Below are 114965 nucleotides of genomic sequence, written 5' to 3'. Positions count from 1 at the left end.
TCGCCGGCGCGCTGCTCGGGTGCTTCAGCTACAAGCCGCAGATCGCCCTGCTTGCGCCGCTGGTGCTGATCCTGACGCGGCGCTGGCGCGCGCTGGCTGCTGCGGCCGCAACGACGCTCGTGCTTGTGCTGGCGGCCACCGCCTTCTTCGGGATCGACCCGTGGATCAAGTTTGTTGCCGTTCTGCCGGAGGCAAGCGCCTGGAGCCTCGGCGGCGGACCCGGTTTCGAGAAGTTCGCCAGCCCCTATGCCGCGGTCAGGCTGGCCGGCGGATCCAGCAGCACGGCCTGGCTCGTCCAGGTGACCGCGGCCGCGATCGCGATCGCCGTCCTGATCCTGGTGCTGCGAAAACGTCCCGGCGGCGCCGCCGAGATCGCGCTGATGGTGGCGATGACCGGCCTGTGCGTACCATCGCTCGGCAACTATGAGGTCGTGATCCTGGCGATCCCGGGCGCGTGGCTGATCGCGCAGGCGCTTGCGCAGGGTTGGCTGCCCTATGAACGCATCGCCGTCGCGGCGCTTTATTTGACGCCATTCGCCATGGTGCCTGCGGGCGCCAACGGCCTGCAACTGGCACCGATCGCCGCTGCGGCAGTTGCCATCCTTGTCGTGCGCCGCATCAGGCATCTGCCACTCCCGGATGCTCCGGCCGAAATCGCCAATCACTGATTTGCCCGACGTGGCAAGTCCCTTTGCGAAGACTCGAGGCGGACGGCGAAATCGTGCAGGCCTGACGCCCTAAGCGAAGGTATGACCCACAAACGACGACCCATATTGGGTGTCGTCCCTGCGAAAGCACTAGTGCATCTACACGTTTGTCGGGCCATTTGCGAGGATTTGGAAGCGGGCCATTCCGGTGTGGAAGGTGATTGGTCCAGGTGGACGGTGGGAGGCGTAGCCGGTCCATCCGCCGAGTTTTGCGATGATCCATGCCGCCCAAGCAAGAGTGTTGGGGCGATGGTGGTTTTTCTGAAGCTCGGTGCGACCTTTCATGGTTTTGTTGATGGCCCTGAGCGTCTCGATCTCTTCTGCGGTGAAGACAAATTCAGCCGGCAATTCTTCGCTACTGTTGCGGGCCTGAACGAGTTGAATGACGATACATGCCGCTCTGGTGGCGACCGCCACGAGCTTGATCAGGCCTTCGGCGCTCTCGATCTGACTATCCTCGATGCGCAAACCCTGGCTCTTCAGCGAGCGAAAGAGTTGCTCAATGATCCAGCGCTGGCGGTACCAGGAGACGATCTGCCAGGCGTCTTTAGCGGTGGCGACCGGATGAGTGGTCAGGAGCAGCCAGCGAATGGGCTCCGCACCTCTCGGCGGATGCAACTCGACCACTTCTACGAAGCTGAGTTTGATGCCCTCCGCCAAGTCGGTGACGCCGGGCCTCTGCGGCCGCTTGAGCACGACGGTTCCGAAGCGCATCGAGAGATGGGCCTGCCGGCCGCGCCGATCCATTCGCTGCGGCAGATCGATCACCGCGTTGTCGCAGAAGCGGCTCCGCTCGACCGCCTGATAAAGTGTGTCGCCATCGACCAGCGCATGGTCGTGCATGGCACGCGACAGAAGATGGACATTCTCAGCTGGCGTCAGCGCCCAGTGAGCAAAGAAATCCCCCTCGCGGTCGTTGACGACGGTGATCATGCGGGCATCTGCCAGGACGTCGCGGCCTTGCTCGGCGGCCGTCACCCAGCGCGCCGACTCCTTGTCGGCCAAGGCGCGCCGCTCATGCGGGATTTTTACCTTGCCTTTGCGCGTCCAAACGTTGCCGCCAGTAAGGCCAAGACAGACCCCGCTGTCGGCATCCACCGCCATCATCGCATGCAACAGCACGCCGCGAGCATTGCCCTTGCCGACTTTGCCCAGCCCGCGCCGCCGTCCCGCCTGGGTCTGGAACTTGACCTCGCTCGTATCCTGGATCGCCAGCACATGACGCCCGCTGACCGCAGTCCGCGTCTGCGTGCTCCAGCCCTCAATCAATTTATCGATCGTGACTTGGGGGTTGTTCACAAACCGCCAGAACGCCATATTGGCAGCCCAATCGCCCCGGGCCATCTGGCGCAAGCAGACGCTGCGCGTGCAAAGCATAGCCCGGAGAAGCGTCGCCCCCTTTTGTCGAGACGAACGTCCCCGAACTCACCCAAAGACAAATCCGGCTGCATCGCTGGCGCTCCTTCGAATCAAAGCGCCAGTGAGAGAATCATACAACATGCTGCAGAGACGCCACTTCTTGCTGCACCGAGTCAATCTGTCGCGCCCCAAAACCGTGTAGACACGCTAGTGCGAAAGCAGGGACCCATAACCACAAATGCTGATTGTTGAACGATGCTGGGACGACGAGTCCCGTTCCCAACACCCGCCGCGGGGTATGGGTCCCTGCTTTCGCAGGGACGACACAAGCTGTTTGGCAGTTGAATCCGAAAACCAATGTGGCCCATAACCGCCAGCAACGTGACGAACCGCACCTTCTGCTTCTATCTAGCCGGCATCAGGATCGCCTCTCGCGCCGCGTGCCAGCTCGCCTCATCGGGTGCGCACAGCAAGCCGCCGGTCAGATTGACCGGCCGGTAGGGTGATCCGTCGAAATGCGCGCTGTAGCCGCCGGCCTCGCGATGCAACAGCCAGCCCGCGGCATGATCCCACGGCATCAGCTTGTTGTAGAACAGCAGGTGGCAATGTCCGGACGCTGCCATGCGATATTCATGCGCGGCGCATCTGAGCCAGGCGCTGCCGCCGAGCCTGGAAAGATTGCCGGCGACAATCGTGCGCAGCGGCTCGGGCAGGAAATTGACGCCGACGATCGCATCCATCTGCTTGACCGGCACGGCGGGAGCCACTTTCAGGTCATGCCGCCGGCCGTCCGGCATCGCGAGCCAGGCGCCCTCGCCGCGCAGCGCGAATGCGGTGTCGTTGCTGACCGGATCATGGATCGCGCCGAGCACGATCTCGCCGCGCATGGTGGCCGCCACCATGGTGCCGAACAGCGGCAAGCTCGAGGTGAAGTTCCGCGTGCCGTCGATCGGATCGATGATGAAGGCAAGCTCCGCGGTTCCGACCTGATCGAGCGCGGCCGGATCACGCGCGGTGCCCTCCTCGCCGATCACAACCGCATTCGGAAACGCCCGCAGCAGCGCCGCCGATATCGCCTGCTCGGCAAGCTCATCGGCTTCGGTGACGACGTCGAATGCCGATGTCTTGGTGCGGACCTCGATCTCCCGCACGCGGCGGAACCGCGGCATGATCTCGCTGCGGCCGACTTCGGCAAGGATGGCTCCGATATCAAGCGCGTCGGCATGGGACAGTTTCACGCGGCATTCTCCTGCGTTGCGCCGGCATCCTATCGTGGAATTGCGACTGCGTGGCGGTCAGCGGCGCTGGTTGTAGACATCGATGCAGACGGCGCCCAGCAGGACGAGGCCCTTGATCACTTGCTGATAATCGATGCCGATACCGAGGATCGACATGCCGTTGTTCATCACGCCCATGATCATGGCACCGACCACCGCGCCACCGACCCGGCCGACGCCGCCATAGGCCGACGCACCGCCGATGAAGCAGGCGGCGATCACATCGAGCTCGAAGCCGAGGCCGGCCTTCGGCGTCGCGATGTTGAGCCGGGCTGCGAACACCAGCCCGGCGAGCGCGGCCAGCACGCCCATGTTGACGAAGGTGAAGAAGGTGAGCCGTTCGGTCTTGACGCCCGACAGTTTCGCCGCCTTGGCGTTGCCGCCCACCGCGTAGATCTGCCGCCCGATCACCGTCCGCCGCGTGACGAAGCCATAGAGCGCGATCAGGACGGTCATGATGACGAGCACGTTGGGCAGGCCGCGATGCGAGGCGATCAGATAGGTGAAGTAGAGCACCGCGCCCGCCAGCGCGATGCTCTTGACGATAAAGAACGCATAGGGCTCGACGGCGATGCCGTGCGCCTGCTCGCGCGCCCGGCTCCTGGCGGTCGCCAGCACCAGGACAAACGCCAGGACGATGCCGATCGCGAGCGACGTCGGATAGAGCGTGCCGGCGCTCGGGAACAGCTCGGGGATGAAGCCCGACGACAGCTTCTGGAAGGTCGGCGGGAACGGCCCGACCGACTGGCCCTGCAGGACCGCAAGCGCGAGGCCCTTGAACACCAGCATGCCCGCCAGCGTCACGATGAAGGACGGAATGCCGAAATAGGCCACCCAGTAGCCCTGGGCCGCGCCGATCGCGGCGCCGACCAAGAGGCAGGCGACGAAGGCGATCGGGTAGCTGACATGGTAGCGCACCATCAGCACCGCCGCGACGGCACCGACGAAGCCCGCGACCGAGCCGACCGAAAGATCGATATGCCCGGTGACGATCACCAGCAGCATGCCGAGCGCCATGATGACGATGTAGCTGTTCTGCAGCACGAGATTGGTGAGGTTGAGCGGCTGCAACAGCGTGCCGTCGGTCACGATCTCGAAGAACAGCATGATCGCGAGCAGCGACAGCAGCATGCCGTAGTTGCGCAGATTGTTCTTGATGAAGCCGGAATGCCTGGGGGCCTCGGGAAGTGATACCGTCTTGTCGGTCATGGTGCCCCTCCTCCGGCGCGTGCCGCCCTTTCGTCGGCGCCGCGTCCGGACATTCTGTCATTGCGCATGATGGCGCGCATGATCTTCTCCTGCGTCGCATCGTGGCCTGCGAACTCGCCGACGAAGGCGCCGTCATTCATCACGCAGATCCGGTCGCAGATGCCGAGCAGCTCGGGCATCTCCGAGGAGATCACCACGACGCCCCTGCCGGCCTCCGCCAGCTCGTTGATAATGGAGTAGATCTCGTATTTCGCCCCGACGTCGATCCCGCGCGTCGGTTCGTCCAGCAGCAGCACCCTCGGATCGGTCATCAGCCATTTCGACAGCACGACCTTCTGCTGGTTGCCGCCCGAGAGGTCGCCGGTCGCCTGGTAGACGTCGGAGCAGCGGATCCGCATCCGGGTGCGGTAGTCGCTCGCGGCCTTCAGCTCGGCGACATCGTCGATCACGCCGCGATCCGACACCTGGCGCAGGCTCGCCACCGTCACGTTCTTGCGGACGTCGGCGGCAAGGATCAGCCCGAGCTGCTTGCGGTCTTCGGTGACATAGGCGATGCCGGCATCGATCGCGGCCGGCACGCTGGACAGATCGGCCTCGCGTCCATCGAGGCGGACCTTGCCGGAGACGTTGGTGCCCCAGGCGCGGCCGAACAGGCTCATGGCGAACTCGGTGCGGCCGGCGCCCATCAGGCCGGCGATGCCGACCACCTCGCCGCGCCGCAGCGTGAAGTCGACGTTCTTGATCACCTGCCGCTCGGTATGCAGCGGGTGATACACTGACCAGTTCTCCACCGTCATCACGGGTTCGCCGATCTCCGCCTTCCGCTCGGGAAAACGATGCGCCAGATCGCGGTCGACCATGCTGCGGATGATGCGGTCCTCCTCGATGCGCTCGGTGCGGCAGTCGATGCTGTCGACGGTGCGGCCGTCGCGCAGCACCGTGATGCGGTCGGCGACCCGCGCAACCTCGTTCAGCTTGTGCGAGATCAGGATCGAGGCGATGCCCTGCTCGCGGAAGGCCAGGAGACGCTCGAGCAAGGCGGCGCTGTCGGCCTCGTTGAGACTGGCGGTCGGCTCGTCGAGGATCAGGAGGCGCACCCGCTTGGACAGGGCCTTGGCGATCTCCACGAGCTGCTGCTTGCCGACGCCGAGGTCGGTGATCAGCGTGTCCGGCGGCTCCCGCAAGCCGACCTGCGCCAACAGTTCGGCGGTCCGCCGATGCACCGCGTTGCGGTCGATGACGCCGAACCGCGACGGCGGATGCGACAGAAAGATGTTCTCGGCAATCGACATCAGCGGGATCAGCGCCAGCTCCTGATGGATGATGATGATCCCGAGCGCCTCGCTGTCGTTGATGTCGCGGAAGCGCCGCTCCTCGCCGTCGAACACGATCGATCCATCGTAGCTGCCGGCCGGATAGACTCCGCTCAAGACCTTCATCAAGGTCGACTTGCCGGCGCCGTTTTCGCCGACCAGCGCATGGATCTGCCCAGCCTCGACGGTGAAGCTGACGTCGCGCAACGCCTGCACGCCGGCAAAGCTCTTGCTGACGCCGCGCATCTCAAGCATTGCCGTCATCGGATCATGTCCTGCAGCGTCAATCGCCCCCGGCCCGGCTCGCCGCCGCTTGCCCGGCGATCCGCCCTGAAGCCTATTCAGTTCCGATTAAATCGGAACGGGGCTCCAGATTCTAGTTTTGACGCGTTTTCCTCACGCGAACCGGTACCCGCTTCGCTCGAAAACGCTCTAGTCGAATTGCGAGCGCTTGTAATAGCCGCTGTCAATCAGGACTTTCTCCCAATTGGTCTTATCCACCACGACCGGCTTGAGGAGATAGGACGGAACCACCTTGACCCCGTTGTTGTAGGTCTTGGTGTCGTTGATGCTGACCTCCTTCTTGCTCAGCACAGCGTCGACCATGTCGGCGGTGACCTTGGCGAGGTCGCGGGTGTCCTTGAAGATGGTCGAATATTGCTCGCCGCGCAGCATCGCCTTGATCGAGGGGACTTCGGCATCCTGCCCGCTGATGTACGGCATCGGCTGGTCCTTGCTGCCGTAGCCGACGCTCTTCAGCGAGGAGATGATGCCGATCGACAGGCCGTCATAGGGCGACAGCACCGCGTCGACGCGCTTCTTGCCGTAGAACGCACTGAGCAGGTTGTCCATCCGGGCCTGCGCGGTCGCACCGTCCCAGCGCAGCGTCGCAACCTTGTTCATGCCCGTCTGGCCGCTGCCGACCACGAGCTTGCCGCTGTCGATATAGGGCTTCAACACCGACATCGCGCCGTCGTAGAAGAAGTACGCGTTGTTGTCGTCGGGCGAGCCGCCGAACAGCTCGATGTTGAAGGGCCCCTTGCCCTCCTTGAGCCCGAGCGCGTTCTCGATCGACTGGGCTTGCAGCACACCGACCTGGAAATTGTCGAAGGTCGCGTAATAGTCGACGCTGGGGGTGTCGCGGATCAGGCGGTCATAGGCGATCACCGTGATGCCCTGTGCCTTGGCCTGCTTCAGGACATCGGACAAGGTGGTGCCGTCGATGGCCGCGATGACCAGCACCTTGGCGCCCTTGGTCACCATGTTCTCGACCTGGGAGAGCTGGTTCGGAATGTCGTCTTCGGCATATTGCAGATCGGTGCCGTAGCCGCGCTCCTTCAGCACCTTGACCATGTTGTTGCCGTCGTCGATCCAGCGTGCCGAGGACTTGGTCGGCATCGCGATGCCGATGGTCGGCTTGCTTTGGGCGAGCGCGTCGCGATCCGACACCGTCGCGGCAAGGCCGGCCAGCGCAAGCGCGAACAAGGTGGTCTTCAATTTGAACATGCTTCACTCCCTTGCTTTTTTGAGTTGGGATTCCAGTTGCCGTGGACAGCATCAATCGACGGCGATCGCTCGTGGGCCGGCCTCAGATTCTACGGCGATGTCGGATCGGCGCCGGGACCGTCACGAACCGAAATTGCGGAATGTCGATCGTACCCGTCAACAGCGCCAATGCTCGCTACGCATGGTCGGTCATGTCGATCCCGCAATGCCGGGTTCAGCCGCGAGCCATGTCGTTGGACGAACGAGGCGCAGGAATGACGTGGAGGATCATGAGGCGCCGGTCTCCCGGAATCGTTGGCGAGCGCCAGCGTCCGACAGGACGTCTGGCGGTGCGCTGCCGTTTTCTGCACCCTTTGGTTGATGTTGCCGCTGCAATGTGGACGCAAGCGCCGACTGGCCATTTATTTAATTATCCGAATAAATTGATCGGAGACGCGGAGGGTCGCAGGGGTACTGTCCGGAATCGCTGGCAAGTCCCATCGCCTCCCAGGTGGTGCAGCACCGCTTCTGGTAACCTTTGGCCGGATTGTGCCTTCACCCTGCTATGGATGCAAGCGCCATTTATTTCATCATCTGAATAAATTGGCCTGAGCTGCCGGCCGGCGGCAGCGATCTTCAGGCGTCGATGTCAGAGAGATCGTCAACAACCAGCAATGCCTCGGTGAAATCGTCGTCGCTGAAATAGGTGCTGCGGGTGATGACCACGGGGATGCCGGCGCGCGCCGCGGCGGCGAGGCCGTTGCCGGAATCCTCGATTGCGACGCAATCTCCCGGCCCGAGCCCGAGCCGGGTCAGGACCTCGGTGTAGACGTCAGGCGCCGGCTTCTTCCGCGGCACGTCGTCGCCGGCAACGATCGCCTCGAACTGATCGGCCCAGTCCAGCCCCAGCGAAATCGAAAGCAGCGCATCGATATTGCCGTGCGAGGTGGTCGTTGCGATCGCCAGGCGCTGGCCGCGGCTGCGCGCGCCGGCGAGCCAGGCCCTGACACCCGGCCGCAATGGGCAGCCGCCCGAGGCAATCAGCGCGGCGTAGCGCGCGGTCTTGATCCTGTGCAGGTCGGCGATCTCGGCGAATGTAAGCATTGGGACCGCGTTGCGCTGGTCGAAGGCGCGGATGCGCTCCTTGCCTCCGGCCACCCGAAGCAGCCGCGCATAAGTGACCTGGTCCCAGAACCAATCGAGGCCGGCTTCGGCAAAGGCTTCATTGAAGGCGCGGCGGTGCACCTCCTCGGTTTCGGCAAGCGTACCGTCGACATCGAAGATCAGGGCGCGGGCGCTCGCGATGATGTCGCGCATCCCGGCGGACCGGATCACGGCGAGCGCCTCGTTCATCGTCCCTCGCCCGGCGCACCGGCGCCTTTGACGAACACCCGGCTAGCGAGCACGTCGCCGGCCTCGATCGACATCACGTCGTCGGCGGTGAGCGTGCGGTCGAGCTTCGCCACGATCCGGTTGGCCTGGCGCAGCCGGATGCGATCGAGCGCATTGCGGATCGAGCGTGCATTGGAGAACAGCGGCTGTTCTTTGCGCACGGCGATGTAACGGATGAAGGCCTCGCGGGCTTCCGGAGAGAACCGATAATTCTGTTGCTGCAACATCAGCTCGGCGATCCAGAGCAACTCGCCGTCCGAATAGTCCGGGAAATCGATGTGATGCGCGATGCGGGAGCGGAAGCCTGGATTGCTCTGGAAAAATTTCTCCATGCGGTCGCCATAGCCGGCCAGGATCACCACCAGATCCTCGCGCTGCTGCTCCATCACCTGGAGCAGGATCTCGATCGCCTCCTGCCCGTAGTCGCGCTCGTTTTCGGGGCGATAGAGGTAGTAGGCCTCGTCGATGAACAGCACGCCGCCCATCGCCTTCTTCAATATCTCTTTCGTCTTCGGCGCGGTGTGGCCGATATATTGGCCGACGAGGTCGTCGCGCGTGACGCTGATGACGTGGCCGCGGCGCACGAAGCCGAGCTTGTGCAGGATGCCGGCCATCCGCAGCGCGACCGTGGTCTTGCCGGTGCCGGGGTTGCCGGTGAACGACATGTGCAGGGTCGGAAACGTCGTCGCCAGCGCCATCTTCTGCCTGATGCGTTCGACCAGCAGCAGCGAGGCGATCTCGCGGATGCGGGTCTTCACCGGCTTCAGGCCGATCAATTCGGAATCGAGCTGGTCGAGCACGTCGCCGATGCCGAGGTCGGCGAATTCATGGCGAAGGTCGATGGTCTCGAGCGGGGTCTCGCGGATTTGTTCGCTGATCTGTTCTTGCGCTTGCGTCATTGTCCTCTCGCCTGGAAAAGCTCCGTCGCCGCGGCGGCGACGACGGAGAAGTGCATCCGGACCAGGACGGTCGAGGGAGCAACCCGCCTGGTTTGCAAGCCGGACGCGGTCAATGATCGGTGTAGCGTTCGCCTTCGGGGCGGCCCGCTGCATAGGAATGGGTCGCGTACCGCAGATTGCGTCCGGCCGCCTCCTGGCGGTCTAGCCGGAAGCCTGGCTCCGCCTGCGGCCGGCTGACGATGAAGGAGATGCGAACCGACTCCCAGCCCGGGCTGGAATCAAAGCCGGAGATCCGGATATAGCGGTCGCCATAGACCCGCCGGCAGTCGGCGAGCTCCTTCATGATGCCCGCCGCGTCGCGCAGGTCGAACATCGGCAGGCCCCACATGTCCCAATAGGTGTTCCGGGGATGCGGATCGTCGGTGAACTCGATGTTCACCGCCCAACCCTTGTCGAGGCAGTATTGCACCTGCGCGGCGATCTGCTCGTCGGTGAGATCGGGCAGGAACGAGAAGCAGCCTTGGGTAACGCGCATGAGTATCTCCTCTCAGACCGCCATGCTCGGCGTGGGAACGAAATCGGGGGCGTCGGTCGACTCGTAGTTGAAGGTGACGTCCTTCCAGACGTCGAGCGCCTCGCGCAGCGGCGTGCAGGTCTGCGCCGCCTTGGCCAGGATCTCCGGCCCCTCATGGACGTAGTCGCGCCCCTCGTTGCGGGCGAGGATCATGGCTTCCAGCGCGACGCGGTTGGCGGTGGCGCCGGCCTGGATGCCGCGGGGATGGCCGATGGTGCCGCCGCCGAACTGCAGCACGACGTCCTCGCCGAGCAGATCGAGCAGCTGGTGCATCTGGCCGGCATGAATGCCGCCGGAGGCCACCGGCATGAGTTTGTTGAGGCTCGCCCAGTTCTGGTCGAAGAACACGCCGTGCTCCAGGTGCAACGGATTGAAGTCCTCGCGGCAGATGTCGTAATAGCCGCGGGTGGTGTTCGGATCGCCCTCGAGCTTGCCGACCACCGTGCCGGCATGGATGTGATCGACGCCGGCGAGCCGCATCCATTTCGCGATCACGCGGAACGAGACGCCGTGGCTGCGCTGCCGCGTGTAGGTCGAGTGGCCGGCGCGATGCAGATGCAGGATCATGTTGTTCCGACGCGCCCACTTCGCCATCGACTGGATCGCGGTGTAGCCGATCACAAGGTCGATCATGACGATGTTGGAGCCGAGCTCGTGGGCAAACTCCGCGCGCTCGTACATGTCCTCCATGGTCGCCGCGGTGACGTTGAGATAGGTCCCCTTGATCTCGCCGGTCGCGGCCTGCGCGCGGTTGACCGCCTCCATGCAGTAAAGGAAGCGCTCGCGCCAGTGCATGAAGGGCTGCGAGTTGATGTTCTCGTCGTCCTTGGTGAAATCGAGCCCGCCTTTCAAGGCTTCATAAACAACGCGGCCATAGTTGCGGCCGGACAGGCCGAGCTTCGGCTTCACGGTGGCGCCGAGCAACGGACGGCCGAACTTGTCGAGCCGCTCGCGCTCCACCACGATGCCGGTCGCGGGGCCCTGGAATGTCTTCACATAGGCGGTCGGCAGCCGCATGTCCTCGAGCCGCAGCGCCTTCAGCGGCTTGAAGCCGAACACATTGCCGATGATCGAGGCGGTCAGGTTCGAGATCGAGCCCGGCTCGAACAGGTCGAGGTCATAGGCGATGTAGGCGAAGTAGCTGCCCGGCGAATTCGGCACCGGATCGACGCGGTAGCACTTCGCCCGGTATTTCTCCGCGGCCGTCAGCCGGTCGGTCCACACCACGGTCCAGGTCGCGGTCGAGGATTCGCCCGCCACCGCCGCGCAGGCTTCGGTCGGATCGACGCCATCCTGCGGCGTGACGCGGAACAAGGCGATGACGTCGGTGTCCTTGGGCTCGTAGTTCGGCTCCCAATAGCCCATCCGCTTGTATTCCATCACGCCGGACTTGTAGCGATCCTTGCCGCGCACCGTGATCGACTGCTGTATATTCATCGAAATCTCCTGTGGTTCGTCGCCATTTGCTCAGGCGGCCTGGGTCATCTTTCCAATTTGCGGATCGAGCGCGCCGGCGCGATAGCGGCGGGCCATCTCCGGCAGTGCAACCACCTTGATCCGGGCGGCATTGCCGGCCGTGCCGAATTGCTCGAAGCGGTCACGGCAGAGTTCGCGAAGCGAATCCATCGCGGGCTTCAGGAATTTGCGCGGATCGAACTCGCTCTTCGATTGGACGGCGACCTTGCGGAAGGCCGCCGCCATCGCCAGGCGGCAATCGGTGTCGATATTGACCTTGCGTACCCCGTGCTTGATGCCGCGGACGATCTCCTCGACCGGGACGCCCCAGGTCTGCGGCATCTCGCCGCCGAACTGGTTGAACATGTCCTGCAGCGGCTGCGGCACCGAGGACGAGCCGTGCATCACCAGATGCGTGTTCGGCAGGCGGCTGTGGATCTCCTCGACCACGCGCATCGCCAGGATCTCGCCGTCGGGCCGCCGCGTGAACTTGTAGGCGCCGTGCGAGGTGCCCATCGCGATCGCGAGCGCATCGACCTTGGTGGCGCGGACGAAATCGACCGCCTGGTCCGGATCGGTGAGCAGCTGATCATGACTCAGCTTGCCCTCGACGCCATGGCCGTCCTCCTGCTCGCCGCCGCCATGCTCGAGCGAGCCGAGCACGCCGAGCTCGCCTTCGACCGACGCGCCGACCCAGTGCGCCATCTCGACGACCCTGCGGGTGATATCGACATTGTAGTCGTAGTCGGCTGCGGTCTTGGCGTCGGCCTTGAGCGAGCCGTCCATCATGACGGAGGTGAAGCCGTAGCGGATCGCGGTGGCGCAGGTCGCCTCTTCATTGCCGTGATCGAGATGCAGGCAGAGCGGAATCTGCGGATGCATCTCCTCGAGCGCGTCGATCATCTTCGCCAGCATGATGTCGTTGGCATAGGAGCGCGCGCCGCGCGAGGCCTGGATGATGACAGGTGCATCGCAGGAAGCCGCCGCCTCCATGATGGCGAGTCCCTGCTCCATATTGTTGATGTTGAAGGCCGGAACGCCATAGCCGCGTTCGGCGGCGTGGTCCAGCAACTGCCTCAGGGTTATCCGCGCCATGGTGGCGTCCTCCTTTCAATTCGCTCGTTGAATGAGCTGTTTTGCTGCAGCAGCGATTGCCGCGGGCGTGATGCCGAATTCGCGGTAGAGCACGTCGGCCGGCGCGGAAGCGCCGAAGCCGGCCATGCCGACGAATGCACCGTCGTCTCCGAGCCAACGCGTCCAGTCGCCCTCGACCGCAGCCTCCACGCCGACGCGCGGGGCGCTGCCCAGCACCTGGGCGCGATAGTCGCTCGGCTGCTGGCGGAACAGGTCGAAGCACGGGGCCGAGACGACCGCGGCCTGTACCCCGTCTTCCGCCAGCAGCTTTGCGGCTTCGAGCGCGATCGCCACCTCCGAACCCGTTGCAATCAGGGTGACGTCACGCGCGAAGGCCGGCTCGACCAGAACGTAGGCGCCGAGCGCGACCTGGTTGTCCTTGCTGCCGTCGCGAACCGTCGGCAGCGCCTGCCGCGACAGGCAGAGGATCGACGGCGAGGTCTCTGCCTTCAGCGCGCAGTCCCACGCTTCCGCGGTCTCGACCGCATCGGCCGGACGGAACACCAGGACGTTTGGGATCGCGCGCAGCGCCGCCAGATGCTCGACCGGCTGATGGGTCGGCCCGTCCTCGCCGAGCCCGATCGAGTCATGGGTCATCACATGGACGACGCGGATCCCCATCAGCGCAGCAAGGCGGATCGCCGGCCGGCTGTAATCGGCAAAGCTGAGGAAGGTGCCGCCATAGGGAATGAACCCGCCGTGCAGGGCGATGCCGTTCATCGCCGCGGCCATGCCGTGTTCGCGAATGCCGTAGTGGATGTAGCTGCCGTCGAGCGTTTCCGGCCGCACCGAAACCTGCGACTTCGCCAGCGTCAGATTGGAGTGCGTGAGGTCGGCCGAGCCGCCCAGCAAATTGGGCAACGCATCCGCGATCACGTCGATGACCTGCTGCGAAGCCTGTCGCGTGGCGAGCTTCGGCCGCTCGGTCGCGAACCGCTCCAGCAGCTTTGCCATCGCCTCGGCATAGGCGCAGGGCAATTTCCGGTTCAGCGCGTCATGGAACGGAGACCGCTCGGCCCTGTCGCCTTTGCAGGCGCTGCGCGAACGCTCGATCCAGGCCCGCCGCGCGTCGCGGCCCCGGCCGCCGAGCTCGCGCCACTCCGCCTGCACCGCATCGGGGATTTCGAATGCCGGATACGGCCAGCGCAGCGCGGCACGGGTCTTCGCCACCTCATCGGCACCGAGCGGCGCGCCATGCACCTTTTCGCTACCCTGCCGGTTCGGCGCACCGAACCCGATCACCGTCCGGCAGGCGATCAACGACGGACGATCGCTCGATCGCGCCTGCCTGATCGCCGCGGTAATCGCCTGCGGATCGTGGCCGTCGATGCGGTTGACGTTCCAGCCGCTGGCCTTGAACCGCGCTGCCTGGTCGTCCGAACAGGACAGCGACGTGACGCCGTCGATCGAGATATGATTGTCGTCGAACAGCACGATCAAGCGGTTCAGCCGCAAATGGCCGGCCAGCGAGATCGCCTCATGGCTGATGCCTTCCATCAGGCAGCCATCGCCGGCGATCACATAGGTGTAGTGGTCGACGAGGTCGTCGCCGAAGCGCGCGTTCATCAGCCGTTCGGCAAGCGCCATGCCGACCGCGGTCGCAACCCCCTGCCCGAGCGGCCCGGTCGTGGTCTCGACACCCGGGGTGTGGCCGTACTCGGGATGGCCCGGGGTCTTCGATCCCCACTGCCGGAATGCCTTGAGCTGATCGAGCGTCATGCTCTCGTAGCCCGTCAGATAGAGCAGCGCGTAGAGCAGCATCGAGCCGTGCCCCGCCGACAGCACGAAGCGGTCGCGGTCGGGCCAAGCCGGATCGGCCGGGTCGAACTTCAGGAACTCAGTGAACAGCACGGTCGCGACATCGGCCATGCCCATCGGCATGCCGGGGTGGCCGGATTTCGCCTGCTCGACCGCGTCAACGGCGAGGAAGCGGATGGCGTTCGCCATCTCGTCGTGGCTGATTTCGGGGCGGCTGGCAACGGACGCAAGTGCGGTCATATCGTTCGCCTCTTTCGTTCGATCAGTTGCAGGATCAGCGGGGTCAGGATGAGCTGCATCGCGAGGTCGAGCTTGGCGCCGTGCACCACGATCGAATTGGCGCGCGACATGAAGCTGTTCGGGATCATCGAGAGCAGATAGGGGAAGTCGATGCCGCGCGGGTTCTTCAAGCGGATCACGACCATCGATTCATCCGGCGTCGGGATCCAGCGCGCGATGAAAGGGTTCGACGTATCGACGGTCGGCACGCGCTGGAAGTTGATGTCGGTCTCGGTGAATTGCGGACAGATGTAGTTCACGTAGTCCGGCATGCGGCGCAGGATGGTGTCGGTCACCGCCTCGGTGGAGTAGCCGCGATGGCTGCGGTCGCGATGCAGCTTCTGAATCCATTCGAGGTTGATGACCGGCACGACGCCGATCTTGAGGTCGGCATGCTGCGCGACATTCACCTTGTCGGTGACCACGGCGCCGTGCAGGCCCTCGTAGAACAGGAGATCGGAATTCTCCGGCAGCGCCTCCCATGCGGTGAAGGTGCCGGGCTTGGCGCCGTAGAGCCGCGCCTCCTCCTCGTCGTGCACGTAGTGCCGCGTGGTTCCGGTGCCGGTCTCGGCATAGTCGCTGAACAGCTTCTCCAGCTCCTCGAACAAATTGGTCTCGGGGCTGAAATGGCTGAAGTGCTTGTTGCCGTGCTCGGCCCTCTCCGCCATCAGGCTGCGCATCTCGGCGCGGTCGTAGCGGTGGAACGCGTCGCCCTCGATATAGGCGGCGACCACGTTCTCGCGGCGGAAGATGTTCTCGAACGTCTTCTTCACCGAGGTGGTGCCGGCCCCGGAGGAGCCGGTGATCGAGATGATGGGATGTCGACGTGACATGCGGTCCTCCTCAGCGGAACAGGCCGCGCCGCGCGAACAGCGGGGCATCGCTGCTTTCGAACAACGGCTCGACGGTCAGGTGGATCGCATCGACGTCGCGCACGGCACGCGCCGATCCCATGATCAGCGGCACGCGCTGATGCGGCGTGCGTGCCGACAGTTCGAGAATGCGCGACCGGCCGTTCGACGCCGCGCCGCCCGCCCATTCCATGATCAGTGCGATGGGATGCGCCTCGTACAGCAGACGCAACCGGCCTTCGCGGTAGCCCTGGCGCGCATCCGCCGGATACAGGAACACGCCGCCGCGCATCAGGATGCGGTAGGCTTCAGCGACCAGCGAGCCGATCCAGCGCATGTTGAAGTCCTGCCCGCGCTCGCCGTTCACTCCGGCGAGGCAATCGTCGATGTAGCTGCGCACCGGGCCGCTCCAGTGCCGCCGGTTCGAGGCATTGATGGCGAATTCCGACGCGTCCTGCGGCACGCGCAGATCGCGCGCGGTCAGGACGAACTCGCCACTTCGCGGGTCCAGCGTGAAGCAGTCGACGCACTGGTCGATCGCCAGCACCAGCACGGTCTGTGGACCGTAGATGAAACAGCCGGCGGCACATTGCGCCGTGCCGGGCTCGAAGAAGGTCGAGATGACGTCGTTTCCTTTCGGCCGGATCGAGAAGATCGTGCCGATCGAGATGTTATTTTCGAGATTGGCGGATCCATCGAGCGGATCGATCGCGACACAGAGCGGCGCGTCGGGATCGAGCGTCTCAGGCAGTTCGACCTCCTCCGACAGCACTGCGGCGACCGGCGCGGTGCGCAGCGCGTTCCGCATCAGATCGTCGGCGACGATGTCGATGGTCTTCTGGCGGTCGCCGTCGGGATTGACGCCGCCGCTCTCGCCGCCGACTCCGGCGAGCGGCCCGGCGGCAATGATGCGCGAGAGCTCGATCGCCGCACGCGCAAGGGCTTCGATCACCACAACGGTCGCGGCGCGCAACGGGTTGTGCTGCGCGGGCCACTCCAGATGGGCATGCAATGCTGGACGAATCTCCACCGGCCTCTCCCTATGATCGCGCCCTCTGTCCCGAGGCTTCGAGAGGCGACCTCAGGGGAGTCGCCTTCGCCCTATCAACGCGCGAATTGCCCAATTAGGGAAATTTTATTATCTTTGGTCCGAGCAAAGTATTTCTTATGGAGCTTGTCATGGCCGGCAACTTCTCGCGGGATCTCACCATCCGCCAGCTGCGCGCACTGTCGACCCTGCACGAGGCAGGCTCGATCACGTCCGCCGCCAACCGGTTGAACCTGACGCAGCCCGCGGTGACATTGCAGCTCCGCAACCTGCAGGCGCTCGCAGGGTTGCCGCTGATCCAGCGCACCGGCGACGGCATGGCGCTGACGGATGCCGGCGCGCATGTGCTGACGCTGGTCGAGCGGATCGAGGCGGCGCTGAAGGATTGCGAGCAGTCGCTCGACATGATCGCCGGCCGCAGCGGCGGCCGCGTCGCGATGGGCGCGGTCTCCACCGCGAAATACTTCGTGCCGTTCGCGATCGCGGCGTTCTCGCGCCGCTTTCCCAAGATCGAGGTCACGCTCAGGATCGGCAACCGCGAGGAGATTCGCGACGCGCTGCGCGGCTATGATCTCGACATCGCGGTAATGGGCCGGCCGCCGGCCGACGTCGAGGTCGAGATGAAGCCGCTCGGCCGGCATCCGCACTTCATCGTCGCCGCGCCCGATCATCGGCTGGCGCGGCGGCGGCACGTCGCCCCATCGGAGCTCGCCAACGAAACCTTCATCACTCGCGAGCAAGGATCGGGCACGCGGATGTTGATGCAGCAGTATTTCGAACGGGGCGGGCTGGAGCCGAAACTCGGCATGGCGATGGACAGCAACGAGACCATCAAGCAGGCGGTGATGGCCGGGCTCGGCATCGCCTTCATCTCCCAGCACACGGTGTTCCATGAGCTGGAGGACGGCCGGCTGGTGGTGCTCAAGGTGAAGGGCCTGCCGATCGTCCGGCAGTGGCACGCGATCAGGCGCGCCGACAAGATCCTGCTGCCGCCCGCGCAGGCCATGCTGGATTTCCTCGGCAAGGAGGGCTGGCGCTATCTGCCGAATTCAAACTAGCGCCCGGGCGACGTCGCAACGCCCGATCGAGCCAGAAAATCGAGGTGGCGCCGTATGTTAGGCATTGAAGTTCCGCGAAACGCATGTCACATCTTGACTGCGGTCACCCGGCGGACCGCACCCTGCGAGGGAGGTTGAACTGCAGAACCAGTCCCCGCCGACGCCCGACTTCAAGGCGTTATTCGAGGCGGCGCCCGGCCTTTATCTGGTGCTGACGCAGCCCGACTTCCGCATCGTGGCAGTGAGCGACGCCTATCTGCGCGCCACCAAGACCGAGCGCGCCGCGATCCTCGGGCGCGGGCTGTTTGAGGTGTTTCCCGACAATCCGGACGATCCGACCGCCGACGGCGTGCGGAACCTGCGCGCCTCGCTCGAGCGCGTGGTTCAGTTCCGCCGCCCCGACACCATGACGGTGCAGAAATACGATATCCGCAAGCCCGAGTCGGAGGGCGGCGGCTTCGAGGAACGCTACTGGAGCCCGCGCAATTCGCCTGTATTGGCGCCGAACGGGCAGTTCACCTACATCATCCATCGGGTCGAAGACGTCACCAGCTTCATCCAGCTGAAGCAGCGCGGTGCCGAGCAGGACCAGCTGACCGACCGGCTGCGCGAGCGCACCGAGCAGATGGAAGCGGAAATCTTCATGCGCGCCCGCGAGGTCGAGGCCGCCCGCGAACAGCTCGAAGCCGAGCAAAAGCTCCGCCAGGTGCAGAAAATGGAGGCCGTCGGGCACCTCTCCGGCGGCATCGCTCACGACTTCAACAATATCCTGACCGTCATCACCGGCCTGATCGACATCCTCGCGGAAGCCGTTGAACATGATCCGGCGCTGTCGTCTGTCGCCAAGATGATCACCGATGCGGCGTTTCGCGGTGCAGAAGTGACCAAGCACCTGCTGGCCTTCTCGCGGCTGCAGCCGCTGCAACCGCGTGAAGCGAATCTCAACACGCTGGTGCAGGACACCGCGCGGCTGCTGCGCCCCTCGCTTGGCGAGCAGATCGAGATCGATACCGCGCTCGAGCCCGATGCCTGGTCGGCCTTCATCGATCCGAACCACATGGCGACCGCGCTGCTCAATCTCGCGGTCAATGCCCGCGATGCGATGCCCGATGGCGGCAAGCTGATGCTGGAGACCAGCAACGTCATCCTCGACGAGGTTTATGCCGTCGCCAACCCCGACGTGCGGGCGGGTGAATATGTGATGGTCGCGGTCAGCGACACCGGCGGGGGCATCCCGGCGGGGATCCGCGACAAGGTGTTCGAGCCGTTCTTCACCACCAAGGACACCGGCAAGGGCACCGGCCTCGGGCTCAGCATGGTGTACGGCTTCATCAAGCAGTCCAACGGACACCTCAAGATCTATTCCGAAGAGGGCCACGGCACCTCGATCAAGCTCTATCTGCCGCGCAGCAGCGGCGACATGATCGACGTCGAGCCGCCTCCTCCGGTCGACACCCGCGGCGGCAATGAATCCATCCTGGTCGTCGAGGACGATCCGCTGGTGCGCAATTACGTCAGCGCCCAGCTCGAGCAGCTTGGCTATCACACCATGGTCACCGCCAACGGCCCGGAAGCACTGGCTGCGGTCGACAACGGGTTCGTCTGCGACGTGCTGTTCACCGACGTCATCATGTCCGGCGGCATGAACGGCCGGCAGGTCGCCGACGCCGTGATCGCCAAACTGCCCTCGGTGCGCGTGCTCTTCACCTCCGGCTACACCGAGGACGCGATCATCCACCACGGCCGTCTCGACCCGGATGTGACGCTGCTGCCGAAGCCCTATCGCAAGTCCGATCTCGCGCGGATGATCCGGCAGGTGCTGGCCCAGCCGCCGGCGGCGGCAATGGGCAAGTGACGCAGGGCCGGCGTCACGCCTCTCCGTTCTGCTTCTTGATCTGGTCGGCCGGCACGGCGCATCCGGACAAGAACAGTGCCGCGCAGGCCTTGGCGCGGGCCTCGATCTGCGCCCGCGACGGCGGCGGCCTGTGGCCGTACATCACGTCGCGTTGCGGCTGGAACACGAGCATGCCGAGCAGCATGCCCGCAGCGGCCTGCGCGTCGTCCACGGCGATCCGTCCCCTCCGCTGCTGCACGCCGAGCCACGCAGCGAGCGCGCCAAGCGTCCGCTGCATCGCCTTCTCGTAGAACATCTCGGCGATGTCGGGAAATTTGTCGCTGTCGGCCAGGATGATGCGCTGAAGCGCGATGACCTCGGCATCGAGGATCAGCTCGCCACAGGTCGAGAGTGCGGCCTCCAGTGCCGCCGCGATATCGCGGCCGTCGCAGGCGCCGAGATTTACGGCCGATATGAATCGGTCCATCCGGTCCGTCACCGTGCCCTCGAACAGCGCCAGCTTGGTCGGGATCAGCCGATAGAGGGTCTTGGTGGAGACGCCGGCGCGGCAGGCCACGTCGGCGATGTTGGCCGCAGCAAAGCCGCGCTCGGAGAACTCGCGCCGCGCGGCGTCATAGACCAGCGCGCGCGTCTCGTCGTCGGAACGCAGCTGCGGCCGCCCCCGGCCGCGCCGCGCCGGCGCGCCTTGCTCAGTCTGATCCTTGCCATTCCGGTTCATCCGCGAGCCATGCTTTTAAATGATGCCTGTCATTCTATTGACACTCCCAATATGGGCTCTATTTTGGAAAACATCAAGTTTCCTAATTAACCCTGCCGGCATCGGCCGAAATTAGCAAGATTTTCCAGCAGGATAGAACGGATCAGGGAGCACTGCCATGAGCCAGCATGAGACATCATTCAAGGCCGAGAGCCAAGTTCCGGCCGAGACCGCCAGGCAATTGATCGCACATCCGGAGGCCGCCAGGCCGCCCGCCGCCAAGGGCAGGCTTCGCCGCCTCCTGCTGGCCGGCGCGGCGCTCGCCGTCCTTTCGGGCGGCGCCTGGTACGGCTGGGACTACTGGACGGTCGGCCGCTTCCAGGTCTCGACCGACGACGCCTATGTCAAGGCCGACAACACGACGATCGCGCCAAAAGTCTCCGGCTATCTCAGCGCGGTGCTGGTGGGCGACAATGAGCATGTGCGCGCCGGCCAGATGCTGGCGCGGATCGACGATCGCGATTTCAGGGTCGCGCTGGATCAGGCCAAGGCCGATGTTGCCGCCGCCGAAGCCGCGATCGCCAGCAAGCATGCGCAGCTCGATGTGCAGCAGTCGGTGATCGAAGCGGCACGTGCGACCCTCGCCGTCGACACCGCGACGCAGACCTTCGCCGAGCAGGAGAACAAGCGCTACACCGACCTCGCCGGCACCGGCTTCGGCAGCGTGCAGAACGCGCAGCAGGCGCAGTCGCGCTACGCCAGCGCACAGGCCGCCGTCGCCCGCGATACCGCGAACCTCGCCTCCGCGCTCCGCCAAGTGGAGCTGCTCAAGGCCGACATTGCACAGGCGGTCGCGTCGCAGGCGCGCGCAACCGCGCTCCAGCATCAGGCCGAGTTGAACCTCGGCTACACCACCATATCAGCCCCGATCGACGGCGTGGTCGGCAACCGCACCCTGCGCACCGGCCAGTTTGTCCAGGCCGGCACGCAGCTGATGTCGCTGGTGCCCGCCACCGGCGCCTATGTGATCGCGAACTACAAGGAGACGCAGCTCACCAATGTCCGCAAGGGTCAGCCGGTCGAGATCGCCGTCGACATGTTCCCCGGACAGGTGGTGCGCGGCCATGTCGACAGTCTCGCGCCCGCCAGCGGCCAGGAATTCGCACTGCTGCCGCCCGACAATGCGACCGGCAACTTCACCAAGGTGGTGCAGCGCATCCCGGTGAAGATCGCGCTCGACGCGACGGCGGTCGAATTGCGGCCCGGCATGTCGGTCATCCCGACCATCGCAACCTTGTCGCAACCTGGCGAGGCGCCGCGCTCCGGCGCCTCTCCCAAGCTCGCTGTCGCCTCCTTCAAATAGGTGATGTCATGTCCGATCTCGCGCTCTCCTCCCCGGCTGCCGCGCCCCGCGCGGCACCCGCAGTGGTCGATCCCAACCGCGCCAGCATGGCCGTCTGGATCTCCATCGTCGCTGCCATGATCGGCGCGTTCATGGCGATCCTCAACATCCAAATCACCAACGCCTCGCTGCTCAACATTGAGGGCGGCATCGGAACCGGCGTCGACAACGGCTCCTGGATCTCGACCTCCTATCTGATCGGCGAGATCGTGGTGATCCCGCTGACCGACTATCTCAGCCGGGTGTTTTCCTTCCGCAAGATCATCATCGGCTTCGCCACCCTGTTTGCGATCTTCTCGGTCGCCTGTGCCTTCACCCACGACCTGCCCTCGATGATCGCGATGCGCGGCTTGCAGGGTTTCTTCGGCGGCGTGCTGATCCCGATGGCCTTCACGCTGGTCTTCACCAAGCTGCCGAAGGCCCAGCAGCCGGTCGGCCTTGCCATGTTCGCGCTCGCCGTGACCTTCGCCCCCGCGATCGGCCCGACCATCGGCGGCTACCTCACCGAGAATTACGGCTGGCAGACCATCTTCTTCGTCAACGTGATCCCGACCGCGGTGATGGTCATCACGCTCTGCTTCACGCTGGAACGCCAGCCGATGCAGCTGCATCTGCTGCGCGAGGGCGACTGGCTCGGCATCGCCACGATGGCGATCGGCCTGTCGTCGCTGCAGGCCGTGCTCGAGGAAGGCAACAAGAACGACTGGTTCGGCTCGCCCTTCATCGTCAAGCTCGCGGTGATCGCCGCCGTCAGCCTCACTCTGTTCGTCTGGATCGAGCTCGTCGTCGAAAAGCCGCTGATCCGGCTGCGCCTCCTGACCCAGCGCAGCTTCGGCTTCGGCACCATCTCGGCGGTGTTCGTCGGCTTCGCGTTGTTCGGCTCGGTCTACCTGCTGCCGGCCTATCTCGGCCAGGTGCAGCGCTACAACGCCGAGCAGATCGGCCAGGTGCTGGCCTGGACCGGCCTGCCGCAGCTGATCCTGATCCCGCTGGTGCCGAAGCTGATGCAACGTTTCGATCCGCGCTTCATCGCCTTCACCGGCATGATCCTGTTCGCGGTCTCCTCCTTCATGAACATCGCGATGTCGCTCGATTACTCCGGTGACCAGTTCTTCGTCCCGAACATCGTCCGTGCAATCGGCCAGGCGATCATGCTGGCCCCGCTGTCGGCGGTCAGCCTCGGCAGCGTCGCCCCGCAGGATGCCGCGGCGGCCTCCGGCATCTCCAACATGATGCGCAATCTCGGCGGCGCGATCGGCACGGCGCTGCTCGCCACCATCGTCACCAAGCGCGAGCAGTTCCACTCCAACATCATCGGCCAGTCGGTCGACCTCGGCCGCGAGGAAGTGCGCACCCGGATCGCCGAGGTGACCAATTACTTCCTCAGCCACGGCATCTCCGATCCGGCGACCGCGCATCATCAGGCGATCGTGGCGCTCGGCAATATCGTGAAGCGCCAGGCCCTGGTGCTTGGTTTCAGCGACACCTTTGCCGTGATCGGCATCGTGCTGGTGTTCGCCGCGATTGCGATCCTCTTGACCGGCAAGCCGAAGAACGCCGCCGGCGGCGGCGCGGCGCATTGATCTGTCGGGCGGCGGCCGCGGGCCGTCGCCCTCCCCTTTTACTTGTCAGCTTGCCTCGCGCAGCTTGAAGCGCTGGATCTTCCCGGTCTGGGTCTTCGGCAGCGCCTCGACGAAGGCGATCGCGCGGGGATATTTGTACGGCGCGATCGTCGCCTTGACGTGATCCTGTAGCAGCTTGACCTCGACCTCGTCGCAGCGCGCGCCCTGCTTCAGCACGATGAACGCCGAGACGATCTGCCCCCGCTCCTCGTCGGGTGCGCCGATCACGGCGCACTCCGCGACATCGGGATGGCCGAGCAGCGCGGCCTCCACCTCGGGACCGGCGATGTTGTAGCCCGCCGAGATGATCATGTCGTCGGCCCGTGCCACGAAGGACAGCCGGCCGTTCTCGTCCCTGACGAAGGCATCGCCGGTGATGTTCCAGCCGTCGCGGACATATTTGGTCTGCCGGGAGTCGGCGAGATAGCGGCAGCCGGTCGGACCGCGAACCGCCAGCTTGCCGACCTGGCCCGCCGGCAGCTCGTTCATGTCTTCGTCGACGATCTTCGCCTCGTAGCCGGTGACAGGCGTGCCCGTGGTGCCGCCGACGGCGCTGCCGGTGCGGTTGGTGATGAAGATGTGCAGCAGTTCAGTGCTGCCGATGCCGTCGAGGATCGGCTTGCCGGTCTTCCTGGTCCAGCTCTCGAACACCGGCGCCGGCAGCGTCTCGCCGGCCGAGACCGCGAGCCGCAGCGACGACAGATCGGCGCCCTTGTCCATCGCGGCCATCATCGCGCGATAGGCGGTCGGCGCGGTGAAGCAGATCGTCGCCTTGTAGGTTTCGATGATCCGGATCATCTCGCTCGGCGCCGCGTTCTCCAGCAGCGTCGCGGTGGCGCCGAAGCGCAGCGGGAAGATCGCGAGACCGCCGAGGCCGAATGTGAACGCAAGCGGCGGCGAGCCGACGAACACGTCGTCGGGTGTGACCTTGAGCACTTCCTTCGCATAGCCGTCGGCAACGATCAGGAGATCGCGGTGGAAGTGCATGGTCGCCTTGGGCTCGCCCGTCGTGCCCGACGTGAAGCCCAGCAGCGCGACGTCGTCGCGGCCGGTCTTCACCGCATCGAACTTGACCGGCTTGTTCAGCGCGATCCGGTCGAGCTCGGCGTCGTGGTTCTGCGTGCCGTCGAAATTGACGACCTGCTTGAGGAATTTGCTGGTCTTGGCGCAGGCCACCAGTTCATCCGCGATGCGGCTGTCGGTTAGCGCCAGCGAAATCTCGGCCTTGTCGACGATCTTGGCCAGTTCGCCGGCGCGCAGCATCGGCATGGTGTTGACGACGACGGCACCGGCCTTGGTCGCAGCGAGCCAGGCCGCGACCAGCGCCGGGTTGTTGCCCGAGCGGATCAGCACGCGATTGCCGGGCTTGACGCCGTAATTCTCCACCAGCGCGTGCGCCAGGCGGTTCGACCAATCGGTCAATTCCTTGTAGGTGCGCTGACGGCCATTGCCGATCAACGCGATGCGATCGCCCATCCCCTGCTCGACGATGCGGTCGGTCAGCTCGACCGCGGCGTTGAGATAATCCGGATATTGAAACTCCGGCCGGTCGAGCAGCAGCTGCGGCCATTGCGCTGATGGCGGCAGGTTGCGCCGCGCGAAATCGTCGACATGCCCGGATGGGCCGAGCCCGGGAAATTCACCTGACATTCGATTGCCCCTCGCTTTCCATCCAGAAAGGCCAAGACCAACGTCGAGAAGAACAAGGACGCCCGGCAGCGTTCCAATCGCCAATCATTTTATACTTAAAATAATTCGGCGCAAGCCTGGAAATCGCGCGGCAATCGCCGGCCGATCCTTCAGAACCTCAGATTTGCGTAAGCTGCTTCAGCCGCGCGACCATCGCCGAGCCCGGGTCGGCGAGCGGCGCGATCGCGGTGAAATGATTGGCGTCCGGCACAACGCCGAACCGCGTTGCGACGCCCGCTTTGCCCCAGACATCGACGATGGTCCGGCTCTGCCGGTGATATTCCGCGCTCTCGGCGCCGCCGACGACGGCATCGAGCGTCGCGCCTGCAGGCGGCGTCCAGGACAGCGGGCTCGCCGCACGTGCTGCGGCGCGGTCGAGGCCAAGCGCCTTGTTGATGGAGGTGCCGACCAATGGCTCAAGCTCGAACAGGCCGGAGATCGCGTAAGCAGCCCTGACCAGGTCCTTCGGCAGCGACCCATCATAGGCCGGCCAATCGGTCGCGAGCATGCATGCGGCAAGATGTCCGCCTGCGGAGTGTCCCGACACGACCAGCGGCCGGCAGAGTCTGGCCAGTTCGCGGCACGCCGCACGCATCTCGCCGATGATGTCGCCGACCGTGACATTGGGACAGAGATCGTAGCTCGGCACCGCGACGCCGATGCCGTGACCATTGAGCCCTCGCGCGCAGTGGCTCGATGATGAGCCGTCGAGCGCCTGCCAGTAGCCGCCATGGATGAAGACCACGAGCGGGCCGTCACGATCGCCTTCGAACAGGTCGATGACGTTGCGGCTGCCCGGACCATAGGTCAGCCGCCGCGGCGGATGCTGCTCGCGATAGGCCGCGGAGTCCCTCGCCCAGCCGGCCATCAGCGCCGGATTTTCCGGCACCCGCGCCCGGTTGTTGTATTCGACCTCGTAATCGACCTCGGTCACGGCTTTAAGCGCTCCTTGCCTTGGCGGAGCGCTGCGCCGAGCCCTTGGCCTTGGCGAGCAGCCGCATAAGTTCGCGGATATCCTTCGGCGAGAGGTCGCCGAAGATATCGGCGATCCACTTCTCGTGCTCGGCGGCCATCTTGCGGAATTCGGCGCGGCCGAGCTTTGTGAGCCGGATGAACTGCACGCGACGGTCCGTCTCCGAGGTGCGGCGATCGAGATGGCCTGATTCAACCAGGCGCTCGACCAGCCCGGTGACGTTGCCGTTGGATACCATCATCCGCTTCGACAGGTCCGACAGCGTCATGCCGTCGGACACCTTGTCGAGCTGGGCCATCAGATCGAAGCGCGGCAGCGTGACGTCGAACTTCTCGCGCAGCCGGCTGCGCACCTCGCCTTCGATCAGCGTGGTGCAGGTCAAGAGGCGCAGCCACAGCCTGAGCTCGGTGCCGTGGTCGTCGGGCAGTTCGACGGCTTTGGTTTCGGAATCGAGGATCATGCGGCGATCGTGCCTCCGCGGAGGGTTCCGGTCGGACCAATTGCTTTGAGCTTCAAGCAATTCGCGGCGCCCCGCAAGGACAATTGCGAATCGTGCCGGACGCGCCTGGGCAATCCTGCAATTTCTTTAAACTTCAAGCAATTGGCGCGGCGCTTGCATGTGCAGCGCCTGCATGATGCGCGACGATCGCCCTGACGCGATGCCACATCGCTTGCGGCGATTGCACGCGTCAGACTAAGCTGAGGCCAATTGGGCTGAAGCCGAAAACATCAAGGCAGTGGTCGGGGGAGAGACATGAAACAATTGACGAAGCTCGCGGGATTGGCGGCGCTGCTGGGTGTCGCCGTCACCCCGGCAACCGCACAGGAGAAGATCAAGATCGGCGTGCTGGTCACAACGTCGGGCCCGGCCGCGGCGCTCGGCCAACAGGTCCGCGACGGCTTTGCGCTCGCGATCAAGGACCTCGGCGGCAAGATGGCCGGCCGCGATGTCGAGATCGTCAACGCCGACGACGAACTGAAGCCCGACGGCGCGGTGGTCAAGGTGCGCGGCCTGCTCGAGCGCGACAAGGTCGATTTCGTGGTCGGCCCGATCTTCTCCAACATCCTGCAGGCGATCCACCGCCCGGTCACCGACAGCAAGACCTTCCTGATCAGCCCGAACGCAGGCCCCTCCAGCTATGCCGGCAAGGAGTGCAACCCGTTCTTCTATGTGACGTCGTACCAGAATGACCAGGTGCATGAGATCCTCGGCAAGGTGGCGCAGGACCGCGGCTACAAGCGCGTCTATCTGCTGGTGCCGAACTATCAGGCCGGCCGCGACTCCGTCGCCGGCTTCAAGCTCGACTACAAGGGCGAAATCGTCGAGGAATCCTACACGCCGCTGAACACGCTGGATTTCCAGCCCGAATTGTCCAAGATTGCCGCGCTGAAGCCGGACGCGCTGTTCACCTTCATGCCGGGCGGCATGGGCGTTAATCTCGTGAAGCAGTACAAGCAGGCCGGCGCCACCGTGCCGGTGCTCTCCGCCTTCACCGTCGACGAATCCACCCTGCCCGCGCAGCAGGACGCAGCGGTCGGCATGTTCGGCGGGGCGAACTGGGCCCCGAACCTCGACAATCCCCAAAGCAAGAAGTTCGTCGCGGCTTATGAAGCCGCCTACAACGGCGTGCCCGGCACCTATGCCATGCAGGCCTATGACGCAGCGTTGTTGATCGACAGCGCGGTGAAAGCCGTGAAGGGCGATCTCTCCAACAAGGACGCCGTCGCGGCTGCGCTGAAGAAGGCCGACTTCACCTCGCTGCGCGGTAACTTCAAGTTCAGCAACAACGGCTATCCGATCCAGGATTTCTACCTCACCAAGGTCGCGAAGCGGCCGGACGGCAAATTCCAGACCGAGATCGTCGAGAAGGTGTTTTCGAATTATGGCGATCGCTACGCCAAGGACTGCGCGGCAAAGTAGATCATAGGAGCAAGCATGAGCATGAAAGACGAGATTGCGGGCATCACCCGCGCCAATGAAGGCATGCAGGGCATTTCCTGGAGCATCCTTGGCCAGACCTACGTGCCGAAGAGCCGCACCGAGCATTCATTCTCCTGGCACGCCACCTTCCCGCCGGGCACCTTCGTTCCTCCGCATATCCACCCCGACCAGGACGAGTACCTCTATATCCTCGAGGGCAAGCTCGACTTCATGCTCGACGGTGCCGACGAATCCGCAACTCCTGGCGATCTGGTTCGGCTGCCGATGGGCAAGCCGCACGGCATCTTCAACAAGTCGCAGCAGCCCGCTAAGACGCTGTTCTGGGTGTCGCCGACGCGGAGGCTCTACGACCTGTTCTGGGCGATCCACAACATGAAGGAACAGAACCCGGACGACGTGGTGCGGCTCGCCGCCGAGCACAACATCCACTTCCTGCCGCCGCCGCCGGCGTAGCTTATTCCGTCATTGCGAGCGAAGCGAAGCAATCCATATTTCCGCGATCGCGGAACGATGGATTGCTTCGTCGCTTTGCTCCTCGCAATGACGGTGTTGAGATGGCCTGCCGGACGTCTCCTCCTGCAAAGGACCTACTGCCGCGCCACCACGCGCGCGGCAAAGCCGGCCTTGGCCGCATAGCCGCGGACGATCGCCTCGCGCGCCTCATAATTGAGGATGGTGTCGACGTCGGTAAAGCCCTGCGGCGCGAGCTGCTCGACGGCGTCGATCACGCCCTCCGGCCCGCCGCGGCGGTTGGAGGCGACGATGTCGGCGGTCATCGGCAGCCGCTGCCGCTCATAGGCCGCCAGCGCCTGGCGCGGGTGCTCCGATCGCGCCAGCAGGTCGGCCAGGCTGCGCGCATCGAGAATGGCTTGAGAGGCGCCGTTCGAGCCGACCGGATACATCGGATGCGCGGCGTCGCCGAGCAGCGTGACCCGGCCACTCGACCAATACGGCAAGGGATCGCGGTCGCAGCACGGATACTCCCAGAATTCCGGCGTCGCGTTTATCAGTCCGGTAAAGTCGACCTGCGGGATCGTGAAACCAGTGACATAGGGCATCATCTCGTCGCGCCGGCCGAGATTGGACCAGCCCTCGCGGCGCGGCGGCGGCGAGGTGCCGTCGCCGATCCGCACCAGCACCGCCCAGTTGGTGAGGCGGCTTGCCGGGCTCGAGCCCGGCGCGATCGGATAGATCACGGCCTTGGCGTTCAGGCCGCCGGCGATGATCATCGAGCGCCCGGTCAGGAACGCTGGCCAGTCGGTCGCGCCGCGCCACAGCATCAGGCCGTTCCAGCACGGCCCGCCCTCGTCCGGAAACAGCGTCTGCCGCACTTTCGAATGGATGCCGTCGGCGCCAATCAGGATGTCGCCGCGCGCGGTATGCACATGGGCGCCGCTGCGATCGAAGAAATAGGCCGAGACGCCGCCCTCATCCTGGGTGAAGGAGCCGAGCCGGCAGCCGGTGTGGATCGCATCCGCGCCGAGCCGGTCGATCACGGCCTGATGGATCACGCTTTGCAGGCGGCCGCGATGGATCGAGAATTGCGGCACGTCGTGGCCGGCATCGAGCCCGCGCTTCTCGTGCCAGACCTGCTGGCCATGTCGCGTCAGATAGAACAGCTCATAGGTGCGGATCGCCACCTCGTCGAGCTTGTCGAGCAAACCAAGCCCCGCCAGCTCGCGGATCGCATGGGGCAATGTGTTGATGCCGACGCCGAGCTCGCGGATCGTCTCGGACTGCTCGTACAGCTCGCAAGCGATGCCGCGCGAGCGCAGCATCAGCGCAGTGGTGAGGCCTCCGATTCCGCCTCCGACGATAATCGCCTTCATCGTCCTCACCTCCACTCACAACAGGACGCTTCTACGCTTTGGGCTAAGGTCGCATGCCCCGTTGTCCGGCCGCAAGCGGGTTTGCGGCCCGGGACGAGGACTGGCCAACGACGATTGGGCTTAGCCTTAACATTGCTTCAGCGTACCCCAATCTATCCCCGTCACCCTGAGGCGCTCGCGCAGCGAGCCTCGAAGGGTAGACGGCCACCAGCCGGGCCGTGCATCCTTCGAGACGCCGCTTCGCGGCTCCTCAGAGCCTGACTGAAAAATGGGTGAGTGATCTCAGTGGGGTGTGATTCCATCGGATTTGCAAAGATTCGAGGGAGAGCACGATGCCCTGGACCAAGATCACTCGGGAGCAATATCGGCGGGACGATCTGCGTTATGCAAGCGATATGACCGATGCGGAGTGGGCGGTGATCAGACGCCTGTTGCCGCGAGCGAACCGGCGCGGCCGGCCGCGTAAGACGGAGCTGCGTCGTGTGATCGAAGCGATCCTCTATATCGTTTCGACCGGCTGCCAGTGGCGGGCGTTGCCGCAGGAGTTCCCGCCCTATTCGACGGTGCAGGGCTATTTTTATAGATGGCGGGATACAGGCCGGTGGCAGAGGATTGTCAGCGTGCTTGTCCGACGGGCGCGAAAAAAGCTTGGACGGACACCGAAGCCGACGGCAGCCGTGATCGACAGTCAAAGTGCGCCAACCACGCAAGCTGACGGACCGCGCGGCTACGATGCAGGCAAGCGCATCTACGGCCGCAAGCGGCATATCGTGACGGATACCAATGGCCTCCTCCTTGGGGTTCATGTTCATCCGGCCAACGTTCAGGACTGCCATGGCGCCGTACCGCTGCTGAAGAACGTGCGGATGAACTTCCCCCGGCTGCGCCACGTCTTTGCCGACCGGATCTACCGCGGAAATCAACTCCTCGACGCGCTCTCAGACTGCGGTCCATGGACTGTCGAGATCGTCGAGCGGCCTCAAGGCGTCAAAGGCTTCCAGCTTCTGCCGAGGCGGTGGGTGGTTGAACGCACATTCGCTTGGTTCGGCAGATGCCGCCGCCTCGCCAAGGACTTCGAGGCGACGGTGGCAACCGAAGCTGCCTGGCTGCTGATTGCACACATCAGGCTCCTGACCCGCAGACTCGCGGCTGCAGCTAAGGTTGGGTGATTTATGAGTCAGACTCTCAGGATGACGGGATTGGCGGAACTGCGTCGCCCTCAATCCGGCACCACCGCAATCGCCTGGATTTCCACCTTGGCGCGGTCCTCGATCAGGCCGGCAACCTGGATCGCGGTCATCGCCGGAAAGCGCCGGCCGATGATGTCGCGATAGACCGTGCCGATCTCCTTCAGCCGCGCGGAATATTCCTTGCGGTCGAGCAAGTACCAGGTCATCGACACGATGTGCTCGGGCCCGGCGCCGCCGGCGGCGGCGACCGCGACGATGTTGCGCAGGGTCTGGCCGATCTGCGCCACGAGATCGTCGGTCTCGAACACGCATTGTCCGTTCCAGCCGATCTGGCCCGCGATGAAGAGCTGTTTGCCGCGCGCGGCCATGCCGTTGGCGTAGCCGATCGGCTTGGCCCATCCTTCCGGTTGCAGGATCTCGATCATCTCAATTGCCCTCGAAGGCCGGTTTCTGCTTGGCGGCGAACGCCTCGAAGGCGCGGCGGAAATCGCCGGTGACCATGCAGATCGCCTGCGCCTGCGCTTCCGACTCGATCATCTCGTCGACGCCCATCGCCCATTCCTGGTTGAACATCGTTTTCGTCACGCCATGCGCGAACCACGGCCCATCCGCGAGCGAGCGCGCCAATTCTTGCGCAGCACCGGCGAGTTCCGCCGGCGGCACCAGACGGTTGTGGAAGCCCCACGCAAAACCTTCCTCGGCGCTCATCGCACGTCCCGTGTAGAGCAGATCGGCCGCATGGCCCTGCCCGATCACGCGCGGCAACAACCCGCACGCGCCCATATCGGCACCGGCAAGACCGACGCGGGTGAACAGGAACGCGGTCTTGGCCTGCGGCGTCGCCAGCCGCAAATCGGATGCCAGCGCCAGCATCGCCCCGGCCCCGGCGCAAATGCCGTCGATCGCTGCGACGATGATCTGCGGGCATTTGCGCATCGCCCTCACGACCTCGCCGGTCATCCGCGTGAAGGCGAGCAGGTCCGGCATCGCCATCCGCGTCAGAGGCTCGATGATCTCGAACACGTCGCCGCCGGAGCAAAAATTGCCCTCGGCGCCGGTCAGCACGATGGCGCGGACATCGGCGGCGTATTTGAGATTGGTGAAGAGATCGCGCAGCTCCTCATAGGACTCGAAAGTCAGCGGGTTCTTCTTGTCCGGCCGGTTCAGCGTGATGGTTGCGACACGGCCGCTCGCATCGACCTGCCAGCGGAAGTGCTTGGCGGGATAATCCTTGAACGGCCGTAGCTTTGCTTTCATCTCGGACATGACGTGTTCCTTCACCCGGTAAAGACTTCGCCGCCGGCGACCGCGACGGCTTGTCCGTTGATTGACGATGCGCCCTCGGCGGCAAGCCAGAGGATGGCGTCGGCGACCTCCTCCGGCGTCACCAGCCGCTGCATCGGATTGACCTTGGCAAGCGCGGCGCGCGCCTCCTGCTCGCTGCGGCCGGTCTTGGCGACGATGTTCGCGGCGGCATCCGCCACCAGCGGCGTATCGGTGTAGCCGGGGCAGACCGCATTCACGGTGACGCCGCGCCGTGCATATTCCAGCGCCAGCGAGCGCGTCAGGCCGATGACGCCGTGCTTGGCCGCGACATAGGCGGAGACGTAGGCATATCCGGTGAGACCCGCGGTCGAGGCGACGTTGATCACGCGCCCGCGGCCGCGCTGCGCCATGCCGGGTAACACGGCATGCGTCACCAGGAACACGCTGGAGAGGTTGCTCGCCAGCATGTCGGTCCACAGCGCTGCGCCGGTCTTGTCGAACGGCGCGCTCGCGGCCTTGCCGGCATTGTTGACGAGAATATCGATCGGGCCAACTTCGGCCTCGATCTGCGCGACACCCTTGCTCACCGCGGATTCATCCGTCACGTCGATCGAAACCACGGCGCCGGCCTGCTTGTCGAGCGATGCCGCCGTCGCTTTCAGCGCGTCGATCCGCCGTCCGGTGATGCTGACGCGCACGCCGGCTTTTGCGAGTGCGATCGCCGTCGCGGCGCCGATGCCGGAACCGGCACCGGTCACCAGCGCATGTGCGTTGGGCCAGAAGCGTGTCATGCCTTCACTCCCGCGGCGGCGCGCTCGAGATTGGCCTCGTATTGCGACTTGCCCGACAGGTACTGCTTCGGCCAGGCGACCTGCTTGACGCCGATCTTCGCGGCCTCATGCAGCGTCCAGGCGGGGTCGGCGAGATGCGGCCGCGCGATGGCGCAGAGATCGGCGCGGCCGGCGGCGATGATCGAGTTGGCGTGATCCGCCTCCGAGATCGCGCCGACCGCGATGGTCGCGATGCCGACCTCGTTGCGGATCTTGTCGGCGAACGGCGTCTGGTAGAGCCGGCCATAGATCGGATGGTCGTCGGCCCAGACCTGCCCCGAGGAGCAGTCGATCAGGTCGGCTCCCGCCTCCTTGAACAGCTTTGCGAAGACCAGCGCATCCTCGGGCGTGTTGCCGCCCTCGGCCCAGTCGTGACACGACAGGCGGACCGACATCGGCTTGTCCTCCGGCCACACCGCGCGGACGGCGCGGAACACCTCCAGCGGATAACGCGCGCGGTTCTCGATCGATCCGCCGTAGTCGTCGGTGCGGCGGTTAGTCAGCGGCGAGAGGAAGCTCGACAGCAGATAGCCGTGCGCGCAGTGCAGCTCCAGGATATCGAAGCCGGCGGCCGCAGCGCGCCTGGCTGCGACGACGAACTGCTCGCGCACCTCGTCCATCTCGGCGCGGCTCATCGGCTCCGGAATCTGGCCGTCGGGCAGGTAAGGCACTGACGAAGCCGACACCAGCGGCCAGTTGTGGTCCGGCAGCGCTTCGTCCATGCCTTCCCAGGCGACGCGCGTTGAGCCCTTGCGGCCGGCATGGCCGAGCTGGATGCCGATCCTGGCTTGCGAATTCTGATGCACGAAGTCGACGATGCGCTTGTAGGCCGCCGCCTGCGCGTCGTTCCAGAGGCCGCAGCAGCCGGGCGTGATCCGCGCTTCCGGCGACACGCAGGTCATCTCCGTAAACAGAAGGCCGGCACCGCCGAGCGCGCGGGAGCCGAAATGTACCAGATGGAAGTCGGTCGGCACGCCCTCCTCCGCCGAATACATCGCCATCGGCGAGACGATGATGCGGTTATGAAGCGACAGGCCGCGGATCTGGAATGGCGTCAGCATCGGCGGCGTGACGCGGTCGTTGGTCGCGGCCACGCCGCTGCGCTCCGCGAACCAGCGCTCATAGCCCTCGAGCCAGGTCTTGTCGCGCAGCCGCAGGTTCTCGTGGCTGATGCGCTGCGAGCGGGTCAGCAGCGAATACATGAACTGCTCCGGCTCCAGCGTGTCGGCATAGCGCGAGCCGACCACTTCGAACCATTCCATCGCGTTGCGCGCGGCGTTCTGGATCCGTGCCACGTCGACCCGGCGCAGCTCCTCGTAAGCCTTGAGCACCGCGGGAATGCTGTCGCGCGTCGCGCCGTGGATCTTGAACTGGTTGGTCAGCTCGATCGCATCCTCCAGCGCGAGCTTGGTTCCCGAACCGATCGCGAAATGCGCGGTGTGGGCGGCATCGCCCATCAGCACGACATGGCTGTTGCCGTTGAACGCGGTCCATTTGCCGCAGATCAGCCTGGGAAACGACAGCCAGGCCGAGCCGCGCAGGTGCCGCGCATTCGAGACCAGATGATGCCCCTCGAGGATTTCCGCGAACACATTCTCGCAGAACGCGATGGAGTCGCCCTGCTCCATCTTGTCGAGACCGTGGGCGAGATAGGCCTCCTCGGTGGTCTCGACGATGAAGGTCGCCGCGCCCTCCTCGAACTTGTAGATGTGCGCCTGGAACCAGCCATGCTCGGTCTTGCGGAAGTCGAAGGTGAAGGCGTCGAACGGACGGTTGGTGCCGAGCCAGATGTAGCGGTTCGGCCGCATCAGCATGTCGGGTTGGAACGTCTCGGCATATTTGACGCGCACCTTCGAATTGACGCCGTCGCATGCCACGACGAGATCGGCGTCGGGGAATTCGAGATCGGAATTCACCTCGCGCTCGAAGATCAGCTCGACGCCGAGTTCCTCGGCGCGCGCCTGCAGGATGTTGAGCAGCCGCTTGCGGCCAATGCCGACGAAGCCGTGGCCGGTGGTGCGCATGCGCCGGCCCTTGATCAGGACCTCGATGTCGTCCCAATGGTTGAAGGCCTGCTCGATCGTGTCAGCGGTGACCGGATCCCATTTGCGCATGTTGTCCATGGTCGCATCCGAGAACACCACGCCGAAGCCGAAGGTGTCGTAGGGCCGGTTGCGCTCGACCACCGAAATGACGTGCGCGGGATCCAGCATCTTCATCAGGATGCCGAAATAAAGCCCGGCCGGCCCGCCTCCAATGCAAACGATACGCATGGCGTTCTCCCGTTGGCTTCGGCGGCGCGGGCACGGACGAGGCGCGTTCCCCTGGAGCCGATACGGGATATTATTTTATACTTAAAATAATTGTCAAGGGAGTTGGCGCCCCACCCAACGCTGTCGTCCCGGCGCAGGCCGGGACCCATACGCCGCAGCAGATATTGTCGGCAGGACTCGTCGTTCCAGCGACGTACAACAATGACGATCTGTGGTTATGGGTCCCGGCCTGCGCCGGGACGAGACTGAACTTGTTGCCGCTGATTTGCCCGTCGAAGGCGTGGCAAGACGGCGGATTGCGCTGCGCTAATCCGCCCTACGCCGACGACAGGCCGCGCCGCGCGCCGTCAATGCACCGCGGCGTACAGGATCTTGTCCTGCGTCGCGTCCGCCGCGTCGAACTCGGCGACGATGCGGCCGGTGCGCGCGACCAGGATGCGGTCGGACACTGCGAGGATCTCCGGCAGGTAGGACGAGATCACCACCACCGCCTTGCCCTCGTCGGCGAGGCGGCGGATTTCGCCGTGGATGTGCGGGATGGTGCCGACGTCGACGCCGCGCGTCGGCTCGTCGAAGATGATGATCGAGGGGTCCTGCACCAGCGTCTTGGCCAGCACCACCTTCTGCTGGTTGCCGCCGGACAGCTCGATGATCCTGGCCTTGCGCTGCAATGCGCTGATCTTGAGCCGATCGACCCAGTAGCTGGCGAGCTTGCTGCGCCGCGCGCGCGACAGCAGGAAGCTCCAGCCCTTTCCGGTGGCGAGGCTGCCGATATAGACGTTGTCGTCGACCACCATGGTCTCGAAGAAGCCGTTGGCCTTGCGGTCCTCGGTGATGTAGGCGATGCCGTCATTGATCGCCTGCCGCGGCACGCGGTAGCGGATCGGCTTGCCGCGCAGCCGGATGGTGCCGCCATTCACCAAATTGCGCTTCAGCGCGCCGTAGATGATCTTGGCGATCTCGGTGCGGCCGGAGCCGATCAGGCCGGCGATGCCGACCACCTCGCCGGCATAGACCGAGAACGACATGTTCTTGACCGCCATGCCCATGGTGACGTTCTCGACCGTCAGCACCTTCTCGCGGCGCTGATGGGTTTTTGCCTTGCCGCCATAGACCGCCTGCGCCACCTCGCGGCCGACCATGTGCTGCACCAGCGCATCGCGCGTCAGCTGCCTGGCCGGCGCCGTGATCACCAGCTTGCCGTCGCGCAGCACGGTGATGCGGTCGGCGATCTGCAGCGACTCCTCCAGCGCATGCGAGATGTAGATGATCGAGACGCCGCGGGCGCGCAGGTCGCGCACCAGATGGAAGAAGTGGACGATCTCCTCCGGCGTCAGCGATGCGGTCGGTTCGTCGAAGATGATGATGCGCGCCTTGTTGTAGATCGCGCGCGCGATCTCCACCATCTGCTTCTTGGCGGTGCCGAGCAGCGCCACCGGCGTCGCCGGATCGACGTGGAAGTTGAGCGACTGCAACAGCTGCTGGGCCTGGATGTTCAGGGTGCGGAACCGGGTCAGCAGCTTTTCGTTGCCGAGCTCGATGTTCTGCGCGGCAGTCATGGTCGGCACCAGGCTGGTCTCCTGATAGACCATGCAGATGCCGGCATTGAGCGCGTCGCGCGGCTGCTCGAAACCGGTCGGCTTGCCGTCGAGCAGATAGTCGCCGGAGGTGAGCTGGATCGCGCCCGCGATCGCCTTGCACAGCGTCGATTTGCCGGCGCCGTTCTCGCCGACCAGCGCATGCACCTCACCGGGATAGAGGTCGAAATTGACGCCCTCGATGGCGTGGACGCCGCCATAGATTTTTGAGCCGTTGGTGATCCGCAGCACCGGCTCGCGGACTGCGGAGGTCTCTGCCGTCTTGGCGCCGGGGGTCGCCTGCATCACACCGTCATTCATCGCAGCTCTCCCGTATGGCGCAGCAGGCGTCCGGCGCCGCGCGCCGCGATCACGACGCCCGATGGCGTGGCGCAGGCGGCGGTGACGCCGTGGAAGCGGCCGCCGGCGCGGCTGTGCAGGCTGTCGGTCGCATCGCCCTCGGCATCGAGATGCACCAGCAGACCATAGGAGCGCGGCGGCGCCCACGGCTTCTGGATGCCGAGCGCCTTGACGCTGCCGATCTGCATCGGCTCCAGGCAATCGCTGCCGCCGGCGAGCGCCGGCGCGACCCAGTAATCCGGCGGCATCGTCGCCATCATCTCCTCGCGGAAATCGTCTTCCTTGAGCACGAACTCGATCAGATGGGTGCGGCGGGCGAAGATGCCGAGCAGCAGGCCGCCGTGGCCGTCCGGATGCAGCCGCGCCGGATAGCCCGGCATGTTGGCGGCGACGGTCTCGCGCGGACCAAGCCCGTTGCCGCCGAGCGCGAACCGGCTGAGGCGATGCGCCCAGCTTTCGGTGAGCCACAGGCTGCTGCCGTCGGCCGAAACACTCACGCCATAGGGATAGGGCAGATCGCGCAGCAGCACCTGCGGATTGTCGAGCCCGGCGCCGCAGCTGACGAGCCGGCCATTGGCGCGCTTCTCCATCAAATCATGCCGCCATTCGCCCGGGCGTCGGCCGGTGCTGCCTTCGACGGCATAGATGCGGCCATCGGGCGCCGCCGTCACCGACAGCAGCCCCGTGAGCGCGCTGCTGCCGGCAGACTCCAGCCAGCGCGGATCGGGCTTCGCCGGATCGATCGCGGCAAGGCCCCTGCCCGCGACGCAGACCAGCAGGCGGCCGTCCGGATGCAACGCGAGCCCGCCGGCATCATCCTCGAACTCGGCGACGACCGTACGTGTCGACAAGTCATTGCCGCCGAGCTTCAGCACCCGGCGTCCGGCCGAGACATAGACCGCGCCGTCGCCGGCGGCGATCACGTCGTCGACGCCGGGCAGCGGCTCGCCGATCGGGGTTGCGGTGTCGAGCCGGTCGTTCGGGCTCAGCGCACCGTCGAGCGGCGGGATCGCGTTCTGGCCGCCGTCGCGGTCGATGACGCTGCGGATGTCGCGCAGCAGATGATCGAAAAATCCCATTACGTCGTCACCCTGCTCTTTGCGCCCCAATAGGCATCGTAGCCGGTCCAGCTGTCGTCGACGCCGTCGAGCTTGATGCGGCCGATCCGGTTGTTCTCGAGTCCGCCGAGATAGAGATAGCCCTGGTGCTCGCGCATCGAGGTCAAGGTGGAATGCGAGATGCCGGTCGGGTCCCACCAGGATTCCAGCGCCTCGCCCTTCTCGTTGAACTTCAGCACGCAGCCATGGTTGAGCGCCGGCGCCAGCCACTCGTCGGTCGGCACCTGCTTCACCATGCGCAGGCGGAAGCCGGGCTTTCGCGCGGCAAGGTCGAAGGTCGGCGTGCGGATGCCGACCAGCGCCAGCCAGTAGGTGCCGTCGGACGCGCGGTTGATATTGTCGGGGTTGCCCGGCAGCTCGTCCATCAGCACCTCCGTCTTGCCCTTGTTCGGCCCGTCGATCCAGTGCCGGAACACCTTGCACAGCGAGGTCGACGCGATCAGGATCGACTTGCCGTCATGCGAGACGCAGATCCCGTTCGGGAAATAGAAGTGGTTGATCACCGTGCGCGTGGTCCTGGTCGCCGGGTCGTAGCAGACCACGCGGCCGTTCGGCCGGCCCTCGAGGATGTCGAGGGTGTTGGTGGTCATCTCGTAGCGCGTGGTGCAGTCGCTGAAATAGATCTTGCCGTCGGGTGCGATGTCGAGGTCGTCGGCCATCCGCAGGCGGGAATCGTCATTCAGCTTGTACCAGGTGCGGTTGGTCTCGTCGGTGACCTTGAAGATGCCGCCATCGGGGGCGACGCCGTAGACGCCCATGCCGGCGACGGCGACGATCAAATTCTCATCGCGATCGAACTGCATGCCGAGCGGCCGGCCGCCGATATGGGCGAACACCTCGCGGGTCTCGAAGTTCGGCCCGGAAAAACGGATCACATTGCCGTCGCGGGTCGAGCCGTAGAGCCGGCCCTGGCGGTCGAGGATGACATCCTCGGGCCCCTCGACCTGATCGACGCCGATCGCCTGCGCATTGATCAGCCGGTCGTTCTGCGCATAGGGCGAGGCCGCGCCGGGCTGCACCGCCGGCGCCGAGGCGAGCGGCACGAACGCCGGATTGACATAGATCTTCTGGATCGCCTTGCCGCGGTTCTTCGACCATTTGACGTCGATGCCGACGGCCGCAAGCAGGATCATGCCGGTCACCGCCGAGGTGACGTAGCCCGGGATGCCCATCCGCACGAGGCCGTTGATCAGGAGGAAGATGATCAGCGCGCCGATCATCGCCCGCCACACCGTGCCCTTGCCGCCGGCGAGCGACACGCCGCCGAGCACGACGGCGGTGAGCGCCTGGAATTCCCACCCCACGCCGGTGGTGGAATCCGTCGAGGCTTGCCGCGCGGCGTAGAAGATGCCGCTCGCCGCGCACAGCGTTCCCGACAGCACATAGGTCATGAACAGCATCACGCGGACGCGGATGCCGGCGTGGCGCGCCGCCTTGCGGCTGGCGCCGATCGCGGTGAGATGCCAGCCATAGCGCGAGCGCGACAGGAAGATGTGGCAGATCAACAGCACCACGAACAGCGTCGCCGCATTGACGGGGATACCGAGCACGCTGCCGCCGCCGATGAAATCCCAGGCGTCGCTCTCGACCGAGTTGGTCGCGAACACCTGGGCGTAGCTGGTGTTGAGCAGGTTGACCGAGGCGCGCAGGATGATCAGCGTCACCAGCGTGGTCAGGAACGGCCGCGTCTTCAGGAAGCCGATCAGGAAGCCGTTGATGCTGCCGAGCAGCGCGCCGACCAGAAGCGTCGCCGGCACGGCGAGGCCGACCGGCCATTCGCGCACCAGGAGGAAGTACAGCGCTGCGAAATTGCACAGCGCGAAGATCGCGCCGACCGACAGGTCGATGCCGCCGGTGACGAGGCAGAAGCCCATCGCGAGCGCGACGAAGCCGAATTCGGCGAACAGCCGCAGCAGCGACACCGAGTTCTGCACCGATGCGTAGTCGGGAATGGTGAGCGCGAAATAAGTCCACAGCCCGATCATCACGGTAAACGGGACGACCGGCTCGAACCACTGTTTCAGCAGCAGCTCCGACAGCAGGAGCCGGGGTGAAAATCGCCGCACCGATGCGGCAAAGGAATCAACGGCCATCGACATCGCCAAAGCACCCTCTTGATTGAGCACGACCTTGCGAAAAACCGGCTTCCACTTTTCCGGATCGTGCTCGTGATTGAGCACGACCTTGCGGAAAACCGGCTTCCACTTTTCCGGATCGTGCTCGTGATCGCGCACGATCTTGCGGAGAGCCGGCCTGCACGTCCCGGATCATGCTCCTGGTCATGACGCGATCGGCCATCGCATCGCGACCTCGTCCCTTGATGAACACGCTCTCCGTGAACGCTGCGGGTCGGTCGGAGAAAAACCGGCTCCACCTCGCCGGATCGTGCTCTTTGATACAGCCGGCGCGGGAATGCCCCCCGCGCCGGCTGTCCGCGCCTTGTTAATTTTTCTTGGGTAGCGCGAAGCAGTTGGCGCCCGAGGCGTTCGACTTATCGAGCCAGATCGGACGCGTGTAATAGACGAGATTGCGGCTGCCCGGCTTCTCGCCTGATACCAACAGGGTCTCGGCGGCGAACATCAGGTCGTGGCCCTGCTCGGTCGCTTTGTAGCTCAGGAACTTGTAGAAATTGCCCGAATTGACCTGGTCGCAATCGAGCTGCGAGCCTTCACCCGAGGCGAACACCTTCACATCGTCGATCTTGCCGGCATTGCGGATCGCCTGCGCCGCGCCCGATTCCATGATGCCCCAGAACCCGATCGAGGCGCAGAGGTCGGGATGCTGCTGGATCACCGTCGCGGTGACGTTGAGCGCGGTGTTGGCGTCCCAGTTCGCGGCCTGGTTCGAGACCACCTTGATGTTCGGATCCTTGTTCAACACCTCCATGATGCCGCCGACCTGATCGACGCTGGCGGCCGCGGTCAGTTCACCCTGCACGATCTGGACCTTGCCCGACTTGCCGGAGCCGGTGCCGCAGGCCTTCACGGCTTCGTTCGCCAGCATCCTGCCGATCTCGCGCCAGTCGGCGCCGACAAAGGCGCCGGATTTGTAGTTCGAGGACATGTTGATCTGGATCACATGCGTGCCCTGGCTTTCGGCGCGCTTCAGATCCTTCATCAACAGCGTGACGCTCGGATTCTGCACGATCAGCACATCGGGCTTCTGGTCGACCAGCGCGGTCAGGGCCTGCTGCATCGCCGAGGGGTTGTTGTTGGGATCGCGCACGACATATTTCATGCCGCGCCACTCGGCTTCCTCCTGCACCACCCGGCCCCATTCGTCGGACAGCGGCACGCCGAGCGCGATCGGCAGATAGGCGATCGTCTTGCCCTGCAGCGCCTTGTCGTAGACGGCACGCAGCTCGCGCGCGGTCTTGGTGCCTTCCTCCTGCGCCGATGCCGCAAACGGCACCGCGGCCAGCGTCACGCCGGCCAGCAGGATCGTCCAGAATTTTGTCGTCGTCTTCATCGTCTCCCTCCACAAAGCAATTTCTTTTGATTGATTCATTTGGCGCGGCGGCCGGCTCGGTCGCCCTGTTTCAGTCCCCTTGCCGCGCGGTCTCCTCGTCGCGGGGGTGCAGCCAGTTGTCGAGCACGATGGCGGCCAGCAGCACCACGCCCTTGATGATGTTCTGCACCTCGCTGTTGACGTCCATGATGGTGAAGGCGTTGAGCAGCGTGCCGATCAGGATGCAGCCGACCACGACGCTGAACACGCTGCCGCGGCCGCCGATCAGGCTGATGCCGCCGATCACGACGACGAGCACGACGTCGAAGATCATGGTGCCCTGGGTGATCGCCATCTGCATGCTGCCCGTGGTGCCGACCCAGACCAGGCCCGCAATCCAGGCGAGCAGTGCAACCAGCACGTGCTCGAGCACGATCAGCGGCCGCAGCGCGACGCCGGTCAGCCGCGCGGCCTCCGGATTGTCGCCCTGCGAATAGATGAAGCGGCCGATCGAGGTGCGCGACAGGAACAAATGCATCGCGATTGCACAGGCCGCGAACACCAGGATCGGAACCGGGATGCCGAACAGCCGTCCGGCGCCGAGATACATCAGGCCCGGCGCATCCTTCGGCGCATAGACCACCCAGGCCGGCGCGATCCAGAAGGCGAGGCCATAGATCACGAAACCGGCAGCCAGCGTCACGAACAGCGCCGGCGCCTCGACGAAGGCGACCATCACGCCGTTGACGACGCCGATCAGCACCGCGACCGCCAGCGCCAGCAGCACTGCCGTGAAAACGGGCATGCCGTTCTGCATGTAGATCAGCGCGATCGCCCAGGAACCCGCCATGATCGCGACCTCGGAGAGGTCGATGCCGCGGCTGATCACGATCAGCCCCATGCCGAGGCCGAGCACGCCGAGGATGGAAATACTCCGCAACAAATTCAGGAGATTGGAGACGGTGGCGAAGCCGTTCAGCGTCAGGCCGAACACGATCAGGAGTGCGATGGTGATCAGGAGCACGATCTGCTCCTGGCTCGGCTTTGCAAGCATTGCGCCCAGGCGAGATGATGCCGCAGGGACAGCAACGCCGCGCGATGGCGATTGCACGCTCATCGTTTCCTCCAGGTATTATTTTGCTTGAGACTTTAAGAGTGCCGATTAGTATTCGTCAAATGCATTCGGCGGATACGGATTGATCATTTCCATGCATGTACGTGACGTCGATCTGAACCTGTTCGTCGTGTTCGACGCGATCTATTCCGAGGGCGGCGTCAGCCGCGCCTGCTTCCGCCTCAATTTGACCCAGCCCGCGGTCAGCCATGCGCTGAGCCGGCTGCGCGCGATGTTCAACGATCCGCTGTTCGTGCGCCGCAACCACGTGATGACGCCGACCCCGCTGGCCCGGCAGATCATCACCACGGTGCGCCAGGCGCTCAACGGCCTCGAGACGACGCTGACCCACACCCACCGGTTCGATCCGGCGCAGACGCCGAAACGGTTCGTGATCGGGCTGCGCAACAATCTCGAGGCGCCGATGCTGAGCGCGCTGATCAACCGCATCAGCACGGTGGCGCCGCTGGTCGAGATCGCCACCGTGCGCAGCGAGCGCAACAATCTCGAGCGCGAGCTTGCCGCCGGCACCCTCGACGTCGCGATCGATACGCTGTTGCCTCTGTCGGCGGAGGTGCGGCGCGAGCAGATCCTGACGGAGCATATCGCGGTGTTCGCGCGGCGCGGCCATCCCGAGCTCGGCACCCGGCTCGACAAGAAGGCTTATTTGCGCATGGAGCATGTCTGCGTGACGTCGCGGCGCAGCGGCCTGTCATTCGAGGATTTTCAGCTCCAGCGCCTCGGCCTGACCCGCACTGTTCGCCTGACCTGTCAGAATTTCGCAACCGCCTGCCACGTCGTGAGCCGCAGCAACATGCTGCTGACCGCCTCGGAGAGCGCCGCCTCCGTGCTGGAAGATCCCGGGCTGCTGCAGTGCTTCCCCTGCCCGTTTCCGATCAGTCCGCACGTCAATTATCTCTACTGGCACGCCACCGCCGAGGACGACACCACCAATCAATGGCTGCGCGAGCAGTTGCGCGCCGCCGCGGCGCTGCTGGCCGGCAGCCGCTTCAGCAAGAAGAATCGCCGCGCAGTGAAAGCGCGCCCCAGGGTCGGCATCCCGCTTCCGGCCAGCCTCGCCGCCGAATAGCCGCGTCCGCCCGGTATTATGGCGCAAACGCCACAAGCCTACCGAAACTCCGGTTCCTAGATTCCGGGAGGGTACCGTGAGCTAGGAGAAGCGCCGTGTGGCGGCGCGCGGCTTGGGCCGCAACGCTCTTAAGTCTTTTGATTGTAAGCCGGAGCGGCGTCGGCGACAAAGTAGCCGTGCGTATTGGGATTATCGACCCTCCGCCAGCAAAAGCCGCTTTCACGGCGGACCTGTATGAAATCGAGATAGACCAAATTGCAATAGAACCAGAGGGTTTTGCTGCCTTTGCGCAATGGGTCCGAAAACTCGCCGCTGGCGATGAATTCAAATTCGTTAACTTGCATTCCGTTTGGCCGCCGAGGCTGTTCAGATACCGGGTGGAACCATGAAGCTGAAACGTGGATCGTTTACGGCGATCTTCTTCCTTGCATGCGTCGCGGCACTAGAGCTTGAGCAGGTAGTGCTGGAGGAGATTTGACCGCAATAACCGGCAACTTAGTGCCTTGAGGCGTTTTCAGATCGTTCCGTGATCGGGGAGAAACATATTGCTGGCGCTCGCACGAAATAGAGCGCAGCTTTGTCTCTATCACCGCACGGCCTTTCGGCATCTATCGGTGACGAGATCGCTGTCAGTCACCGCGCTCCCGCCTCGCCCCAAGCAAAGCAAGTGGAGCGCGCAATGCCTGAACTGCCACGTTTCGAATCCCATTCTGTCCCGGCACGCATTTGCCTTGGCATTGCAGCTTTCAGTACTGCCGTGCTCGTCCTCATAACCCTTGTGGCGTTTGCGCCATAATACCGCGTCGGCCCACCACGCGGATCGGGTCCGAGCCGTCCCAGGTCGCGGCCGCGGTCCTGATCGTCTCGAAGAACCGCCCCTTCGATCCCGAGATGTCTGAGATCTCGATCACGGTGCCGGCATGGCCGGCGGTGTCGAAATAGGCGAAGCGTCCCTTGGGGCCGCCGATCTGGCCTTCATGACCGACCGTGAAGCCTGCCGCGACGGCGCGGTCATAGAGCGACTGGTAGTCCGTGCTCCAGTACGACATGTGCTGCAGGCCCTCGCCGTGGCGCGCCAGAAAATCCAGATACATCGACGGCGCGTCGTTGCGCTGTTGGATCAGCTCGATCTGCAGATCGCCGGAATTGGCCAGCGCGATCGACATCTCGACCGCGGAGTCCACGCCGCGATAGCGGAACCAATCGACCTTGACCGAGGGGATCAGGAAGAATGGCCCGACCCGCAGTATCTCGGTCCAGAACTTCAGCGCCGCGTCGATGTCGCGAACGACGTAGCCGTTCTGACAGACCTTGCCGAACAATGCACTCATGCGCCCTCCCCGCCGCTCACAAACCGCTGAGCCCGCTGTCGACCGCGAGCGTCTGCGCGGTGACATAGACGCTTTCATCCGACATGAAGAACAGCACCGCATAGGCGATCTCCCACGCCGTCGCCTGACGGCCGAACGGGATATGCCCCTTGCCGCGCGACGGCCGGCCCGCGCCGGCCTCGCGGCCGTTCGGGGTGTCGACCAGCCCGGGATAGACCAGATTGGCGCGGATGCCGCGCCGTGCGCCGGCATGTGCGATGTTGCGCATCAGGCCGCCGAGCGCGGCCTTGGAGGAATCATAGACCGCCATCTGCGATCCGGCCTTCAGCGCCGCGATCGAGGAAATGAACACGATCGAGCCGCCGTCTTCGAATTTCGGCAAGGCCGCGCGGCAGCACAGCATCGGGCCGCGGACATTGACGTCGTAGATCCTGTTCCACTCCTCCGCGCTCACATTGTCGAGCCCGGTCTTGCCGAAGGTACCGATGTTCAGCACCATGCCGTCGAGCCCGCCCATCGTGCGATGCGCCTCGTCGATCATCCTGATGACGTCGGCTTCCTTGGTGACATCGGCGGCGATCGCGAAAGCACGGCCGCCGTCAGCAGCGATGCGCGCAACCGTGTCCTCGGCCGAGGCGCGGTTGAGGTCGGCGACCGCGACATGCGCGCCCTCGCGCGCGAACAGCAGGCTCATGGCGCGGCCGTTGCCGATCGGATCGGTGGCGGCATCGAACACCCGCTGGCCGCCGCCGACCACGAGGATGCGGCGGCCGTTGAGGCGTCCCCTGCCCGGCGCGGTACCCGAGGATTCCGCGCTCAGCGGACGGACATAGCGCTCCGGCTCGGGGTCTTGCTTGGCCTCTTGCGAAGTCTCCGACATCTCGTCAACCCTGCTTCTTGCCGCCTTCGAACACGGCCATGCCGGCGGCCGGATCGAGATCGGTCTCGGTCGCCTCGGTCAGCCGCGCCATCATCATGTAGAAGCCGAGCGCGACGATCGCCTCGACGATCTCCTGATCGCTGAAATGCTCGCGCACCGCGGCAAAGGCGGTATCGCCGACGCGGACCTTCTCGACCACCTCGCGGCCGAAGCGAAGCAGCGCGCGCTCGGCTGCGTTGATTGCAGCATCGTCGTATTCGCCGCGCTCGACGGCATCGATCTGCGCCTGGGTGACGCCGACACCGAGCGCGATCGGCACATGTTGCCGCCATTCATAGGCGCCGCCCTCGAGCTGCGCGGCCTGCAGGATCAAGAGCTCGCGGTTGACCGCCGACAGCTTCTGCTTGTGCAGGATCGAATTGGCGAGCCGCATCGCCGGGATCATATTGGCCTCGGCATGGGCCATCATGCGGAAGATGTTGAGCTTGACCGGCATGCGGTCGAATGAGGCGCGGATCTCTCCGCCCGTCGTCTCCGGATCAATCAGGGGCAGCCTTGCCACGCGTGTCTCTCCCTTTTTTGCTTGTTCGTTATTCTTGCCGTCGGTGCGACCAGCTAATGCACCGGGCCGACCGAGATCAAGCCGCCCGCGCGACATTGCCCGAATTGCGGGGTTCTGCCATGCGGTTCCGCGCTTGAATCCGCATCCACGGGCAGGCATAAGGAGCGCCAACTCCCCTAAAAAATCGCCTTAGCCCAAGGATTTGAGAAGGATTTACGATGCCCGCCTATCGCTCCCGCACCACCACCCACGGCCGCAACATGGCGGGTGCACGCGGCCTCTGGCGCGCCACCGGCATGAAGAACGAGGATTTCGGCAAGCCGATCATCGCGGTGGTCAATTCCTTCACCCAGTTCGTGCCCGGCCACGTCCATCTGCAGAATCTCGGCCAACTGGTCGCGCGCGAGATCGAGAAGGCCGGCGGGGTGGCAAAAGAGTTCAACACCATTGCGGTCGATGACGGCATCGCGATGGGTCATGACGGCATGCTGTACAGCCTGCCCTCGCGCGAGCTGATCGCCGACAGCGTCGAATACATGGTCAACGCGCATTGCGCCGACGCGATGGTCTGCATCTCCAACTGCGACAAGATCACGCCCGGCATGCTGATGGCGACGCTGCGGCTCAACATCCCGACCGTGTTCGTCTCGGGCGGACCGATGGAATCGGGCAAGATCGTGCTCAAGGGCAAGAAGCGCGCGGTCGACCTGATCGACGCGATGGTCGCGGCCGCCGACTCCAACGTGTCGGACGAGGACGTCGCGGTGATCGAGCGCTCAGCGTGCCCGACCTGCGGCTCCTGCTCTGGCATGTTCACCGCGAACTCGATGAACTGCCTGACCGAGGCGCTCGGCCTCGCGCTGCCCGGCAACGGCTCGGTGCTGGCGACCCACGCCGACCGCAAGAGCCTGTTCGTCGAGGCCGGCCACCTGATCGTCGACCTCGCCCGCCGCTACTACGAGCAGGACGACGCCAGGGTGCTGCCGCGCAACATCGCGAACTTCAAGTCGTTCGAGAACGCGATGACGCTCGATATCGCGATGGGCGGCTCGACCAACACCGTGCTGCATCTGCTCGCCGCCGCGCGCGAGGGCGAAGTGCCGTTCACGATGACCGACATCGACCGCCTGTCACGCAAGGTGCCGGTGCTCTGCAAGGTCGCGCCCTCGGTGCAGGACGTCCACATGGAGGACGTGCATCACGCCGGCGGCATCATGGCGATCCTGGGCGAGCTCGACCGCGCCAAGCTGCTCACGACCGACGGGCCGACCGTGCATGCAGCAACGCTGGACGATGCGCTGAACCGCTGGGACGTGGTGCGCACCACAAGCGACAAAGTACGCAACTTCTATTGCGCCGCGCCGGGCGGCGTGCCGACCCAGGAAGCCTTCAGCCAGGACCGCCGCTTCGACGAGGTCGATCTCGATCGCGAAAAGGGCGTCATTCGCGACGCCGAGCATGCCTATTCCAGGGACGGCGGCCTCGCCGTGCTGTTCGGCAACCTCGCCGAGGACGGCTGCATCGTGAAGACCGCCGGCGTCGACGAGAGCATTCTGAAGTTCTCAGGTCCCGCCCGCATCTTCGAGAGCCAGGACGCATCGGTCGAAGCCATCCTTGGCAACAAGGTGAAGGCCGGCGACGTCGTGCTGATCCGCTATGAGGGACCGCGCGGCGGCCCGGGCATGCAGGAGATGCTGTACCCGACCAGCTATCTGAAGTCGAAAGGCCTCGGAAAGGCCTGTGCGCTGATCACCGACGGCCGCTTCTCGGGCGGATCGTCGGGCCTGTCGATCGGCCACGTCTCGCCGGAAGCCGCCGAAGGCGGCCTGATCGGCCTCGTCGAGGAAGGCGATATCATCGAGTTCGATATCCCGAACCGCAAGGTCAACCTCAAGGTCGACGATGCCGAGCTGAAGCGCCGTCGCGCAGCGATGGAAGCCAGGGGCAACGCGGCCTGGAAGCCGGCAGCGCCACGCAAGCGCGCCGTCTCAACCGCGCTGAAGGCCTATGCGGCGTTCGCCAGCAGCGCGGCCAAGGGTGCGGTTCGCATCCTGCCGGAGTGATCGGGGCGAGCTCGGCCGCTTTTGGCTTCGGTCTCGTGGCGGAGTTGCTGCACCTCTCCCGCTTGCGGGGTCGAGACGAGCGAAGCTCGCTCTTAGGTCGACGCGCGACGAGCGACGCGAAGCGTCGTCCGCAGCGCGGCGGGGGTGGGGACTCTTTCCACAATACGACTCGCGGAGCGAGCCCCCACCCCGGCCCTCCCCCGCAAGCGTAGGGCAATCGCATATGGCCGTTTGAGGTAATCGGAGTTCCCACAAACTCGTCATGCCCAGGCTTGTCCCGGGCATCCACGTCTTCGTTTCCACGCGGAGAAAAGACGTGGATGGCCGGGACAAGCCCGGCCATGACGGCGCGGAGGAATCGGTTCATTCATATGCGATTCCCCTGCCCGCAAGCGGGAGAGGGAGCGCATTGCGGATGTAGCTGGTAGTCGACCTGTGACGTCAGCTCACGTGCAAGTCGGCCGCCTCGATCCGGATGCGGTCGGCATGCAGTGACCAGTCGCACAGCGATTGTTCCTGGCAAAACTTGACCTTGGCCATCTCGGTGGCCTGGCCCTCGCTCGAGGCGTCGATCTCAAGCGCACCCTGGCAAACCTCGCGCTCGCGGCCATTGCCGCCGAGCACGTCTTTCATGAAATGAACGACGAAGCGTGACATGGAACCCTCCCTGCTGCACCGGCAGAGCCCGGGGGTACCACGCTAGCACTAACACGAAAGGGTAGTGAGTTAATTCGGCTGATACGCGTGCGACTGTTCGCAGCGGGAAAAGCTACGCGCCGGCCTGGGGCAGGCTGGCGGCGGCGATCGCGACGATCTGCGCAAGACGGCGGCCGATCCTGGCGGGCGCGTTGCGGAGCAATGACTGGACCTGTCGCATGAACGTCTTCCTTCCGTGCCTGGAATGGTCGGGCACAGACGGAAAATGGCGATTTCGGGCTAAGCCGTCGATATCTCAGGGAAAATAACAACGGACGTGTTGCGAGGCGGTCGTTCGGCAGTGGGTTTATTGCCTCGATCGAGGCTGCAACGAAGGAGATTTTCTCCGGTATTTTTGCCCGCGCAACAACGCTCGCACGGCTGGCCGCTTGTGCGAGGGAAGCACCGGCGGAAGAGTTCCCTTCCGCCCTTGCGGGTATTCTCCCCCGCAAAGCCCAGCGCTTGCACGATTTCTGAATATTGGAAATGTACCCCTGAGTTGCCCGACGCGTCAAGATGCCCGCTCGAACGCCGACAGCCGCCAGCTCCTTTGCATGGGGTTGTTTTCGATATTTTTGACCGCGCGCAGCCGCGGCCCCGCAGGGGCACTGCCGACCCTACCCCGGCATGAACCCGAACGCCTTCTCGAACCGTCTTGCGTAGACCGGCCAGACCTCGGGATTGATGATGCGCGGCGGGCGCTTGCCGTCGAGGGCATCGAGGATCTGCTCGGCGGCGATCCGGCCCATGTTGATGCGCGCCTCGCGGGTGACGCCGGCGGTGTGCGGGCTCGCCAGCACATTGTCGAACTGCAAGAGCGGATGATCCGGCGGCGGCGGCTCCTTGTCCCAGACGTCGAGGCCCGCACCCGCGATTCGCTTTTCACGCAGCGCTTCCTCCAGCGCCTTCTCGTCGTGGATGAAGCCGCGCGCGGTGGTGACGAAATAGGCGTGCGGCTGCATCAGCGCGAACTGGCGCGCGCCGATCATGCCGCGGCTGTTCTTGTCCAGCGGACACGAGATCGAAACAAAGTCCGCGCGATGCAGGAGATCGTCGAGCTCGACCTTCTCCCCGCCCCGCTTTGCCATCTCATCCGCCGTGAGATAGGGATCGTAGGCGATCACCTTCATGTGCAGGAGGCCCCTGCACAGCTCGGCGATGCGGCGGCCGACATTGCCGAGCCCGACGATGCCGACGGTCTTCTCCTTCAGCTCGTTGCCGATCAGGTCGTTGCGGTTGACATTGGCCTCGCGCCGCAGCCTGCGGTCGGACTGGATGATCCGCTTCGACAGCGTCAGCATCATGCCGAGCGCGTGTTCGGCGACCGAATTGGCATTGCCGCCGGACTGGTTGACGACAAGCACGCCCGCCGCGGTGCAGGCATCGACATCGACGGGATCGAAGCCGGCACCATTCGACGACACGATCAGAAGATTCGGCGCACGCTTCAACAGCTCGGCATGGGCATGGAAATGCGGCGCCAGCTCATCGCGCGCCGCGCCGATCTGATAGGCATGCGCGTCGGCAAGAACCGGCGCGAACGTCGCCTCCGGCGTCTCGTTCTCGAGACGATCGAGCCTGACGTCCGGCCGCTTCTTCAGGATATCGACGTAGATCTCGTGGGCGAGGTATTTGACGTAGAACACGCGCTTGTTGTTGACGGTCATGTCTTCGAGCAGCTTTCAGTTTGGGAAGCCATAGAGTCGTGCGGGATTGTCGACGAGGATACGGTGCCGGGTCGCCGCGTCCGGCGTCCAGTCCTGGAACAGCGTCAGCAGATGGCCAGCGTCGGGCATTTCGCCTTCGACCCGCGGATGCGGCCAGTCGCCGCCCCACACCAGCCTTTCAGGATTGGTCGACACCAGCGCCTCGTGGAACGGCCGCGCATCGGGATAATCAGGGGCCCGCCGGCTCAGGCGATGCGCGCCCGAGAGCTTGGCCCAGCACCAGCCTTCGTCCACCGCACGCAGCAGGCTCTGAAAGCCCGCGGTGTTGATGCCGGCGGCAGCATCGGTGCGGCCCATGTGATCGACCACGACCGGCAACCCGAGCGCCTTGAGCGTCGGGATCGTGTCAGGCAAATCCCTCACGTCGATCCAGAGCTGCAGATGCCAGCCGAGCTCGGCCATCACGCCCGCATGCGTCTCGGCAACGTTCAAGGGAATGCCGCCGCGATAGTGCAGCTGCCCGCCGCGGAAGAAATGGTTGAAGCGCAGGCCGCGGACGCCGAGCACATGCCATTGCCGCAGCGTGCCTGCCGCCACATCGGCATCGGCCACCGCGACGCCACGCAGACGCGCGGGTTCACGCTGCAACGCATCCAGCATCGCCGAATTGTCGTGGCCGTGCGCGCTGCCCTGCACCAGCACGCCGCGGGCGAAACCGAGTGCATCGAGCATGCCGAGATAGGTCGCGAGCGGCGCGTCCGGCGGCGTATAGCTGCGATCGCCGGCATAGGGGAAGCGGTCGGCCGGGCCGAACACATGCGCATGCGTATCGCAAGCCTTCGGCGGCAGCTTGTCCTTTGGCGGCGTCACCGGACGCGGCGGCAGGCAAGCGGGAATTTTTGACGCGGCCATCGTCTACTCCGTCTTCATGCCGGCGGCCTTGATGATCGGCCCCCATTTGTCGTAGTCGGCCTTGATCTTGGCGGCGAACTTGTCCGGCGTGGAGCCGATCGGGATCGCACCGAGCTTGCCGAGCCGCTCCTTCACGGCATCGGTGTTCATCGCCGCGACGAAATCATGCGAGATCTTGGCGACGAGGTCGGCCGGCATGTTGCCAGGTCCGAGCAGCCCCCACCACACTTCTGTGTCGTAGCCCGGCACGGTTTCCGACATGCTGGGCACGTCAGGCAGGAACGGCGCACGCGAGCCGGTCGTCACCGCCAGCGCGCGAACCGTGCCGGCTTGCAGCTGCCCGACCGATTCCGGACCGTTGTTGAACGACAGCGGAATTTGCCCGCCGAGCAGATCGTTGATCGCGGGCGCACCGCCCTTGTAGGGGATCGCGTCGAGATCGATCCTGGCGAGGCTCTTGAGCAGCTCGCCGGCCAGATGGGTCGAGGTGCCGTTGCCGGCATGGGCGAAGGACAGGCTGCCGGGCTTCGCCTTCGCCGCAGCGATGACGTCGGCGACCGATTTGAACGGCGAATCCGCGCGCACCAGCAGCACGTTCGGCGACGACGCCAAGAGCGAGATCGGCGAGAAATCCTTGAAGGTGTCGTAGGGCAGCTTTGGATAAAGGAACGGATTGGTGGCGTGGCCGCTCGCCACCATGATCAGATTGTAACCGTCGGGCGCGGAGGTCGCGATCGCCTGCGAGGCGATCACCCCGCCGGCGCCGGGCCGGTTCTCGATCACGATCGACTGCGTCCAGGTCTTCGACACTGCTTCGGCGAGCGTCCGCGTCAGCACATCGACGCCGCCGCCGGGCGGATAGGGAACGAGAATATGAACGGCCTTGGCCGGGAACGCCTGCGCGGACGCAAGGCCGGCCACAACCGTGGCCGCTGCCGCAATGGCGGTCCGCCAGACCCATCCGGCCATCGACGCCTCCCGTCCCTTGATCGCTACCGTCCCTTTTTCGTTACGCCTGTATCCCACGTTGGTCCGGCGCTGCGATGGCCGAATTCCGCAGATCGCGTTGCGGCCGCGACATGTTGACAATCGCAGGCACCGCGTCAAGTTTCGTGCGGCAAGCGGCCACCAGCGTCGCACGAGCAGGGAGAACAGGATGGCGGCCGCGGAACAAGCCTCGTCCCAGAAGACGGCGACCACCTGGCACGGCATCGTGCTGCAGACGCTGAAGCGGAACGAGATCAAGCTCGTGCCCTACGTGCCCGACCGGGTGCTGACCACGCTGATCAAGGACCTGCACGCCGATCCCTACTTCACGACATTTCCGACCGCGCGCGAGGAAGAAGCGGTCGGCATCGTTTCCGGTGCCTGGATGGCGGGCACGCGCGGCGCGGTGCTGATGCAGACCTCGGGCTTTGCCACGCTGGCCAATGTGCTGGCCTCGCTCGCGGTGCCCTACCAGATCCCGTTGATCATGTTCGTCTCCGAGCGCGGCACACTCGGCGAGTTCAACTACGGCCAGGCGCTGGTCTGCCGCACCATGCGCCCGGTGCTGGATTCGCTGGCCATGGAGCATCACACCATCACCCGGCTCGACGAGCTCGAATTCATTGCCGACCGCTCGATCAAGCAGGCCGTCACCACCCAGGCGCCGGTGGCACTGATACTCTCGCCGCTGCTGACCGGCGGCAAGACCTTCGACAAGTGAGATCAGCCATGACCAGCACCCCCGCGCGCAACACCAAGGTGATGAACCGCTTCGAGCTCACCCAGCGCCTCGTCGCCGGGCTGAAGGACGAGGCCGTGGTCGGCGGCATCGGCAACACCAATTTCGACCTCTGGGCCGCCGGCCACCGCCCGCAGAATTTCTACATGCTGGGCAGCATGGGCCTCGCCTTCCCGATCGCGCTCGGCGTCGCGCTGGCGCAGCCGAAGCGGCGCGTATTCGCACTCGAAGGCGACGGCTCGCTGCTGATGCAGCTCGGCTGCCTCTCGACCATCGCGACACTGGCGCCGAAGAATCTCACCATGGTGGTGATGGACAACGGTATCTACCAGATCACGGGCGCGCAGCCGACGCCGGCCGCCGGCCATACCGATATCGTTCAGGTCGCAATCGCCAGCGGCATCGCGAGCAGCTCATGGGCCGCCGACGAGGACGATTTCGAGCGACTGATCGAGCAGTCGAAACAGGCCTCCGGCCCGACCTTGATCGGCGTCCGCATCGACGACAAGCCCGGCACCGGCACCACCCGCCGCGACCCCGTGCAGATCCGCGAGCGGTTTATGCATGGGATGGGGGTACGGCAGCTGCTCTAGATAAGAAGGCGCCTGCGACCGACGCATCCGTCATTGCGAGGAGCTCGCGACAAAATTGCAGAGCAATCTTGCGCTGAAGCGACGAAGCAATCCATGCATCCGCGCATGCGGCTGGATGGATTGCTTCGCTGCGCTCGCAATGACGGCCGTGGCCACTCAATTCAACCTCAGCTCCGTGATGTGCCGCGGATCCGGCGCGAGCTCGCCGCGTTCGACGCGCTTGACGATGTCGGTCAGCGCGGCATTGGCGTTGCACGCGATGCCGAGCTTCTCGCCTTCGCTGACCACGAGCCCGTTGAGGAATTCGATCTCGGTGCGGCGGCCCTTTTGCATGTCCTGGCCCATCGAGGGGCGCTGCGCCGATGAGGTGCGCTTGGCATCCTTGAAGCGCTGCTCGTCGCACGCGCGCGTTGCGGCCTCGTCGCCCTCGCCGGCGCGGGCGATGGTCTCGGGCGGCAGGTGCAGGATCTCCTCCAGCTGATAGCCCTGCGCCTGGCCGACGCGGATCGCCTCGCTGCCGAGCCGCGTCGAGAAGCGGCGCAGCGGTTCGCTTTGCAGCACCTCGCCGCCCGCCAGACCCGTGCAGGCCGAGAGCCCGTTGCCCATCACGTTGGCGACGAGCTTGGACCAGCGCTCGCCCCAGAGATTGGAGGTGACCTTGGCGCTGTCGGAATAACCGACCAGGCGGCAGACTTCCTCCGCCCGCGCGGTGATCCGGCCATGCACCTCGCCGGCGCGAAACACGGTGTGGGCGGCCCCGCCCTTGCCGGCGCCGCGGTGGATATGGCCCGGCTCCGGCAAATTGACGGTGATGCTGCTCGCGATGCAGCCGAGCGTCTTGCCCCAGCCGACGATGCCGGCGATGGTCTCCTCGTTCATACAGTTCTGCAGCGAGACGACGTAACCGTCCGCCGCCAGATATTGCCGGATCAGCATGGTGGCCCAGGCGGTGTCGTAGGACTTCATGCAGACGAAGGCGATGTCGACCGGTTTCTCTTTCGCCAGCTGCTGCGCGTCGGTGACATCAAGCGCGCGCACCGGCACCGAGAATTCCGCGACGTCCATCGCGTGCGTGACGCGCAGGCCGTGCTTGCGCATGTGCTCGACATGCGCGGGCCAGGGATCGACGAAGGTGACGTCCTCCCCCGCCTGCACCATATGCGCACCGGCGTAGCCGCCGACAGCGCCCGCGCCGACGATCGCGATCTTCCGAGCCATGCTTCCATCCCCTGTTCTTGATTGAGACGAACGCTGGCTGCGTCCATCCGTTGCGGATCAGTCTAGGGGATCGCGGCGTCAGGCCAACCGGTCGCTTCATGAAAAAAGCGGGCCTGTGCCATACCAGTATTCATGGGACTCAGGAAAATCCCCGCGGGCGATGGGCCCGCGAGGATCTTCGTAGTCAGACGTCTCGACGCGATCAGTCGATGATCTTGACGATCCGGCGGGTGCGCGGCTCCACGATCACGCGGCGATCATTGACGACCGCATAGCGATACTCGGTGTAGCGCGGCACCGGGCGCAGCACGACGGTGTCGGGCAGCGGCTCGCCGACGACGACGCGTTCACGCACCACCACCGACGGCTCGTTGCGCGGGATCGACGTGATCACCGCATTCGGAATCTCGAGGCCGGCGCCGACCGCGGCACCCACCGTGCCGCCGACGATCTCGCCGACAGGCCCCGCGATTTCGCCGCCAGCCCGCGCGCCGTTCGCGGCACCCGCCGCAGTCGTGGACTGCGCGAAGGCCGAGCCGGACGCGAGCAGCGACGCAGCAGCGACAAGGGACACAGCAAAACGCTTGTTCATGATTCTCCTCCTCCGAATTGATCGATGCCCCCTCAACATCGCAAGCAACGAGAACGTTCCAGTTCCAACGCTGCAACCCGCGCAACGCCAGTTCCGCGCGCAATTCGCTTGATTCCGGCACGAACGAAAATGCTGCTCCGAACAACCTTCGAAGCAGCATTCATCCTGGGTTCAGATTCAGAGATCGTGCAGAACAGACCGCACTGCGCGCCGTTCATTCCGGCGATTTTTGATCGGCTCGCCGTCTCGGAGCTCGCCGTCTTGGCGGCGGTGCAGCCGCTGGCTTGATGCGAATTCGCATCGTCCCGCCTTTCGACTCGATCTCGAAAGCGTTGGTCCTGCGCACCAGTTCGCCGAGGGTGCGGAAGCCGTAGGTCCTCTGATCGAAATCCGACGCGAAATTAGCCAGCTGCCGTCCGACCTCGCCAAGCGTGACCCAGCCGTCTTCGCTCGCCATCTGGCTGATGACCTTCTTGATGATCGGCGTGGCAGCCTCCGGCGGCTGCAACGGCTGCGCCCGCACGGCGGCATCCTGATTGCTCGGCGCGCCGCCGCGCAGATTCTCGGTATAGACGAACCGGCGGCAGGCCTGCCGAAAACTCTCCGGCGTCTTCTGCTCGCCGAACCCGAACACGTCGATGCCGTGCTCGCGGATGCGGGCGGCAAGCCGGGTGAAATCGCTGTCCGACGACACCAGGCAAAAGCCATCGAACCGGCCGCTGTGCAGCAGGTCCATGGCGTCGATCACCAAGGTGATGTCGGATGCATTCTTCCCGGTCGTATAGGCGAATTGCTGCTGCGGGATGATGGCGTGCTTCGACAGGATGTCGGCCCAGCCCTTGGACCTGGGATTGGAGAAGTCGCCGTAGATCCGGCGCACGCTGGCCTCGCCGATCTTGGCGATCTCCTCGAACAGCCCATCGGCGATCTTTGCAGATGCGTTGTCGGCGTCGATCAGGACGGCCAGACGAGGCGAACGGAGTTCGGAAGGCATGGCATTTCTCGGCTGGGACAGGATGAATGGACAATTCCGCAGACAGCTGCGGAACCGGCGCAGGCGTCGCATCGGAGCACATCGCGCCTCCCAAGCATAGGCGGCATTGCCAAGACGTCGCGGCAATGGCGGCCTTGAGGCGGCGAGGTCAGATCACCTCGCCCAAGTCGATCGCCCGCCTGGCGAACTCGATGGCCTTCTCGGCGGTGATCGCGTCCGCTGTGGTCGTCGCCTCGTCGCGCACCGACGGCGGCGAAGCGATCCGGATCTTCTTGCCGTTCGAACGGCGGATGGTCGCGCGCCAGCGATCGACATCGCGCCGGTAGGCATCGATGACAAAATCCCGATAGCTGACGCCGCTCATCAGCGGCTGAATCGATGCCGCTTCGACAGTGAGCGGCCGGCTTGCGATGTCGCGCACCATCTCGACAATGGTCTCGACGGCATGCTCACGCGCGACGCCGGTCGCGTCCCTGAGCAGATAGTTCACCGCCGCGCCGATCTGCGCCCTCGCGCGATCGTCGCTCGCAAAATCCAGATCGGCCTGAACTGACATATGGGGAAAACGCCTCCGCCCGACGCAACATCGGATACCTCCAGGCATCCGGCACCTTGCAACTACGTGACGTTTAGTCGGCTCCCCATTAAAGCCGGATTATCCGTTAGCCCCCGATTTCTCGGATGCCGTTAACCGGCTCTTGATGCCGCTTCGCAGGATGCCCGAAGCGGCAAGGATGGTCGGCCGGATCACGGAAGGACCGGGCTACGCGCCGATGTGTCCGCGGCCCGCCCGGTGCGGCAGCCCGGTTCGCGCCCCCAATTCGCGCGTGATCAGCAATTGACATATTACTGCTATCCGTGTGACATTTTATTAAAAGGGGCCGACAAGAGCCCATCAATGTCCACTTGGGGAGGCAGCAATGACCATTTCCGACATCACCGCGACAGCCGGAAGCCGGGCTCCGGCCGCCGTTGCGCGAACCGCGCAGGCGCAGCAGGTCGCCGATATCGCGGCGCGGCTCGAACGCCTGCCGCTGACCTCCTATCAGCGCTGGATCTTCGGAATCATCGCGACCGCGTGGTTCTTCGACAGCATGGACCTGGCCGCGCTCACCTTCGTGCTGGGCTCGATCCGCCAGACCTTCGGCCTGTCGACGGCGGAAGCCGGACTGCTGTCCAGCATGAGCTTCCTCGGCATGTTCGCGGGCGCCGCGTGCGCCGGCCTGCTTGCCGACCGCTTCGGCCGCGCCCGCGTCTTCCAGGTCAGCATGATCTTCTGGGGACTGGGCAGCCTGTGCTGCGGTCTGTCCACCACGGCGACCGCGCTCGGTGCATCCCGCCTGCTGCTCGGCTTCGGCATGGGCATGGAGTTTCCGGTCGCGCAGTCGATGGTCTCGGAGATCATGCCGGCGCGCAACCGCGGCCGCTACATCGCGTTCCTCGAAGGATTCTGGCCGCTCGGCTTCATCGCGTCGGGCCTGTTGACCTACTTCGTGCTGCAGGTCGCCGACTGGCGCTGGGTCTTCATCCTGCAGGCGATCCCGGCCGTCTTCGTGCTGGTGGTGCGCCGCTTCGTTCCGGAATCGCCGCGCTGGCTTGCGTCCCACGGTTATTCGGAGTGGGCCGAAGCGACCGTGCGCGACATCGAATCCAGGGTCCGCGACCGTCTCGGCGGCAAGGAGCTGCCGCCGGTGGTGCGCCAGGTGGCCGCCCCCGCGTCCGAAGTGACCGGCCTGAGAACGCTGTTTTCGGGCATCTATGCCAAGCGGACCACGATGTTGTGGACCCTGTGGTTCTTCGCGCTGCTCGGCTTCTACGGCCTGACCACGTGGCTCGGCGCGCTGCTGCAGGCCAAAGGCTTCCCGATCACCAAATCGGTGTTCTACACCATCCTGATCTCGCTCGCGGGGATCCCCGGCTTCCTGGTCTCGGCGTGGCTCGTCGAATCCTGGGGCCGCAAGGCGACGCTGGTGATGAACCTGCTCTGCGGCGCGATCGCCTGCCATTTCTACGGCTCGGCGGCGGACCAGACCCAGCTCATCATTGCCGGCCTCTGCATGCAATTCTTCCTGTTCGGCATGTGGTCGGCGCTCTACGCCTATACGCCCGAACTGTACCCGACCCATGTCCGCGCCACCGGAACGGGCTTTGCCTCCGCGGTCGGCCGAATCGGTTCGCTGATCGGCCCCTATGTGATCGGCGTGATCCTGCCGGCGGCCGGACAAGGCGGCGTGTTTGCGCTCGGCGCCGGCGCGTTCGTGGTGGCGGCGCTTGCGGTGCTGTTGCTCGGCGAGGAAACCCGCGGCCGGACGCTGGAAAGCATTTCGCACTGATGGGCGCGCGGCGCGCCGTCCGGTTCAGCGCGGCGCCGATCGACCGGCCTTGTCATTGCCATCGGGCGTGTGAGATATCTGCTGTACAGCAGCACTCACGATCCTGATGGTAAATTCGAGCAAACGATCCAGCACGGTGCGCGTGCGCACAGCAGGAAGCCGCCGGCCGGCACGGCAATCGTCCGCCGCCGGCGACAAGCCGCGCGGTTCCGCGCCGGCCCCGCTCCCGCAAAGCGACGTCACGCTCACCGATCGCGCCTATGCCGAGCTGGAAGAGCTGATCGTGACGCTGCAACTGCCGCCGGGCACCGCGCTCTCCGAGCTCGTGCTCGCCAAACGGCTCAACATCGGCCGAACCCCGATCCGCGAGGCCTTGCAGCGCCTGTCGCGCGACGGCCTCGTCAACATCCTGGCCCGCCGCGGCGTGCTGGTGTCCGAGATCGACCTCAGGGCCCAGCTGCGCCTGCTCGAAGTCCGGCGCGAGCTGGAACGGCTGATGGCGCGCGGCGCCGCCGAGCGCGCCACCAGCGAGCAGCGCATGCAGTTCTCGGAGATCGCCGCCGGCATGCGGCGCGCGGCGGAGAAATCCGACGACCTGCTGTTCATGCGGCTGGATCACCAGTTCAACACCCTGATCTCCGCGGCGTCGCGCAACGAGTTCGCCTCCCGCGCCATGGGCCTGATGCATGGCCTGTCGCGCCGGTTCTGGTACCAGCATTACAAGGAAGCGGCCGATTTGCCGCTCGCGGCGCGGCTGCATGCCGACGTCGCTGAAGCCATCGCCGAGCGCCGCGTCGACGCCGCGGGCGCGGCGTCCGACAGCCTGATCGACTACATCGAGAGTTTTGCACGTTCGACGCTGTAACGGCTCTCAGAGCTCGACGACCGTGCGGATCGAACGTCCGCGCCGCAGCGCCTCGAAGCCGTCATTGATGCTGTCGAGGCTGCAGCGGCCTGTGATCAGTTCGTCGAGCTTGAGCCGGCCGTCCAGATAGGCCTGCGCCAGAAAGGGAAAGTCGCGCCGTGGCCGCGCGCCGCCATAGCTCGAGCGGCGAAATCGCTTCTCGCCCATCAACGCGCCCCAGCGAAAACTCACGTCCCGCGTGACGTCGATCTTGCCGAGCCAGATCACCTCGCCGCCCGGCCGTACCGCCTCCGCGGTCTGCCGAAACGCGTTGGGATGGCCCGCCGCTTCAAGGATGACGTCGGCGCCGCGGCCGCCCGTCGCCTGCTTTGCGAACTGGACCGGGTCCTCGCGGGCCGCGTTGACGACGTGCGTGGCGCCGAGCTGCCGCGCCAGCGCCAGCTTTGCATCATCGAGGTCGACCGCGATGACAGCACCTGCGCCGGCAAGCCGGGCGCCCTGCACCGCTGCCAGCCCGACCGCGCCGCAGCCGGTGACCATCACGGTATCGCCGTGACCGATGGCGGCGACGTTCAGCGCGGCGCCGACGCCGGTCATGACGCCGCAGCCGATCAGGCACGCGCGGTCGAACGGGATGTCGTTCGGCACGACGATCGCTTGCTGGGCCGGCAGCACGACATATTCCGAGAACGCGCCGAGGAACATCAGGTGCGTCAGCTTGCGTCCGTCCGCGAGCTGCGCCTTCGATGCGCCGTCGAAATGCACGCCTTCCGCACCCCGCGCGAGGTAGGTCTCGCACAGGATCGGCTGCGCGCGGTCGCAGTGAAAGCAGTGCCCGCAATGCGGATTCCAGGACAGGATGACGTGATCGCCGACGCTGATGTCGCGCACCGCGCTGCCGATTTCCTCGACGATGCCTGCCGCCTCGTGCCCGAGGATCATCGGCAAGGGATAGCGCAACGATCCGTCGATGACTTCGAGATCGGTGTGGCAGAGCCCCCCGGCACGCACCTTCACCACGACGTCGGTCGGCATGGGCGGCGCAAGCGATACGCGCTCGACGGAAAGCGGCGTTCCGCTTTGATGCAGCACCGCCGCGCGACAGGTCAGGGTCATCTCAAGAATTCTCTGCCGGGGGCGTCAGCACGGGCTCAGGCCGTCTGTCCGGAGCGCAGCGCCGCAACCGCCTCGTCGAGATCGGCCGAGGAGAGCTCCCATTCATTGTCGAAATTGGCGACGACGCGCCGCATGAAGCTCTCGTGCAGCGCTTTCGCAGCAGCGGCATCGTGCAGATGGTCATAGAGCAGCGCGAAGGCCAGTTGTGCCGGCTCGGGCCCTTCGTAGCTCCATTCAAAGCCGTGCTCGGTGACACGAAGCTGGTCGTAATGCGGTGACAGCGGCTTGCCGTCGACCAGCACCGAAATGCCGTCGATGGTGCGGTCCCCGGTATAGCTCGCCATCGGATCCTCCCTGTGCTGCAGCATCATATCAGGAGCTCGGTCAGGATCCCGGCGGACGCATCTTGAGGTCCTTCTTGACGACCTCGGGGAATATCCACATCGCGACGGTTGCGAACACGCCGAGGAAGGCTACCGCATAGCTCGGTCCCTGCTGTCCCAGATAGACCATGAAAAAATATCCGCAGGCCGCCGTGGCGAGGCAGGCCAGCGACAGCATGAGCTTGATGTGGCTTGGCATCGAGACCTCCCTTCAGGTTATCCACGTGGAAAAGGACGGCGCGGCGACGCGGACCAGCAGCGCGAGCGCGGCGATCATGGCGCAACAGGACAGCCGGAATCCCGCGCGTCCGTCGCGCCACCATTCCGGCAGCGCCTGAAACAGCCCGGGTAGAAACAAGAACAGCACGCCGCCGACGACAACGATTGTGGTCCAGCGCAATTCGGCCAGCGCGAATGCCAGCGTGCCGGCGAGCAGCATCACCCACAATGCGGTGGTCATCGTCACCGGCAGGACGGCGCGCCCGCGCAGCGGGTACATCCCGGCCAGTTGCAGGAAGCCGATGCAGCACACGCTCCACAGCAGGCCGAACCAGGCGATACCGGCGAGATTGGGCTCAAGCTGCGGCATGCGGCACCGATTGCTCCTTCGCCATGACCCGCGGCGTCCGCGCCGTCCGGCGCATGTCGGTCTTCACATGGCGCGTGCTGTAGCCGTTGAAGATGTGGCCAAGCAGGCCGCGATTGAGGTCGGAGGTGCCGAACACATAGTCCATCACCGGGAAGGTCAGGTTCATGTTCCGCTCCATCATGATCGACTGGTTGTGATGGGCGGTATGATGCCGGCGGATGGTGTTGACGAACGGCATGTTGCGCACGAAGGCATTTTCCTCGACGTGGCAGCAGAAATGCATGAACTCGTAGATCAGGTACATCGAGGTCGTCGTGGTGATCAGCAGCCAGCCGGTGTTGGCCGAGATCACAAGGCCCGCGACGATCGCCGGCGGGATCGACATCAGAGTAAACACCACGAGCGCATAGGGCGGGAAGAAGGTGACGCGCCAGTCGTGATGATCGGCGAAGCGCATCTCCTCCTCGGTGAAGAACTGATGGTGCATCAGGGTGTGGCGGCTGTAGACCGCGCGCAGCAAGGGCACATTCGAGGGCCGGTGCATGACGAAGCGGTGCACCGCCCATTCGAAGAAGTTTGCGATCAGGAAGACCACGGGAATGGTGAGGTATTCCCACCATTTCACGTCGTGCACATTGGCCAGATAGACATACAGCGCCGTGAAGCCGATCGTGTAGATCAGCACGACATGCAGCCAGCCATTGTACCAGCCCACCACGCGCTCGCGGTAGGTCGCGCGATATTTGCGCTGGCGGTCGGTCATCCCTGTTGCAGCCAACTCCATCGCGGGTCCCTCCGTCATTCCTGATCTGATATATCAGTAGCACATCAGATGCCAAAGGCAAGCTGCCTTGGTGGGCCGGACGCGGTCAGGAAAAGGGATCGGCGCGCGGAACCCACGCAAGACGGAGCAGGAAGGCCTGGCTGGATTCGAACGGTCAGGCGGGTTGCGCCCTGCCCGCCCACCCCGGCGAAGGCTCGGACGGAAGCGCCCCCATGAAAAAAAGCCGCCCCGGACGGTGTCCGAGGCGGCCTGTGGTATTCGACAGATCAGAAGGTCAGAGCAGGCCCGCGCCGCGCGCCCACTTGTACTTGGCGCCGAGCACCTCGACCGGGAGTTCGGTCGAATAGGCGTAGGCCGGGATGCCGTTCTGGTAGAGATACTCGGCGGCTTCCTCGACCTCGACGTCGCCGGCGAGCGAGGCGACGATCGGCTTGACGAAGCCCTTGGCCTCCATCTCCTTCTTCACCTCGACCATGTTGCGCGCGAACACCATCGGCGGCGTCACGATGGTGTGCCAGTAGCCGAGGATCAGCGCGTGGATGCGCTCATCCGACAGGCCGAGCTTGACCGTGTTGACGTAGGTGATCGGCGGCTCGCCGCCGGTGATATCCACAGGATTTCCGGCCGCGCCGAACGGCGGGATGAACTTGCGGAACGCCGCATCGAGGTCCGGCGGCATCTGCATCAGCGACAGGCCATTGTCGACCACGGAGTCGGAGAGCAGCACGCCGGAGCCGCCGGCGCCGGTGATGATCAGCACGTTCTCGCCCTTCGGCGTCGGCAGCACCGGCACGCCGCGGGCGAATTCGAGCAGCTGCCGCAGGCTGCGGGCGCGGATCACGCCCGACTGCTTGAACACGTCCTCGTAGATCTTGTCGTTGCCGGCGAGCGCGCCGGTATGCGACGAGGCCGCCTTCGCGCCCGCAGACGTGCGCCCGGCCTTGAGCACGACCACCGGCTTCTTCTTGGAGACGCGCTTGGCGGCTTCCGCGAAGGCGCGGCCATCCTTCAGGTCCTCGCAGTGCTGCGCGATCAGGTTGGTGTTGGGATCCTGCTCGAAAAAGGCGAGCAGATCGTCCTCGTCGATGTCGGACTTGTTGCCGAGGCCGACGATCGCCGACACGCCCATCTTGGCCGAGCGCGAGAAGCCGATGATCGCCATGCCGATGCCGCCCGACTGCGACGACAGCGCGGCGTGGCCCTTGACGTCATAGGCGGTGCAGAACGTGGCGCAGAGATTGGCCGGGGTATAATAGAAGCCGTAGATGTTCGGCCCCATCAGGCGGATATTGTACTTCTTGCCGACCTCGACGATCTCGGCCTGCAATTCCGGCGCGCCGGCCTCGGCAAAGCCCGAGGGAATCAGCACCGCGCCGGGGATTTTCTTCTCGCCGCATTCGGCGAGCGCGCCGGCGACGAATTTCGCCGGGATCGCGAACACCGCCGTGTCGATCACGCCGGGCACGTCCTTGACGCTCTTGTAGGCCTTGTAGCCGAGGATCTCGTCGGCCTTGGGGTGGATCGGATAGATCTCGCCCTTGTAGCCGCCGTTGATGAGGTTCTTCATCACGGAGTTGCCGATCTTGCCGTCCTCGGCGGAGGCGCCGATCACAGCAACGCCCTTCGGCTGCATGATTCGGTTCATCGCGGCGACGATCTCTTCGGTCGGACGCGGCGCCGGGCGCGGCTTGTAGTTGAAGTCGACGACGATGCGGACGTCGGCCGCGATCGCGTTCTTGCTGGTGGCGAACACCGGGTTGAGGTCGAGCTCGACGATCTCGGGGAAATCGCTGACCAGCTGCGACACCTTGACGATGACGTCGGCGAGCGCCTCGCGATTGACCGCCTCGCCGCCGCGCACGCCCTTCAGCATCTCATGCGCCTGGATGCCGTCGAGCATCGACAGCGCATCATCCTTGGTCGCGGGCGCGAGGCGGAAGGTGATGTCCTTGAGGATTTCGACCAGCACACCGCCGAGGCCGAAGGCAACCAGCTTGCCGAACGAGCCGTCGGTGATCGAGCCGACGATCACCTCGGTGCCGCCGCCCAGCATCTGCTGGACCTGGATGCCCTCGATCTTGGCGTCGGCCTTGTACTTCCTGGCGTTGGCGAGAATCGTCTCGTAGCTCTTCTCGGCCTCGGCGGCGCTCTTGACGCCGACCACCACGCCGCCGGCCTCGGTCTTGTGGAGGATGTCGGGCGAGACGATCTTCATCACGACCGGGAAGCCCATGTCGGAGGCGATGCGGGCGGCCTCGGCCGCCGACTTGGCGACCCCCTCTTTCGGCACCGGAATGCCGTAGGCATCGCACACCACCTTGCCTTCAGGCGCGGTGAGGCTCGTGCGCTTGTCGGCCCTGACCGCATCGAGAATTTTGCGGACCGCATCCTTCGAATTTGACATTGGCTTCCTCCTGGGACAGATTTCGTGGCATTTGGTATGCCAAAAACGCAATTGTCAAGGTCGGTCGAGGTCCAAAAAGATCGAAAAATATAGGCGGCTTGACATTCTGGTATTTGGCATGCCAAAAATCTAAGGTAATTTCTTCTGCTAAGAAGACGTCTCCAAGAGGAGGAGACGAGTCGTGCCAGAACCGAAACAGACCAAGGCGTCGCCCACCATGGCTGACACAGATATCGCCATCGTCCGGATCGCGCCGGAGACGAGCTTCAAGAACAAGGCCTATGAGGCCTTGAAGGAAGCGATCCTGAAGATGGACATCTACGCGACGCCGGAGCCGGTGATGCTCGACGAGCGCGCACTGTCCGAGCGCCTCGGCGTCAGTCGCACGCCGATCCGCGAAGCGATCGCGATGCTCGAGCAGGACGGATTCGTGAAAACCGTGCCGCGCCGCGGCATCGTCGTGGTCCGCCGTACCAAGGCGGAGATCGTCGACATGATCCGCGCCTGGGCGGCGCTGGAGAGCATGGCGGCGCGCCTGATCACGACCACCGCGCGCAAGAAGGACATCTCGGCGCTGCGCGACTTCTTCAAGGACTTCAGCGACGATCGCCTGCCGCAGGATCACGTCGAGGAATATTCCAAGGCCAACATCGCCTTCCACCAGGCGCTGATCTCGCTGTCGGAATCGCCTGTTCTGGTCGACCTCACCAATGACCTACTGCTGCATGTGCGCGGCTATCGCCAGCTCACGATCGGCCGCAAGGACCGCACCGCGACCTCGCTGCCCGAGCATCTCGGGATCATCGAGGCGCTGGAAGCGCGCGACACCGAGCTCGCCGAGAAGCGCGCACGCGACCACACGCTTGGGCTTGCGGCCTATGTCGAGGCGCACGGCCAAGAATTATTCACGTAGAGAACCGTTCACTTAAGTTTGAGAGTCCACACCCGCTTCAGACGACAATCAGATCGTCCGAACAAAGAACGATCAGGGAGACGATGCCGATGCTGAATACCGCTACGAAGTCCGAGGCACCGGGCACCGAGCAAGAACTGACCGATGGCTTCCATCTCGTCATCGATGCGCTCAAGCTCAACGGCATCGACACCATCTATGGTGTGCCGGGTATCCCGATCACGGACCTGGGCCGCATGGCCCAGGCGGCGGGCATTCGCGTGCTCTCGTTCCGCCACGAGCAGAATGCCGGCTACGCGGCTTCGATCGCCGGCTTCCTGACCAAGCGGCCCGGCGTCTGCCTCACGGTGTCCGCGCCCGGCTTCCTCAACGGCCTCACCGCGCTCGCCCACGCCACCACCAACTGCTTCCCGATGATCCTGGTCTCGGGCTCGTCCGAGCGCGAGATCGTCGACCTGCAGCAGGGCGACTATGAAGAGATGGATCAGCTCGCGATCGCCAAGCCGCTGTGCAAGGCCGCGTTCCGCGTGCTGCACGCCCAGGACATCGGCATCGGCCTCGCGCGCGCGATCCGCGCCGCGGTGTCGGGCCGTCCGGGCGGCGTCTATCTCGACCTGCCCGCAAAGCTGTTCTCGCAGGTGATGAACGCCGACGCCGGTCAGAAGTCGCTGGTCAAGGTGATCGACGCCGCGCCCGAGCAGATCCCCTCCCCGTCTTCGGTCAAGCGCGCGCTGGACGTCCTGAAGAGCGCAAAACGCCCGCTCATCATCCTCGGCAAGGGCGCGGCCTACGCGCAGGCCGACAAGGCGATCAAGAATTTCGTCGAGAAGAGCGGCGTGCCGTTCCTGCCGATGAGCATGGCCAAGGGCCTGCTGCCCGATCTGCATCCGCAATGCGCGGGTGCGGCGCGCTCGACGGTGCTGAAGGAAGCTGACGTCGTGATGCTGATCGGCGCCCGCCTCAACTGGCTGCTCTCGCATGGCAAGGGCAAGACCTGGGGTGAAGCCCCGAAGAAGTTCATCCAGGTCGACATCGAGCCGAAGGAAATGGATTCCAACGTCGAGATCGTCGCCCCCGTGGTCGGCGATATCGGCTCCTGCGTGTCGGCGTTCCTCGACGCCATGGGCGCGAACTGGACCGCGGCGCCCACGGACTGGCTCTCGACCATCGCCAAGAAGCGCGACGACAACGTCGCCAAGATGGCGCCGAAGCTGATGAGCAACGCTTCGCCGATGGATTACCATGGCGCGCTCGGCGCGCTGCGCGCCATCATCGCGGAACGTCCGGACACCATCTTCGTCAACGAGGGCGCCAACACGCTCGACCTCGCCCGCGGCGTCGTCGACATGCACAAGCCGCGCAAGCGGCTCGACGTCGGCACCTGGGGCGTGATGGGCATCGGCATGGGCTATTCGATCGCCGCTGCGGTCGAGACCGGCCTGCCCGTGCTCGCGGTCGAAGGCGACAGCGCGTTCGGGTTCTCGGGCATGGAGATCGAGACCATCTGCCGCTACAGGCTGCCGATCTGCGTCGTGATCTTCAACAATGACGGCATCTATCGCGGCACCGACGTCAACAGCGCCGGCGACGATCCGGCGACCACCGTGTTCGTCAAGGGCTCGCGCTACGACAAGATGATGGAAGCCTTCGGCGGCGTCGGCGTCAACGCCACCTCGCCGGACGAGTTGAAGCGCGCGGTCAATGCAGCGCTGGATTCCGGCAAGCCGACGCTGATCAACGCGGTGATCGATCCGGCGGCGGGCTCGGAGAGCGGCCGCATCGGCAACCTCAATCCGCAGAGCGTTCTGCAGAAGAAGAAGTAACCCCTAACCCCATCACTCCCTGCGGGTGCAGGGGCATATAGAGTACGGAGCAAACATTATGACCAAGGCGCTGAAGGGCGTTCGCATTCTCGATTTCACCCACGTCCAGTCGGGTCCGACCTGCACGCAATTGCTGGCCTGGTTCGGCGCCGACGTGATCAAGGTCGAGCGTCCCGGCGTCGGCGACATCACGCGCGGCCAGCTGCAGGACATCCCGAACGTGGACAGCCTGTATTTCACCATGCTGAATCACAACAAGCGCTCGATCACGCTCGACACCAAGAACCCGAAGGGCAAGGAAGTGTTGACCGCGCTGATCAAGCAGTGCGACGTGCTGGTCGAGAATTTCGGCCCAGGCGTGCTCGATCGCATGGGCTTCCCCTGGGAGAAGATCCAGGCCATCAACCCGAAGATGATCGTCGCCTCGATCAAGGGTTTTGGCCCCGGCCCGTATGAGGACTGCAAGGTCTACGAGAACGTCGCGCAGTGCACCGGCGGCGCTGCCTCGACCACCGGCTTCCGCGACGGCCTGCCGCTGGTCACCGGCGCGCAGATCGGCGACAGCGGCACCGGGTTGCATCTCGCGCTCGGCATCGTCACTGCGCTGTACCAGCGCACCCACTCCGGCAAGGGCCAGCGCGTCACCGCCGCGATGCAGGACGGCGTGCTCAACCTCGCCCGCGTCAAGCTGCGCGACCAGCAGCGGCTCGCCCACGGTCCGCTGAAGGAATACAGCCAGTTCGGCGAAGGCATTCCGTTCGGCGATGCCGTGCCGCGCGCCGGCAACGATTCCGGCGGCGGCCAGCCCGGCCGCATCCTGAAGTGCAAGGGCTGGGAGACCGACCCGAACGCCTACATTTACTTCATCACCCAGGCCCCGGTCTGGGAGAAGATCTGCGACGTGATCGGCGAGCCGACCTGGAAGACCGATCCGAACTACGCCAAGCCGCCGGCCCGCCTGCCGCGCCTCAACGAGATCTTCGCCCGCATCGAGCAGTGGACGATGACCAAGACCAAGTTCGAGGCGATGGAGATCCTCAACAAGGACGACATCCCCTGCGGTCCGATCCTGTCGATGAAGGAGATCGCCGAAGACCAGTCGCTGCGCGCGACCGGCACCGTGGTCGAGGTCGATCACCCGACCCGCGGCAAGTACGTCTCGGTAGGCAACCCGATCAAGCTCTCGGATTCGCCGAGCGACGTTCAGCGCTCGCCGCTGCTCGGCGAGCACACCGACGAGATCCTGCGCGAGGTGCTCGGCTTCAGCGATCACCAGGTCGCCGAGATCCACGACTCCGGCGCGCTCGACCCGCCGCGCAAGCAGGCGGCCGAGTAAAGGCAGCGCTCAAGCAGAAACACGAATGGCCGCGGGCAACCGCGGCCATTTTGTTTTGGGAGGAACTTGCGGTCCCGCGCCGCTGTCGACCGCACGCCGGATCAACCACCCTCGCCACTCTCGCCTTCGCCGCCCTCATCGCCCGGCACATATTCCAGGATATCGCCCGGCCGGCAGTCCAGCTCGCGGCAGATTGCCGACAGCGTCGAGAAGCGCATCGCCTTCGCCTTGCCGGTCTTCAGGATCGACAGGTTCTGGATCGAAATGCCGATCGCGTCCGCGAGGTCTCCGAGGCGGCGCTTGCGCTTTGCGAGCATGACATCGAGGTTCACCACGATGGGCACAAGCATCACCCTCAGATCGTCAGATCGTTTTCGGACTGCAACAGGATGGCCTGCTCGATCACGAATTTCAGCGCCATCAGGAACACGCCGCCCGCGACGGTGCCGACGTCGACGCCGTAGCTCGGCAGGAAGAACTTGATGTCGCCGAGCTGATACAGCGCATAGGTCACCGCGATGGTCGTGATCGTATCCACAAACGGCCAGACCACCAGGAAGATCCCCATCCACCAGACACCCTGCAGCGTTTCGGACACGAAGATCCGTCCGTTGGCGAATCGGTTCACCATGCGATGTAGGATGCCGATCAGCACGGCGTAAAACGATACCCCAAGCGCGAACAGCGACCAGAACAGCACCTGGCCCTTGGCCGACATGGTGAGCGGGTTGGCGACGATGCTGGCGCACTTCGCCTGGTCGCCGATCAGGCTCTCGGCGATCGTCGCCGACGCCGTGGTGGTGCGGTAATAGGCCAGCCACAACACCACCGGCAACGCCGCCCAGATCAACCAGAACGCCCGATCGAGCCTGCGAAACCAGAGCTGGCGCTGCTCACGAACCGATTTCCCCATCGCACCCATCCGAAAAATTCTTTGCCAAAAAGCCGGTACGGCCGGATTGCATCATGCCTAGGCAATGTCATTGACTCAACCTTAAACGTGATTTATTTCATGTTTATCATGAAATTTTTCATGAAGAAGGTGGATGATGACGGTAATCCCAGACCAAAACGGCCTGCGCAAGGCCCTGAAGCAATTGATCCACGCTCACCTCACGCGCCGCTTGATCGTGGCCGCGTTCCACATCCCGCTGCTCGGCAGCCCCGCCGATGCCGCCAAGGCGAGCGACAAGGCCAACGATCCGGCCGGCGTCTGGCTGACCCAATCCGGCGACGCCAGGATCAAGGTCCACCGCTGCGGCAGCGCGCTATGCGGCCGCGTCGTCTGGTTGAAGGAACCGACAGACAAGGCCACCGGCAAGCCGCAGCTCGACGACAAGAATGCCGATCGCGCGCAGCGCACCCGACCGGTCATAGGCATGTCGCTGTTCATCAACATGCAGCCCGCCGGCCCGAACAAATGGGCCGGCCGGATCTACAACGCCGACGACGGCAAGACCTATGAGAGCTCGGTGACGCTGGTGTCGCCGGGCACGCTGAACGTTCGCGGCTGCATGGGAACGCTGTGCGCCGGCGAAGACTGGACGCGGTGAAGGGAATGCGGTGAAGGGACTTGGCCCCGACCCTTCATCGGCCAAGAAGAAAAGCAAACCCGCTCACTCGAGGCCGCCGCATTTGGGCGGCCTTCTTTTATGAACTCGCCGCCCGCCCTCAGCCTTCCACGCCGAGCTTCCACAACGGCGGCAGATCGGCGAAGGGCGGCGTGGTGTGGGCAATGACGATCGCGGCGCGCCGGCTGTCGGAATCGATCTTGCTGTTGATCGCCTTGACGTGCGCCTTCACGGCATCGAGCCCAACGCCGAGGATGCCCGCGATCTCTTCGTTCGACTTGCCCTGCGCGATCCACGACGCCACCTCGATCTGGCGCGGCGTCAGCGCGGGAAATGCCAGACGCAGGCGGTCGCTCGGTGTCAGCGCCGCCAGCGTTCGCTCCTGCGCCTGGCGGTAGCCGCGTAGGATGTGCGGACGAAAACCCTGCATCCGGTCGCGCTCCTCGTCGCTGAACGCCGGCCGTCCCACCACGCGATGCCCGACAACCGTGACCACATAACCGGCGTGCTCGAACGCGATCCCCATGATCCGCCGCGCCCCCGACGGCAGGAACACCTCATTGGCAATCGGCAGCTCGACGAATTCCTCGTCGCTGAAGAAATCCGACTCGCGCAGCGCGCGTTCGCCATAGAACGCCGGATCGTGCTGCCAGAACGGATGCGAGTGCATGTGCTTCGCAAACGCCTGCATGCCGCGGGCACGAACCTCCGGATCGTCGCCGACCGAAATCAACGACCGGAATCCCAGCTCGGACGATGGAACTCGGTGAAGCTCACCACCTCCGCATCGACCAGGCGGCCGACGCCGGCGAACAGGCGGTGGCATGGCAGTACGCCTTCGGCGACGTGACCCCGACATCTCGCTCGCGTTCCAGGGCCTGGGAACCGGATTCACCGTGGCCGGCGTGCCGCTGGCGCGGAACGCGGCACTGGTCGAAGGCGGCCTCGACCTCCGGGTCACACCGCAGGCCAGCATCGGCATCGCCTATGTCGGCCAGCTTGCCGACCGGGTCCAGGACCACTCGGTAAAGGCCAGTTTTAGCTGGAAATTCTGACCCGGCGTCGCCGCCTGGCTCCCGCCCCATCCACGCCGATCCGGAATCCGATCCGCCGATTTTGCTGCATTGCACAGTCGTGCATGCTGCCATGCAAACAAGTCCGTTGTATCTGGCATCTGGTATACATAGTTTGGCTGCAGATGATGAGCCGGCCCATTGCTGGCCTCCAATGAAAGGGGACACCAATGTCCAAGACCACTGTACTGACGCTTGCGCCCTCCTCCACCCTGTTCGGCCGCCTGCTGGCCTCGATCGACCGCCTGCTGATGAAGAGCGCGGAGATTTCGAATCGCAACGGCGACCTGCCGCGCTTCGGCCTCTAAGCCAAGGGATTTCCGGCGCTCTCCGCCGATGCAGCTTTCGTCGCAAGATGCGACCTGACATTGAACCTTCGACCAATGGCCCCGATTTTCGGGGCCATTTCCTTGCGCGCTGAACTACTCTCCCGGGGTGCCCGGGCTGAGTCCTGTGCGGCATAAGCGCGCGCCGCCCCTGCGACAGCTTGAACCTTGGCATATCGGATACCAAGATGGCCATCGCGCGCTCATAAGCAACGACAAGGGGCGCACTGGGAGGATCTATGTCGGACATGGTTCAGGCAACTGCGGCCCCCGCGGCCGCGCGTGTCAGCGACACCTATCGCTGGATGCAACTCGCGATCGGCGTCGCCGCGATGGTGATGATCGCAAATTATCAATACGGGTGGACATTCTTCGTCCCCGACATCCAGAAGAAATTCGGATGGGATCGCGCATCGATCCAATGGGCCTTCACGCTGTTCGTGCTGTTCGAGACCTGGCTGGTGCCGGTCGAAGGCTGGTTCGTCGACAAATACGGTCCGCGCATCGTCGTGCTGGTCGGCGGCATCCTCTGCGCACTCGGCTGGGCGATCAACGCCCAGGCGACGTCGCTGAACGGCTACTATCTCGGCATGATCATCGCCGGCATCGGCGCCGGCGGCGTCTACGGCACCTGCGTCGGCAACGCGCTGAAATGGTTTCCGGATAAGCGCGGACTTGCCGCGGGCATCACCGCTGCCGGCTTCGGCGCAGGCTCGGCGCTCACGGTCGCGCCGATCCAGGCGATGATCAAGGACTCCGGCTTCCAGACCACCTTCCTGTATTTCGGTCTCGGCCAGGGCATCATCATCGTGCTGCTCTCCTTCTTCCTGCTGGCGCCGAAGGCCGGACAGGTGCCGGCCGTCGTGGCGAACGCCAACATCATCCAGACCCGGCGTAACTATCAGCCGACCGAAGTGCTGCGGCAGCCGATCTTCTGGCTGATGTACTTCATGTTCGTGATCGTCGGCGCCGGCGGCCTGATGGTGACGGCGAACCTGAAGCCGATCGCGGTCGACTGGAAGGTCGACAGCGTGCCGGTCACGCTGATGGCGGTGACGATGACGGCCGTCACCTTCGCGGCAACCATCGACCGCGTCCTCAACGGCCTGACGCGTCCGTTCTTCGGCTGGATCTCCGACATGATCGGCCGCGAGAACACGATGTTCATCGCCTTCGGCATGGAAGGCATCGGCATCTGGATGCTTTACCTCTGGGGACACGACCCGGTTTGGTTCGTGCTGCTCTCGGGCTTCGTGTTCTTTGCCTGGGGCGAGATCTACTCGCTGTTCCCCTCGACCTGCACCGATACGTTCGGCGCCAAGTTCGCCACCACGAATGCGGGCCTGCTCTACACCGCGAAGGGCACCGCGGCGCTCTTGGTGCCGATCGCCAACTACATGCAGCAATCGTCGGGCAACTGGGACAAGGTGTTCATCATCGCGGCAGGCGCCAACATCCTCGCCTCGCTGCTCGCGATCATGCTGCTCAAGCCCTGGCGAAAAATCGTGGTCGCGAAATCGGCTACGGCTTGAGCAACCGCCTCACCACAGCCTGCGAAGCGCCTGGCCAAAAGCCGGGCGCTTTTCATTTTGCCGTTAGGAAGAGGTCCGTCCGGAGCGGCGCGTCGGAGGGCAGATTGCTGCATTGCAGCAGAATGAAGGGCTTGCTTTCTGGAATATAGTATACCAACTTCCGCCGGGCGCTTGCGACGATACGCCACAATAATTGCGACACTCGGTCACAAGACCAGCGCGCTCGGGAGGACTTGATGGTTTCCAGCAATACTGCCGTCACACAAGCTCAACCTTCGTCCAGCGGCTTCCGCTGGCTGCAGCTCGTCATGGGCATCGTCTGCATGGCGATGATCGCGAACCTGCAATATGGCTGGACGCTGTTCGTCGATCCGATCGACGGCGCGCACCACTGGGGCCGCGCGGCGATCCAGTTCGCCTTCACGATCTTCGTGGTGACCGAGACCTGGCTGGTGCCGGTCGAGGCCTGGTTCGTCGACAAATACGGCCCGCGGCTCGTCATCATGTTCGGCGGCATCATGATCGCGCTCGCCTGGGTGTTGAACTCCTATGCCGACTCGCTCGCCCTGCTCTACACCGCCGCCGTGTTCGGCGGCATCGGCGCCGGCGCGGTGTACGGCACCTGCGTCGGCAACGCGCTGAAGTGGTTTCCCGATCGCCGCGGCCTCGCCGCCGGCGCAACCGCGGCCGGCTTCGGCGCCGGCGCCGCGCTCACGGTGGTGCCGATTGCAAAGATGATCGCCGCGAGCGGCTATCAGACCGCGTTCTTCGATTTCGGCATCGGACAGGGATTGATCGTCTTCCTGCTCGCCTTCTTCATCCAGCCGCCCGCGGTCTCGATCCCGCCGAAGAAGAAGCAGCTCAATCTGCCGCAGACCAAGGTCGACTTCACGCCGCCGCAGGTGCTGCGCAGCCCGATCTTCTGGGTGATGTATCTGGTGTTCGTGATGGTCGCCGCCGGCGGCCTGATGGCGGCGGCGCAGATCGCGCCGATCGCGCACGACTACAAGATCGCGAACACGCCGGTCACGCTCGCCGGCTTCCAGATGGCCGCGCTGACCTTTGCGATCTCGCTCGACCGCATCTTCGACGGTTTCGGACGGCCGTTCTTCGGCTGGGTCTCCGACAACATCGGCCGCGAGCACACCATGTTCATTGCGTTCGGCACCGGCGCGCTGATGCTGCTCACGCTATCCACCTGGGGTCACAACCCGGTGGTGTTCGTGCTGGCGACCGCGGTCTATTTCGGCGTGTTCGGCGAGATCTACTCGCTGTTCCCGGCGACCTGCGGCGACACCTTCGGCTCGAAGTTCGCGACCACCAACAACGGCATGCTCTACACCGCGAAGGGCACCGCAGCGCTCTTGGTGCCTGCCGCCAGCATCGTTGCCGCCAGCTATGGCTGGCAGGCGGTGTTCGTGATCGCGGTCGCCCTCAACGCCACCGCGGCGCTGATGGCGCTGTTCGTGATCAAGCCGATGCGCCGCGCCTTCATCAACGGCAACGAGGCTGCCGCCGCGGAAGAGACCGCGACGAGCGCCAAGACGGCTTAACAAGACGGCTTGGCTAAAGACCACCCGATCAGGACCGCTTGGTCCCGACATTTCCCCGGAGACTGATGGAGGCGCATTTCGGTGCGCCTCTTCTCTTTTTTGCCAGCTCAGGGATGCCAGATGCCACCACGCTTAGTGCGGCAGATCGCCCGCGGCGCCCACGGCCGCTCACAATCGTCGGAAATGTCAGCAAACCTGCCTATTTAAGCATTTTGCTGATGGTAGATTTCTGTGACAGCCACGTTGACAATTGGCATTTTGTATACCAGACTCCAGTCAACGATAACCCAGGAGGTTGCCATGCAAGTCGGAGATATCCTGCGCAAGAAGACCCCCCGCGTCGCCACGGTGCGCATGAACGAGACGGTGGCGATCGCCCGCGCAACTGATGCGCGCCAGCAATATCAGCGCGCTCGTGGTCAAGGATGTCGTTCGCACCGAGGGTAACACCGCCGTCGGCATGTTCACCGAGCGCGACGTGGTGCGCGCGATCGCCGAGCACGGTGCGGCGGGCGCAAGCATGAAGGTGTCGCAGTTCGTGTCGGTGCAGCAGCTGGTGTCGTGCACATCGAGCGACACGCTCGAGCACATCCGTCATCTCATGACCAAGCACCACATTCGCCACGTGCCCGTCATCGACAATTACAGCCTGATCGGCGTCGTCAGCATGCGCGACATCGCCGCCGCGTTCGACGAGGAGACCGCCGCGTCGAAGAAGGACGCCGTGCCGGCGTAACAAGCGCCTGCTTTGCGTTGCTCTCAGCCAGGCGCTGCGTGTTCGATCACCAGCGCCTGAACAGATGACGAAAGATTTCCGTCCCGCCCTCGCCTGACCGCCGCAGCCCGTCATTTCCGCATGGGCGCGCCGCAGGTCGCCGGTAGACAATTGCCGGACAGGACTGCATCCTTCCCCTCGACATCCCATAACAACACCGTGCGCCGCCGTCCGCGACACGGAAAATCCTGATGGAAACGAGGGCAGAATGATCAAGACACGTTTCACCGAGATGTTCGGCGTCGACCACCCGATCGTGCAGGGCGGCATGCAATGGGTCGGGCGCGCCGAGCTGGTTGCCGCCGTGGCCAATGCCGGCGCGCTCGGCATGATCACCGCGCTGACGCAGCCGACGCCGGACGATCTGCGCAAGGAAATCGCGCGCTGCCGCGAGCTGACCGACAAGCCGTTCGGCGTCAACCTGACCATCCTGCCCGCGATCAAGCCGCCGCCCTACGCCGAATACCGCCAGGCCATCATCGAGAGCGGCATCAAGATCGTCGAGACCGCCGGCAACAAGCCGCAGGAGCATGTCGACGAGTTCAAGAAGCACGGCATCAAGGTGCTGCACAAATGCACCAGCGTTCGCCACGCGCTGTCCGCCGAGCGGATGGGCGCCGACGCGATCTCGATCGACGGCTTTGAATGCGCCGGCCATCCCGGCGAGGACGACACCCCCGGCCTGATCCTGATCCCCGCCGCCGCCGACAAGGTGAAGATCCCGATGATCGCCTCCGGCGGCTTCGGCGATGCGCGCGGCCTGGTCGCAGCGCTCGCGCTCGGCGCCGAAGGCATCAACATGGGCACGCGCTTCATGTGCACCAGGGAGAGCCCGATCCATCAGCTGGTGAAGGAACGCATCGTCGCCAATGACGAGCGCGAGACCGAGCTGATCTTCCGCACCATGCGCAACACCTCGCGCGTCGCCAAGAACGCGATCTCGACCAAGGTCGTGCAGATGGAGAAGGAAGGCGCCAAGTTCGAGGATGTGCGCGAGCTGGTCGCCGGCGCCCGCGGCAAGATGGTCTACGCGTCAGGCGATGCCGACGAAGGCATCTGGTCGGCCGGCCAGGTGCAGGGCCTGATCCACGACATTCCGTCCTGCGCCGAGCTGGTGTCGCGCATCGTCCACGAAGCGGAAGCCATCATCAGCGAACGGCTGGAAGCGATGATGTCTGGCGGCAAGCGCCAAGCCGCGGAATAGGCCGGAGCGGAGCACGAGTGTTATCCGTCACCCTGAGGAGCGCGAAGCGTGTCTCGAAGGGTCAACGGCCACCAGCCGGGCCGTCCATCCTTCGAGGGCCGCTGAAAAAGCGGCCACCTCAGGATGACGGAATTCAAGTCATCTCGCGTTAGACACAAACGAGAAGAAGCCCATGAAAGCCTATGTCTACGGCCCTAACGGCCCTGAAATCACCGACGTTGCGAAGCCCGTGCCGAAGGGCACCCAGGTGCTGGTCAAGGTTCATGCCTGCGGGCTGAACCGCGCCGATCTCGGCATGACCAAGGGCCATGTCCACGGCGCGGCCGGCGGCGTCGGCACCGTGCTCGGCATGGAATGGGCCGGCGAGGTCGCCGAGCTCGGCCCCGATGCCAAAGGCGTCAAGGTCGGCGACAAGATCATGGGCTCCGGCGGCGCGGCATTCGCAGAATACACGCTGGCCGATCACGGCCGACTGTTCCGCGCGCCCTCGAACATGAACTTCGACGAGGCCGCAACCCTGCCCGTCGCGCTCGCCACCATGCACAACGCCGTCGTCACCAACGGCGCGCTGCAGCCGGGCCAGAGCGTGCTGATCCAGGGCGCAAGCTCCGGCGTCGGGCTGATGGCGATGCAGATCGCCAAGCTGAAGGGCGCCAAGCTCGTGGTGGGCTCATCGACCGACGCGATGCGTCGCGGCCGACTGAAGGAGTTCGGCGCCGATCTCGCGGTGGACTCGAAGGATCCCGGCTGGGTCGATCAGGTGCTGAAGGCGACATCAGGCGAAGGCGTCGACCTGATCGTCGACCAGGTTTCCGGACCGGTCGCGAACCAGAACCTCAAGGCGACCAAGGTCAAGGGCCGCATCGTCAATGTCGGCCGGCTTGGCGGCACCCACGGCGACTTCAACTTCGACCTGCACGCGGCGCGCCGCATCCAGTATATCGGCGTCACCTTCCGCACCCGCTCGATCGAGGAGATCCGCGCGATCTTCGAGGAGGTGCGCAAGGACATCTGGCCCGCGGTCGAGGCACGCAAGCTGCAGCTGCCGATCGACCAGGTCTACAAATTCGCCGACATCGGCAAGGCGTTCGAACACATGGAAGCCAACAAGCACCTCGGCAAGATCGTGGTGACGCTGTAGCAGCAGGCTCTGGCGATTTGCGAGTGAAGGGCGGATCAGCCAACGGGTCCGCGCTTGCCGCGTGCTATGCCCTGGCTCTTTCGCGTGCGATGTTCAGCCGACCGGTCCTGGAATCCAATAGTCCCCCGCAAGCGGGCTGACCTTGACGCCACTGATAACTCCGAGCTCCAGGCTTGGATCGAAATAGCGCATCGTCCGCTCATTGAGGTCAATGATGCGGCCAGGCCTGAGTGGCCCCACGTCATTTATCTTCACGATGACCTTCTTGCCGACGGCCTCGACGAGGGCATATTTCGGCCTCGCGCCAAATTGGACCCCACCAAACTTCCGGCGCAGACTCGTCTTGATGGCAGCCGCCCAGACCGAGTGATCATAGCGCTCGCCGGAGGCTGTGCTCGGACCGCCCTCCTCCTTGCCGGGCTTGAATGGATTGTACATGGATGCCGCGCCAACGATTGCATCCCCACACGCGGCATTGACGACGGCGCTTGAATGAACCGCAGCGATTTCACTTCGAGCAGCGGTGCCAGAAAAGGCGAGCGCAACCAGGGCGCCGCAAATCGCGGCGCTCGAGCCGAACAGCATCATAACTCCTTGATTGATTTTCTTCGATCGTCCGGTTCCCGATGCCGCAAAACATGGTCAAGCGAACGCGGAGGCGTTTACGCGTGCCAATTCCTTGCGGATTCGTGCCAGTTCCGGCAGTGGAACCATCGTGAGAACCTGGGCGGCCCTCACACCGTGTTTTTCAGTTTCTCGCTCGACTAAAACAGAGATTGCGTCAGCAAAATGACTGAACGGAGCTGTCTTCGACAGCGCGTGAGGAGTGTATCGTCACCTTCCGCACCCGATCGATCGCGGAAATCCGCGCGATCTTCGGCGAAGGTGCGCATAGCAAAGCGGCGCGAAGCAAGTGCTCCGCGCCGCTTGACCGTATGATTATCGTTATGATTATCGCGACGTTCCCCCTCGCCCCGTCGTGGCGGATTGAGCCGTCTGGTTCGGCGTCACGATATTGAACCAGAAGTCGAACGTGTCGAGATACGACACGAGATCGCGCAGCTTGGTCTGGTCTCCGCTGACCTTCACCGCGCCGGCCGAGATGGCATCATCAAACCTGGTTTGCTGCAGGATGATGCTGTTCAGCGTATCCCGCGACAACGCGACGGTCGCATCGGCATTGTTGGACTTCATGTTCGCCGTGTGGTTCAGCACTCCGTTCTTCAGTTCGACGAAGTAGTTGCCGTCCTTGCCGAACTCGAAGTTGAGCTTCGCATGCGCGTTGCCGGCCTTCTCCGCGTTGAGGCGAACCCCGAGATAGTCGAAGAACAAATCCGCGGACATCGCGCGCACCGTATCGGGGCTCGCGGTGTTCGGCGTCGGCAGCTTGGCGACACCGTTGCGCAGCTCCTGGGCGCCGGTCAGGTAGAAGTTGCGCCACGGTCCGGACTCGGCCTGATAGCCGAGCTGCTCGAGCGCGTCGGCTTCGAGATTCTTGGCGGCCTGATTGTCGGGATCGGCGAACACGACGTGGTGGACGGCTTGAGCCACCCAGCGATATTCGCCCTTGTCGTAGGAAGCCTTGGCCTTCTTCAGAACCTCGTCGCTGCCGCCCATGAACTCGACGTACTTCTTGCTCGCCTCGACCGGCGGCAGTTCGTGCAGGGTGGCCGGGTTGCCGTCGAACCAGCCAAGATAAAGAACATAGGTGGCGGCCACGTCATGATAGATCGAGCCGTAGTAACCACGGTTTGCCCAGACGTTGGCGAGGCTGTCAGGCATTTTGAATCCGTCGGCGATCTCGCGCATCGTCATGCCGTGGTTGACCATGCGCAAGGTCTGGTCGTTGATGAAGCGGTAAAGGTCGCGCTGGCTCTCCAGAAGTGAAACCACCTTGTCATTGCCCCATGTCGGCCAGTGATGCTGCGCAAACACCACGTCGACCTTGTCGCCCCACATCACCAGCGCCTGGTTGAGGTACTTCGACCAGGGGAGCGGCTCGCGAATTTTGGCGCCGCGAAGCGAATATGTATTGTGCAGCGTGTGGGTCGCGTCCTCGGCGGATTCCATCGCCTTCTTTTCCTCGATGAACCACATCATCTCCGAAGGCGCTTCCGAACCGGGCGCCATCAGAAATTCGTAGGTCAAGCCGTCGATCTTCTCTTTCTGTCCGGTTTCCTTGATGATGTTGGTCGGCGCGATGAGCGTGACCGTGCCTGCCGAGGTCGTGGTGCCGAGACCCGCGCCGACCTGACCTTTCGGATCCGCCTTGAGCAGGTTGCCGTACATGTAGCTGGCGCGCCGGCTCATCGCGGTGCCGGCCATGACGTTCTCGGCGACCGCAGCCTCCAGGAATCCATCCGGCGCGTAGATCTTGACCTTGCCGGACTGGACGTCGTCCTCGCTGGTGACGCCCCGCACACCACCATAGTGATCGACGTGGCTGTGGGTGTAGATCACGGCCTTGACGGGTTTGTTTCCGCGCTTCGAGCGGTACAGGTCGAGCGCCACCTTTGCCGTCTCTGCCGACACGAGCGGATCGACGATTGTAATGCCCTCGCTGCCCTCGATGATCGTCATGTTCGACAGGTCCTGATTGCGGACCTGATAGATGCCGTCGGTCACCTCGAACAAGCCGGAGATGTTGATCAGCCGGGATTGTCGCCACAGACTGGGGTTGACCGTATCGGGGGCTGTCGCGTCGCTGATGAAGCCGTACTGCTGCGGGTTCCAGATCGCGTTGCCCGTGCTTCCCTTGATTGCCTCGGAAGGCAGCGCGGCCATGAAGCCTTTGTTCGCGGCGTCGAAATCGGAGGTGTCGTTAAACGGCAGCTGTTTCAGCAAGACCGAATTTGCCTGCTTGGTCGCATCGGCCGCGCCATTGCGCAAATCTTGAGTCTGTGCCGCAGCCGTACCGATCAGCCCCGCACTGACAACCCCGAGGATTGACGCCTTCGCGAAAACGCTCCTCATGTGGCCTCTCCCTTCTGCATTGGATATTGGTCCACTCCCTGAGCACCGAGAGCATCGCCGCCAAACACGCCCAGAGGGCAATCGTTCCACCCGAAGTTGCGACGTCGAAACATGTCCGGCAGCATCCGTCCGCATGGCTGCGCGCTCTGGCACAAGCTGCACACCAACGCTGCGGGCTGAGCGGTCAAAAAAGATGTCTCGCGCGCGAAATCACGCGCCGAGCAGCCCTGCATGCCGCGATGGCCGGCTCTGAGGCGAGGCGCCGCGCACCGGCCATGCCGAGAGAGTGCTGTTTTGCCGCACACGCTCGCGTCCTGGCGGCGGCGAACCGTTCGCATTTTACGCAAACGGACGACCGACCGAAGGGGGTTCCCTGTTACGGAAGCGAAGCATCGGCTACGGCCGAAATGCCGTCCCTGCGAGCGCTACGACTGGTCCGACTTCGCACCCGGTCTGACCTGTGTGATGGCGACGCCGGAGATCGCGAGCAGTCCGCCGACAACCAGTTTCGGCGTCACCTGGTCGCCAAGGAACAGCACGCTCGAGATCAAAGCGAACACCGGAAGCAGCAGACCGAAGGGGGCGACGCGGGCCATGGAGCAGCGGGCGATCAGCCAGAACCACAGGCCGAACCCGACAATGCCGCCGATGAAGACGGTGTAGGCGAGCGCCAGCCAGCCCCGTTGATCCGCCGTGCCAAGGCTCGCCAGCTGTCCATATTCCAGCAGCAACGACATCAACATGACCTGCGGCACGGTGAGCAGCGACGACCACCCCATCAGCATCAGGGGATCGAAAGGGCCGTAGCGTTTCGTCAGGACGGTGGACACCGCGAATGCGAACGCCGCGGCAACCACGAGCAGCAGCGGCAGCACGTTTGCCGACAGCCCCGGCCCCGCCGCCAGCACCACCACGCCGACGAACGCCAGCACCACGCCGGCGGATGTGACGAGCGACGGCCGCTCCGCGAGCAGCGGCCAGGCGAGCAGCACGGTGAACGGCGGGGCGAGTTGATAGGCGACCGCCGACATGCTCCCCGAGCCGAGCCCAAGGCCGACATAGAACAGCCCGAAGTTCAGTCCGCCGAGGAAAACCGAAATAGCTGAGACAGGGCCGAGTTGTTGGCGTGTCGGCCTTCTGACGAACGGAACAAGCAGCAGCGCGATGGCCAGGAAACGCAGTCCGAGGAAGAACAGCGGCGGAAACTCGGTGACGCCGACCTTGATGACCACGAACTGATAACCCCAGAGCAAGGGAACGGCCACCGCGCAAATGATCTGGATGGCAGACATCGCATCCTTCCTTTCAAGACCGATCGGTCCATATATGGGCATACCGATCGCGCAGACGTCCAGAGGACATCAAGGGTCATTCCAACAGTTGCTTATTTGATGAAGCGATCGAGCAGCGCGTCAGCGGTGGCCTGCGACGTGGTACGTGCCGGAGCCGTCTTTGCGACCACGCGCAGCCCCCAAAGGAAACAGATCAGGATTCGGGCGGCACTCGAAGGCTCGACGCCATCGGCCAATCTGCCCGCGGTCTCCGCACGGGAAAATGCGTCCGCCAACCTGGTCTCCATGGTTTTGAAGAAGCTCGCGAAGCGACGACCAACCTCGGCATCCTGGCCGGCCAGCTCCATCGCCGTCGCCACCAACAGGCAGCCGCGCCGGCCATTGGCACCGCACGTGCGCTCAACGTAACCGGCAAGGTAGGCCCGCAGGCCATCGACCGGATCTCTGCGGGGATCGAGTTCGTCATCCATCCGGGTCAGGGCATCGGCAATGTAGCGATCGAGTGCGCGCAGGAACAGCGAGTGCTTGTCGCCGAACGCGGCGTAAAGGCTGCCGCGCGAGAGTTTTGTCGCACGCAGCAGGTCCGGGAGTGCCGTGGCGTGATAGCCGCGCGACCAGAACACATTCATCGCGCGTTCGATGGCGGCGTCCACGTCGAAACTTCGCGGGCGGCCACGGGGCGCCTGCATGGTGGTTTGGCGGCTCATTGCCGATATATAGACCAATCGGTCCTTAAATGGCAAGGGCCGCTTTGGATCATTAGCTCGTAGGATGGGTAGAGCGAAGCGAAACCCATCGATTGCATCCGCACGCCGACATGATGGGTTTCGTGCGCTCTACCCATCCTACGTTACGCGTCGAGATGGCGGCATGAGTTACCCATTCGACACGACGGGCGGTGCAGCGCGCACCCGGCATTCCCTGCGCCCTCTTGTGTCGTGGCGAAACGATTTTGCAAAGCTCGGGCGAAACGCGCCGCGAGAACGCAGATGTTCGGTTGACACGTCGCGCAACACATACCCCGAATGCGAGTCATGATGCGATGCGGTTGCCACAGCTCACTTCAACCACACAACCCTGTGGTTGTGGATTCTGGCTTCCGCCGGGACGACCGCGTGATTTTGGCAAAATCCTGCAATTGCAACTGAGTGGCGATTGCGTTTCATCAACGACACTTGATGTTCACCAACTCCCTGCTAAACCGCCGCCCATGAGCTCTTCCAGCACCAGCGCACCCTCCACCAAGACATCGGTCGCCGCGATCTCGATCCTCGCCAGCGGCAGCATGGCGGTGGCGAAGTTCGTGGTCGGCATCGCGATCGGATCGCTGGCGCTGATCTCGGAGGCGCTGCACTCGTCGATCGACCTGGTCGCCACCATCATCACCTGGGCGGTGGTGCGGGTGTCGGACCAGCCGGCCGACGCCGAGCATCATTACGGACACGGCAAGTTCGAGAGCGTCTCGGCGCTCGGCATCATCGCCCTGCTCTATGTGCTGGCCGGCGGCATCCTGGTGCAGGCCTACAGCCATCTGCGCGAGGGCGCGCCGCCGCCGTCGATCTCGGCCATTCCCTTTGTCGTTCTCGTCATCGATATCGGCGTCAATCTGTGGCGGGCCCGCGCGCTGCACCGCGCCGCGCGCGACACCAAGAGCCAGGCGCTGGCCGCCGATGCGCTGCATTTCGCCTCCGACGTGATGGGCTCGACCGCCGTCATCGTCGGCCTGGTGCTCGCCGGCTTCGGCTTCTGGTGGGGCGATGCCGCAGCGGCGATCGCGGTCGCGGTGATGATCGCCCTGCTCGGCCTGCGCATGGCGCGGGAGACGGTCGAGACCCTGCTCGACCGCGCGCCCGAAGGCGCGCTGGAGAAGGCCACCGTCGCCATCAAGGCCGTGCCGGGGGTGGTCGATGTCGACCGGTTGCGCGTCCGCATGGTCGGCGCGACGCATTTCATCGATGCCATCGCCAAGGTGCCGCGCACCTACCCGATCGACCGCGTCGAGGACATCAAGCGCCGGGCGCAGGCGGCGGTGACCAAGACGTTCGGCGACGCCGACCTTACCTTCACCGCGGTGCCGGTGGCGCGCGACAATGAGAGCGTGCGCGAGCGCATCATGGTGATCGCGCGCAATTCCGGCCTCGCCATCCACCACGTCACGGTGCACGACATCGGCGGCAAGCTGATCGTCGGCATCGACCTCGAGGTCGACAGCGACATGGCGCTGGACGCAGCGCACGACGTCGCCCACGGGCTCGAGCGCGCGATCCGCGAGGATTTCGGCGAGGACGTCGAGGTCGACACCCATATCGAGCCGCTCGAGCCGGAACTGCCGTGGGGAACCGACGCCGCGCCGGACCGCGTCGAAGCCATCAAGGCGGCGCTGACCGGCTTTGCCGATGGCGGCGCGATCCATGACATCCACAATGTGCGGGTCCGCAACACCGACGCCGGCGAGGTCGTCAACTTCCATTGCCGCGCGCGGCCTTCGATGAGTGTGATCAAGGTGCACGAAAGCGTCGACGAGATCGAACGCAAACTGCGTCGTGCGTTCCCCACCGTGAAGCGTGTGATCAGTCACGCAGAGCCGACGCGCGCGTAATTCTACGGAGCCGTTCCCGTTTCGGACTCGCTTTGCGCCGCATGATTCTTCCCGGGACAAGAATTTTTTCGCATTAACGAATCGTTGACTCTCGACAGTCCCGGAAATCTGGATTCAAATGATCATGATTCGGATGCATCGTGGGGAGCATCCGAACCGGGTAAAAAATCAGCTTAGAGCGGGGGTCTCAGGCATGGCGCGCGCGCATGCAGCGAACGCGTGCGTCCAATCCGATTCGATCAAGGGATTGGCGCAGTCGATCGCGAAACCGGCCTATCACAGGCTCCTGACGGCCGAGCCTGCACTGCGCCGCGCTGTCCCTACGCTCATCATCGCCTTCCTCATCACGATCTGCCTCGGCGCCTTCGTCCAGGTGATCGACCAGAACCGGCAGAAGCGCGGCGCGATGAAGCGCGACCTTGCTGCACTGTCCGACATCCTCGCCGAACGTCTCGATCGCCTGACCTCGGTGCGGCGCGACCGGCTCGCCAACATCGAGCGGATGCAGGAACTGCTGCCGGACCTGATCCCGTCCTGGGGCATCGCCTACGGCCGCCACGTCATCATCACCGGCGCCGATCACCGCGTGCTGGCGCGCGTGCCGGTCGACGGCGCCGGCGAGAACGACCGCATCCTCGACATCGTCTCCACCGCGCAGCTGCTCGTCGCGCCCGGCCAGCAGGGCACGGTCAGCGACATGACGCTGCCCGGCGGCACGGGCGCGCTGGCGATCTCGCAGCTCGTCAAGTCGCTGCCCGGCCAGGTCGTCGTCATCCAGGAGATGAACGAGCCGATCTGGGGATCGGATGCGGCACTCTCGGTGACGCTGTCGGCGACCACGAGCTTCGTGGTGCTGATCCTCGGCTTCGCGTTCCACTGGCAATCGACCCGCGCCCGCGAGGGCGACCTGATCAACGACGCCGTGCGCGGCCGGATCGACACCGCGCTCAACCGCGGCCGCTGCGGATTGTGGGACTGGGACCTGTCGCGCGGCCGGATCTTCTGGTCGCAGTCGATGTTCACCCTGCTCGGCCTCGACACCCGCAACGACCTCCTCACCTTCGGCGAGGTCAACGCGCTGGTGAATTCGGACGACATCAACCTGTTCGACATCGCCGACCAGCTGATCTCGGGCAAGATCGATCACATCGACCAGAGCTTCCGCATGCGCCATGTCGGCGGCCACTGGATCTGGCTGCGGGTGCGCTGCGAGCTCAGCCATGCTGCCGCCGACGGCGGCCTGCATCTGATCGGCATCGCGGTCGACATCACCGAGCAGAAAAGCCTCGCCGAGAAGTCTGTGGAAGCCGATCTCAGGCTGCGCGACGCGATCGAGACCATTCCCGAGGCTTTCGTGCTCTGGGATGCCGACGACCGCCTCGTGCTCTGCAACTCGCACTTCCAGCGGCTGCACAAGCTGCCCGATTCCGCCGTCAGCCCCGGCACCTCCTACGAGACCGTGATCGAGGTCGGTAGCATGCCGGAAGTGCGCACCCGCCTGCACGAGAGCGGCGTCCCGGCGCCCGGCGCCCGCACCTTCGAGGCCCAGCTCGACGACGGCAGCTGGCTGCACATCAGCGAGCGCCGCACCAAGGACGGCGGCTACGTCTCCGTCGGCACCGACATCACCCGCATCAAGGCGCACGAGCAGAAGCTGGTCGACAACGACCTGCGCCTGCGCGCCACCGTGATCGACCTGCAGCGCTCGCAAGCCGAGCTGGAACGGCAGGCCGTCGAGCTCGCCGACCTCGCCGAAAAATACTCGCAGGAAAAAACCCGCGCCGAGGACGCCAACGCCGCGAAGTCGAAATTCCTCGCCAATATGAGCCATGAGCTGCGCACCCCGCTCAACGCCATCATCGGCTTCTCCGAGATCATGGGCAGCGGCCTGTTCGGCACGCTCGGCTCGGACAAATACGCGGAGTACTGCCACGACATCCTGACGTCGGGGAAATACCTGCTCGAGGTCATCAACGACATCCTCGACATGTCGAAGATCGAGGCCGGCCGCATGAAGTTCGACATGGAGCCGCTCGATCTCTCCGGCATCCTCGCGGAGTCGCTGCGCGTGGTCTCCGGCCGCGCCGAGCACAAGGGATTGTCGCTGGAGTCGAATATCGAAAGCACGATCTCGGTCGTCGCCGACCGCCGCGCGGTCAAGCAGATCATCGTCAACCTGCTCTCCAATGCGGTGAAGTTCACGCCCGACCACGGCCGTGTGCTGGTGCGCGGCCAGATGCTGGATGACTCGATCGTGCTGTTGATCGCCGACAGCGGCATCGGCATCGCGCCGGAATCGCTGCGCCGGCTCGGCAAGCCGTTCGAGCAGGTCGAGAGCCAGCTCACCAAGAGCTACCAGGGCTCCGGTCTCGGACTTGCGATCGCGCGCTCGCTCACCAATCTGCACGGCGGCTCGATGCGGCTGCGCTCCAAGCTCGGCGTCGGCACCGTCGTCCGCGTCACGCTGCCGCGCGATCCGCGGTCCCTGCAGACGAAGCTGCCGGAAGCGGCCTGACGCCCCCCACTACTTCGCAAGCACCCCTTCCAGCAGAGCGGAATCGCCGAGCACGGCCAGCGTCTCGCGAGGCGTGAGATGGCGGATCGCCTGGTCGAAGCTGTCGCTTGCCTCGATCCGCGCACGCGCCACCGCGAGATGAAGATCGATCTCGCCCGGACCGCCGCGCCGCGCCGGCGGCAGCGACGAGAGATGGCGCTGCAACAGCCCGGAATCCTGCCGCAACGTCGCGAGCGCAGGGGCCGATGCGTGTGCCGGCGACGCCGCCAGCTCATTGGCGCGGACCAGCACGCGTGGCGGCTTAGCTTCCTCCGGCGTCACGAACAGCGCGTGCATCGCCGGCCGGGCGGTCCAGGCGCCGATCGGAATCGCAAACAGCAGGCCAACGATCACCGGCGACATCCACAGCAACAGCGGCAGCGATACCGCCCAGGCGCTTATCGCCATCGCGACACCGCAGGCGGTGGGAACGCCATACTTCCGATACAGCTCCCGCCGCTCGACCGCGCCGTCGTCGCGCCGCTGCGTCTGCCAGCCGGCGTCCCGGCCGAGCAGGATCTCGACGACGGCGATCGACTGGAACACCATCATGACCGGCGCGATCATCGCCGAGATCAGCACCTCGGCGAGCACGCCCGTCAGCGCCCGGAACCCGCCGCCGAATTGCCGGCGCGTATCCGAGCGCGTCAGCAACAGGATGAAGCCGAGCAGCTTCGGCACGATCAGCAGCGCCATGGTGAGGCCAAATACCCAGGCGGCGAGCACCGGGTCCTGCGCCGGCCAGTTCGGGAACAGCGAAAAACCCTTCGGAAAATATTCGGGCCGAATGAAGCGCGCCTGCAACGAGATCAGGATTCCGAGCAGCAAGAACGACAGCCAGAGTGGCGCGGTGATGTAGGAGCCGATCCCGGTCATGAAATGCAGCCGCGAGATCCAATGCAACCGGCGCGTCCTCAGCACGGCGAGATGCTGCAGATTGCCCTGGCACCAGCGGCGGTCGCGCGCGGCAAAATCCAATAGCGACGGCGGCACCTCCTCAAAACTGCCGCCGAGCATCGGGGCCATGTAGATGCCCCAGCCGGCGCGCCGCATCAGCGCCGCCTCGACGAAGTCGTGGCTCAGGATATGTCCGCCGAACGGCTTGCGTCCGGAGAGCTCGGGCAGCCCCGCCTGCTCCGCAAATGCCTCGATCCTGATGATGGCATTGTGCCCCCAGTAATTGCCCTCGGAGCCGTGCCACCACGCGACACCGGCGGCGACCATCGGCCCGTAGAGCCGGCCGGCGAACTGTTGCAGGCGGCTGAACAGGCTGCGCGCGTTGACGATGACCGGCAGCGTCTGCAGCAGCGCCGCCTGCGGATTGGTCTCCATGGCGTGCGCCATCCGCACCATGGTGTCGCCCGACATCAGGCTGTCGGCGTCGAGCACGATCATGAACCGATAGGCGCCGCCGAACCGCGTGATCCACTCGCCGACATTGCCGGACTTCCGCGCCGTATTGTCGGCGCGATGCCGGTAGAACAGCCGTTGCGCGCCGCAGGCCTCGCACAATTCGAGAAACGCCCTCTCCTCGGCGATCCAGATATCGGGATCGCGGGTGTCGCTGAGCACGAACCAGTCGAAGCTGTCGCCCTGCCCGGTCGCCTCGACGGACTCGTAGATGGCGCGCAGGCGCGCCATCAATTGATGCGGATTCTCGTTGTAGGTCGGGAGCAGGACCGCGGTCCGGCTCGCGAGCTGCGGCAAGGGACCGTCGTCGCGGATCGGCAAGGCGTTGCCGTTGCGGCGAAGCAGAGCGAAGAAGCCGGCGAGCGCCGAAGCGAACGAAAACGCGATCCAGGCGAGCAGCGCGACGAACAGCACCAGCACCATGCCTTCCATGATCGTCACGCCGCCGACCTGGACCACCATGTACATCTCGTAGGCGCCGGCACCGGTCAGCGCCGCCGTCAGCATCAGGACGAACGCGCGGCGCATCAACATGCCCGCGCCGACCGACACCGGCGTGCTCACCGCATGCGGCGGCCGGCCGAGATCGGCCGCCGACATCGCAAGCGGGCTCTCTTGTGGCAGGAAGCCGTCGGCCGCCGCGGCGACGTCGGACTGAGGCGACGTGACTATGGCGCCCATCGATAGACCCAGATCTCGGAGAGCGGCTTGTCATCCTGCGCCAGATGCGCACGCAGCTCGACCGGGTCCTTCTTGACGGCGCATTGGAAGCTGAGCCGCCATCCGCCGGTATTCGGATTTGGCTGCGTGACGACATTCGTGATCTCGGACTTCTCGGCCGTCACGACGCCGTTGACGCTGCCGGGATCGATCCCCTTCAGATTGCCCCCGAACAGGTCGAGCACGAACAGCTTGCTGTTCTCGCCATGCGCGCCGATGCCACTGCGCGTGAAGCGCGCGAGCGAATGCGGCTTCGGCGCATCCGGCCCCCAATGCAGGCGATAGGTGAAATTGGCCTCGCTCTTGGCCTTGAGCGGCGCCTTCGGCCGCCAGAACGCGGCGATGTTGTCGTGGATCTCTTCCTTGGTCGGGATCTCGAACAGGATGACCGCGCCCTCGCCCCAGTCGCCGATCGGCTCGACCCACAAGCTCGGACGCTTCTCGAAGCGCGATTCGATGTCCTGATAGGCGAAGAAATTCTTCTCGCGCTGCATCAGACCGAAGCCATGCGGATTGACGTCCTGGAACGTGCTGATCTGGAGGTCGCGCGGATTGCTCAGCGGGCGCCACAGGCTCTCGCCCTTGCCGTTGTAGATCGCAAGCCCGTCCGAATCGTGCACCGACGGCCTGAAGTCGTCGACCTCGTTGCGATCGTTGGGCCCGAAGAAGAACATGCTCGTCATCGGCGCAAGGCCCACGTGCTCGAGATCGGCACGCGGATAGAGCGATGCCTCGACATCGAACACCGTGGTCGCTCCAGGCCTGATCGTGAAGCGGTAGCTTGCCGCGCAGCTCTTGCTGTCGAGCAAGGCGTGAATGACCAGCGAGGTCGCGTTGGGCACGGGACGCTCGAGCCAGAACGCCTTGAAGAACGGAAACTCCTCGCCCTTGGCTTCGCCGGTATCGATCGACAGGCCGCGCGCCGACAGGCCGTAGGTCTCGTCCTTGGCGACCGCGCGGAAATAGCTCGCGCCGAGGAAGACGCAGACCTCGTCATAGTAGTTCGGCTTGTTGATCGGCGCGTGGATGCGAAATCCGGCAAAGCCGAGGTCGGTCTCGGTGAAGTCAGGCACGGTCTCGCCGAACGAGAACATGTCCTTGCTGTACTTGACTTCGCTGACCTTGCCGTCAGCGACCTCGAAGATCTTGACCTTGTTCTTGTAGAAGAAGCCGCGGTGGAAGAACTGCGCCTCGAACGGCAGCTTCGCGCCGCGCCACAGGGCGCGCTCGGGCGTGAAGCGGATCGAGCGGTACTGGTCGTAGTTGAGGTCCGTCAGGCCGTTCGGCAACTTCTCGTCCGGCGCCTCGAACGACTTGCCGGCGAGATTGCGCGCAAGCTCCCTGACCATGCCTGGGTTGAAGGGTGCGTCCGTCGCGCTCGCTGCGGCGGCGGCCTGGCGCTGTGGCAAGAACATGAGTGTCGGCAATACGGCCGATCCGTGGAGTAACTGGCGACGATTCAAAGCAGCTCCTGCTCGCTGACCGGGACGCCGCAATGCAACCGCCGAACCGGCGCTGAGTTCCATCTTTGCTGCGAGCAAGCGAAGATTGTCCGCCGGCTGAACACCAGGACTTGCTTCAACGCAACCACACAACGCGTGGTCGGTTGCTGCTGTGCCGGAACCGTGGCGGAAAGGCTACGAAGGAATGCCGAGAGCTACGCGCTCTCGAGCGTCGGCGCGACCTCGCGTGCGACCTGCACCAAGGCTGCGATCAGCGGCGTCATCGGATCGCGCTGCGGGATCACGAGGCCGATGCTGTAGTCCACGACCGGATCGACGATCGGAATGCTGCGCACCGCATCCGCAAGGCCGAGCGTCTCGGCGAGCTTGGCCGGCATCACGCTGGCCCAGCGGCCGGTCTTCACGTGGGTGTAGAGCACGAGCAGTGAGTTCGACGTCAGCGTCGGCGTCGCCTCCGCGCCGACCGAGGTCAGCGCGCGATCGATGATGCGGCGGTTCTGCATGTCGGGCGTGAGCAGACAGAGCGGCACGGTGCCGACTTCCTTCCACGTCACCTGCTTGCGGTCGCCGAACATCGCATCCGGCGCCATCAGCAAGCGATAGCTCTCGTTATAGAGCGGGATGGTGCGGACCTTGCCGATCGGCTCGTTCTCGATATAGGTCAGCCCGGCATCGACCTCGAGATTCTCGAGCAGACCGAGCACATCGGCCGACGTGCACGACTGGATGCGGAACCGCACGTCGGGATGGCGCGCCCGGAACGGCGTGGTCAGCGAAGCCACCATGCCGAGCGCGGTCGGGATCGCCGCGATCCGGATCTCGCCCGACAGCTTGTCCTTGAGGCTGTTGATCTCCTGCTTCATCGCGCGCGCATCGCCGACGATGCGCCGCGCCCAGTCCAACGTCCGCTCCCCTTCAGGCGTGAAGCCCTGGAAGCGGGATCCGCGCTGCACCAGCATGACGCCGAGGATTTCCTCGAGCTGCTTGAGACTGGTCGACATCGTCGGCTGGGTGACGCCGCACGCCTCCGCAGCCCGGCCAAAGTGCCGTTCCTTGGCCAGCGCCAGCAGAAGTTCCAGCTTGTCGATCAAGGTTCAAATCCCTTCGGAAAACGGCGCCCCAAGCGGCAGCCCAACACGTCCATAGGTAGCACGATCGGGGTGCGATCCCGAAATCCAAAGCGCCCCGGAAGTGCGTGATTCCAGAACATTATTACGATCCCGCATCGATCCATTCGACAGCGCTATTAATCGCGTTTCGCAATCGCCGCATGAGACAGCTTTATTGATGTTTCGAAGGATTCCAACTCTCATGTGCGAAGCAAAAAACTGATCGTGAGAAGCGCTGATGACGGTGGGATACGAACCTTGGGACAAGGCGCGCGGCGCTGAAATCATCGCCGAGCATGCCGGGCTCGAAGGCGCCACGCTGGTGATCCTGCACGCGCTGCAGGAGGCCTTCGGCTACGTGCCGGAGCCTGCGATCCCGATGGTGGCGGAGGCGCTCAACCTGTCGCGCGCCGAGGTGCACGGCGTCTTCACCTTCTACCATGATTTCCGGAAGCAACCTGCGGGCCGCCACGTCCTCAAGCTGTGCCGCGCCGAGGCCTGCCAGGCCGCCGGCGGCGATGCGCTCGCGGCGCGCGCGGAAGCCAAGCTCGGCGTTGCTCTCGGCAATACCACGGCGGATGACCGCGTGACTCTGGAGCCGATCTACTGCCTCGGGCTGTGCGCCACCGCGCCCTCGGCGATGCTGGATGGCCGCGTGGTCGGCCGGCTCGACGAAGCGCGGATCGACGCGCTGGTCGCGGAGGCACAGCGATGACAATGCGGATCTTCATTCCCCGCGACGCCGGTGCGGTTGCCGTCGGCGCCGACGACGTCGCCCTCGCCTTCGAGCAGGCCGCAGCAGCGCGCGGCATGCCGATCGAGATCGTCAGGACCGGTTCGCGCGGGCTGTACTGGCTGGAGCCGCTGGTCGAACTGGCGACCGCCCAGGGTCGCGTCGCGTTCGGCCCGGTGACGCCGGCGGACGTTCCACCCCTGCTCGACGCGATGGCCGGCAACGGTCAGCACGCGCTGCGGCTTGGGGTCACGGACGAGATTCCCTGGCTGAAGCGCCAGACCCGGCTGACCTTCGCCCGCTGCGGCGTGATCGATCCGCGCTCGGTCGACGACTACCGCGCCCATGGCGGCTACAAGGGCCTGGAGCGGGCGCTGACGCTGACCTCCGACCAGATCCTCGCCGACGTCACCACGTCCGGTCTGCGCGGCCGCGGCGGCGCCGGCTTCCCCACCGGCATCAAGTGGAAGTCCGTGGCGCAGGCCAGCGCCGACCGCAAATACATCGTCTGCAACGCCGACGAAGGCGACAGCGGCACCTTCGCCGACCGCATGATCATGGAAGGCGACCCCTTCGTCGTGATCGAGGGCATGACGATCGCAGGTATCACGGTAGGCGCCACCAAGGGCTACATCTACATCCGCTCGGAATATCCGCACGCGGTCGACGCGATGAACGCGGCGATCGTGGCCGCCCGTCGCGCCGGCTTGCTCGGCAAGCGCATCGGCGGCTCCACCCATGAGTTCGATCTCGAGGTGCGTGTCGGCGCCGGCGCCTATGTCTGCGGCGAAGAGACCTCGTTGTTGGAAAGCCTCGAGGGCCGCCGCGGCGTCGTGCGGGCCAAGCCGCCGCTGCCGGCGCATAAGGGCCTGTTCGGCCGCCCGAGCGTGATCAACAACGTGCTGTCGTTCGCGGCGATTCCCTTCATCCTCGACAACGGCGCCAAGGCCTACGCCGATTTCGGCATGGGCCGCTCGCGCGGCACGATGCCGATCCAGCTCGCCGGCAACATCAGATATGGCGGGCTGTTCGAGACCGCCTTCGGCGTCACGCTCGGCGAACTCGTCGACGAGATCGGCGGCGGCACCGTCACCGGGCGCGAGGTGCGCGCGGTTCAAGTCGGCGGCCCGCTCGGGGCCTACTTCCCGCGCGCGCTGTTCGACACGCCGTTCGACTATGAAGCGTTCGCCGCGCGCGACGGCCTGATCGGCCATGGCGGGATCGTGGTGTTCGACGACAGCGTCGACATGGCGAAGCAGGCCCGCTTTGCGATGGAATTCTGCGCGGTCGAATCCTGCGGCAAGTGCACGCCGTGCCGAATCGGCTCGACCCGCGGCGTCGAGACCATCAACAAGATCATCAATGGCGAGCGCGTGGCGGAAAACCTCGCTGTTGTCGAAGACCTCTGCAACACCATGAAATTCGGCTCGCTGTGCGCACTCGGCGGCTTCACGCCCTACCCCGTGATGAGCGCACTGAAACACTTCCGGGAAGATTTCGGCGGAGATCTAGGTCCCGCACCGGCCCGGCTGCAGGCCGCGGAATAGCAAGGAAATCACGATGTCGCTGATCCAGGAAACCGATTTCGGCACGCCCAAATCCAAATCCGAGACGATGGTCACGCTGACCATCGACGGCAATCAGATCACGGTGCCCGAAGGCACCTCGATCATGCGCGCGGCGATGGAAGCCGGCACCCAGATTCCAAAGCTCTGCGCGACCGACATGGTCGACGCCTTCGGCTCCTGCCGGCTCTGCCTCGTCGAGATCGAGGGCCGCGCCGGCACGCCGGCCTCCTGCACGACGCCGGTCATGCCCGGCCTCGTCGTGCACACCCAGAGCGAGCGGCTGAAGAAGCTGCGCAAGGGCGTGATGGAGCTCTACATCTCCGACCACCCGCTGGACTGCCTGACCTGCGCCGCGAACGGCGACTGCGAATTGCAGGACATGGCGGGTGCCGTCGGCCTGCGCGACGTGCGCTACGGCTATGAAGGCGAGAACCACGTCTTCGCCAAATCGCACGGCTGCGAAAACGACAACTGGATGCCGAAGGACGAGTCCAATCCGTACTTCACCTACGATCCCTCGAAGTGCATCGTCTGCTCGCGCTGCGTCCGCGCCTGCGAGGAAGTGCAAGGCACCTTCGCGCTGACGATCTCCGGCCGCGGCTTCGACAGCCGCGTCTCGCCCGGCATGAACGAAAGCTTCCTCGGCTCGGAATGCGTGTCCTGCGGCGCCTGCGTGCAGGCCTGCCCGACCGCGACGCTGACCGAGAAATCCGTGATCGAGATCGGCCAGCCCGAACACTCGGTCGTCACCACCTGTGCCTATTGCGGCGTGGGCTGCGCCTTCAAGGCCGAGATGCGCGGCGAGGAAGTGGTACGCATGGTGCCGTGGAAGGACGGCAAGGCCAATCGCGGCCATTCCTGCGTCAAGGGCCGCTTCGCCTGGGGTTACACCACCCACAAGGAGCGCATCCTGAAGCCGATGATCCGCGAGCGGATCGAGGATCCCTGGCAGGAAGTGTCGTGGGACGATGCGCTGAATTTCGCCGCCGCGAAGTTCAAGGGCATCCAGCAGAAATACGGCCGCGACGCGGTCGGCGGCATCACCTCGTCACGCTGCACCAATGAAGAAACCTATCTGGTGCAGAAGCTGATCCGCGCCGGCTTCGGCAACAACAATGTCGACACCTGCGCCCGCGTCTGCCATTCGCCGACCGGCTACGGCCTGTCGCAAACCTTCGGGACTTCGGCCGGCACGCAGGATTTCGACTCGGTGGAGGACACCGACGTCGTGCTGATCATCGGCGCCAATCCGGCTTCCGCCCATCCGGTGTTCGCCTCGCGGCTGAAGAAGCGGCTGCGCCAGGGCGCCAGGCTGATCGTGATCGATCCGCGCCGCACCGAGATGGTGGAATCTCCGCACGTGAAGGCGCTGCATCTGCCCCTGATGCCCGGCACCAACGTCGCCGTGCTCACCGCGCTCGCCCATGTCATCGTCACCGAAGGGCTCGTCGATGAGGCCTTCGTGCGCGAGCGCTGCGACTGGAGCGAGTTCCAGGACTGGGCGGCTTTCGTCGCCGATTCCAAGCACAGCCCGGAAGCCACCGCGATCATGACCGGCGTCGATCCGAAGGTGCTGCGCGAGGCGGCCCGAATCTATGCCACCGGCGGCAACGGCGCGATCTATTACGGGCTCGGCGTCACCGAGCACAGCCAGGGCTCGACCACGGTGATCGCGATCGCCAACCTCGCGATGGCGACCGGTAATATCGGCCGGCCCGGCGTCGGCGTGAATCCGCTGCGCGGCCAGAACAACGTGCAGGGCTCCTGCGACATGGGCTCGTTCCCGCACGAGCTGCCGGGCTACCGCCACATCGCCGGCGATGCGGTGCGCGAGCAGTTCGAAGCGATGTGGAACGTCAAGCTCAACAACGAGCCGGGCCTGCGCATCCCGAACATGTTCGACGCCGCCATCGAGGGCAGCTTCATGGGGCTTTACGTGCAGGGCGAGGACATCCTGCAGTCCGATCCGAACACCAAGCACGTGGTGGCGGCGCTGTCGGCGATGGAATGCGTCATCGTCCACGATCTCTTCCTGAACGAGACCGCGAACTACGCCCATGTCTTCCTGCCCGGCTCGACCTTCCTCGAGAAGGACGGCACCTTCACCAATGCCGAACGCCGCATCCAGCGCGTCCGCAAGGTGATGACGCCGCTCAACGGCTACGCCGACTGGGAAGTGACGATCATGCTCGGCAAGGCGATGGGCTTTGAGATGAACTACACCCATCCATCCGAGATCATGGACGAGATCGCCGCGCTGACGCCGACCTTCGCGGGCGTCTCCTATGCCAGGCTCGACGAGCTCGGCTCGGTGCAGTGGCCCTGCAACGAAAAGGCGCCGGAAGGCACCCCGGTGATGCATATCGGCGGCTTCGTGCGCGGCAAGGGCAAGTTCATCCTCACCGAATATATCGCGACCGACGAACGCACCGGCCCGCGCTACCCGCTGCTGCTCACCACCGGCCGCATCCTCAGCCAGTACAATGTCGGCGCACAGACCCGCCGCACCGAGAACGTGGTGTGGCACGCCGAGGACCGGCTGGAGATCCATCCGCACGACGCCGAGCAGCGCGGCGTGCGCGACGGCGACTGGGTGCGGCTGGCGAGCCGCGCCGGCGAGACCACGCTGCGCGCCGAGATCACCGACCGCGTGGCGCCGGGCGTTGTCTACACCACGTTCCACCACCCTGACACCCAGGCCAACGTCATCACGACTGATTTCTCGGACTGGGCCACCAACTGTCCCGAGTACAAGGTCACCGCAGTGCAGATCTCGCCGTCGAACGGTCCGTCCGACTGGCAGAAGGCCTATGACGAGCAGGCTCGCCACTCCCGCCGCATTGCCGCGCCGGTGGTGGAAGCCTTGGAATAGCGATGCGCGAGCCCGTCTATCAGGCGAACCGGAAGGTCTGGCGCAACGGCGTCTTCAGCGACGGCGCGCGCCTGATCCCGGAGGAGACGCCGCTCGCGCTGACCTATAATGGCGGCACCTACGCCGTGATGATGGGCTCGCCCGAGGACCTCGGCGATTTCGCCGTGGGCTTCAGCCTGAGCGAAGGCATCGTGCAAGCGGCCGACGAGATCGAGACCCTCGACATCGTCGAGCTCGATGACGGCATCGAGCTTCGGATGTGGCTCAGGCCTGACAGGGCCGAGCGGATCGCCGAGCGACGGCGCAACATCGCCGGACCGACCGGCTGCGGCCTGTGCGGACTCGATTCCATCAGCGAGGCAGTCCGGCCGGCCGCGGTGGTACGCGCGGGCCGCGCCTTCTCGCCGCGCGAGATCATGGCGGCGATGGCGGCGGTGGCGCCGCTGCAGGAGATCAACCACCAGACCCGCGCCGTGCACGCCGCGGCGTTCTGGACGGGCGCGCGCGGCATCGTGGCGCTGCGCGAGGATGTCGGCCGCCACAATGCGCTCGACAAGCTCGCCGGCGCGCTGGCCCGCGACAAGGTCATGGCCGGCGAAGGCATGGTGCTGCTCACCAGCCGCGTTTCGGTCGAAATGGTTCAGAAGACCGCCGCGATCGGCGCGCCGCTGATCGCTGCGGTGTCGGCGCCGACCGCGCTTGCGGTGCGGATGGCGGATGCCGCCGGCATCACGCTCGCCGCGATCGCTCGCGCCGATGGATTTGAAATCTTTACGCATCCGGAACGCGTCACAGGCGCGATGGCCGGCAAGGAGCCCGTTTATGTCGTCGTCGCCTGACAAACTGGTCTATATGGCGAACCAGATCGGAAAATTCTTCCAGAGCCAGGGGCGCGGGCGTGCCGTGCAGGGCATTTCCGAGCACATCTGGAAGTTCTGGGACCCGCGGATGCGCAAGCAGATCTTCGCCCATCTCGACGCCGGCGGCACCGGCCTCGATCCCGACGTCCGCGATGCCTTGCAGAAGTTGAAGCAGCAGGCGTAGCTTTCTGGACTATCATTCCTAGAGGCTGTGAGCGCTCCGCACCGCCGTCATTGCGAGGAGCGATAGCGACGAAGCAATCCACCTCTCCGCTTGCGGAACTGTGGATTGCTTCGCCTCGCTCGCAATGACGTGGATCGAGCGGTGATTGTAGGCGCTACCGCCCCTACCCCACGATCGTGTTGAAGACGCGGCGCACCTCGCTTTGGGTCTCGCGCAGGCGGGCTTCCAGCGCGGAGAAGTCCGGCGTGTCCCCGGCCCGCGCCATTACGCGCAGCAGGTCTTCGCCCGCGGTCTCCGGATTGAACTTGCCGGTGACGCAGAGCCGCAGGATCTGCGTCAGGTCATGATAGAGCCGCGCCGCCGAGCGCAGGATCTCCGCCTCGGACTGGCCGAGCAGGCCGAGCTTGGCGGCATTGTCGAGCACCTGCAGCGTGGAGACGCTGAGGATTTCCGGCTTCACCGCGGCATGCGCGAGCTGGAGATATTGCGCGATGAAATCGATGTCGACGAGCCCGCCGGCGGCGAGCTTGAGATCCCAGACGTCGTCCTCGCCCTTCTCCAGCGCGATCGCGCGCCGCATGTCGGCAACGTCGGCCGCGGTCGACGCCGCATCGCGCGGCCGGGTCAGCACGCTGCGGATGATCGCTTCGATCTTCTCGCGGAATTCCGGCGACGACGAGATCACGCGGGCGCGCGTCAGCGCCATGTGCTCCCATGTCCAGGCCTCGCGCTCCTGGTAGTCGGAGAATGAATCGATCCGCGAGGCGACCGGGCCGGCGCGCCCCGACGGGCGCAGCCGCATGTCGACCTCATAGAGCACGCCGTAATTGGTTCGGGTCGTGAAGGCGCTGATCAGGCGCTGGGTGAAGCGGGCAAAATACTGCGCGCCATGCAGCGAGCGCTCGCCGTCGGAGTCCGGCGCCTCGCTGTCGAAATCGTACAGCAGGATCAAATCGAGGTCGGAGGACGCCGTCATCTCGCGGCTGCCGAGCCGCCCCATCGCGACGATCGCGGTCTCCTGCCCATTGATCCGACCATATTGCGCGGCGAACTGGTCGGTGACGAGGCCGTGCACGGTGTGGACGATCCCCTCGGCCACATCGGCAAAGGCGGTGCTGGCGTGCTGCGCCGATACCGTGCCGGACAGGATCCGCGTGCCGATCAGGAACAGGCTCTCCTGGCCGAACAATCTCAGACGATCGAGAAAATCCTCGTAGGACGACGCATCCTGCAGCGTGGCGGCCAGCCGCTCCGACAGTTCCTTCTTGTCCGGCATCGCGCCGAAGAAGCGCGGATCGACCAGGCCGTCCATGATCTGCGGCTGCCGCGCCAGCATGTCGCCGAGCCGCGGTGCCGCGCCGAGGATCAGCGCCACCAGCGCGACGAAGTCGCGGTTCTGGCTGAGCAGCGAGATCAGCCGGCCGCCCCGCTGCAGCGCGCCGAGGAAACGGTCGAACGCCGCCACCGCATCGTCCGGCTCCTCGGCATGCGCGAGGCCGTCGATCAGGCCGGGAATGAATTCCAGGAACGCGGCGCGCGTCGCCTCGACGCGCAGCGCGCGATAGTCGCCCTCGATCCATTGCTGCACGGTGCCGGCAACCGCAATGGGCTTCTTGAAGCCGAGATTGGCGAGATGTTCGATCAGGCGGGCATCCTCAGGCCCGGCGCCGTAGTCGATATCCGGCAGCTTTGCGGTGCCGGTCGGATCGTCGCCCTCGAACAGCTTGCCATAGTGGTTCTGCACGATCTTGAGCTGGCCGAGCAGGTCTCTGGCGAAGGCCTCGCGATTTTCGTAGCCGAAGAAATGCGCAAAGCGCTCGACATCCTCAGGCGCTTCGGGCAGCGAATGGGTCTGCTCGTCGGCGATCATCTGCAGCCGGTGCTCGACCCGGCGCAGGAATTCATAGGCCGTCGTCAATTCGTCGCGCGCTTCAAAGGTGATCCAGTTGCTGTTGGCGAGCACGTTGAGCGCCTCCAGCGTCGGCCGCACCCGCAACTCCGGATGGCGGCCGCCAGCGATCAGCTGCTGGGTCTGGGCGAAGAACTCGATCTCGCGGATGCCGCCGCGGCCGACCTTGACGTTATGGCCCTCGACCGAGATCTCGCTCTGGCCGCGATAGGTCTGCATCTGCCGCTTCATGTCGTGGACATCGGCAAGCGCGGCAAAATCCAGATGCTTGCGCCAGACAAAGGGCGCGAGCTCGGCGATCAGCGCCTCGCCGGCCTTCGGATCGCCGGCACAGGGCCGCGCCTTGATCATCGCGGCGCGCTCCCAGGTGCGTCCCTCGCGTTCGTAATAATGCAACGCCGCGTCGGTCGAGATCGCGACCTGGGTCGAGGCCGGGTCCGGACGCAGCCTGAGATCGACCCGGAACACATAGCCGTCGCCCGAGCGCTGCTGCAGCATCCGCGCCATCGCCTGGGTGACGCGCACGAAGAACGGCTGCGGCTCAATGTCCTCGGCGAGCGAGGTGGCCGCGCGATCGAAGAACACGATCAGGTCGATGTCGCTGGAATAGTTCAGCTCGCCGGCCCCCATCTTGCCCATCGCGAGCACGATCAGGCCCGAACCTGCTTCGGGGTGATCGGGATCGGCCGCGGTCATCCGGCCGCGGGCCACTTCCTGCCGGAACAGATATCGCAGCGCCGATTGCACCGAATTCACCGCGATGTCGGTCAGCGCCGCCGTCACCCGCATCACCGGCCAGACGCCGCCGATGTCGCACAGCGCGATCATCAGCGCGGCCTCCGCCTTCATGCGGCGAAGCAGAACCATCACGTCGGCCTCGCTGCCGGCGGCGAGCACCTCGCGCGACGTCGTCTCGATCAGGTTGGCCAGATGCGACTCCGGGTCGCATGACAGGATCCGGATCAGCCGCGCGGCGTCGGCACGCGCGAGCTCGAACAGGTAGGGCGAGAACTCGGCGATGCCACGCAGGATGTCGCGTGCGAACGGATGTTCAAGCAGCGCATTGAGCGCGGCCAATTGCGCCGGCTCGAGCTCGGCGAACCAGTCGGTCAGGCGCTGATCGGCGGATGTGGGCGCGGCGACACGCGGTCCGTCCGCGAACCGCGCGGCCAGACCATGTCGATCCGCGTTTCCCGGCGCGGCGGCATTCATGCCGCCTTCTGTGGCACATCCTGCGTTTGAGCCGCAAGCCTGTCACTGCCGCCCGCCCGCGCGGGCAGCACCAGGGTGGCGACCAGCCCCGGATGGGCATCGCCGAGCCTGAGCTCGCCGCCATGAAGCGTGGCGACCGCCGAGGCCAGGCTGAGGCCGAGACCGGAACCGGGTAAGGTCCGGCTCGCCTCGAGCCGGACGAAGCGCTCGACCGCGTGCTTGCGGTCGGCCTCGGGAATGCCCGGACCGTGGTCGGTGACGCTGAGCAGGACCTGGTCGCCCTCGCGCCGCGCCTCGATCAGGATCTCCCGCGCATCCGCATTGAGCGGCTGCACGCTGACGTCGGGCTTGCCGTATTTGATGGCATTCTCGACCAGGTTGGCGACCGCCTGGCTGATCAATTCGCGGTTGCCGTGAATCGGCGCCGGCATGGTCTTCACCTGCAGCGTCATGCCGTCGTCCTCGGCCAGCGGCTCGTACAGCTCGTGGATGCCGTTGGCGACATCGGCACCGTCGAAATCGTCCATGTTGCCGCGCGCCTGGCCGGACTCGGCACGCGCAATCATCAACAGGGCGTTGAAGGTGCGGATCAGCCCGTCGGATTCCTCGATGGTCCGCTCCAGCGCCGCGCGATACTCGGCCTCGCAGCCCGACCGCGCCAGCGCCTCCTCGGCGCGGTTGCGCAGCCGTGTCAGCGGCGTCTTGAGGTCATGGGCGATGTTGTCGGAGACCTCCTTCAGCCCCGTCATCAGCGCCTCGATGCGCTCGAGCATGGCATTGAGATTTTCCGCCAGGCGATCGAGCTCGTCGCCGCTGCGGCCGACCGGCAGCCGGCCGGACAGATCGCCCGCCATGATGCGCTTGGTGGTGCCGGTCATGGCGTCGATCCGGTGCAGCACGCGGCGGGCGACGAAGATGCCGCCGCCGATGCCGAGCACGACGACGACGAGGATCGACCATTGCGCGGCCTTGGCGACGATGCCGAACAGCCGCCGCCGCTCCTCGAGGTCGCGCCCGACCAGCAGGCGGAAGCCGTTCTCCATCTCGGTGACCCGCACCAGCGCGCGGTGATCGGTCTTGTCCTGGTCGTCGAGCCGGCGATAGGCGGTCTCCGTCCAGCCCTGCACGCTCATCACGCCCGGTGCCAGCGCGCCGACATTGCCGGCGAGCATCTGCCCGTTCGGCGCCGTCACCAGATAGAGGTTGGCGCCCGGCCGCAGCGCACGATTGCCCATGGTGCCCAGCAGGCCGCGCAGGCCGCGGCGGTTGTAGATGTCGGTGATCTCGCTGATCTCGACGTTGACCGTCGTCGTGATCTGCTCGGTGATCAGCCGCCGCGTGTTCCAGGCGAAGTAAGCCAGCAGCGAGGCGGCGAACAGCGCGAACAGGAACAGGTAGACCAGCGTCAGCCGAAACGCCGTGGTCCGGATCAGTTTACCGAATGCCGTCACGGATCATATACCCCGCGCCGCGGATGGTATGCAGCAGCGGCCGCTCAAAACCCTTGTCGATCTTGGAGCGCAGCCGCGAGATGTGGACGTCGATGACGTTGGTCTGCGGATCGAAATGATAATCCCAGACATTCTCGAGCAGCATGGTGCGCGTCACCACCTGCCCGGCATGCTTCATGAGATATTCGAGCAGGCGGAACTCACGCGGCTGCAAGGTAAGCTCGTCCTTGCCGCGGGCGACGCGATGGGACAGCCGATCGAGCTCGAGGTCGCCGACCCGGTAGGTCGTCTCCTCGGCCGGGCCGACATTGCGCCGCGACAGCACCTCGACGCGCGCGAGCAGCTCGGCGAAGGAATAGGGTTTCGGCAGGTAGTCGTCGCCGCCGGCGCGCAGGCCCTTGATGCGGTCATCGACTTGGCCGAGCGCCGAGAGGATGAGTACCGGCGTCCGGTTGCCCTTGTCGCGCAGGCTGCCGATCAGCGACAGGCCGTCACGCTTCGGCAGCATGCGATCCACAACCAGCACGTCGTAGTCGCCGATCTCGGCCATCGACAGCCCTTCCTCGCCATCGGAGGCGAGATCGGCGATATAGCCGACTTCGCGGAATGCCTTGACCAGATAGTCGGCTGACTCACGGTCGTCTTCGATGATCAGGATGCGCATTTGCGGAGCGATTGCGGTCACGGGAATTGGCCCTCTGTCAGCATGACGCGGCCGGCCTGCACATGCAAGACGACCGCGTATATTCTCGATTGCTTGAAAAAAGTGGGCGGTGAAGCTGGGGGACCTCACCGCCCTGAGACCTTCCGACAGAGGGGGGCATATTCCATCGAAAGGCAACGTAGGGAGCGAGCAAGGGGCCCGCCCCCCGGAAAGCGCCGTCGGCGGGGGCGACTGATGCCGGCGACGCCTTCCAACTCATAGATAGTTATCCCTTCGCCAGCGGCACTGCCACAAAGCGCGACGAACCGCCGCTCTTCACGCGCATGAGAACGCTGTTCTTGCTGTCATTGCGCGCCGCGGTGATCGCATCCCGCACTTCACCGGCGGTGCCGACGGACTTGCCGGCGACCTCGAGGATCACGTCGCCTTCCTTGAAGCCCCGCTCAGCGGCAGCACTCTTGGGATCGACTTCGGTCACGACCACGCCATCCTTGCCGGCGCCGGCCACGCTGTTGGCGGGCGCGACGGTGAGGCCGAGCTTCGGCACGTCGGTGCCGCGGGACGAGTTGCCCTTGTCGCTCTTGTCGGTGTCCGCCTTGGCTTCCAGGTTGTTCGGCAGCTGGCCGAGCGTGAGGTTGACGGTCTTGTCCTGACCCTTGTGCAGTACGTTCAGCTTCACGGCGTTGCCGGGCGCGAGGCCACCGATGGTGCGGGCGAGTTCGCGCGCATCCTTCACCGGCTCGCCATTGACGGCGGTGATGACGTCACCGGATTCGATGCCGGCCTTGGCCGCGGGGCCGTTGGCCTGCGGTTCGGCAACCAGCGCGCCTTCGGCCTTCTTCATGCCGAGGCTGTCGGCGATGTCGGAGGTCACCGGCTGGATCTGGACGCCGATCCAGCCACGGCTGACCGCGCCCTTGTCCTTCAACTGGGCGACGACGCTCTTGACGGTCTGGGCCGGGATCGAGAACGCGATGCCGACGCTGCCGCCGGACGGCGAGTAGATCGCCGTGTTGACGCCCATCACCTCACCGGACACGTCGAACGCCGGGCCACCCGAATTGCCCTTATTCACGGGCGCATCGATCTGGATGAAATCGTCATACGGGCCGTTGCCGATGTCGCGGCCGGAGGCCGAGACGATGCCCGCGGTCACGGTGCCGCCGAGGCCGAACGGATTGCCGACCGCCAGCACCCAGTCGCCGATGCGTGGCTTGGTTTCGGAAAGCTTGGCAAACTGGAAGTTGGAGCCGCCCTCGACCTTGATCAGCGCGAGGTCGGTGCGCGGATCGGTGCCGATCACCTTGGCGGAATAGGTCTTGCCGTCGTCGGTGGTGACTTCGACCTTGTCGGCGCCGTCGACGACGTGATTGTTGGTCACGGCAAAGCCGTCAGCCGAGATGAAGAAGCCGGAACCCTGGCCCGTCACCACGCCACCGCCGCGCGGTCCACCGCGCAGGCCCGGGGGCAAGCCATCCGGACCGCCGAAGCGGCGGAAGAAGCGCTCCATCGGCGAACCCGGCTGGAACGGCGAATCGTCATTGTTGTTGCTGTCATCCTTCGCGACCTTCTCGCGAATGTTGACCTTGACCGAGATCACCGACGGTTTCACGCGCTCGACGATGTCGGCAAATCCGACCGGCTGCTGAACCTTCTTGACCTCGTTATTGACCTGCGCATGCGCGGGCGTCGTGAATAGGTCGGCGGGATTGTGCGAGGGGCTGAAGCCGTAGGTGGCGGCACCGAGGCCGGCCACGACCGACGCCATCAGCGCGAGTTTGCGGGCAGAGAACAGCGAGCGCTTCGGCGCCTTGTAGGATGGAAGGGTCGAGAGGTCGGGACGGTCGGTCATGTCTTGAAATCTCCAGGGGCCAGAATCATTGGTGCCGGGGCAAGCACCTGATGGGTCTGAACATGGGGTCATCAGCCTTACGGCGCGCTGGCTGCGGAATTAAACTTTTGTAATCGAGGCGGCCGCCGCTGCGGCAGAATAGCGCAGGTAAATAAAGGACTTAAAAGGGAACTAAAGCGGCTTGTCCGGCGCGGATTCCGCCGCCAGCAGGCGTTCCAGCCGCGCCTGCTCGTCGGACGTCAGTCCAGGGGCGGAATCGCCCCCGCCGGCGGCCGGATTTGCCTTGCGCCGGCCGAGCCGCCAGAGCGCCAAACCGCCCAGCAGCAGCGCCAGCGGCGGGGTCAGCCACAGCAGCAGCGTGTGCTCGTTGAGGCGGGGCTTCAGCAGCACGAATTCGCCGTAGCGCGCCACCAGGAAATCGATCACCTGGCCGTCGCTGTCGCCGGCCGAGATGCGTTCACGCACCAAGAGACGCAGGTCGCGCGCCAGCGGCGCCTCCGAATCGTCGATCGACTGGTTCTGGCAGACCATGCAGCGCAGCTCCTTGGAGAGCTCGCGCGCCCTCGCCTCCTTGGCCGGGTCCGCCATGACCTCGTCGGGCAGCACCGCCCGGGCCGGCGTCGCACCGAGCATCAGGACCGCGGCAAGCACGGCGGCTGCAAGCGCGCGCGACCGCATCACTCGGCCGCCTGCAATGCACGCGCCGCTTTCGCCGGCTTCGGCGCGCCGACCCGCAAGCGGCGGTCGGACAGCGACAGCAGACCACCGAACGCCATCAGCACCGGGCCCCACCAGATCATCAGCACCAGCGGCTTGTGATAGATGCGCACCGCGATCGCGCCGTCGGCCGAGGTATCGCCGAGCGAGATGTAGAGCTGGCTGGCGCCGCGCGTCATCAGCGCGGCCTCGGTCGTCGAGGCGCCGCGCGTCGTGAAGTTGCGCTTCGACGGCGTCATCACGCTGACCTTCTCGCTGTCACGCGTCACGGTGAATTGCGCGACCATCTCGCGGAAGTTCGGCCCCTGCCGCGGGTTCAGGCCGTCGAGCCGCAACTGGTAGCCGGCGACGCGAGCGACGTCGTCCGGCTTCATCGCGCCGATATATTCGCTGTTCCAGGTGGTCTCGCAGACGATCCCGATCAGCGCGACACCGAGACCGGCATGCGCGAAGGCGGTGCCCCAGGTCGCACGCGGCAAGCCGCGCGCACGGCGCAACGAGAGCGACAGCGGAATCCGGAACAGCGCGATGCGCTCGGCGAGATCGCACAGCGCGCCCATGATCACGAACACCGCCAGCCCGAACGCGAGCGGCGCCAAGGTCGCGCCGCCATAGGTCCACGCCAGCACCAGCGCCATCGCAACCAGCGCGACGATGCCGGCCACCATCAGCCGCTGCGCCGCGCCGAGCAGGTCGCCGCGCTTCCAGGCCAGCAGCGGCCCGAACGGCACCGCGAGCAGCAGCGGCACGAACAGCGGCGCGAAGGTGAAATTGAAGAACGGCGCGCCGACCGAGATCTTCTCGCCGGTCAGCACCTCGAGCGCCAGCGGATACAGCGTGCCGATGAACACGGTCGCGCAGGCGGTGGTGAGCAGCAGATTGTTGAGCACCAGCGCGCCTTCGCGCGAGATCGGCGCGAACAGCCCGCCCTGCTTCAGCGCCGGCGCACGCCAGGCATACAGCGACAGGCTGCCGCCGATGAAGACGAACAGGATCAGCAGGATGAACACGCCGCGTGTCGGATCGGTGGCGAACGCGTGGACCGAGGTCAGCACGCCGGAGCGCACCAGGAAGGTGCCGAGCAACGACAGCGAGAAAGTCAGGATCGACAGCAGGACGGTCCAGACCTTCAGCGCGTTGCGCTTCTCCATCACCAGCGCCGAATGCAGCAGCGCGGTGCCGGCAAGCCACGGCATCAGCGATGCGTTCTCGACCGGATCCCAGAACCACCAGCCGCCCCAGCCGAGCTCGTAGTAGGCCCAGTAGGAGCCCATGGCGATGCCGAGCGTCAGGAAAATCCACGCCATCAGCGTCCACGGCCGCACCCAGCGCGCCCAGGCGGCGTCGATCCGTCCCTCGAGCAGCGCCGCCACCGCGAACGAGAACGAGATCGAGAAGCCGACATAACCGAGATAGAGCATCGGCGGATGCACCGCGAGGCCGATATCCTGCAGCACCGGATTGAGGTCGCGTCCCTCCAGCGGCGGATTGGCGATGCGCAGGAACGGGTTCGAGGTGATCAGGATGAACAGATAGAACGCGCTGGCGACCCAGGCCTGCACCGCCAGCACATGCGCGCGCAGCGACAGCGGCAGATTGTTGCCGAAGGCCGCGACGAGGCCGCCGAACAGCGCCAGGATCGACACCCACAGCAGCATCGATCCTTCATGGTTTCCCCACACGCCGGTGATCTTGTAGAGCAGCGGCTTCAGCGAGTGCGAATTCTCGTAGACATTGGCGACCGAGAAATCCGAGGTGACGTGCAGCGTCACCAGTGCCGCGAACGACGCCGCGACGAACAGCAACTGGGCGAGCGCGGTCGAACGCGCGACGTTCATCAGCGCCGCATCGCGCCAGCGCGCGCCGACGATCGGCACGATGGACTGGATCAGCGCCAGCCCGAGCGCGAGCACCAGGGCGTAATGTCCACTTTCGGCAATCACCGCACGGCTCCCTGGGTCGGCGCCGCGGAGGCGCTCGGCGTATTGCCTGATTTGGCACCGTAATCGTCCTTCCAGTGGCCCTGCTTCTTCAGGGCGTCGGCGACGTCCTTCGGCATGTAGGTCTCGTCATGCTTGGCGAGCACGGTGTCAGCACGGAACACGCCGCCCGCGTCGAGCGCGCCTTCGGCGACGACGCCCTGCCCCTCTCGGAACAGATCCGGCAGGATGCCCTTGTAGGCGACCGGCAGCGTCGCGCCGCCGTCGCCGACGGTGAAGGTCACGGCGAGATTGTCGCCGCGCTTGAGCGAGCCCTGCTCCACTAGGCCGCCGAGCCGGAAACGCTTGCCCGGACCGAGATGCTTTTCGGCGACCATCGACGGCGTCGAGAAGAACACGATGGAATCGCGCAGCGCGTTCAGCACCAGGCCCGCGGCGATCGCGAGCACGACGAGCGCGCAGCCGATCAGTGTCAAACGCCGTTGCTTCCTGGTCATGTTCCATCCTTGCGCATGACATCCTCCGAAAACCGCCGCGCACTTTTCGGCGTCATGCTCTATCCATCCAGCCCGAGATTCTTCAGCCCCTCATTGAGCTGACGCAACCGGTCCGCATCGTTGCCGACCGCCTGACGGGCATCCGCGAGCGCGCTCATTGCCTTGTCGCGCTCGCCCATCACGAGATAGGCGCGGACCAGCCGCAGCCAGCCCTCGACGTCGTCGCCATTGGTCTTCAGCCGCGTCGCCAGCCGATCGACCATGCCTTTGATCATGGTGCCGCGATCGGCCTCGCTCATGTCCCTGGCCGCAGCCACCGCACTGTCCGGCAGCGCCGGTGCGCTCACGCCACCGGGCACGCTGCCGCCAACCCGCACGAGCGCGGCCTGCACCAGCGGCCGCCATGGCGCGTCCGATGGCCCTTTCGCCAGCATCTTCTGCCAGAGCGCCGCGGCATCGGCCTTGCGGCCGTCCTGCTCGGCGGCGAGACCGAGGAAATAGTTCGCCTTGGCATCGTCGCCATTCAGCGCGACCGCACGCTCGAACTCCGCCTTGGCGTCCGCGGTGACGACGCCGCCGGCAGTCCCCATCAGCGCCTCGCCGAGATCGGCGCGGCGATCGGCGCTGTCGCCGGCATAGGTGATGGCGTTGCGATAGGCGCGGACGGCGTCATCGTAGCGGCCGAGGCGCGACAGCACCGGCGCCAGCACCGTCCAGCCGCGGCCGTCGGTCGGGTTCTTTTCAAGGTGCGCCTCGACCTGCGCGACCAGATCGGCGAGCGGCTGGTTGGCGTCGGCCACCCGGCCGCGCTCGGCGAGCGGAAAGTCGCCAAGCCGCGGCGAGCCGAGCGCGAGATAGAAGCTCGAGGCAATCACCGGCAATCCGACCAGGCCGACGATCGCGGCAGTGCGCCGCAGATTGAGGTTGCCTTGCACCGGGGTCTCACGTCCGCCCTGATCGGCGGCGGCCAGCAGCCGGCGGCTGATCTCGACCCGTGCGGCATCGGCCTCGGCGGCACCGATGATGCCGGCGGCCATGTCGCGGTCGATTTCAGCGAGCTGGTCGCGGTAGACCACGACCTCGCTGCCACCGGTATCCGCGCGCCCGCGGCGGCTGAGCGGCCACAGCACGGCAAAGATCGCCGCGACCGTCATCAGCGCGAACACAAACCACAGCGTCATCAAGCGGTTCCCGGATGGAACGGCGGCTTCCGGCAAGCCGCCTTAGAATCGCTTTACACTACCGGCGGCGAGCCCGGCAATTGACAATTGCTGGATCGGCGGAAGGTCGAAATCAGGCGGTTTCCGGTGCCGTTCCGGCGGTATTGCGCCGGCGTCTCCGGGCGAAGGCGCGCACGACCAAAATATCGAAAACAACCCCATGCAAAGTAGCAGGCGGTCGCCGGTGCTCGATTGACGGTTGACACGTCGGGCAACTCAGTGCCACACTTCCATTATTCCGAAATAGCGCAAATGCCTATCATCCCGCCGTAGCGGGGCTCGTCGGCTTACCGTCGAACATGCTCGCGAATTGCGCGGTCTCGCTACCCCGCGCGCGACGACTTGCGCTCGCCGGTCACGGCGTTTTCGGCGGCCCGGTTCATCAGGGAGGCGTAGTCGTGGCCGAACAGCACTTCGCAGAAGCGGATCGCGGCCTTGACCTGCTGCTGGCGGAACGCCCGGACCCGGGCGTCGCCGCCGCGCAGCGACTGCACCAGCCCTTCGGTCGACTGCTCGACATAATGTTGCAGGTCGGAGAAAGTCCGCAGCGTCACCTCGTTGATGGCGAGCTCGCTGGCATAGGTGCGGCACACCGCGACGAAATCGATCAGCGCCGCGGCATCCTCGACCTCGGTCGCATCGATCTTGGCCCCTGCCGTAATGTCCTTGTCGGCGCGCTGGCGCAGGATGCGGCGGACCCGGCCCGGCACGCTGTCGATCTCCGATTGCAGCGCGTTGGAAGTATCGGCGCGGACCGAGGTGAGCTGGCGGCCCCAGGTGGAATCGTTGCGCAGATCGAGCTCGGTGCGCAGGCCGCGGACGCCGTCATGCAGGGTCTTGAGCTGCTCGCCGACATAATCGAAATGCCCGCGCCTGATGTCGGTGCGCAGGCAGGCCGCGACGAACGACAAATCATGCAGCGCGATGGTGACCGCGATGCCGTAAGGCGTCGCCGCAACCCGCAGTTCGTCGTCGGAGGCCGCCATCTTGATGGCGAGACGGATGATCTGCCATGGCGCGGCGAGCCGCTGCGCAATCAATGACAGCGCAAACGGCAGCAGTTGCGGCGTCTGCAACGACGGCAGCTTGAGCGCCTCCATCGCGGAGGCGATCTGGGAATCGGCAAATACCCGGATCTGGCTCGGCAACCGGCTTCCCAGGGTTTCCAGCGCTTCGCGGGCCTGCAGAACGAGGCCGATCGGCAGCAGGTCCTCGACCACGTTTGGCGGGCCGACCCGCGACAGCGCGCGCTGGCGGTCGTCCTGGCTCGGCGCCGCGATCTTGAGGATGGCGTCCGCGGCGGCAAGCTGGAACTTGCGCGCGGCGGCCTCCATCGGACCGCTCTCCGTGGCCGCGGCCAACGCCGCCTCGAACGCGCGAGCCGCTTCGGGCGCGCCCTCGCGGGCCAGCCATTGCCAGATCGGCAGCAGCGAGGCGCGCCGGATCTGGCCCGCTCGCGTCGGGAAATTGGTCTCGGCGAGGAACGGCTCGAGCGGCCGGAACAGGAGCCGCGCCGGGTCGTCGCTGCGCGGCTGGATCTGCTCGTCCTCCTCAGCCCCGCGCACGATCTTGCGCAGCTGCTCGAGGACCAGATTGGCGACGGCGACGTCATCGCCGCGTTCGACGGCGCGCTCCAGCTCACGCATCAGCAGCGCCTGCGATTGCGGCGGAAGCTGCGCGAGATAATCCCTCAGCCGCTCGGTCGATTTCTGGCTCATGCCCGGTCGTGAAAGCTTGGTGCCCGGCAAGCGCCGCAGCCCGTCCGCCCGCAATGATAGCGGCGGGCGCGTTAAGAAGCCGTTTAGGAAGAATAGCGGCGCCGAGCCTCCCAAGGCCGACTAGAGCGAGATGGGTTTAGGTCGGATGGCGACCGCGGCGGCGCTGCGCTCCCTCGCCCCGTTCTTACGGGGAGAGGGTTGGGGTGAGGGGCCGCCTCCGCGTATCGGGTGATAGCTGCGTTTACGGAGACTCCCCCTCACCCGGAACGCATCTAACGATGCGTTCCGACCTCTCCCCGCGCGCGGGGCGAGGTGAAGCGGAATCTGCCGCTCGATTCAGAGTAAAGTCATCTTGCACTACACCGCCGGCAGCGTGAGCTCGGCGCGCAGGCCGCCGATCGGCGCGTTGTTCAGGGTGAGATTGCCGCCATAGAGGCCGGCGAGATCGGTCACGATCGACAGGCCGAGCCCGGAGCCGGGTTTCGACTCGTCGAGCCGCTGGCCGCGCCGCGACACCTGGGCACGCTCGGCTTCCGACAGGCCGCGCCCGTCGTCGTCGACCACAATGCGCAGCCTCGGCCCGGCGCCCGAGGCCTCGGGCGGGACCACGGTCACCTCGACGAATACCTGCGAAGCCGCCCATTTGCAGGCGTTGTCGACGAGATTGCCGACCATCTCCTCCAGATCCTGCCGCTCGCCGCGAAACCGTGCCGCCGGATCGGCCTTCGCCTCGATCGAGAGGTCGCGATCGCGATGGATCTTCTCCATAGTGCGGCGCAGCGCCTCGATCACAGGTGCGACGTCGGTGATGGTGCTGACGATGGTGGCACGGGCGGCGATCCGCGCGCGCTCGAGATGGTGCGCGACCTGGTCCCGCATCAGATCGGCCTGCTCCAGCACCTTGCTGGCGAAAGGATCGGCGGTATGCGCGGCCGCCTCGTTCACGATCACCGAGAGCGGCGTCTTGATCGCATGGGCGAGATTGCCGACATGGGTGCGCGAGCGCTCGACGATCTCCCGGTTGGCATCGATCAGCGCATTGGTCTCGCGCGCCAGCGGTGCGATCTCGACCGGAAACCGGCCCTCCAGCCGCTCGGCGCGGCCGGAGCGGATGTCGGCGATCGCATCCGAAATGCGCTTGAGCGGCGCGAGGCCGTAGCGCACCTGGAAGACCGTGGTCAGCAGCAGCACGACGCCGAGCGCGGCGAAGGTGCCGCCGAGATAATAGTCGAAGCTGCGGGTCTCATCGAAGATCTCGGTGGCATCGCCGGCGACGCTGACCAGGAACTTGCCGTCGGCACCGAGATCGACCGGCCGCTCCACCACGCGCAGGCTCTGGCCTTCGGGCCCGTCGACATAGCCGAGCCGGACCCCGGCAGCGGTCAGCTCGGCGCCGTGCTCCTCGAGCTTGGGCAGCTTCTTATCCCACAGCGAGCGCGAGGCGCGGGTCTCGCCCTTTTCGGTATCGGTCCGGGTGATCTGCCAGTACCAGCCCGACAATGGAAGGTCGAACAGCGGCTCGCCCAGCGACTGGAACTGGCGGTCCGCCGGCTCGTCCGGCGTCGCCACCTCGGCGATCAGGGTGCGCAGATAGAGATTGAGCCGCCGGTCGAAGGCGCGCTCGGTCGCGTCGCGATAGACTGACGACAGGATGACGCCCGTGATCGCCAGGATCACCACCACCCAGGCGGTCGCCGAGACGAACAGGCGTGTCGCGAGCGAGCTGCCGCCCATCAGGGCACGAGCTCGAACATCGCGTCAGCGGGCCGTGACAAGGCGAGTTCAGACATGGCGAATCCAGTCCTCCTGGCGCGGATCATGCCAATGCCCGCATCGCGATCAAGCACCTTAAGAGCATGATCCGATTGAATAGGACATGTTCTTATCCCATTGTTTGGTCCGCGCTTTCTTCACGCGAACGAACCGGCATCCACTTCGCTCGAAAATGCTTCAAGAGCATGATCTCCGCGCAAACGCTTCGCGTTTGTCGCAGGGAAAACCGCTGCGCACTTTTCCGGATCATGCTCTAGGTCGGCGGCGAAAGCATGTAGCCGAGGCCGCGCACGGTCTGGATGATATCGACTTCCAGCTTCTTGCGAATGCGCCCGACGAACACCTCGATCGTGTTGGAGTCGCGGTCGAAGTCCTGGTCGTAGAGATGCTCGACCAGTTCGGTGCGCGAGACCACCCGCCCGGTGTGGTGCATCAGATAGTCGAGCAGATTGTACTCGTGCGAGGTCAGCTTGATCGGATTGCCGTTGACGGTGACCCGCTTGGTCCGGGTGTTCAGCGCCACCGGCCCGCAGTTCAGTTCGACCTGGGCATGCCCGGTCGCGCGGCGCAGCAGCGCGCGGATCCGCGCCAGCACCTCCTCGAGGTGGAAGGGCTTGGCGACATAGTCGTCGGCGCCGGCGTCGAAGC

Annotated in this window: 98 protein-coding genes and 1 pseudogene (2 of these 99 only partly in view); 34 read left to right on the top strand and 65 right to left on the bottom strand. The window is 65.1% G+C overall.

Going from position 1 to position 114965, the window contains the following annotated elements:
- Positions 1-668, top strand: partial view of a glycosyltransferase family 87 protein gene (locus ACVI1L_RS28770; protein WP_456784426.1) — the final stretch only. 700 nt of this gene lie to the left of the window's left edge; only the last 668 of its 1368 coding nucleotides appear in the window; its start codon lies off the left edge, out of view; its stop codon occupies positions 666-668.
- Between the two features lie 138 nt (positions 669-806).
- On the opposite strand, the gene ACVI1L_RS28765 is transcribed toward ACVI1L_RS28770, so the two are convergent.
- The 13 genes from ACVI1L_RS28765 to ACVI1L_RS28705 form a co-directional block, all read right to left on the bottom strand.
- Positions 807-2051 (bottom strand): IS4 family transposase, encoded by a 1245-nt coding sequence (locus tag ACVI1L_RS28765; protein WP_456785621.1) that lies wholly within the window; start codon positions 2049-2051, stop codon positions 807-809.
- A gap of 419 nt (positions 2052-2470) precedes the next feature.
- Entirely contained in the window at positions 2471-3304 is an 834-nt protein-coding gene (locus ACVI1L_RS28760) for an inositol monophosphatase family protein (RefSeq protein WP_456784425.1), read from the bottom strand.
- A gap of 57 nt (positions 3305-3361) precedes the next feature.
- Complete coding sequence (mmsB, locus tag ACVI1L_RS28755; RefSeq protein ID WP_456784424.1) at positions 3362-4552, bottom strand: multiple monosaccharide ABC transporter permease; 1191 nt, start codon at positions 4550-4552, stop codon at positions 3362-3364.
- Positions 4549-6129, bottom strand: a complete 1581-nt coding sequence (gene mmsA / locus ACVI1L_RS28750; protein ID WP_057015878.1) for a multiple monosaccharide ABC transporter ATP-binding protein — start codon at positions 6127-6129, stop codon at positions 4549-4551. The genes mmsB and mmsA overlap by 4 nt, the downstream gene beginning before the upstream one ends.
- A 168-nt stretch (positions 6130-6297) precedes the next feature.
- On the bottom strand, positions 6298-7371 hold the full coding sequence (gene chvE, locus ACVI1L_RS28745) for a multiple monosaccharide ABC transporter substrate-binding protein (protein ID WP_456784423.1): 1074 nt from the start codon (positions 7369-7371) through the stop codon (positions 6298-6300).
- 615 nt (positions 7372-7986) lie between these two features.
- Positions 7987-8703 carry an HAD family hydrolase gene (locus tag ACVI1L_RS28740; protein WP_456784422.1) on the bottom strand — a complete coding sequence of 239 codons (717 nt, stop codon included), beginning with the start codon at positions 8701-8703 and terminating at the stop codon, positions 7987-7989.
- Positions 8700-9641, bottom strand: a complete 942-nt coding sequence (gene cbbX / locus ACVI1L_RS28735; protein WP_057015875.1) for a CbbX protein — start codon at positions 9639-9641, stop codon at positions 8700-8702. The genes ACVI1L_RS28740 and cbbX overlap by 4 nt, the downstream gene beginning before the upstream one ends.
- A gap of 109 nt (positions 9642-9750) precedes the next feature.
- A complete protein-coding gene (locus ACVI1L_RS28730) occupies positions 9751-10176 on the bottom strand; it encodes a ribulose bisphosphate carboxylase small subunit (RefSeq protein ID WP_456784421.1) in 426 nt (141 codons plus the stop codon).
- Positions 10177-10188: 12 nt separating this feature from the next.
- Positions 10189-11652 carry a form I ribulose bisphosphate carboxylase large subunit gene (locus ACVI1L_RS28725; RefSeq protein WP_057015873.1) on the bottom strand — a complete coding sequence of 488 codons (1464 nt, stop codon included), beginning with the start codon at positions 11650-11652 and terminating at the stop codon, positions 10189-10191.
- 30 nt (positions 11653-11682) lie between these two features.
- Positions 11683-12765, bottom strand: coding sequence for a class II fructose-bisphosphate aldolase (gene fba, locus ACVI1L_RS28720; protein WP_456784420.1), 1083 nt, complete (start codon positions 12763-12765; stop codon positions 11683-11685).
- A gap of 15 nt (positions 12766-12780) precedes the next feature.
- The gene (tkt, locus tag ACVI1L_RS28715) at positions 12781-14802 is read right to left on the bottom strand and encodes a transketolase (RefSeq protein ID WP_456784419.1); all 2022 of its coding nucleotides are present in this window, start codon (positions 14800-14802) and stop codon (positions 12781-12783) included.
- Positions 14799-15674, bottom strand: coding sequence for a phosphoribulokinase (locus ACVI1L_RS28710; RefSeq protein ID WP_057015938.1), 876 nt, complete (start codon positions 15672-15674; stop codon positions 14799-14801). Before ACVI1L_RS28710 ends, tkt begins: the two co-directional genes overlap by 4 nt.
- Positions 15675-15684: 10 nt before the next feature.
- Positions 15685-16716 carry a class 1 fructose-bisphosphatase gene (locus tag ACVI1L_RS28705; protein WP_433994791.1) on the bottom strand — a complete coding sequence of 344 codons (1032 nt, stop codon included), beginning with the start codon at positions 16714-16716 and terminating at the stop codon, positions 15685-15687.
- Positions 16717-16871: 155 nt separating this feature from the next.
- Between ACVI1L_RS28705 and ACVI1L_RS28700 the strand changes: the two genes are divergently transcribed.
- Together ACVI1L_RS28700 and ACVI1L_RS28695 are read left to right on the top strand one after the other, a co-directional pair.
- Entirely contained in the window at positions 16872-17798 is a 927-nt protein-coding gene (locus tag ACVI1L_RS28700) for a LysR family transcriptional regulator (RefSeq protein ID WP_456784418.1), read from the top strand.
- A 97-nt stretch (positions 17799-17895) separates the two neighbouring features.
- Positions 17896-19653 carry an ATP-binding protein gene (locus ACVI1L_RS28695; protein ID WP_456785620.1) on the top strand — a complete coding sequence of 586 codons (1758 nt, stop codon included), beginning with the start codon at positions 17896-17898 and terminating at the stop codon, positions 19651-19653.
- Between the two features lie 13 nt (positions 19654-19666).
- Here the strand turns inward: ACVI1L_RS28695 and ACVI1L_RS28690 are convergent, their stop codons facing one another.
- On the bottom strand, positions 19667-20371 hold the full coding sequence (locus ACVI1L_RS28690; protein WP_456784417.1) for a TetR/AcrR family transcriptional regulator: 705 nt from the start codon (positions 20369-20371) through the stop codon (positions 19667-19669).
- A gap of 157 nt (positions 20372-20528) precedes the next feature.
- Between ACVI1L_RS28690 and ACVI1L_RS28685 the strand changes: the two genes are divergently transcribed.
- Together ACVI1L_RS28685 and ACVI1L_RS28680 are read left to right on the top strand one after the other, a co-directional pair.
- Positions 20529-21713 carry an HlyD family secretion protein gene (locus ACVI1L_RS28685; protein WP_168857120.1) on the top strand — a complete coding sequence of 395 codons (1185 nt, stop codon included), beginning with the start codon at positions 20529-20531 and terminating at the stop codon, positions 21711-21713.
- Between the two features lie 8 nt (positions 21714-21721).
- Positions 21722-23335, top strand: coding sequence for a DHA2 family efflux MFS transporter permease subunit (locus ACVI1L_RS28680; protein WP_082653692.1), 1614 nt, complete (start codon positions 21722-21724; stop codon positions 23333-23335).
- A gap of 45 nt (positions 23336-23380) precedes the next feature.
- Here ACVI1L_RS28680 and ACVI1L_RS28675 read toward each other — a convergent pair whose 3' ends face one another.
- From ACVI1L_RS28675 to ACVI1L_RS28665, 3 genes are all read right to left on the bottom strand, one after another.
- Positions 23381-25024 (bottom strand): benzoate-CoA ligase family protein, encoded by a 1644-nt coding sequence (locus ACVI1L_RS28675; RefSeq protein ID WP_253609433.1) that lies wholly within the window; start codon positions 25022-25024, stop codon positions 23381-23383.
- Positions 25025-25181: 157 nt separating this feature from the next.
- Positions 25182-25997 (bottom strand): alpha/beta hydrolase, encoded by an 816-nt coding sequence (locus tag ACVI1L_RS28670; protein ID WP_456784416.1) that lies wholly within the window; start codon positions 25995-25997, stop codon positions 25182-25184.
- 4 nt (positions 25998-26001) lie between these two features.
- Positions 26002-26496 carry a MarR family winged helix-turn-helix transcriptional regulator gene (locus ACVI1L_RS28665; protein ID WP_016845834.1) on the bottom strand — a complete coding sequence of 165 codons (495 nt, stop codon included), beginning with the start codon at positions 26494-26496 and terminating at the stop codon, positions 26002-26004.
- Between the two features lie 294 nt (positions 26497-26790).
- Here ACVI1L_RS28665 and ACVI1L_RS28660 point away from each other — a divergent pair, with 294 nt between their 5' ends.
- Complete coding sequence (locus ACVI1L_RS28660) at positions 26791-27957, top strand: ABC transporter substrate-binding protein (protein ID WP_456784415.1); 1167 nt, start codon at positions 26791-26793, stop codon at positions 27955-27957.
- A gap of 21 nt (positions 27958-27978) precedes the next feature.
- Positions 27979-28431: a cupin domain-containing protein gene (locus tag ACVI1L_RS28655; protein WP_057015936.1), complete on the top strand. Its 453-nt coding sequence runs from the start codon at positions 27979-27981 to the stop codon at positions 28429-28431.
- Between the two features lie 134 nt (positions 28432-28565).
- On the opposite strand, the gene ACVI1L_RS28650 is transcribed toward ACVI1L_RS28655, so the two are convergent.
- A complete protein-coding gene (locus ACVI1L_RS28650; RefSeq protein ID WP_456784414.1) occupies positions 28566-29807 on the bottom strand; it encodes a flavin-dependent oxidoreductase in 1242 nt (413 codons plus the stop codon).
- A 332-nt stretch (positions 29808-30139) separates the two neighbouring features.
- Between ACVI1L_RS28650 and ACVI1L_RS28645 the strand changes: the two genes are divergently transcribed.
- Entirely contained in the window at positions 30140-30976 is an 837-nt protein-coding gene (locus tag ACVI1L_RS28645) for an IS5 family transposase (RefSeq protein WP_456784413.1), read from the top strand.
- Between the two features lie 50 nt (positions 30977-31026).
- Here ACVI1L_RS28645 and ACVI1L_RS28640 read toward each other — a convergent pair whose 3' ends face one another.
- The 9 genes from ACVI1L_RS28640 to ACVI1L_RS28600 form a co-directional block, all read right to left on the bottom strand.
- Positions 31027-31422 (bottom strand): RidA family protein, encoded by a 396-nt coding sequence (locus ACVI1L_RS28640; RefSeq protein WP_028345205.1) that lies wholly within the window; start codon positions 31420-31422, stop codon positions 31027-31029.
- A gap of 1 nt (position 31423) precedes the next feature.
- The gene (locus ACVI1L_RS28635) at positions 31424-32263 is read right to left on the bottom strand and encodes an enoyl-CoA hydratase family protein (protein ID WP_199805355.1); all 840 of its coding nucleotides are present in this window, start codon (positions 32261-32263) and stop codon (positions 31424-31426) included.
- An 11-nt stretch (positions 32264-32274) separates the two neighbouring features.
- Positions 32275-33054, bottom strand: a complete 780-nt coding sequence (locus ACVI1L_RS28630) for an SDR family NAD(P)-dependent oxidoreductase (protein ID WP_456784412.1) — start codon at positions 33052-33054, stop codon at positions 32275-32277.
- Complete coding sequence (locus ACVI1L_RS28625) at positions 33051-35366, bottom strand: bifunctional salicylyl-CoA 5-hydroxylase/oxidoreductase (protein WP_456784411.1); 2316 nt, start codon at positions 35364-35366, stop codon at positions 33051-33053. Before ACVI1L_RS28625 ends, ACVI1L_RS28630 begins: the two co-directional genes overlap by 4 nt.
- Positions 35367-35713: 347 nt before the next feature.
- Positions 35714-37249: a sugar ABC transporter ATP-binding protein gene (locus tag ACVI1L_RS28620; RefSeq protein ID WP_076833429.1), complete on the bottom strand. Its 1536-nt coding sequence runs from the start codon at positions 37247-37249 to the stop codon at positions 35714-35716.
- Positions 37250-37260: 11 nt separating this feature from the next.
- Positions 37261-38382 carry an SMP-30/gluconolactonase/LRE family protein gene (locus ACVI1L_RS28615; RefSeq protein WP_456784410.1) on the bottom strand — a complete coding sequence of 374 codons (1122 nt, stop codon included), beginning with the start codon at positions 38380-38382 and terminating at the stop codon, positions 37261-37263.
- Positions 38382-40655 (bottom strand): ABC transporter permease subunit, encoded by a 2274-nt coding sequence (locus ACVI1L_RS28610; RefSeq protein WP_309249278.1) that lies wholly within the window; start codon positions 40653-40655, stop codon positions 38382-38384. Before ACVI1L_RS28610 ends, ACVI1L_RS28615 begins: the two co-directional genes overlap by 1 nt.
- Before the next feature lie 208 nt (positions 40656-40863).
- On the bottom strand, positions 40864-41889 hold the full coding sequence (locus ACVI1L_RS28605) for a sugar ABC transporter substrate-binding protein (protein ID WP_253587314.1): 1026 nt from the start codon (positions 41887-41889) through the stop codon (positions 40864-40866).
- Positions 41890-41959: 70 nt separating this feature from the next.
- Complete coding sequence (locus ACVI1L_RS28600; RefSeq protein WP_233475853.1) at positions 41960-42985, bottom strand: ABC transporter permease; 1026 nt, start codon at positions 42983-42985, stop codon at positions 41960-41962.
- A gap of 91 nt (positions 42986-43076) precedes the next feature.
- On the opposite strand from ACVI1L_RS28600, the gene ACVI1L_RS28595 reads away from it, so the two are divergent.
- From ACVI1L_RS28595 to ACVI1L_RS28585, 3 genes are all read left to right on the top strand, one after another.
- A complete protein-coding gene (locus ACVI1L_RS28595; protein WP_076833425.1) occupies positions 43077-44072 on the top strand; it encodes a LysR family transcriptional regulator in 996 nt (331 codons plus the stop codon).
- A 95-nt stretch (positions 44073-44167) separates the two neighbouring features.
- Entirely contained in the window at positions 44168-44461 is a 294-nt protein-coding gene (locus ACVI1L_RS28590; protein WP_456784409.1) for a hypothetical protein, read from the top strand.
- Positions 44458-44550: a DUF6471 domain-containing protein gene (locus ACVI1L_RS28585; RefSeq protein WP_229159983.1), complete on the top strand. Its 93-nt coding sequence runs from the start codon at positions 44458-44460 to the stop codon at positions 44548-44550. Before ACVI1L_RS28590 ends, ACVI1L_RS28585 begins: the two co-directional genes overlap by 4 nt.
- Positions 44551-44839: 289 nt before the next feature.
- Here ACVI1L_RS28585 and ACVI1L_RS28580 read toward each other — a convergent pair whose 3' ends face one another.
- Genes ACVI1L_RS28580 through ACVI1L_RS28570 form a run of 3 tightly spaced genes read right to left on the bottom strand, consistent with a single transcriptional unit; the run spans position 44840 to position 46845 of the window.
- Entirely contained in the window at positions 44840-45403 is a 564-nt protein-coding gene (locus ACVI1L_RS28580; RefSeq protein ID WP_456784408.1) for a VOC family protein, read from the bottom strand.
- A gap of 16 nt (positions 45404-45419) precedes the next feature.
- The gene (locus ACVI1L_RS28575; RefSeq protein ID WP_456784407.1) at positions 45420-46283 is read right to left on the bottom strand and encodes an SDR family NAD(P)-dependent oxidoreductase; all 864 of its coding nucleotides are present in this window, start codon (positions 46281-46283) and stop codon (positions 45420-45422) included.
- Positions 46284-46287: 4 nt separating this feature from the next.
- Positions 46288-46845 (bottom strand): carboxymuconolactone decarboxylase family protein, encoded by a 558-nt coding sequence (locus ACVI1L_RS28570; protein ID WP_456784406.1) that lies wholly within the window; start codon positions 46843-46845, stop codon positions 46288-46290.
- A 218-nt stretch (positions 46846-47063) separates the two neighbouring features.
- Here ACVI1L_RS28570 and ilvD point away from each other — a divergent pair, with 218 nt between their 5' ends.
- On the top strand, positions 47064-48908 hold the full coding sequence (gene ilvD, locus ACVI1L_RS28565) for a dihydroxy-acid dehydratase (protein WP_456784405.1): 1845 nt from the start codon (positions 47064-47066) through the stop codon (positions 48906-48908).
- Positions 48909-49349: 441 nt separating this feature from the next.
- Here ilvD and ACVI1L_RS28560 read toward each other — a convergent pair whose 3' ends face one another.
- From ACVI1L_RS28560 to ACVI1L_RS28545, 4 genes are all read right to left on the bottom strand, one after another.
- The gene (locus ACVI1L_RS28560; RefSeq protein ID WP_028331505.1) at positions 49350-49565 is read right to left on the bottom strand and encodes a hypothetical protein; all 216 of its coding nucleotides are present in this window, start codon (positions 49563-49565) and stop codon (positions 49350-49352) included.
- 656 nt (positions 49566-50221) lie between these two features.
- On the bottom strand, positions 50222-51271 hold the full coding sequence (locus tag ACVI1L_RS28555; protein ID WP_456784404.1) for a hydroxyacid dehydrogenase: 1050 nt from the start codon (positions 51269-51271) through the stop codon (positions 50222-50224).
- Between the two features lie 15 nt (positions 51272-51286).
- On the bottom strand, positions 51287-52183 hold the full coding sequence (locus tag ACVI1L_RS28550) for an amidohydrolase family protein (RefSeq protein ID WP_456784403.1): 897 nt from the start codon (positions 52181-52183) through the stop codon (positions 51287-51289).
- A 3-nt stretch (positions 52184-52186) separates the two neighbouring features.
- Positions 52187-53152: a Bug family tripartite tricarboxylate transporter substrate binding protein gene (locus tag ACVI1L_RS28545; protein WP_456784402.1), complete on the bottom strand. Its 966-nt coding sequence runs from the start codon at positions 53150-53152 to the stop codon at positions 52187-52189.
- A gap of 187 nt (positions 53153-53339) precedes the next feature.
- On the opposite strand from ACVI1L_RS28545, the gene ACVI1L_RS28540 reads away from it, so the two are divergent.
- Both ACVI1L_RS28540 and ACVI1L_RS28535 read left to right on the top strand, forming a co-directional pair.
- Positions 53340-53891, top strand: a complete 552-nt coding sequence (locus tag ACVI1L_RS28540) for a thiamine pyrophosphate-binding protein (RefSeq protein WP_050405122.1) — start codon at positions 53340-53342, stop codon at positions 53889-53891.
- 8 nt (positions 53892-53899) lie between these two features.
- Entirely contained in the window at positions 53900-54502 is a 603-nt protein-coding gene (locus ACVI1L_RS28535) for a thiamine pyrophosphate-dependent enzyme (RefSeq protein WP_316397096.1), read from the top strand.
- 156 nt (positions 54503-54658) lie between these two features.
- On the opposite strand, the gene ACVI1L_RS28530 is transcribed toward ACVI1L_RS28535, so the two are convergent.
- The 4 genes from ACVI1L_RS28530 to ACVI1L_RS28515 all read right to left on the bottom strand — a co-directional run bounded on the left by ACVI1L_RS28530 (position 54659) and on the right by ACVI1L_RS28515 (position 57862).
- Complete coding sequence (locus ACVI1L_RS28530; RefSeq protein ID WP_456784401.1) at positions 54659-55720, bottom strand: ketopantoate reductase family protein; 1062 nt, start codon at positions 55718-55720, stop codon at positions 54659-54661.
- A 202-nt stretch (positions 55721-55922) separates the two neighbouring features.
- Positions 55923-56312 carry a DUF1236 domain-containing protein gene (locus ACVI1L_RS28525; RefSeq protein ID WP_016842369.1) on the bottom strand — a complete coding sequence of 130 codons (390 nt, stop codon included), beginning with the start codon at positions 56310-56312 and terminating at the stop codon, positions 55923-55925.
- Positions 56313-56526: 214 nt separating this feature from the next.
- Positions 56527-57306, bottom strand: a complete 780-nt coding sequence (locus ACVI1L_RS28520) for an NYN domain-containing protein (RefSeq protein WP_057020277.1) — start codon at positions 57304-57306, stop codon at positions 56527-56529.
- Positions 57307-57454: 148 nt separating this feature from the next.
- Positions 57455-57862, bottom strand: a complete 408-nt coding sequence (locus ACVI1L_RS28515) for a hypothetical protein (protein WP_253609453.1) — start codon at positions 57860-57862, stop codon at positions 57455-57457.
- Between the two features lie 364 nt (positions 57863-58226).
- On the opposite strand from ACVI1L_RS28515, the gene ACVI1L_RS28510 reads away from it, so the two are divergent.
- Together ACVI1L_RS28510 and ACVI1L_RS28505 are read left to right on the top strand one after the other, a co-directional pair.
- The gene (locus ACVI1L_RS28510) at positions 58227-59639 is read left to right on the top strand and encodes an MFS transporter (RefSeq protein WP_456784400.1); all 1413 of its coding nucleotides are present in this window, start codon (positions 58227-58229) and stop codon (positions 59637-59639) included.
- A gap of 106 nt (positions 59640-59745) precedes the next feature.
- On the top strand, positions 59746-60504 hold the full coding sequence (locus ACVI1L_RS28505; RefSeq protein WP_076833364.1) for a GntR family transcriptional regulator: 759 nt from the start codon (positions 59746-59748) through the stop codon (positions 60502-60504).
- Between the two features lie 6 nt (positions 60505-60510).
- On the opposite strand, the gene ACVI1L_RS28500 is transcribed toward ACVI1L_RS28505, so the two are convergent.
- The 6 genes from ACVI1L_RS28500 to ACVI1L_RS28475 form a co-directional block, all read right to left on the bottom strand.
- A complete protein-coding gene (locus tag ACVI1L_RS28500; protein ID WP_456784399.1) occupies positions 60511-61620 on the bottom strand; it encodes a Zn-dependent alcohol dehydrogenase in 1110 nt (369 codons plus the stop codon).
- Between the two features lie 35 nt (positions 61621-61655).
- Positions 61656-61964, bottom strand: a complete 309-nt coding sequence (locus ACVI1L_RS28495) for a DUF6166 domain-containing protein (protein WP_456784398.1) — start codon at positions 61962-61964, stop codon at positions 61656-61658.
- 40 nt (positions 61965-62004) lie between these two features.
- Entirely contained in the window at positions 62005-62202 is a 198-nt protein-coding gene (locus ACVI1L_RS28490; protein WP_024579640.1) for a hypothetical protein, read from the bottom strand.
- A 12-nt stretch (positions 62203-62214) separates the two neighbouring features.
- A complete protein-coding gene (locus tag ACVI1L_RS28485) occupies positions 62215-62592 on the bottom strand; it encodes a hypothetical protein (RefSeq protein ID WP_456784397.1) in 378 nt (125 codons plus the stop codon).
- Positions 62579-63376, bottom strand: coding sequence for a sterol desaturase family protein (locus tag ACVI1L_RS28480; protein ID WP_253587326.1), 798 nt, complete (start codon positions 63374-63376; stop codon positions 62579-62581). Before ACVI1L_RS28480 ends, ACVI1L_RS28485 begins: the two co-directional genes overlap by 14 nt.
- Before the next feature lie 274 nt (positions 63377-63650).
- Positions 63651-65780: an acetate--CoA ligase family protein gene (locus tag ACVI1L_RS28475; RefSeq protein WP_057020270.1), complete on the bottom strand. Its 2130-nt coding sequence runs from the start codon at positions 65778-65780 to the stop codon at positions 63651-63653.
- Positions 65781-65997: 217 nt separating this feature from the next.
- Here ACVI1L_RS28475 and ACVI1L_RS28470 point away from each other — a divergent pair, with 217 nt between their 5' ends.
- From ACVI1L_RS28470 to frc, 3 genes are all read left to right on the top strand, one after another.
- A complete protein-coding gene (locus tag ACVI1L_RS28470; protein WP_050387017.1) occupies positions 65998-66693 on the top strand; it encodes a GntR family transcriptional regulator in 696 nt (231 codons plus the stop codon).
- Positions 66694-66782: 89 nt separating this feature from the next.
- Positions 66783-68516: an oxalyl-CoA decarboxylase gene (gene oxc / locus ACVI1L_RS28465; RefSeq protein ID WP_456784396.1), complete on the top strand. Its 1734-nt coding sequence runs from the start codon at positions 66783-66785 to the stop codon at positions 68514-68516.
- 58 nt (positions 68517-68574) lie between these two features.
- Positions 68575-69852: a formyl-CoA transferase gene (frc, locus tag ACVI1L_RS28460; RefSeq protein ID WP_076833358.1), complete on the top strand. Its 1278-nt coding sequence runs from the start codon at positions 68575-68577 to the stop codon at positions 69850-69852.
- Between the two features lie 101 nt (positions 69853-69953).
- Here the strand turns inward: frc and ACVI1L_RS28455 are convergent, their stop codons facing one another.
- Entirely contained in the window at positions 69954-70196 is a 243-nt protein-coding gene (locus ACVI1L_RS28455; protein WP_057020304.1) for a helix-turn-helix domain-containing protein, read from the bottom strand.
- A gap of 11 nt (positions 70197-70207) precedes the next feature.
- A complete protein-coding gene (locus tag ACVI1L_RS28450) occupies positions 70208-70765 on the bottom strand; it encodes a DUF2975 domain-containing protein (RefSeq protein ID WP_199805354.1) in 558 nt (185 codons plus the stop codon).
- Positions 70766-70898: 133 nt separating this feature from the next.
- Between ACVI1L_RS28450 and ACVI1L_RS28445 the strand changes: the two genes are divergently transcribed.
- Positions 70899-71405 (top strand): DUF2147 domain-containing protein, encoded by a 507-nt coding sequence (locus ACVI1L_RS28445; protein ID WP_456784395.1) that lies wholly within the window; start codon positions 70899-70901, stop codon positions 71403-71405.
- 118 nt (positions 71406-71523) lie between these two features.
- Here the strand turns inward: ACVI1L_RS28445 and ACVI1L_RS28440 are convergent, their stop codons facing one another.
- The gene (locus tag ACVI1L_RS28440) at positions 71524-72156 is read right to left on the bottom strand and encodes a helix-turn-helix transcriptional regulator (protein WP_456784394.1); all 633 of its coding nucleotides are present in this window, start codon (positions 72154-72156) and stop codon (positions 71524-71526) included.
- 91 nt (positions 72157-72247) lie between these two features.
- Between ACVI1L_RS28440 and ACVI1L_RS28435 the strand changes: the two genes are divergently transcribed.
- The 7 genes and pseudogenes from ACVI1L_RS28435 to ACVI1L_RS28405 all read left to right on the top strand — a co-directional run bounded on the left by ACVI1L_RS28435 (position 72248) and on the right by ACVI1L_RS28405 (position 79027).
- Entirely contained in the window at positions 72248-72478 is a 231-nt protein-coding gene (locus tag ACVI1L_RS28435; RefSeq protein ID WP_456784393.1) for a hypothetical protein, read from the top strand.
- A 188-nt stretch (positions 72479-72666) separates the two neighbouring features.
- Positions 72667-72804: a hypothetical protein gene (locus ACVI1L_RS28430; protein WP_167350443.1), complete on the top strand. Its 138-nt coding sequence runs from the start codon at positions 72667-72669 to the stop codon at positions 72802-72804.
- Between the two features lie 257 nt (positions 72805-73061).
- Positions 73062-74354: an oxalate/formate MFS antiporter gene (gene oxlT, locus ACVI1L_RS28425; RefSeq protein WP_076833351.1), complete on the top strand. Its 1293-nt coding sequence runs from the start codon at positions 73062-73064 to the stop codon at positions 74352-74354.
- Positions 74355-74590: 236 nt separating this feature from the next.
- On the top strand, positions 74591-75907 hold the full coding sequence (gene oxlT / locus ACVI1L_RS28420) for an oxalate/formate MFS antiporter (protein WP_028331533.1): 1317 nt from the start codon (positions 74591-74593) through the stop codon (positions 75905-75907).
- Positions 75908-76207: 300 nt separating this feature from the next.
- Positions 76208-76643, top strand: a pseudogene (locus tag ACVI1L_RS28415) (CBS domain-containing protein).
- A 247-nt stretch (positions 76644-76890) separates the two neighbouring features.
- Positions 76891-77886 (top strand): NAD(P)H-dependent flavin oxidoreductase, encoded by a 996-nt coding sequence (locus ACVI1L_RS28410; protein WP_456784392.1) that lies wholly within the window; start codon positions 76891-76893, stop codon positions 77884-77886.
- Between the two features lie 172 nt (positions 77887-78058).
- Positions 78059-79027 carry a zinc-binding dehydrogenase gene (locus tag ACVI1L_RS28405; RefSeq protein ID WP_456784391.1) on the top strand — a complete coding sequence of 323 codons (969 nt, stop codon included), beginning with the start codon at positions 78059-78061 and terminating at the stop codon, positions 79025-79027.
- Between the two features lie 93 nt (positions 79028-79120).
- Here ACVI1L_RS28405 and ACVI1L_RS28400 read toward each other — a convergent pair whose 3' ends face one another.
- The 4 genes from ACVI1L_RS28400 to ACVI1L_RS28385 all read right to left on the bottom strand — a co-directional run bounded on the left by ACVI1L_RS28400 (position 79121) and on the right by ACVI1L_RS28385 (position 83981).
- The gene (locus tag ACVI1L_RS28400; protein ID WP_199805353.1) at positions 79121-79615 is read right to left on the bottom strand and encodes a septal ring lytic transglycosylase RlpA family protein; all 495 of its coding nucleotides are present in this window, start codon (positions 79613-79615) and stop codon (positions 79121-79123) included.
- A 363-nt stretch (positions 79616-79978) separates the two neighbouring features.
- On the bottom strand, positions 79979-82000 hold the full coding sequence (locus ACVI1L_RS28395; protein WP_456784390.1) for an alkyl/aryl-sulfatase: 2022 nt from the start codon (positions 81998-82000) through the stop codon (positions 79979-79981).
- Positions 82001-82425: 425 nt separating this feature from the next.
- Entirely contained in the window at positions 82426-83292 is an 867-nt protein-coding gene (locus tag ACVI1L_RS28390) for a DMT family transporter (RefSeq protein ID WP_076833340.1), read from the bottom strand.
- 92 nt (positions 83293-83384) lie between these two features.
- Entirely contained in the window at positions 83385-83981 is a 597-nt protein-coding gene (locus tag ACVI1L_RS28385) for a TetR/AcrR family transcriptional regulator (RefSeq protein ID WP_456785619.1), read from the bottom strand.
- Between the two features lie 521 nt (positions 83982-84502).
- Here ACVI1L_RS28385 and ACVI1L_RS28380 point away from each other — a divergent pair.
- On the top strand, positions 84503-85891 hold the full coding sequence (locus ACVI1L_RS28380) for a cation diffusion facilitator family transporter (protein WP_456784389.1): 1389 nt from the start codon (positions 84503-84505) through the stop codon (positions 85889-85891).
- Between the two features lie 193 nt (positions 85892-86084).
- Positions 86085-88406 (top strand): ATP-binding protein, encoded by a 2322-nt coding sequence (locus ACVI1L_RS28375; protein ID WP_456784388.1) that lies wholly within the window; start codon positions 86085-86087, stop codon positions 88404-88406.
- 9 nt (positions 88407-88415) lie between these two features.
- Here the strand turns inward: ACVI1L_RS28375 and mdoH are convergent, their stop codons facing one another.
- From mdoH to ACVI1L_RS28360, 3 genes are all read right to left on the bottom strand, one after another.
- Complete coding sequence (gene mdoH / locus ACVI1L_RS28370; protein ID WP_456784387.1) at positions 88416-90536, bottom strand: glucans biosynthesis glucosyltransferase MdoH; 2121 nt, start codon at positions 90534-90536, stop codon at positions 88416-88418.
- On the bottom strand, positions 90524-91990 hold the full coding sequence (locus ACVI1L_RS28365) for a glucan biosynthesis protein G (RefSeq protein ID WP_456784386.1): 1467 nt from the start codon (positions 91988-91990) through the stop codon (positions 90524-90526). The genes mdoH and ACVI1L_RS28365 overlap by 13 nt, the downstream gene beginning before the upstream one ends.
- Positions 91991-92232: 242 nt before the next feature.
- Positions 92233-93129: a LysR family transcriptional regulator gene (locus ACVI1L_RS28360; protein ID WP_456784385.1), complete on the bottom strand. Its 897-nt coding sequence runs from the start codon at positions 93127-93129 to the stop codon at positions 92233-92235.
- Between the two features lie 256 nt (positions 93130-93385).
- On the opposite strand from ACVI1L_RS28360, the gene ACVI1L_RS28355 reads away from it, so the two are divergent.
- From ACVI1L_RS28355 to ACVI1L_RS28335, 5 genes are read left to right on the top strand one after another with little or no spacing between them, the layout of a single operon-like run.
- Positions 93386-93862 (top strand): formate dehydrogenase subunit gamma, encoded by a 477-nt coding sequence (locus tag ACVI1L_RS28355; RefSeq protein ID WP_028331545.1) that lies wholly within the window; start codon positions 93386-93388, stop codon positions 93860-93862.
- Entirely contained in the window at positions 93859-95427 is a 1569-nt protein-coding gene (locus tag ACVI1L_RS28350; protein WP_456784384.1) for a formate dehydrogenase beta subunit, read from the top strand. The genes ACVI1L_RS28355 and ACVI1L_RS28350 overlap by 4 nt, the downstream gene beginning before the upstream one ends.
- Positions 95428-95440: 13 nt before the next feature.
- A complete protein-coding gene (gene fdhF, locus ACVI1L_RS28345; RefSeq protein ID WP_456784383.1) occupies positions 95441-98320 on the top strand; it encodes a formate dehydrogenase subunit alpha in 2880 nt (959 codons plus the stop codon).
- Between the two features lie 2 nt (positions 98321-98322).
- Positions 98323-99159, top strand: coding sequence for a formate dehydrogenase accessory sulfurtransferase FdhD (fdhD, locus tag ACVI1L_RS28340; protein WP_456784382.1), 837 nt, complete (start codon positions 98323-98325; stop codon positions 99157-99159).
- On the top strand, positions 99143-99364 hold the full coding sequence (locus tag ACVI1L_RS28335; RefSeq protein ID WP_456784381.1) for a formate dehydrogenase subunit delta: 222 nt from the start codon (positions 99143-99145) through the stop codon (positions 99362-99364). Before fdhD ends, ACVI1L_RS28335 begins: the two co-directional genes overlap by 17 nt.
- 163 nt (positions 99365-99527) lie before the next feature.
- Here the strand turns inward: ACVI1L_RS28335 and ACVI1L_RS28330 are convergent, their stop codons facing one another.
- From ACVI1L_RS28330 to ACVI1L_RS28280, 11 genes are all read right to left on the bottom strand, one after another.
- Entirely contained in the window at positions 99528-102485 is a 2958-nt protein-coding gene (locus ACVI1L_RS28330; protein ID WP_456784380.1) for a bifunctional [glutamine synthetase] adenylyltransferase/[glutamine synthetase]-adenylyl-L-tyrosine phosphorylase, read from the bottom strand.
- Positions 102482-103936: an ATP-binding protein gene (locus tag ACVI1L_RS28325; RefSeq protein ID WP_456784379.1), complete on the bottom strand. Its 1455-nt coding sequence runs from the start codon at positions 103934-103936 to the stop codon at positions 102482-102484. Before ACVI1L_RS28325 ends, ACVI1L_RS28330 begins: the two co-directional genes overlap by 4 nt.
- On the bottom strand, positions 103920-104600 hold the full coding sequence (locus ACVI1L_RS28320) for a winged helix-turn-helix domain-containing protein (protein ID WP_456785618.1): 681 nt from the start codon (positions 104598-104600) through the stop codon (positions 103920-103922). The genes ACVI1L_RS28325 and ACVI1L_RS28320 overlap by 17 nt, the downstream gene beginning before the upstream one ends.
- A gap of 265 nt (positions 104601-104865) precedes the next feature.
- Positions 104866-106452: a Do family serine endopeptidase gene (locus ACVI1L_RS28315; RefSeq protein WP_057020253.1), complete on the bottom strand. Its 1587-nt coding sequence runs from the start codon at positions 106450-106452 to the stop codon at positions 104866-104868.
- Positions 106453-106623: 171 nt separating this feature from the next.
- The gene (locus tag ACVI1L_RS28310) at positions 106624-107130 is read right to left on the bottom strand and encodes a cytochrome c-type biogenesis protein (protein ID WP_456784378.1); all 507 of its coding nucleotides are present in this window, start codon (positions 107128-107130) and stop codon (positions 106624-106626) included.
- The gene (locus tag ACVI1L_RS28305) at positions 107130-109112 is read right to left on the bottom strand and encodes a heme lyase CcmF/NrfE family subunit (RefSeq protein WP_456784377.1); all 1983 of its coding nucleotides are present in this window, start codon (positions 109110-109112) and stop codon (positions 107130-107132) included. Before ACVI1L_RS28305 ends, ACVI1L_RS28310 begins: the two co-directional genes overlap by 1 nt.
- Positions 109109-109606 (bottom strand): cytochrome c maturation protein CcmE, encoded by a 498-nt coding sequence (gene ccmE / locus ACVI1L_RS28300; RefSeq protein WP_141340773.1) that lies wholly within the window; start codon positions 109604-109606, stop codon positions 109109-109111. The genes ACVI1L_RS28305 and ccmE overlap by 4 nt, the downstream gene beginning before the upstream one ends.
- A 59-nt stretch (positions 109607-109665) precedes the next feature.
- Positions 109666-110787, bottom strand: a complete 1122-nt coding sequence (gene ccmI / locus ACVI1L_RS28295) for a c-type cytochrome biogenesis protein CcmI (protein WP_456784376.1) — start codon at positions 110785-110787, stop codon at positions 109666-109668.
- 362 nt (positions 110788-111149) lie between these two features.
- Positions 111150-112544 (bottom strand): hypothetical protein, encoded by a 1395-nt coding sequence (locus ACVI1L_RS28290; RefSeq protein WP_057020248.1) that lies wholly within the window; start codon positions 112542-112544, stop codon positions 111150-111152.
- 357 nt (positions 112545-112901) lie between these two features.
- Positions 112902-114278, bottom strand: coding sequence for an ATP-binding protein (locus ACVI1L_RS28285; protein ID WP_456784375.1), 1377 nt, complete (start codon positions 114276-114278; stop codon positions 112902-112904).
- A gap of 292 nt (positions 114279-114570) precedes the next feature.
- Positions 114571-114965, bottom strand: the 3' portion of a protein-coding gene (locus ACVI1L_RS28280; protein ID WP_016841655.1) for a response regulator transcription factor. 268 nt of this gene lie beyond the right edge of the window; 395 of the gene's 663 nt are visible here — the last part of the coding sequence; the start codon falls outside the window, past its right edge; its stop codon occupies positions 114571-114573.

The sequence above is a fragment of the Bradyrhizobium sp. USDA 4516 genome (genome assembly GCF_054055915.1).
Note: the sequence above shows the minus strand (reverse complement) of the source record. Positions and strands in the feature narration are given on the sequence as shown.

What these genes read in the sequence shown, in the direction of transcription:
- ACVI1L_RS28765 (WP_456785621.1), bottom strand. Translation starts at nt 2,051, where the DNA reads ATGGCCCGGGGCGATTGGGCTGCCAATATGGCGTTCTGGCGGTTTGTG.
- mmsB (WP_456784424.1), bottom strand. Translation starts at nt 4,552, where the DNA reads ATGACCGACAAGACGGTATCACTTCCCGAGGCCCCCAGGCATTCCGGC.
- mmsA (WP_057015878.1), bottom strand. Translation starts at nt 6,129, where the DNA reads ATGACGGCAATGCTTGAGATGCGCGGCGTCAGCAAGAGCTTTGCCGGC.
- chvE (WP_456784423.1), bottom strand. Translation starts at nt 7,371, where the DNA reads ATGTTCAAATTGAAGACCACCTTGTTCGCGCTTGCGCTGGCCGGCCTT.
- ACVI1L_RS28740 (WP_456784422.1), bottom strand. Translation starts at nt 8,703, where the DNA reads ATGAACGAGGCGCTCGCCGTGATCCGGTCCGCCGGGATGCGCGACATC.
- cbbX (WP_057015875.1), bottom strand. Translation starts at nt 9,641, where the DNA reads ATGACGCAAGCGCAAGAACAGATCAGCGAACAAATCCGCGAGACCCCG.
- ACVI1L_RS28730 (WP_456784421.1), bottom strand. Translation starts at nt 10,176, where the DNA reads ATGCGCGTTACCCAAGGCTGCTTCTCGTTCCTGCCCGATCTCACCGAC.
- ACVI1L_RS28725 (WP_057015873.1), bottom strand. Translation starts at nt 11,652, where the DNA reads ATGAATATACAGCAGTCGATCACGGTGCGCGGCAAGGATCGCTACAAG.
- fba (WP_456784420.1), bottom strand. Translation starts at nt 12,765, where the DNA reads ATGGCGCGGATAACCCTGAGGCAGTTGCTGGACCACGCCGCCGAACGC.
- tkt (WP_456784419.1), bottom strand. Translation starts at nt 14,802, where the DNA reads ATGACCGCACTTGCGTCCGTTGCCAGCCGCCCCGAAATCAGCCACGAC.
- ACVI1L_RS28710 (WP_057015938.1), bottom strand. Translation starts at nt 15,674, where the DNA reads ATGTCACGTCGACATCCCATCATCTCGATCACCGGCTCCTCCGGGGCC.
- ACVI1L_RS28700 (WP_456784418.1), top strand. Translation starts at nt 16,872, where the DNA reads ATGGCCGGCAACTTCTCGCGGGATCTCACCATCCGCCAGCTGCGCGCA.
- ACVI1L_RS28690 (WP_456784417.1), bottom strand. Translation starts at nt 20,371, where the DNA reads ATGAACCGGAATGGCAAGGATCAGACTGAGCAAGGCGCGCCGGCGCGG.
- ACVI1L_RS28685 (WP_168857120.1), top strand. Translation starts at nt 20,529, where the DNA reads ATGAGCCAGCATGAGACATCATTCAAGGCCGAGAGCCAAGTTCCGGCC.
- ACVI1L_RS28680 (WP_082653692.1), top strand. Translation starts at nt 21,722, where the DNA reads ATGTCCGATCTCGCGCTCTCCTCCCCGGCTGCCGCGCCCCGCGCGGCA.
- ACVI1L_RS28675 (WP_253609433.1), bottom strand. Translation starts at nt 25,024, where the DNA reads ATGTCAGGTGAATTTCCCGGGCTCGGCCCATCCGGGCATGTCGACGAT.
- ACVI1L_RS28665 (WP_016845834.1), bottom strand. Translation starts at nt 26,496, where the DNA reads ATGATCCTCGATTCCGAAACCAAAGCCGTCGAACTGCCCGACGACCAC.
- ACVI1L_RS28660 (WP_456784415.1), top strand. Translation starts at nt 26,791, where the DNA reads ATGAAACAATTGACGAAGCTCGCGGGATTGGCGGCGCTGCTGGGTGTC.
- ACVI1L_RS28655 (WP_057015936.1), top strand. Translation starts at nt 27,979, where the DNA reads ATGAAAGACGAGATTGCGGGCATCACCCGCGCCAATGAAGGCATGCAG.
- ACVI1L_RS28650 (WP_456784414.1), bottom strand. Translation starts at nt 29,807, where the DNA reads ATGAAGGCGATTATCGTCGGAGGCGGAATCGGAGGCCTCACCACTGCG.
- ACVI1L_RS28645 (WP_456784413.1), top strand. Translation starts at nt 30,140, where the DNA reads ATGCCCTGGACCAAGATCACTCGGGAGCAATATCGGCGGGACGATCTG.
- ACVI1L_RS28640 (WP_028345205.1), bottom strand. Translation starts at nt 31,422, where the DNA reads ATGATCGAGATCCTGCAACCGGAAGGATGGGCCAAGCCGATCGGCTAC.
- ACVI1L_RS28635 (WP_199805355.1), bottom strand. Translation starts at nt 32,263, where the DNA reads ATGTCCGAGATGAAAGCAAAGCTACGGCCGTTCAAGGATTATCCCGCC.
- ACVI1L_RS28630 (WP_456784412.1), bottom strand. Translation starts at nt 33,054, where the DNA reads ATGACACGCTTCTGGCCCAACGCACATGCGCTGGTGACCGGTGCCGGT.
- ACVI1L_RS28625 (WP_456784411.1), bottom strand. Translation starts at nt 35,366, where the DNA reads ATGCGTATCGTTTGCATTGGAGGCGGGCCGGCCGGGCTTTATTTCGGC.
- ACVI1L_RS28620 (WP_076833429.1), bottom strand. Translation starts at nt 37,249, where the DNA reads ATGCAGGCGACCCCCGGCGCCAAGACGGCAGAGACCTCCGCAGTCCGC.
- ACVI1L_RS28615 (WP_456784410.1), bottom strand. Translation starts at nt 38,382, where the DNA reads ATGGGATTTTTCGATCATCTGCTGCGCGACATCCGCAGCGTCATCGAC.
- ACVI1L_RS28605 (WP_253587314.1), bottom strand. Translation starts at nt 41,889, where the DNA reads ATGAAGACGACGACAAAATTCTGGACGATCCTGCTGGCCGGCGTGACG.
- ACVI1L_RS28600 (WP_233475853.1), bottom strand. Translation starts at nt 42,985, where the DNA reads ATGAGCGTGCAATCGCCATCGCGCGGCGTTGCTGTCCCTGCGGCATCA.
- ACVI1L_RS28595 (WP_076833425.1), top strand. Translation starts at nt 43,077, where the DNA reads ATGCATGTACGTGACGTCGATCTGAACCTGTTCGTCGTGTTCGACGCG.
- ACVI1L_RS28585 (WP_229159983.1), top strand. Translation starts at nt 44,458, where the DNA reads ATGAAGCTGAAACGTGGATCGTTTACGGCGATCTTCTTCCTTGCATGC.
- ACVI1L_RS28580 (WP_456784408.1), bottom strand. Translation starts at nt 45,403, where the DNA reads ATGAGTGCATTGTTCGGCAAGGTCTGTCAGAACGGCTACGTCGTTCGC.
- ACVI1L_RS28575 (WP_456784407.1), bottom strand. Translation starts at nt 46,283, where the DNA reads ATGTCGGAGACTTCGCAAGAGGCCAAGCAAGACCCCGAGCCGGAGCGC.
- ilvD (WP_456784405.1), top strand. Translation starts at nt 47,064, where the DNA reads ATGCCCGCCTATCGCTCCCGCACCACCACCCACGGCCGCAACATGGCG.
- ACVI1L_RS28560 (WP_028331505.1), bottom strand. Translation starts at nt 49,565, where the DNA reads ATGTCACGCTTCGTCGTTCATTTCATGAAAGACGTGCTCGGCGGCAAT.
- ACVI1L_RS28555 (WP_456784404.1), bottom strand. Translation starts at nt 51,271, where the DNA reads ATGACCGTCAACAACAAGCGCGTGTTCTACGTCAAATACCTCGCCCAC.
- ACVI1L_RS28550 (WP_456784403.1), bottom strand. Translation starts at nt 52,183, where the DNA reads ATGGCCGCGTCAAAAATTCCCGCTTGCCTGCCGCCGCGTCCGGTGACG.
- ACVI1L_RS28545 (WP_456784402.1), bottom strand. Translation starts at nt 53,152, where the DNA reads ATGGCCGGATGGGTCTGGCGGACCGCCATTGCGGCAGCGGCCACGGTT.
- ACVI1L_RS28540 (WP_050405122.1), top strand. Translation starts at nt 53,340, where the DNA reads ATGGCGGCCGCGGAACAAGCCTCGTCCCAGAAGACGGCGACCACCTGG.
- ACVI1L_RS28535 (WP_316397096.1), top strand. Translation starts at nt 53,900, where the DNA reads ATGACCAGCACCCCCGCGCGCAACACCAAGGTGATGAACCGCTTCGAG.
- ACVI1L_RS28530 (WP_456784401.1), bottom strand. Translation starts at nt 55,720, where the DNA reads ATGGCTCGGAAGATCGCGATCGTCGGCGCGGGCGCTGTCGGCGGCTAC.
- ACVI1L_RS28525 (WP_016842369.1), bottom strand. Translation starts at nt 56,312, where the DNA reads ATGAACAAGCGTTTTGCTGTGTCCCTTGTCGCTGCTGCGTCGCTGCTC.
- ACVI1L_RS28520 (WP_057020277.1), bottom strand. Translation starts at nt 57,306, where the DNA reads ATGCCTTCCGAACTCCGTTCGCCTCGTCTGGCCGTCCTGATCGACGCC.
- ACVI1L_RS28515 (WP_253609453.1), bottom strand. Translation starts at nt 57,862, where the DNA reads ATGTCAGTTCAGGCCGATCTGGATTTTGCGAGCGACGATCGCGCGAGG.
- ACVI1L_RS28510 (WP_456784400.1), top strand. Translation starts at nt 58,227, where the DNA reads ATGACCATTTCCGACATCACCGCGACAGCCGGAAGCCGGGCTCCGGCC.
- ACVI1L_RS28505 (WP_076833364.1), top strand. Translation starts at nt 59,746, where the DNA reads ATGGTAAATTCGAGCAAACGATCCAGCACGGTGCGCGTGCGCACAGCA.
- ACVI1L_RS28500 (WP_456784399.1), bottom strand. Translation starts at nt 61,620, where the DNA reads ATGACCCTGACCTGTCGCGCGGCGGTGCTGCATCAAAGCGGAACGCCG.
- ACVI1L_RS28495 (WP_456784398.1), bottom strand. Translation starts at nt 61,964, where the DNA reads ATGGCGAGCTATACCGGGGACCGCACCATCGACGGCATTTCGGTGCTG.
- ACVI1L_RS28490 (WP_024579640.1), bottom strand. Translation starts at nt 62,202, where the DNA reads ATGCCAAGCCACATCAAGCTCATGCTGTCGCTGGCCTGCCTCGCCACG.
- ACVI1L_RS28485 (WP_456784397.1), bottom strand. Translation starts at nt 62,592, where the DNA reads ATGCCGCAGCTTGAGCCCAATCTCGCCGGTATCGCCTGGTTCGGCCTG.
- ACVI1L_RS28480 (WP_253587326.1), bottom strand. Translation starts at nt 63,376, where the DNA reads ATGGAGTTGGCTGCAACAGGGATGACCGACCGCCAGCGCAAATATCGC.
- ACVI1L_RS28475 (WP_057020270.1), bottom strand. Translation starts at nt 65,780, where the DNA reads ATGTCAAATTCGAAGGATGCGGTCCGCAAAATTCTCGATGCGGTCAGG.
- ACVI1L_RS28470 (WP_050387017.1), top strand. Translation starts at nt 65,998, where the DNA reads ATGGCTGACACAGATATCGCCATCGTCCGGATCGCGCCGGAGACGAGC.
- oxc (WP_456784396.1), top strand. Translation starts at nt 66,783, where the DNA reads ATGCTGAATACCGCTACGAAGTCCGAGGCACCGGGCACCGAGCAAGAA.
- frc (WP_076833358.1), top strand. Translation starts at nt 68,575, where the DNA reads ATGACCAAGGCGCTGAAGGGCGTTCGCATTCTCGATTTCACCCACGTC.
- ACVI1L_RS28450 (WP_199805354.1), bottom strand. Translation starts at nt 70,765, where the DNA reads ATGGGGAAATCGGTTCGTGAGCAGCGCCAGCTCTGGTTTCGCAGGCTC.
- ACVI1L_RS28445 (WP_456784395.1), top strand. Translation starts at nt 70,899, where the DNA reads ATGATGACGGTAATCCCAGACCAAAACGGCCTGCGCAAGGCCCTGAAG.
- ACVI1L_RS28435 (WP_456784393.1), top strand. Translation starts at nt 72,248, where the DNA reads ATGGCAGTACGCCTTCGGCGACGTGACCCCGACATCTCGCTCGCGTTC.
- ACVI1L_RS28430 (WP_167350443.1), top strand. Translation starts at nt 72,667, where the DNA reads ATGTCCAAGACCACTGTACTGACGCTTGCGCCCTCCTCCACCCTGTTC.
- oxlT (WP_076833351.1), top strand. Translation starts at nt 73,062, where the DNA reads ATGTCGGACATGGTTCAGGCAACTGCGGCCCCCGCGGCCGCGCGTGTC.
- oxlT (WP_028331533.1), top strand. Translation starts at nt 74,591, where the DNA reads ATGGTTTCCAGCAATACTGCCGTCACACAAGCTCAACCTTCGTCCAGC.
- ACVI1L_RS28410 (WP_456784392.1), top strand. Translation starts at nt 76,891, where the DNA reads ATGATCAAGACACGTTTCACCGAGATGTTCGGCGTCGACCACCCGATC.
- ACVI1L_RS28405 (WP_456784391.1), top strand. Translation starts at nt 78,059, where the DNA reads ATGAAAGCCTATGTCTACGGCCCTAACGGCCCTGAAATCACCGACGTT.
- ACVI1L_RS28400 (WP_199805353.1), bottom strand. Translation starts at nt 79,615, where the DNA reads ATGATGCTGTTCGGCTCGAGCGCCGCGATTTGCGGCGCCCTGGTTGCG.
- ACVI1L_RS28395 (WP_456784390.1), bottom strand. Translation starts at nt 82,000, where the DNA reads ATGAGGAGCGTTTTCGCGAAGGCGTCAATCCTCGGGGTTGTCAGTGCG.
- ACVI1L_RS28390 (WP_076833340.1), bottom strand. Translation starts at nt 83,292, where the DNA reads ATGTCTGCCATCCAGATCATTTGCGCGGTGGCCGTTCCCTTGCTCTGG.
- ACVI1L_RS28385 (WP_456785619.1), bottom strand. Translation starts at nt 83,981, where the DNA reads ATGCAGGCGCCCCGTGGCCGCCCGCGAAGTTTCGACGTGGACGCCGCC.
- ACVI1L_RS28380 (WP_456784389.1), top strand. Translation starts at nt 84,503, where the DNA reads ATGAGCTCTTCCAGCACCAGCGCACCCTCCACCAAGACATCGGTCGCC.
- ACVI1L_RS28375 (WP_456784388.1), top strand. Translation starts at nt 86,085, where the DNA reads ATGGCGCGCGCGCATGCAGCGAACGCGTGCGTCCAATCCGATTCGATC.
- mdoH (WP_456784387.1), bottom strand. Translation starts at nt 90,536, where the DNA reads ATGGGCGCCATAGTCACGTCGCCTCAGTCCGACGTCGCCGCGGCGGCC.
- ACVI1L_RS28365 (WP_456784386.1), bottom strand. Translation starts at nt 91,990, where the DNA reads ATGTTCTTGCCACAGCGCCAGGCCGCCGCCGCAGCGAGCGCGACGGAC.
- ACVI1L_RS28355 (WP_028331545.1), top strand. Translation starts at nt 93,386, where the DNA reads ATGACGGTGGGATACGAACCTTGGGACAAGGCGCGCGGCGCTGAAATC.
- ACVI1L_RS28350 (WP_456784384.1), top strand. Translation starts at nt 93,859, where the DNA reads ATGACAATGCGGATCTTCATTCCCCGCGACGCCGGTGCGGTTGCCGTC.
- fdhF (WP_456784383.1), top strand. Translation starts at nt 95,441, where the DNA reads ATGTCGCTGATCCAGGAAACCGATTTCGGCACGCCCAAATCCAAATCC.
- fdhD (WP_456784382.1), top strand. Translation starts at nt 98,323, where the DNA reads ATGCGCGAGCCCGTCTATCAGGCGAACCGGAAGGTCTGGCGCAACGGC.
- ACVI1L_RS28335 (WP_456784381.1), top strand. Translation starts at nt 99,143, where the DNA reads ATGTCGTCGTCGCCTGACAAACTGGTCTATATGGCGAACCAGATCGGA.
- ACVI1L_RS28330 (WP_456784380.1), bottom strand. Translation starts at nt 102,485, where the DNA reads ATGAATGCCGCCGCGCCGGGAAACGCGGATCGACATGGTCTGGCCGCG.
- ACVI1L_RS28320 (WP_456785618.1), bottom strand. Translation starts at nt 104,600, where the DNA reads ATGCGCATCCTGATCATCGAAGACGACCGTGAGTCAGCCGACTATCTG.
- ACVI1L_RS28315 (WP_057020253.1), bottom strand. Translation starts at nt 106,452, where the DNA reads ATGACCGACCGTCCCGACCTCTCGACCCTTCCATCCTACAAGGCGCCG.
- ACVI1L_RS28310 (WP_456784378.1), bottom strand. Translation starts at nt 107,130, where the DNA reads ATGCGGTCGCGCGCGCTTGCAGCCGCCGTGCTTGCCGCGGTCCTGATG.
- ccmE (WP_141340773.1), bottom strand. Translation starts at nt 109,606, where the DNA reads ATGACCAGGAAGCAACGGCGTTTGACACTGATCGGCTGCGCGCTCGTC.
- ccmI (WP_456784376.1), bottom strand. Translation starts at nt 110,787, where the DNA reads ATGACGCTGTGGTTTGTGTTCGCGCTGATGACGGTCGCGGCGATCTTT.
- ACVI1L_RS28290 (WP_057020248.1), bottom strand. Translation starts at nt 112,544, where the DNA reads ATGAGCCAGAAATCGACCGAGCGGCTGAGGGATTATCTCGCGCAGCTT.
- ACVI1L_RS28285 (WP_456784375.1), bottom strand. Translation starts at nt 114,278, where the DNA reads ATGGGCGGCAGCTCGCTCGCGACACGCCTGTTCGTCTCGGCGACCGCC.